The sequence below is a fragment of the Nocardioides sp. genome, assembly GCF_044226305.1.
Classification (GTDB): domain Bacteria; phylum Actinomycetota; class Actinomycetes; order Propionibacteriales; family Nocardioidaceae; genus Nocardioides.
Genome location: NZ_JBGAHF010000007.1, coordinates 41,633 through 155,806 on the forward strand (window position 1 = coordinate 41,633; position 114,174 = coordinate 155,806).

Sequence of the window (114,174 nt, forward strand, 5' to 3'; positions counted from 1 at the left end):
GGCGCCCGACCAGGTCGCCCCGTGGCCGATGGTCGGGCGCGACGCCGACCTGGAGTCGCTGGTCGACGTCGTCGAGGCGGCCGAGCGCGGCGTGCCGTCGTACGCCGTCATCACCGGTGACCCCGGCATCGGCAAGTCCCGGCTCGCGGCCGAGCTCGTGCTCCGCGCCCGGCAGCGGGGCCTCCGGGTGCTGGTCGGGCGCTGCTCGCAGGACGACGGGGCACCGCCCCTGTGGCCCTGGAAGACCGTGCTCGACGGGCTCGGCGCGACGCTGCTCGACGACGAGGCCGGCGACGAGGGGGAGGGCGGGCAGTTCCGTGCCTGGGAGCGGATCGCGGACGCCGTCCGCGACGCGGCTCGCGACCAGCCGACGATGGTGTTGCTCGACGACCTGCACTGGGCCGACACCTCCACCCTGCGGGTGCTGCGGCTGCTCGCCGAGACCACCGACCGAGCCCGGCTCCTCGTCGTCGTGACCTGGCGCTCGCACCCCGAGCCGACCGGGGCGCTCGCCGACGTGGCGGAGGCGCTGGCCCGGATGCACGCGCTGCGGCTGCAGCTCTCCGGGCTCCCCCCGGCGGAGGTGGCCGAGGTCTTCGAGGGCGTCGCCCGCCGCGAGATCGACCCTACCGAGGCCGCGGCCCTGCAGGAGCGCACCGACGGCAACCCGTTCTTCCTCGTCGAGCTCGCCCGCCTGGCCGGCGAGCGGGGCCGGTCCCGGGACGTGGCCGGGGACGAGCTGCCGACCGCGGTCACCGAGGTGATCAGCCGCCGGCTCCTCCGGCTGCCGGAGCAGACCGTGGCCGCGCTGCGGTCCGCCGCGGTGATCGGCCGGCAGTTCGACACCCCGACGCTCGCGATCGTCACGGGCATCGACGAGGACGACCTGCTCGACGTGGTGGAGCCGGCCCAGGCCGCCGGGCTGGTCCGCGAGGACGGCATCGACCGGTACCTGTTCGCGCACGCGCTGGTGCGCGACACGCTGCGCGCCGCGATGAGTGCCAGCCGCCGTGCCCGGGCGCACGCCCGGGTCGCGGAGGCGCTGACCGACGTCCCCGGCCGGGAGACCGAGGTCGCCCGGCACTGGCACCAGGCCGGTCCGTCGTACGCCGACCGGGCCTGGCGTTCCGCCGTCGACGCGGCGGCGCTGGCACGGCGGCTCTACGCCTACGACCAGGCCGCGGAGCTGCTCGAGTCGGCGCTGGTCAGCCTCGACGGGGACGCCCAGGCCACGCTCCGGGACCGCTACGACGTGCTGATGGCGCTGATCGAGGCCTACCGCTGGGCGGCCCGGCTGCCGGACCTGGTCGCGACCGTCGAGCAGGCGATCGTGGTGGGCAAGCAGCTGCGGGACGCGGAGGCCGTCGCCCGCGCGGCCATCTCGACGACCGAGGGCGTCCTGTGGCGCTCGGGGCAGCCCGGCTCGGTCAACGAGGACGTCGTCGCGGCCCTGCGGGGCAGCCTCGACCGGCTGCCGGCCGAGGACAGCGACCTGCGCTGCCGCACGATGCTGGCGCTGGCCAACGAGCTCTATGACACCGTGTCCTGGGAGGAGCGCCGCGCCCTGTGCGACGAGGGGCTGGCGATGGCCCGCCGGCTCGGCGACCCGCTGCTGCTGCTCCAGGCCTGCCAGGTGGGCTTCGTGGCGCTCTGGACCGCCGAGACCGCCGCGGAGCGGCTCGACCTCGTGCGGGAGGCGCTGGAGCTGTCCCGCTCGACCCGGAGCGACCGCAGCTACGTCGTGTCGGCCACCCTGCACGCCGCCGTCCTCAGCGAGCTGGGCCGGACGGCGGAGATGTGGCCGGCGATCGCCGACGCCCGCGCGGCCGCCCAGGACCTGCGGATCACCTTCGGCGAGCTGGTGCTCGGTGGCCTGGAGATCCCGTGGCACGCGATGGCCGGCCGCTTCGACGAGTGCGACCGGATCCTCGCCGAGCTGCACGACCTCGGGCGGCGGATCTCGCACAACAACGTGGACGAGAGCGTCGCGGCCTCGCTCCTGGCGATGCGGCTCTGGCAGGGCCGGTCGGGCGAGATGGTCCCGGTCCTCGAGGCGTTCGACGAGACGGCGTACCCGTTCGCCGCCAGCATCGCGGTCTACCTGTGGCGGGCCGGCGAGCACGACCGGGCGCGCGCGGTCTACGCCGAGCGGGGGGCACCGTTGGAGCACGCCAACGACATCTCGCTGCTGGCCTGGGCCCACGCGGCCGAGCTCTCCCTCTACCTCGGTGAGCCGGCGCTGGCCTCGGGCGCCTACGAGCGGCTCGCCCCGTTGGCCGGCCTCAACACCTGCGCCGGCTCCTCGCTCGCGCTCGGGCCGGTCGACTCCTACCTCGCCCTCGCGGCCGCGGCAGCCGGGGAGCGCGACCTCGCTGCCCGGCACGCCGACGACGCGCTCGCGCTCGCCGACGCCTGGGACGTCCCGCTGGTGGCCGCCTGGCTCCGCGGGCTCCGCACCGAGCACGCGTTCTGACCGGATCCTGGACCGGTCAAGTACGGGTTTGGCCGACGGACCCGACATCGGGGAGGGTGGTCCGGTGCCGTCCCTGCTGCAGACCCGGAACGCGGTCGCGGCGAGCTTCGCCCTCAACGGGTTCTGCTTCGCCACCCTGGTCTCGCGCCTCCCCGACGTCCGCAGCGGGCTTGACCTCGACAACGGCGCCCTGGGCCTGCTCCTGCTCGCGATGGCGATCGGCTCGGTCGGCGCGCTGCCGCTGAGCGGGCGCCTCATCGACCGGTACGACGCCGGCACCGTGACCCGGATGGGCGCGGTCCTCGTCGCGTGCGGCCTGACCGTCGCGATCGCCGGGGTCGCCGCCGACGTCGTGGCGCTCGCGGCGGCGGGACTTTTCGTCAACGGCGTCGGCACGGCCGTCTGGGACGTGTCGATGAACGTCGAGGCCGCCGAGGTCGAGCGGCGCCTGGGGCGCACGATCATGCCGCGGTTCCACGCCGGCTGGAGCCTCGGCTCCTTCGCCGGCGCCCTGGTCGGGGTGCCGATGGCGGCCCTCCACGTGCCGCTGATGCTGCACGTGCCCGTCTTCGCGCTGCTCGCCGCGCTGGCGACGTGGCGGGCGGCGGCGGCGTACCTGCCGCCCACGGTGACCCACGAGGACCGGCCCCCGGAGCGGTTCTCGCCGTGGCGGGAACCGCGCACGCTCGCCATCGGCGTGATGGTGCTCGCGTTCGCGCTCTCGGAGGGCTCGGCCAACGACTGGCTGGCCCTCTCGCTCATCGACGGCTACGACGTCCGGCACTGGATCGGGGTCGCCGGCTACACCCTCTTCGTCTGCTCGATGATGGGCGGCCGTCTCTACGGCCCGGTCCTCCTCGACCGCTACGGGCGGGCGCCGGTGCTGTGGGCCAGCGCCGCCGCCACCTTCGTCGGCATCGTCCTGGTCGTGTTCGGCGCCTGGGCCGGGCTGGTCGCGGTCGGGATCGTGGTGTGGGGCCTCGGTGCCTCGCTCGGCTTCCCGGTCGGGATGAGCGCCGCCGCCGACGACCCGCTGCGCGCCGCCCGCCGGGTCAGCGCGGTCTCGACGATCGGGTACGCCGCCTTCCTCGCCGGACCGCCGCTGCTCGGCCTGCTGGCCGACCACGTCGGCACCCTGCGCATGCTGCTCGTGGTGGCCGGGCTGATGATCCCGGCCGCCGTCACCGCGTTCGCCGCGCGGGAGCGGCGGGAGCGGGTCGCGACGTGACGGTCGACGCGGGGACGGCCCACCCGGAGACGGCCCACCCGACGTGGTCCGTCCTGGTCGCCGCCTGACTCGCGCGTCACCAGCCGTCGGGGAAGCGTGCCGAGCCGGCGATGACCGTGAGGACGACGACCAGGGCGACGGCGGCCACGAGCAGCAGCTCCCGGCCGAGGTGTCGCCATCGTCGGGGCAGCAGCAGGACGAGCCCGACCGCGGCGACCGCGGCCGGCAGCGTGAAGACCTGCGCGACCGGCTCGGCCACGCTCGCCGCGACCCCCAGCACGAGCCCGGAGGCGAGCCCGCGCCGGACGGCGACCGGGCGGTCACCGCGGGCCAGGCCCACGACCGTCACCGCGCCGCCGGAGGCCAGCTGGTCGGGGGCCAGGGCCCCGCAGCAGCAGGGTCGAGGTGGCCGGGTCCGCCACGACCACGACGTCCCGGAACCGGTCGTGCAGGGCGTGCCGCCGCACCAGGTCGTCCAGCCGGTGCCCGCGGTCGGCGTCGGGGAACGCCACCGGTGCCAGCGTCGGCTCCACCTGCGGCTCGACGCCGAGGACGCGCGTGACCCGCACGGCGTCGGCCGTCGGGGCGCTGATGACCACCGGACGGCGGCCGAGGTCGTCACGGACCCGCGCCAGCTCGGCCTCGCCCGCGGTCGTGGTGACCACGAGGATGCGCTGGTGGTCGGGCACGCTGGCGACGATAGCCGGGCCGCGGCCGGCCGGTGCTCGGGGTCGCGCTACCGCTCGCCGCCGGGGACCCAGAGCACGTCGCCCTGCTCCCGGTTCGCGTGCCGGGCGAGGATGAACAGCAGGTCCGAGAGCCGGTTGAGGTAGGTGAGCGCGAGCGGGTTCATCGTCGGCCCGTGGACCTCGTACGCCGCCCAGGCCGACCGCTCCGCGCGGCGCACGACGGTGCGGGCGACGTGCAGGTGGGCGGCGCCGACGGTGCCGCCGTTGAGGATGAAGGAGCGCAGCGCCGGCAGGTCGGCGTTGTAGTGGTCGCACCAGCCCTCGAGCCGGTCGACGTAGGCCTGCTCGATGCGCAGCGGCGGGAACTCGGGGTCGTCGACCACCGGGGTGCAGAAGTCGGCGCCGACGTCGAACAGGTCGTTCTGCACCGTCGTCAGGACCCGGACGACGTCGTCCTCGAGCCCGCCGGTGGCGACCGCGAGCCCGATGGTCGCGTTCGCCTCGTCGACGTCGGCGTACGCCGCCAGCCGGGGGTCGGTCTTGCGGGTGGTGCTCATGTCGCCGAGCCGGGTCTCGCCGCCGTCGCCGGTGCGGGTGTAGATCCGGGTGAGGTTGACCATGGGCCCGAGCCTAGGGCGTGGTCCACCCGGACGCGACACGACGGGAATTCGGGCCCGAGAGGCAACCGATCGGGGGTGACCGGCGTCATAGTGGGTGACAGCAGCCATCCACGATGGGAGCTACCGGGGCATCTCAGGGCCCCGGGGACGGGGAGCACCATGGAGATCACGACCGACGGACCGACCCTCCTCCTCAGCGGTGCCTTCGACGTGCGCAGCACGTGGGAGGTCCGCAACGCGATCTACGACCTGCTCGAGGGCCACGACCAGGACGTCGTCGTCGACCTGACCGACGTGACCGCCATCGACATGACGGCGCTGAAGGTGCTCGCCGTCGCGACCCGGATCGCCAGCCGCGGGGGCCACCACCTCACGCTGCGCGGCTGCGGCCCCGCCGTCCGCCGGATGCTCCACCTGTCCCACCTGATCCGTGTCGTCGAGGTGGAGCGCGTCGCCGCCAGCGCCTGACGGTGTCGGATACCCCACAGGCGGTTACCAAGCGGTAGCCGCCGCCTTACCCTCGGGTCCATGACGGAGAAGGACAGGCCGACGAAGGATCGGCCGTGGGTGATGCGGACGTACGCCGGTCACTCCACGGCCGCCGCGTCCAACGCGCTCTACCGGACGAACCTCGCGAAGGGGCAGACCGGTCTCTCGGTCGCGTTCGACCTGCCCACCCAGACCGGCTACGACCCCGACTCGCCGCTGGCCCGGGGCGAGGTCGGCAAGGTGGGCGTGCCGGTGCCGCACCTCGGCGAGATGCGGCGCCTCTTCGAGGACATCCCGCTCACCGAGATGAACACCTCCATGACGATCAACGCGGTCGCCATGTGGATGCTGGCGATGTACCAGGTCGTCGCCGAGGAGCAGAACCCCGACCTGACCCCGGAGGCGGTCGCGGGCCAGCTCGCGGGCACGACCCAGAACGACATCATCAAGGAGTACCTCTCCCGCGGGACCTACGCGTTCCCGCCCGAGGCCTCGATGCGGCTGATCGCCGACATGATCGCCTACACGGTCCACCAGATCCCCCAGTGGAACCCGATCAACATCTGCAGCTACCACCTGCAGGAGGCCGGCGCGACGCCGGTGCAGGAGCTGTCCTACGCGCTGTGCACCGCGATCGCCGTGCTCGACACGGTCCGCGACTCCGGCCAGGTCGACGCCGCGGACTTCGAGAAGGTCGTCGGCCGGATCTCGTTCTTCGTCAACGCCGGCGTCCGGTTCATCGAGGAGACCTGCAAGATGCGGGCCTTCGTCCAGCTCTGGGACGAGATCACCCGCGAGCGGTACGGCGTCGAGGACCCCAAGATGCGCCGGTTCCGCTACGGCGTCCAGGTCAACTCGCTCGGCCTGACCGAGGCGCAGCCCGAGAACAACGTGCAGCGGATCGTGCTCGAGATGCTCGGCGTCACGCTGTCGAAGAACGCCCGCGCCCGCGCGCTCCAGCTGCCGGCGTGGAACGAGGCGCTCGGCCTGCCCCGGCCCTGGGACCAGCAGTGGTCCCTGCGCCTCCAGCAGGTGCTCGCCTTCGAGTCCGACCTGCTCGAGTACGACGACATCTTCGACGGCTCGCACGTCATCGCGGCGAAGGTCGCGGAGCTGGTCGAGGGCGCACGCGCCGAGATCGACCGCGTGCAGGCGATGGGGGGCGCGATCGCCGCCGTCGAGTACATGAAGTCCGAGCTCGTCTCCTCCCACGCCGCGCGCCGTGCGCGCATCGAGTCCGGCGAGGAGGTGATCGTGGGCGTGAACCGGTTCGAGACCACCGAGCCCTCGCCCCTGACCGCGGACCTCGACGCCGCGATCATGGTCGCCGACCCCGCGGCCGAGAAGACGGCCCGGGACAGCGTGGAGGCCTGGAAGGCCCAGCGCGACGAGGTCGAGGTCGCCGAGGCGCTCGCCCGGCTGGCGGCCGCCGCCAAGACCGACGAGAACCTGATGGAGGCCACCCTCGCGGCGGTCCGGGCCGGAGCGACGACGGGGGAGTGGGCCGGCACCCTGCGCGAGGTCTTCGGCGAGTACCGCGGCCCGACCGGCGTCAGCGGTGCCGTCGTGGCCGAGGCCGGGGCCGAGCTCACGGCCGTGCGCGAGCGCGTCCGGGCCACCGGCGAGGAGCTCGGCGGGCGGCTGCGGCTGCTCGTCGGCAAGCCGGGCCTCGACGGGCACAGCAACGGCGCCGAGCAGGTCGCCGTCCGGGCCCGTGACGCCGGGTTCGAGGTGATCTACCAGGGCATCCGGCTGACGCCGGAGCAGATCGTCGCTGCCGCGGTCGCCGAGGACGTGCACTGCATCGGTCTCTCGATCCTGTCCGGGTCGCACATGGAGCTGGTCCCCGACGTCCTCGACGGCCTGCGCGAGGCCGGGCTCGGCGACGTGCCGGTCATCGTCGGCGGGATCATCCCCGACTCCGACGGCCGGCGGCTGCGCGAGCTCGGGGTCGCCGCGGTCTACACGCCCAAGGACTTCGGGCTCACCGAGATCATGGACGGCATCGTCGACGTGATCCGGAAGGCGAACGACCTCGACTGAGGTGAGGCTGTCCTTACCTTCCTCTGGTACCGTGCTGCTCGTGGGCAAGAAGAAGGGCAAGGTCGCGAAGCTTCCCAAGACGAAGTGCTGCGTCTCGAAGTCGCGCTGCGGGCGCTGCCCGATCCGGATGCTGAAGGACGGCAGCCTGCCCACCGGGTATACGGTCAAGAAGCGCGAGCTGGTCCGTCTCGACGGCAAGAAGGTGACCAAGAAGAAGCTCGCCAAGGCCGCCTGACCCGTCGACCCGAGGAGAGCCCCCGTGGCCGCACCCCGCTTCGCCCAGCAGCTGAACGCCCAGATCGGCAACGAGCTCGCCGCGCACAACCAGTACCTCGCCTGCGCGATCCACTACGACGTGCAGACCATGCCGCGGCTGGCGGCCTTCTTCTACGCCCAGGCGCTCGAGGAGCGCGGGCACGCGATGATGATGGTCCAGTACCTCCTCGACACCGACCACCCGGTCGAGATCCCCGCGGTCGAGGCGCCCGTGAGCACCTTCGCCGACGTGGTGGCGCCGATCGCGCTCGCGCTCGCGCAGGAGCGCCGCGTCACCGAGCAGGTCAACGGGCTGCTGCGCACGGCGCGCGAGGAGGGCGACTACGCCTCCGAGCAGTTCATGCAGTGGTTCATCAAGGAGCAGGTCGAGGAGGTCGCCACGATGAGCGACCTGCTCAACGTGGCCGAGCGCAACCGCGACGACATCGAGGACATCGAGGAGTACGTCGCCCGCGAGCAGGGTGCCGGCGGCGAGGACCCGACCGCTCCGCGCCAGGCCGGGGTCTGAGGTCTCAGCCGGCGGGCCGCGAGGTCGCCGTCGAGTTCGGGCAGAAGGCCTCGCGCGGCGAGCCGGTGTGCAGCTGCTCCGGGAGGGTGACGCTGACGTCGTCGGTCAGCACGCCGCCGCGCTCGACCTTCACCGCCACCTCGGTCACGAACGCCCCGGCGCGCGCGGACAGCGTCTCGCAGCCGCTCATGTGCAGGGCCAGGGTCACGTCGGCGGACCCGCCGGGGGCGAGGTGGACCGGCGTGAGGCCGGTCGGGTGGAACAGCCGCGACGGCGGCTGGTCGTCGGCCAGGCCGCGCACCGTGAGGGGCAGTCGCCCCTCGTTGCTCAGGCGGAACGTGTAGCGCAGCGTGCCGCCGTCGGAGTACCGGACCTGACGGACGGTGCGGTCCGCGATCGTGAACACGGCCGACGCGTCGGTCCCGGCCACCGAGGTCGGGCCGGCGGCGCTCAGCGCCGGGGAGCTGCGGGCGACGGCGACCCCGCCGCCGGCGAGCACCACCAGCAGCAGGACCGCGAGCAGGCCGAGCCTACGCAGCACGGCTCCACCGCCGGCGTACGACGCCGATGCCCAGGGCCACGGCGGCACCGGAGAGCGCGAGCGGTGCGACGAGGACGGTCGCGGAGTCGGGTCGGGTCGACGCGGCGGTGCCCGGCTCGGCCGGGTCGTCGAACCAGGTGCAGCCGGCCGGGTGGCTCCAGGTCGGGTCGTTGCGGTCGTACTGGCTGCAGCTGAGGAAGCCGGCGTCCTTGACCGCCGCGCCCGGCAGGAAGACCGACCCGCCGTCGGCGCACGCCGGCGGGTCCACGGTGAAGTTGTCGGTCCGGCCGCGCGAGCCGTAGTGGTTGTCCTCCCAGCAGTTGCCGACCCCCTGGTCGTCCCACCAGTGGTCCAGGCCATTCGGCAGCTCGTGGCCCGCCGGGTCGGTGCCCAGGTGGTTCTCGAAGGTGTGGTTGTGGTTCGAGGTGTCGTAGAGGTGCGACGGGTCGTAGTCGTCGCGCAGGACTGCGGGGACCCAGAACTGCATGGTGCCGTAGCGCCAGTTGTCGTAGATCCAGTTGTGGTCGGTGGAGTCGAAGTTGCCGCCTGCGATCAGGACGCCGGTCCCGACCGGCGTCGGCACCACCGGGCAGACCGTGCCGTGGAGGTAGCCGCGCTCCGCCATCGGCTCGGCGCAAACCCCGGTGTCGACGAACCGGGTGTACCAGTTGGAGTTGTTGGAGTGGATGTCGTTGTGGTCCCAGCGCGCGTGGTCCTGCGGCAGTCCCGGGTGCCCGGGGAAGAGGGAGTCCGTGGCGATCCCGGTCGCGTTGTCGAAGAACTCGTTGTGGTGCGCCCAGATCGAGTTCCCGGCGGTGCCGGAGTATCCGAGCGTGTTGTCGTGGCTGGAGTTGCGGCGGATCTCGATCGCGTAGCGGGTCGCCTCGAAGTCCGGGTTGTCGGCGTTGAGGTCCGAGCCGGAGCCGGGGTAGATCCCGGAGTCGCCGTTGTAGTACGCCTCGGAGTCCTGGATCAGACCGTGGTCGCTGGCGAAGGCGAGGATGCCGTACTCGTCGTTGCCGCGCGCGACGACGTCGTCGAGCACGAACCCGTCGGTCTCCAGCACGTAGATCGAGTTGAACTCCGCCTGCTGGAACGTCATGTTGCTCAGGTAGAACCCGCCCATCCGGTCGGCGCGGATGCCGTTGAGCTTGTGGAACCGGTTGTCGACGACGACGTCGGCCGGCCCGCGTCCGGTCCCGACCAGCTGGGTGCCGCAGAAGCGGCTGTTGCAACGGATGCTGTCGTCACCCGGGGTGCGGTCGCCGAACAGCGCGATCAGGTTCAGGTTGTGGGCGCAGCGACGCTGGTCGGCGTAGGAGAGCGCGATCGGGTTCGTCTCCCCGCTCGCTGCCGCCTCCTTCTCCGCGCCCGGGTCGGGGGAGGAGATGCTCCGATGTACTCCGAGGAGAGCAGGGGAGCGGTCGACTGCGTCTTCAGGTGCGAGCAGTAGTGGCTGCGCCGCGCGGTCGCGTACTTCGCCTCGTGGTAGGTCCCCGGCAGCACGTAGACCGAGGTGTTCCGGCGGTGGATCGAGTCGATCGCGTCCTGGATCGAGTGGAACCGGCACGACCTCAGCAGCCGCTGGCTGCGCTGCTTGGCGGCGCCGTCCGGCAGGGCCGCGACGGCGGCGGCGCTGCCGTTCTGGCAGACCACGCGCTGGCGCGGGTTGTCCCAGCCGAGGAAGTGCGGGCGGTGGCCGGTGCCGTCGGGGAACTGGGCGGGCCGCTCCTCGTGGGCGACCGCGGGTGCGGCCCACGCGATCGAGAGCAGCAGGGCCAGGAGGGCGAGCAGGCGTCGGGACATCGGGGCACCTTTCGTCGGGTGCCCAACGACCCCGGTCCGAGCCGGGTTACGTCACCCCGAGGTCACTGGAGCCAGCCCAGCCAGCGCAGCACCAGCGACCGCACCTTGCCGGCGGAGTTCTCCAGAGGCAGCGAGCTGCCCGTGCCCGGGAACACCTTCATCACCGGTGCGCTCGGGTAGGAGTCGGCCTGCTGCTGCCGTGCCACGGGGCGGATCAGCTTGTCCCGCGCGCCGAAGAGCAGCAGGACCGGGGCGTCGACGCCGCCCGCGCCGAGGTCCTGGCCGGACAGCGACAGCAGGCTCGCGACGTCGCCGCACGGGTCCTCGCTCCGCCGCAACGATCCGGCCCGTTGCACCGCACCCGGCGCCGAGTCGAACATGATGTTGCGGAAGTCCGAGGCCGTCTGGGCGTACGGCGCGTAGTCGCTGCGAGCGCAGTCGCGGGCCTGCTGGACGCCGGTGCGCACGGCGAGCGGGGTGGGGCCCGAGTCGGCCCACGACATGATGACCACGCCGTCGACGTCGTCGAAGTCGGCCGCCTCGGCCTGGACGATCAGGCCGCCGACGCCGTGGCCCTGGGTCACCACGTGCGCGGCCGCCGGCGTCGAGCCGTGCTCGGCGTTCGTGTAGCGGTACTCACCGGAGAGGAGGTCCTGGACGACCTGGTGCAGCATGTCGACGTGGGCGCCGACGCAGGTGTCCCGGCCGTCGGCGAGCGGGCTGGCGCCGTACCCGAGCCGGTCCAGCACGAGCGTGGTCTGGCCGGCCTTCGCGAGCTGCGTCGCGTAGTCGTAGGCGGGATGGGTCCGCAGGTTCCAGAACCAGCCGCCGGTCCCGATGTCGTGCACCAGCACGCTCACCCACCACGAGCCGCCGCCCCCGTCGAGGTCCGCGGTGGGACCGACCAGCCGACCGCGCAGGTGGTAGGAGGCCTCGTCGGGCGAGCAGGCCGGTGTCAGGGCGCTCGTGTTGTCGACGTCGAACACGACCCGGCGCTCGTCGATCCTCGGCTTCGCCGCGCTCCCCGGTGCCCCGGGTGCCGCGGGTGCGGGCACCGCGACCAGCAGCGCGCCGAGCAGTGCGGTCAGGACGATCGGGACTCGCGGCCTCATCCGGCGACGCTAGCCCACGACGAGGGTGACGGGGGTGCAACCTCCGGATCGTGCGGCTTGGTCTAGCACGTGCGCCACACTGCTCCCATGGCGGAGCGGGTGGTCGTGGTCGGGGCAGGCGTCGTGGGGCTGACCTGCGCGGTCCGGCTGCTCGAGGCGGGGCACCGGGTCGACGTCGTGGCGCGGGACCTGCCCCGCGAGACGACGTCCGCCGTCGCCGCGGGCTTCTGGTTCCCCTACCGCGCGCTGCCGCAGGAGCGGGTCACCGCCTGGGCCGCGACGTCGTACGCCGTCTTCGACGCCCTGGCGGCTCCGCCGGAGTACGGCGGCTCGCCGGAGTCCGGCGTCCGGATGGTGCCCGGCACGCAGGTGTTCACCGGTGCGGCCCGCGAGCCGTGGTGGTCGGCCGCCGCGCCGGCGCTCGAGCGGACCCGGGACGTCCCGGCCGGCTGGACCGAGGGCTGGCGGTTCGTGACGCCGGTCGCGGACACCAGCGTCTACCTCGACTGGCTGGTCGGACGGGTGGAGGACGCCGGCGGCACGATCACGCGGCTCAACCTCGGCGGCCTCCCGGAGGAGGGCCTGGTCGTCAACTGCTCCGGGCTCGGCGCCCGCCTGCTCGGGGCGGACCGCACGGTCGTGCCGGTCCGCGGCGAGGTCCTGTGCGTCGAGCAGTTCGGGCTCGACCACTGGTGGCTCGACGAGTCCGGGCCGACGTACGTGGTGCCGCGCACCCACGACGTCGTCGTCGGGAGCGTCGACGTGGAGGGGGAGTGGAGCCGCTCGCGCTCGGAGCAGAACGCCGAGGACATCCTGGCCCGCGCCGCGCGGCTGGTGCCCGCCCTCGCCGACGCCCGGGTGCTGCGGCACAAGGTGGGGCTGCGCCCGGTGCGCCCCGCGATCCGGCTCGAGCGGGTCGGCGACGTCGTGCACTGCTACGGCCACGGCGGCGCGGGCGTCACGCTGAGCTGGGGCGTCGCCGACGAGGTCGTCTCGCTGGTCGAGCGGGCCTGAGGCCGCACGCCTGCGCCCGCCCGGCCACCGTGGTCAGAGCGCGGTGACGCCCACGACCGCGTCCGGCCGGATCGCGCCGTACACGTGCGGGAAGGTCTCGGCGACGCCGGGCGCCGGCGGCTCCTCGACGACCGGTACGTCGAGCAGGTCGGTGTCGATCTCGAGCAGCACCAGCGGCTCGGTGACGTCGGCGTAGAACGCCGCGCGCACGCCCTCCCACTGGTCGGCCCGGCTGGCGTGGATGTAGCCCTCCTGCTCGAGGGTCACCCCGCGGGTCGAGGTCGTGTAGGCGCCGGCCGCCTGGGCGGCCTCCCAGTCGGCGAGCGTCGCGAGGTGGAAGATCCTCATGACGCCGGAGTATCCGCCTTCTGCCACACCGACACGTGCTTGACGGACTCGCCGGTGAACGGGGAGCGGTCCCAGTCGGCCCAGCGGTCGCGCAGCCGCATCCCGGCGAGCCGGGCCATCAGGTCGAGCTCGGCCGGCCAGGTGTAGCGGAACGGGATCGAGCGCCGGTGGTAGGTCTCGCCGTCGCTCGAGGAGTAGTGGTGCGACCACGTGCGCTGGGTGGCGACGTCGTACTCGTCGATGCCGACGTGCGCGTCGGTGTGGGCGAACACGCTGAACCGCTCGCCGGGCGGGATCTTCCGCACGACCGGCACCAGGGTCTCCACGAGGAAGCAGCCGCCGGGGTCGAGGTGGTCGGCGGCGTTCTGGAAGACGGCGACCTGGCCGTCCTGGGTCGTCACGTTGCCGATCGTGTTGAAGACCAGGTAGACGAGCCGGAACCGCCCGTCGACCCGGGTCGAGGTCATGTCGCCGACCGCGACCTCGAGGTCGGCGCCGCCCGGCTTGGCGCGCAGCTGCTCGACCATCGCCTCCGACAGCTCGATCCCGTGGACGGGCACGCCGCGCTCGCTGAGGGGCAGCGCGACCCGGCCGGTGCCGATCGCCAGCTCCAGCGCCGCCCCGCCGCCCGCGAGGTCGACCAGCAGGTCGACGGTCGGGCCCAGGACCTCGGGCGCGAACATCGCGGCCGAGCCCGCGTCGTAACGCTGCGCGACGTCGCCGTCGAAGTAGTTGGTGAGCATGCGGGCCAGCGTCCCCCGAGGAGGGGCGCCGCCGCGACCGAGATTCCTAGAACAGCCGGTGGCTCGGGTCGTCGAGCCCGCGCAGCGCGTCGTAGTCGACCGTCGCGCAGGCGATCCCGCGGTCGGTGGCGAGCACCCGGGCCTGCGGCTTGATCTCCTGGGCGGCGAAGATCCCGCGGACCGGGGCGAGGAGCGGGTCGCGGTTGAGGAGCTCGAGGTAGCGGGTCAGCTGCTCGACGCCGTCGATCTCGCCGCGCCGCTTGATCTCGACCGCGACGGAGTGGCCGTCCGCGTCGCGGCACATCAGGTCGACCGGGCCGATCGCGGTGGGGTACTCGCGGCGGACCAGCGTCAGGCCGGGGGAGAGGGTCGCCGGGTGGTCGGCGAGGAGCTCCTGGAGGTGCTTCTCGACCCCGTCCTTCTGCAGCCCGGGGTCGACGCCGAGGTCGTGGCTCGACTCGTGGTGGATCTCCTCGATGAGGATGCGCAGGGTGTCGTCGGTCTTGGGGCTGGTGACCGTCCACTCGACCTGGCCGTCCTCGGTGGTGCCCTCCCGGACGGTGCACGGCGGCGACATCCAGTTCAGCGGCTTGTAGGAGCCGCCGTCGGAGTGGACGAGCACCGACCCGTCGGCCTTGACCATCAGCACCCGGGTCGCCATCGGCAGGTGCGCCGTCAGCCGGCCCGCGTAGTCGACCTGGCAGCGCGCAACGACGAGTCTCACGGGCGCCGAATCTACCTACAGTGGTGGCGTGCCCGAGATCAGGCCCGCGCGCCGGGAGGACCTGGACGCCGTCACCGCGGTCGAGGAGGAGGCCGACCAGCAGTTCGTCCCGCTCTTCGGCCCGCTGGACTGGCCGGTGACTCCCGGCAGGTGGCGCGCCGGCGTCCCCGGCTTCCTGCTCGTCGCCGGTGACCCGGTCGTCGGGTTCGCGCACGTGATGGAGCTGGAGGGCGTCGCCCACCTCGAGCAGCTCGCGGTGCGGCCGGCCGAGCAGCGGCGGGGCACGGGGACCGCGCTGGTGGCGGCGGCCCGGGAGGAGGCGGCGCGCCGCGGCTACGACACGATCTCGCTGTGCACCTACGCCGACGTGCCGTGGAACGCCCCGTTCTACGCGCGCCTCGGCTTCGCCGAGCTCACCGAGCTGGAGCCGGTGCACCGCCGGATGCAGGAGAAGGAGGAGCGGATGGGGCTGATGGTGCACGGCCGCCGGGTGGTGATGGCGGCGCCGACCCGGGACCGACCGGGCAGATGAACGATCCAAGTTACCCGCGAGTGAAGTACGCCACTGCCACGAGGTGGGGCCGCGTGGGAGCATGCGCGGCATGACGACCTCTCCTGCCCCGGCTGCGCGCACCTTCTCGACGATCGGGGTCATCGGCCTCGGCACGATGGGTGCCGGAATCGCCGAGGTCTTCGCCCGCCAGGGGTACGCCGTCGTCGGCGTCGAGAAGGACGACGAGGGCGTGGTGCGGGGACGTCAGCACCTCGAGCACTCCACGGCCCGCGCCGTCACCCGCGGCAAGATGACCGACGCGGAGCAGGCCGACCTGCTGGGCCGGATCTCCTTCAGCACCTCGCTCAAGGACCTCGCCGACGCCGACCTGGTCGTCGAGGCGGTCGTCGAGTCGCTGGAGATCAAGAAGTCGCTCTTCCGCGACCTCGACGCGATCGTGTCGCCGGACACCGTGCTGGCGACGAACACCTCGAGCCTGTCGGTCACCGAGATCTCGACCGCGAACTCCCGGCCCGGCCGGGTCATCGGCATCCACTTCTTCAACCCGGCCCCGGTCCAGGAGCTGGTCGAGATCGTGCGCACCGTCGTGACCGAGGACCAGGTCCTCGCCGACGTGACCGCGCTGGTCGAGGCCGTGGGCAAGAGCCCGGTCGTCTGCGGCGACAAGGCCGGCTTCATCGCGAACACCCTGCTCTTCGGCTACCTCAACCACGCCGTCGCGATGTACGAGGCCCGCTACGCCAGCCGCGAGGACATCGACGCGGCCATGCGCTTCGGCTGCGGCTACCCGATGGGTCCGCTGGCGCTGCTCGACCTGATCGGCCTCGACACGGCGTACGAGATCCTGGAGACGATGTACCGCCAGGGCCGGGACCGGCTGCACGCGCCGGCGCCGGTGCTCAAGCAGATGGTCACCGCCGGGTGGCTGGGTCGCAAGACCGGTCGCGGCTTCTACACCTACGAGGCGCCGGACAGCTCGACCGTCGTGCCCGACGACCAGACCCCGTCGGCGGACGACAAGCCCGAGCTCAGGCACGACATCCGCCAGGTCGGCGTCGTCGGCACCGGCACCATGGCCAGCGGCATCGTCGAGGTCTTCGCCAAGGCGGGGTACGACGTCCTGTTCGTCGGCCGCAGCCAGGAGAAGGTCGACGGCGTGGTCGCGGCGGTCACCCGCAACTTCGACAAGCAGATCCAGCGCGGCCGAGCCACCGAGGAGGCCAAGGCCGAGGTGCTGGCGCGGCTGACCGGGTCCACCTCGCTCGACGACCTCGCGAACGCGGACATCGTGGTGGAGGCGATCGCCGAGGACCTCGCGATCAAGACCACGCTGTTCGAGAACCTCGACGAGATCTGCAAGCCCGGGGCGATCCTGGCCACCACGACCTCGTCGCTGCCGATCATCTCCTGCGCGCAGGCCACCTCCCGCCCGCAGGACGTCGTCGGCATGCACTTCTTCAACCCGGCTCCGGTGATGAAGCTGGTCGAGGTCGTCTCGACGGTCGTCACCTCCGAGGACGTCACCGAGACCACCCGGGCGCTGTGCGCGAAGGTCGGCAAGGTCGCGGTCTCCTGCGGTGACCGGGCCGGCTTCATCGTGAACGCGCTGCTGTTCCCCTACCTCAACGACGCGGTCCGGATGCTCGAGGCGCACTACGCGACCGCCGACGACATCGACACCGCGATGAAGCGTGGCTGCGCGCTGCCGATGGGCCCCTTCGAGCTGCTCGACGTGGTCGGCAACGACGTCTCGCTGGCCATCCAGCGCGAGCTGTACCTCGAGTTCCGCGAGCCCGGCTTCGCTCCGGCGCCGCTCCTGGAGCACCTGGTGACCGCGGGGTACCTCGGCCGGAAGACCAAGCGCGGCTTCCGGGACTACTCGGTGCGCTGACCCACGCTCACCACGACCTTGCCGCGGACCCGGCCCGCGGCGACGGCGGCGACCGCCTCGGACGCCTGCGCGAGCGGGTAGGTGCGCTCGACGCTCGGGGTCACGGACCCGTCCTCGACCAGGGGCGTCAGGCGCTCCAGCCCGCTGAAGTGCTCGCTCGGGAGCTGCATGACGAGGCGCTGCCGCACGAACGGCGACCGCGCGGCGGCGCGCAGCGACCGGCCGAACCCGCCGGTCCACCGGCCGCCGGTCTCGCCGCCGACGAGCACCAGGGTCCCGGTCGGGGTGAGGACGGACCGCAGCCGGGAGACCCGGGTGTTGCCGCCGACGTCGATGACGACGTCGTACCGGTCGGTTCCGGCCGTGGGGTCCTCGCGGGTGTAGTCGATGACCCGCTCGGCGCCGAGGGAGCGGACCAGCTCGACCTTGGCGGTGCTGCACACGCCGACGACCTGGGCGCCGGCGGCCACGGCGACCTGCACGGCGTAGCTGCCGACCCCGCCCGAGGCGCCGACGACCAGGACGCGCTGACCCGCGGTCACCCGGCCCTGGTCGAGCACGGCGTGCAGGGCGGTGACGCCGGAGACCGGCAGCGCGGCCGCCTGGGCGAACGAGAGGGAGGCGGGCTTGGCCGCCAGCTTCTCCTCCGGCGCGACCGCGTAGTCGGCGAAGGAGCCGTGGCTGAAGCCGTAGACCTCGTCACCGACCGCGAACCGGGTGACGCCGCCCCCGACCGCGACGACCGTCCCGGCCACGTCGAGACCGGCCACGAGCCGACGCGGCCGGAGCAGGCCGAAGCCCATCAGCCGCATCAGGTACGGCCGGCCGCTCATGCAGTGCCAGGTTCCGCGGTCGACGCCGGCGGCGGCGACCCGCACCAGGACCTCGCCGTCACCGGGCTCGGGTACGGCGACGCTGGCCTCGCGCAGCACGTCGACGTCGCCGTACGACGGCTGGGTGATCGCACGCATCGTCGCGGGGAGGGCGGACGGGGTGGACGGGAGGGGTGTGGTGGACATCGGGGGCTCCTCGGGATTGACCGTACTTAGTACGACGTACAATGTACGGTAGCGTTCCGACGACCCGCTGACAACCCGAGGAGCTCCTGGTGACCGAACCGGCCGTGCCGCGCACGCCCCTGACCCGCGACCGGGTCCTGCACGGCGCGATGGCCGTGGTGGACGCGGGTGGCCTCGGCGCGCTGACGATGCGGGCGCTGGCCGACGAGCTGGGCGTCAAGCCGATGTCGCTCTACCACCACGTCGCGAACAAGGAGGAGATCCTCGACGGCATCGTCGACCTGGTCTTCGGCGAGATCGACCTCCCCGACGCCGACGGCGACTGGCGGGCCGCGATCCGCCGGCGGGCGCACTCGGCCCGGGTGGTGCTCCGTCGGCACCCGTGGGCGATCGCGCTGATGGAGTCGCGCCGCACCCCGGGGCCGGCCACCCTGCACCACCACGACACCGTGATCGGCATCTTCCGGGCGGGCGGGTTCACGGTCGCGGAGACGGCGCACGCCTACGCCCTGCTCGACAGCTACGTGTACGGCTTCGCCCTCCAGGAGGCGATGCTCCCGATGGAGGGCGCCGAGCAGACCGCGGAGCTCGCCGCCTCGATCATGGGACAGCTCCCCGCCGGGGCCTACCCGCATCTGACCGAGCTCACCGTCGAGCACGTCCTCCGGCCCGGCTACGACTTCGCCGCGGAGTTCGACTTCGGTCTGGAGCTCGTCCTGGCCGGGCTCGACCGCGCCCGGGAGTGACCGACGCCACGGCGGGGTAAGTACCTCCGCATGGGAGTAGAGACAGGTCGCATCACCACCGACGTCCCGGCCCGGCTCGACCGGCTGCCGTGGGCGCGCTGGCACTGGATGGTCGTCATCGGGCTCGGGACGGTCTGGATCCTCGACGGCCTCGAGGTCACGATCGTCGGATCGATGTCCGACGCGCTGAAGGACCCGACCACGGGTCTGGGCATGACCAGCTCCGACATCGGCATGGCCGGCGCGATCTACGTCGCGGGCGCGTGCCTCGGTGCGTTGTTCTTCGGACAGCTGACCGACCGGTTCGGCCGGAAGAAGCTGTTCCTCATCACCCTGGCCGTCTACTCGGTCGCGACCGTCCTGACGGCGTTCTCGATGACCCCGGCGTGGTACTTCGCGGCCCGGTTCATCACCGGCATGGGCATCGGCGGCGAGTACGCCGCCATCAACTCGGCCATCGACGAGCTGATCCCGGCCAAGTACCGGGGCCGGGTCGACGTCTCGATCAACGGCTCGTTCTGGGTCGGGGCCGCGGCCGGCGCACTCCTGACGATCCCGCTCCTCGACCCCACCGTGATCAACCCCGAGTGGGGCTGGCGCCTGGCGTTCGGCCTCGGGGCGATCCTCGCCGTCGGCGTGCTGCTGGTGCGCCGGCACGTGCCGGAGAGCCCGCGCTGGCTGTTCATCCACGGGCGGGAGGACGAGGCCGACCGGATCGTCGGTGACATCGAGCGCACCGTCACCGAGGAGACCGGCCACGACCTGGAGCCCACGAACGAGACGATCACGATCCGCCAGCGCAAGGTCATCCCGTTCACGCTCATCGCGAAGACCGTCTTCACGATGTACCCCAAGCGGACGGTCCTGTGCTTCTCGCTGTTCGTGGGCCAGGCGTTCCTCTACAACGCCTTCTTCTTCACCTACGGCGACACCCTGACGACCTTCCTCGGCGTGAAGCAGACCGGGTGGTACCTCGCGGTCTTCGCCCTCAGCAACTTCGCCGGCGCCCTGATCCTCGGCCCGCTGTTCGACCGCATCGGCCGGGTCAAGATGATCACCTTCACCTACGTGTTCTCGGGTGCCCTCCTCGGGATCACCGGGCTCTTCCTCGGCAGCGTCACGGCGTTCTCGCTGACCCTGCTCGGCGTGATCATCTTCTTCTTCGCCTCAGCCGGCGCCAGCGCGGCGTACCTGACGGCGAGCGAGGTGTTCCCGATGGAGACCCGCGCCCTGTGCATCGCGTTCTTCTACGCGATCGGCACCGCCACCGGCGGCATCACCGGCCCGCTGCTCTTCGGCTACCTCATCGACAGGGCCTCCGCCTCCGGCGACATCACCGGGATCGCGATCGGCTACTTCATCGGCGCGGCGCTGATGATCGGGGCCGGCATCGTCGAGGCGTTCCTCGGCGTCAAGGCCGAGGGCGTGTCCCTCGAGAGCATCGCCCAGCCGCTGACCGCCGAGGACTCCGGCACCGAGCCGGCCCACCAGACCGCCTGACGCGTTCGGGGGCGCTGCCGTGCCCCTCCCGGGGGGTTGGGTGTGCTCGTAGGCTGGAGGCATGGGAACCCTGGTGGTGCTCCTCCTCGTCCTCGCGGCCATCGGCGGCGCGGTCGTGCTCGCCCGCCGCGCCGGCGAGCGCCGTGAGCTCGAGCGGCAGCGCGCCGAGCTCGCGCCGGTGCAGAGGCTCGCGTCGGAGGACATCACCGCTCTCGGGGAGGAGCTCCAGGCACTCGACCTGGATCTCGCCGGCCGCGACCTGGACGCCGGCGCGCGCGCCGACTACCAGCGTGCGCTGGACGCCTACGAGGCCGCCAAGACGGCGGCCGACGCGATGGTCCGCGCGGACGACGTCCGCCACGTGACCGAGATCCTCGAGGACGGGCGCTACGCGATGGCGTGCGTCCGCGCGCGGGTGGCGGGCGATCCGCTGCCGCCTCGCCGCCCGCCGTGCTTCTTCGACCCCCGGCACGGCCTCTCGGTCACCGACGTCCCGTGGACGCCGGCCGGGGGGACCACGCGGGAGGTCCCCGCCTGCGCCCTCGACGCCGAGCGGGTCCACGCGGGCGCCGCCCCGGACGCCCGGATGGTGATGGTCGGCTCCCAGCGGGTGCCCTACTGGCAGGGTGGTCGCGCCTACGCGCCGTACGCCTCGGGCTACTTCGGCGCGTTCTCGCCGATGGACTGGATGTTCGCCGGCCTGCTCTTCGGCGGGCTCGGGGGCTTCGACGCGCTCGGGTCCGGCTTCGACGCCCTCGGTGACGGCATCGGCGGGCTGGGCGAGGGCATCGGCGACGGCATCGGTGCGATCGGCGACGGCGTCGGCGACATGTTCGGCGGCTTCGACTTCTAGGCACCGACTTCTAGAGTGAGCCGGTGATCCGCGGCCTCCTGCTGCCGGTGCTGCTCGCACTGCTGCCCACCGGTACCGACGTCGACTACCAGCTCGGCGGCGCACGCGACGTCCCCGACCACGTCGGCATCGTGGTCCGCGACCGCAACGACGCACCGCTCGCCGGCAAGGTCAACGTCTGCTACGTCAACGGCTTCCAGACCCAGGAGGACGAGCAGCGGTTCTGGCGGCGGCACCACTGGCGGCTGGTGCTCAAGGACGACGGCCGGCCGGTCACGGACGAGGCGTGGGGCGAGTGGCTGCTCGACGTGCGCACGCCGGCGAAGCGCCGGGCCCTGGCCCGGATCGTGGGCAGCTGGACGGAGGGCTGTGCCGAGGACGGCTTCGACGCGGTCGAGCTCGACAACCTCGACTCCTTCACCCGCAGCCACCGCCTGCTGACCCGCCAGGAGGCGGTCGCGTACGCCGCCCTCCTGGTCCGGGCCGCGCACGACGCCGGCCTCGAGGTCGGGCAGAAGAACCTCGCGGGCTTCGACGGGACCACGGTCGGCTACGACTTCGCGGTCGCCGAGGAGTGCGGTCGCTACCGCGAGTGCGACGCCTACACGCGGGTGTACGGCGACCAGGTGCTCGCCGTCGAGTACCGACGCCGCGACTTCCGGTGGACCTGCCGGGACGTCGGCGCCGAACTCCCGGTCGTGCTCCGCGACCGCGACCTGAGCCCGACAGGAGTCCGCGCGTGGTGCTGAGGGAGAGCGGACTGCACACGACGAGCCTCGGCCCGACGACGGCGGAGGGCGGCCCGCTGGTCGCGTTCTGCCACGGCCTGTTCGGGCAGGGCAAGAACTGGACGACGATCGCCAAGGCGCTCGCCCCGGACCACCGGGTGCTGCTGGTCGACATGCCGGACCACGGGAGGTCGGCCTGGACCGAGCGGTTCGACTACGTCGAGGTCGCCGACCGGGTGGCCGAGCTGTTCGACGCCGACGACCCGGTCGCGCTGGTCGGGCACTCGATGGGCGGCAAGGCGGCGATGGTGCTCGCGCTGCGCCACCCCGAGCTCGTCGAGCGGCTGTGCGTCGTCGACATCTCGCCGGTCGACTACGAGGCCCGCGGCGAGTTCGGCGGCTACATCGCGGCGATGCAGGCCCTGGACCTGGGTGCGCTCCAGCACCGGCGCGACGCCGACGCCGCGCTCGCCGACGCGGTGCCGAACCCGACGGTGCGCAGCTTCCTGCTCCAGAACCTGCGTCGCGGCGACGACGGGGGCTGGTCCTGGCAGCCGAACCTCGACCTGCTCGGCCGGGACCTGGCCGCGCTCGGTGGCTGGCCCGAGGAGGCGCTGGCCGGCCACCCGCCGTACGAGGGACGGACGCTGTGGATCGCCGGCGAGACCTCGGACTACGTCGAGCCGCACTACGCCGAGGAGATGGACCGCTGGTTCCCCCGCAACCGCAAGGTGACGATCAAGGGCGCCGGCCACTGGGTCCACTCCGAGCAGCCCGAGGTGTTCACCGAGGTGCTGCGCCGGTTCCTCGCCGCCGACCGTTGAGTGGAGGGTTGTGGCAGGTCGAGTGGGGGGTTCTGACCCGTCGAGTGGAGGGTGGTGACCGGTCCGCGGTTGCTCCGGTGGTCAGAACCCACGACTGAACGGGTCAGAACCCACGACTGAACGGGTCAGAACCCACGACTCAACCGTCCTCGCGCTGGCGGGCGCGGTACGCCGCCACGGCGTTGCGGTTGCCGCAGGCGGTCGAGCAGTAGCGCTTCGAGCGGTTGCGGGACAGGTCGAGCACCACGCCGCCGCACTCCGCGTCGGCGCACGTGCCGAGCCGGGAGGTCTCCTGCTCGCGGACCACGTCGATCATCGCCATCGCGGTCTCGACGAGGATCCGGGTCGGGAGGTCGCGGTCCGGCCCCACGGCGTGCAGGTGCCAGTCCCAGACGTCGTGGCGGACCAGCTGGGGGACCGCCCCGGCGTCGGCGAGCATCCGGTTGACCAGGGCGACCGCGTCGTCGCGGTCGGCGGTCAGGAGCCGGCGCAGCTGCGGGCGGATCGCCCGGACGGCCTCGAGCTCGGCGGCGTCGCCGTCGCGGCGGCCGGTGTAGCCGTACTCGGCGTAGAACGCGTCGAGGGCGGCGAGGTCCTCGAGCGTGTCCGGCTCGAGGGCCGAGTTCGCGAGGGTCACCGCGGCCTGGAGCGCGACCTCGGTGTCATGAGTGAAAGGCACGTTGACAGGTTACACCGACTGACCTAGTGTCATGTGCCATGACCACTGTGGCTGATGACGAGACCGCGGACGTCCCGACCGGCTCGCGGTTGGCGAGCGGTCTCGGCTTCGCGGTGCTCTCCGCGGCCTCCTTCGGCATGTCCGGAGCGCTGGCCAGCGAGCTGCTGGACGCCGGCTGGAGCGCGGGGGCGATCGTGCTCGTCCGGGTCGGTCTCGCGGCCCTCGTGGTCGCGCCGTTCGCGCTGGTGTCGCTGGGTGGCCGGTGGCGCCTCCTGCGTCGCAGCGCCGGCCTGGTGCTCGTGTACGGCGCCCTGGCCGTCGCCGGCGCGCAGTTCTGCTACTTCTCGGCCGTCCAGCACATGCAGGTCGGGCCCGCGCTGCTCATCGAGTACACCGCTCCCGCCGCGGTCGTGGTGTGGCTCTGGCTGCGGCACGGCCAGCGTCCCGGTGCGGTGACCCTGTTCGGCGCCGGGCTCGCCGCGCTCGGGCTGGTCCTGGTGCTCGACCTGGCCTCGGGGGCCGATCTCAGCGTCCCGGGCGTGCTGTGGGCCCTGGCGGCGATGGTCGGGGCGGCCACCTACTTCGTGATCTCCGCCGACGAGGACAACGGGATGCCGCCGATGGTGCTCGCCGGGGGAGGCCTGGTCGTCGGCACCGCCGTGCTCGGGCTGCTCGGGCTGGTCGGCCTGCTGCCGATGCGGGCGTCGACCGCGAGCGTCACGTACGCCGGCACCACGGTCGTGTGGTGGGTCCCGCTGCTCGTGCTGGGCGTGGTGACCGCGGCGGTCGCCTACACCAGCGGCATCGCTGCGGGGCGCCGGCTGGGCTCCCGGCTGGCGTCGTTCGTCGCGCTGCTCGAGGTGGTCGCCGGTGTGCTCTTCGCCTGGTTGCTGCTCGACGAGCTGCCCCGCACGGTGCAGCTCCTCGGCGGCCTGCTGGTGCTGGCCGGGGTGGTCTTCGTCAAGCTCGGCGAGCAGGACACCGCCGCCGGTGCGGAGCCGGCCGCCGGTGCAGAGCCGGCCGCCGGTGCAGAGCCGGCTACCGCTCGTCCTGCCGCCTGATCCACACCTCGCGGACGATCATCAGCAGGGCGGCCGCGGTCGGGATCGCCATCAGCGCGCCGACGACGCCGAACAGCGCGGCCCCGACGAGGGCGGCGATGACGGTCACCGCGCCGGGGACGTCGACGGACTTCGACATCACCCGGGGGTAGATCACGTAGTTCTCGATCTGCTGGTAGAGGACGTAGAAGATCACGCACGCGACGCCGATCTTCCAGTCGGTCGCGAACGCGATCAGGCTGACGATGACCGCGCCGATCGTGGCGCCGATCATCGGGATGACGTCGAGCAGCGCGACGACGAAGGCCAGCGCGACGGCGTACTGGCCGAGGCCCGCGACGAACAGGAAGACGAGCGAGGAGATGCCGGCACAGACGGCGACGATGAACGCGCCCGAGACGTAGCCGCCGACCCCGTGCAGCACGCGGTCACCGATCTTGGAGACCCGGTCGCGGCGCGAGGCGGGGACCAGGCTCACCAGCGCCCCCTTCACCTTGTCGAGCGACGAGAGGAAGTAGAGCGTCAGCACGATGATGATGAAGCCGTTGAGCAGCGCACCGAGGACGGCCAGGCCCACCCCGACCGCACCACCGAACACGGTGCCGACCAGGTCGCCCTTCGCGACGTAGTCCTTGACCTTGTCGATGATGTCGTACTGGTCGTCGAGCCGCTGGATGTCGCGGTTGTGCTGGACCTCGTCGAGCCACTGCGGCACGTTCTTCGACAACGCCGTCACCTGGTCGGCGATGACCGGCGCGATCGCGACGATGAACAGCGCCAGGGCGACCAGGAACAGGAAGATCACCGTCAAGACGGCGACCGACCGGCGCATGCCGTGCCGCTGGAAGAACTCGACCGCCGGGTTGAGCCCCGCCGCCAGGAACAGCGCGACCACCACGAGCATGAGGGTCGAGCCGACGGCCTGGACGTGCAGGCCCACCCAGATCGCCACCAGGGCCCCGAGCCCACCGACGAAGCCGACGTAGAACGGCGCCCGGTGGTCGAGCGGGGGACCGGGCGTGCCGAGGTCGTCGCCCTCGGTCGGGATCCCGGAGTCCCCGTCGTCGCGCGGCCCGTCGTGCGGCTCGTCGGGCGTCCGGTCGTGGTGGTCGGCGGCCTCCGCCTCGGGGGCGGGGTCGGTCACTCCTCGTCCTTGCCGAACCCGGCGATGACCTCGTGCAGCGAGGCGAGCTGGGCGGTGATGGCGTCCCGGCGCTTGCTGATCCGGTCCACCTCGGCGCGCATGGCGGCGAGCTCGCGCTCGGCGTCGGCGGCACCGGTGGTCGCGATCGACTCGGCCTGGGTGCGGGCGGAGGCGACGATCTGCTCGGCCTCGCGGCGGGCGCGGCTGAGCAGCGCCTCGGCCTCGGTGGAGGCCTGGGCGCGCTGCTCGGCGGCGGCCGCGGTGGCCTCGCGGGCGCGCTGCTCGGCGGCGTTCGCCCGCTCCTCGGCCTCCTCGACGAGCCGCCGGGTCTCCGCGGTCGCGCTGGTGTGGTGGTCGGTCGCCTCGCGGGCCAGCCGCTCCTTCTCCACCGCCAGGGTGCGCCGCGCCTCCTGCACCTCGCGGTCCGCCGCGGCCCGGGCCTGCTCGGCCTCCCGCTTGGCGGCGGTGCGCAGCTCGTTGGCCTCCTGCTCGGAGGCCAGCCGCAGCTGGTCGGCCTGACGCTGCGCCGACGCGACCATGTCCTCGGCGTCGCTCTTGGCCAGGGCCCGCTCCTGCTCGGCGTCCGCGATCAGCCGGCTGCGGTGCTCGTCGAGCTCCTTGAGCTGCACCAGTCGCATGTCCTCGGCCTCGCGGGCGGCGTCGGCGCGGACCGCCTTGGCGTCCCGGGCCGCCTGCTGGCGGATCTCGTCGGCGTCACGCTGCGCGGTCTCGCGGACCTCCGCGGCCTCCTCCTCGGCCATCCGCAGCAGTGCGCTCGCCCGACCGCCGAGCCCGGCGTACGACGGGTTCTCGTTCTCGCGCAGCTGCTCCTCGAGGTCGGCGACCCGCTGCTCGAGCTCGAGCACCCGGCGCTCGGACTCGCCGAGGCTCGAGCTGAGCCCCGCCTTCTCCGTGGAGAGCTGACGGATCCGGGCGTCGACCGCGGCCTTGTCGTACCCACCGCGGCGGACCATCGGGAAGGCGGCGGGCGCCACCCCCGGGCCGGCGGCCGGCCGGGGGGCCGGCGGCGGCACGATCGGCGTCTGGCGGGTCTGCTCGGCGGCCGGCGGCGCGGGGGCCGTCGGTGCCTGGGCGCGCGGGGGCACGGTCGGCATCACCTGGGTGGCGTCGTCGGGTGCGGCCTCCGCGGTGACGTCCTCGTCCGGCTCGTTGTCGTCGAAGATGGACAGTCCCTGGTCGCTCGTCACGGCGCTAACCCTTCTCGCAGGTGGTCGGTCGAGTCCAGTGTTGCCGATCGGCCGAGGCGTTCCCACCCCGCCCCAGGACTATTTGCCGGCCCTGCGGGTATCAGACGCCGCGGAAGCGGTTGATCGCGTCGAGGTGCTGCTCGCGCATCTCCTCGTCCCGGACGCCGAGGCCCTCCTCGGGCGCCAGGCACAGGACACCGACCTTGCCCTGGTGGGCGTTCTGGTGGACGTCGAGCGTGGCCTGACCGACCTCGTCGAGGGGGTAGGTCTTCGAGAGGGTCGGGTGGATCTTGCCCTTCGCGATGAGGCGGTTGGCCTCCCAGGACTCGCGGTAGTTCGCGAAGTGGCTGGAGATGATCCGCTTGAGGTTCATCCACAGGTAGCGGTTGTCGTACTCGTGCATGTAGCCGCTGGTCGACGCGCACGTCGTGATCGTGCCGCCCTTGCGGGTCACGTAGACGCTCGCGCCGAAGGTCTCCCGGCCGGGGTGCTCGAAGACGATGTCGATGTCCTCACCGCCGGTGAGCTCGCGGATCCTGGCGCCGAACCGCTTCCACTCCTTGGGGTCCTGGGTGTGCTCGTCCTTCCAGAACCGGTAGCCCTCCTCGGACCGGTTGATGATGAGCTCGGCGCCCATCGAGCGCGCGATGGCCGCCTTCTCCTCGTTGGAGACCACGCAGACCGGGGTGGCACCGCCGTTGAGGGCGTACTGCGTCGCGAAGCCGCCGAGGCCGCCCGAGGCGCCCCAGATCAGGACATTGTCGCCCTGCTTCATCTGGCCGCCGTTCCTGCTGACCAGCTGGCGGTACGCCGTGCAGTTGACCAGGCCGGGGGAGGCGGCCTCCTCCCAGGTCAGGTGCGCGGGCTTGGGCATCAGCTGGTTGGACTTGACCAGCGCGACGTGGGCCAGGCCGCCGAAGTTGGTCTCGAAGCCCCAGATCCGCTGCTGCGGGTCGAGCATCGTGTCGTCGTGCCCGTCGGGGTCCTCCAGCTCCACCGAGAGGCAGTGGGCGACCACCTCGGTGCCCGGCTTCCACTTCGTCACGCCCGGACCGGTGCGCAGCACGACGCCGGCCAGGTCGGAGCCGACCACGTGGTAGGGCAGGTCGTGGCGCTTGGTCAGGTCGCTGAGCCGGCCGTACCGCTCGAGGAACCCGAAGGTCGAGACCGGCTCGAAGATCGAGGTCCAGACGGTGTTGTAGTTGATCGCGGAGGCCATGACCGCGACCAGCGCCTCGCCGGGCCCGAGCTCGGGCAGCGCGACGTCCTCGACGTGCAGGGACTTGCGCGGGTCCTTCTCCTTGGTCGTCTGGCCCTCGAACATGTCGACCTCGTCCTTGTGGACGGTGGCCGCACGGTAGTGGTCGGGGATCTCCAGGTTCGCGAAGTCCTCGGGGGCGGTGTCGCCCGCCTGGATCGCGTCGAGGATGTGCTGCACGTCGGCTCCTGTGCGTGTTGAGGTGGGGGAGTCGCTCGGGTTGGGCGCGAGATTACCCAGCGGTAACCGCGGGGGACACCCGGTGTGAGGAGTGCCTCAGTGGTGGATCAGTGCTCCGCTGCGGGCTCGACGAGCTCGACCAGCACGCCGCCGGCGTCCTTGGGGTGGATGAAGTTGACCCGCGACTCCGAGGTGCCGCGCTTGGGCTCGGCGTAGAGCAGCCGGAGGCCGCGCTCGCGCAGGACGGCGCAGACCGCGTCGATGTCGGTGACGCGGTAGGCCATCTGCTGGATCCCCGGGCCCTTGGTGTCGAGGAACTTGGCGATCGTCGAGCTCTCGTCCAGCGGGGCCAGCAGCTGGATGTGGGACCCGGAGTCGCCGACCGCCATCATCGCCTCGCGGACGCCCTGCTCCTCGTTGACCTCCTGGTGGGCCAGCCGCATCCCGTAGGACTCCTCGTAGAACGCGATCGCTGCGTCCAGGTCGGGCACGGCGATGCCGACGTGGTCGATCGCGGTGAACAGGGAGCCGGTGGGATCGAGGGTCATGACCCCATCGTCGTACGCCGCGCCGGGGGCCCGCGAGGGGGTGTGACGTGTTCCACCCTCGCCGGTGCCGCCGGGCGTGGGTAGGGTCGACCGCAGATCGACTCTCGACCCATCTGGAGGCTGTGTCATGTCCGGTTCTGTGATCGTCGCGGGGGCGCGCACCCCCATCGGCCGCCTGTCGGGCAGCCTCAAGGACTTCTCGGCGGCGCAGCTGGGAGGCGTGGCGATCAAGGGCGCCCTGGAGAAGGCCGGCGTCTCGGGCGGCCAGGTCGACTACGTGATCATGGGCCAGGTGATCCTCGCCGGCGCCGGGCAGAACCCGGCCCGCACGGCGGCGGTCGCGGGCGGCGTCCCGATGAACGTCCCCTCCATCACCATCAACAAGGTCTGCCTCTCCGGCATCAACGCCATCGCGCTGGCTGACCAGCTGATCCGCGCCGGTGAGGTCGACATCGTCGTCGCCGGCGGCATGGAGTCGATGACGAACGCCCCGCACTTCCTGCCGAAGTCGCGCGAGGGCATCAAGTTCGGCGACGTGAAGCTCGTCGACTCGATGGCCTACGACGCGCTCTTCGACCAGGCCACCCAGCAGGCGATGGGGCTCCTGACCGAGGAGTGCAACGCGGCCGCCGCGAACCTGACCCGCGAGGAGCAGGACGAGTTCGCCGCGCAGTCCCACCAGAAGGCCGCGGTGGCGTGGAAGAACGGCGTCTTCGACGACGAGGTCGTGCCGGTCGAGGTCCCCCAGCGCAAGGGCGACCCGATCCAGTTCACCACCGACGAGGGCGTCCGCGGCGACACCACCGTCGAGTCGCTCGGCAAGCTGCGCCCGGCGTTCTCGAAGGAGGGCACCGTCACCGCGGGCTCGTCCTCGCAGATCTCCGACGGCGCCGCGGCGGTCGTCGTGATGAGCAAGGCCAAGGCTGAGGAGCTCGGCCTCGAGTGGCTGGCCGAGATCGGCGCGCACGGCCAGGTGGCCGGCCCCGACTCCACCCTGCAGCTGCAGCCGGCGGCAGCGACCGCGAAGGCGTGCGAGAAGGAGGGCATCGCCCCCACCGACCTCGACCTGGTCGAGTTCAACGAGGCGTTCGCGGCGGTCGGGATCTCCTCGGCGCGCGAGCTCGGGCTGGACGCCGACAAGGTCAACGTCAACGGCGGCGCGATTGCGCTGGGCCACCCGGTCGGCATGTCCGGCGCCCGGATCGTGCTGCACCTGGCGCTCGAGCTGAAGCGTCGGGGTGGTGGCGTGGGTGCCGCCGCGCTGTGCGGCGGTGGCGGCCAGGGCGACGCGCTGATCGTGCGTGTCCCGAAGGGCTGAGCAGTCAGTCGGGGACCTGGTCGGGCGGGCCCGTGAGGGTGACGCCCGGGCGGTCGCTCGGCTGATCTCGCTGGTCGAGGACGAGTCGCCGCTGCTGCGCGAGGTGATGGCGGCGCTGGCACCGCACACCGGGCACGCCCAGGTGATCGGGGTGACCGGCTCGCCGGGCGTCGGGAAGTCGACGTCGACGAGCGCGCTGGTGACCGAGCTGCGCCGGCAGGGCCAGCGGGTCGGCGTGCTCGCGGTCGACCCGTCCTCGCCGTTCTCGGGCGGCGCCCTGCTCGGGGACCGGGTGCGGATGCAGGACCACGCGCTGGACCGGGACGTCTACATCCGCTCGATGGCCTCGAGGGGTCACCTCGGCGGGCTGGCCTGGACGACCCCGCAGGCGCTGCGCGTGCTCGACGCCGCCGGCTGCGACGTGATCCTCGTGGAGACCGTCGGCGTCGGCCAGAGCGAGGTCGAGATCGCCGGGCTCGCCGACACGACGATGGTGCTCCTGGCGCCGGGGATGGGCGACGGCATCCAGGCCGCCAAGGCCGGGATCCTCGAGATCGGTGACCTGTACGTCGTCAACAAGGCCGACCGCGACGGCGCCGACCAGGTGCGACGCGACCTGCGCTCGATGCTGCAGCTCGCCGAGCGGTCCGAGGGCTCCTGGCGCCCACCCATCGTGATGACCGTCGCGCAGCGCGGCGAGGGCCTCGACGAGGTGGTGGCCGAGATCGGCCGGCACCGGGAGTGGCTGACCGCGAGTGGCGAGCTCGAGCGCCGCCGCACCCGGCGCGCGCGGGACGAGATCGAGGCGATCGCGGTCACCGCGCTGCGTGCCCGGTGGGGCGACGTGCACGGCCGCTCGGAGCTCGACGAGCTCGCCGCGGCCGTGGCGGCGGGGGAGAGCGATCCCTACACAGCGGCCGACGAGCTGCTGGCGACCTTCACGGACTGAGCCGCCCGGCCGTCTGTCACCCGGTCACCGAGCAGGCCCCTGCTCCCTAGAGTGCGGACGTGGGCATCGCGAGCGGACCGGTCACTCAGGTCGCCTGGGTCACCGACGACATCGAGGCCGGCGAGCGGCTGATCGGCGAGCAGCTCGGCGTCGGCACGTGGACCCGGATCCCGGACGTCCGGTTCGGGCCGGAGGACACCACCCTGCGCGGTGAACCGGTGGACCTGACCCTGCACGTCTCGCTCGCGTACGCCGGCGACCTCCAGCTCGAGCTGATCGAGCCGGTCAGCGGGCCCGGGATCCACCGGGAGTTCCTGGACGCCCACGGCCCGGGCCTGCACCACGTGTGCTTCGCCGTCGCCGACGTCGACGCGGCGTGCGCCGCTGCGGAGGCCGCGGGCCATCCGTTGCTGATGCGCGGCTCGATGATGGGCGGCGAGATCGAGTTCGCCTACCTCGACAGCCCCGTCGTCGACGACCCCGCCCTGGCCGCCGAGATCTCCGCCGTCGCCGACGGCTCCGCCGGGGGAGCGCCGTACGTCGAGCTGGCCCGGGTCGGCCCGCAGATGCAGGCCTTCTACGACGCGGTCCGCGCGGCGTCGCTCCGCACCGACGATGTGGTCTAGACCGGCGCGTCGCGTGGATCGGGGGCCGCCGCTTCGGTAGACAACGGGGTGGTCCACGTCCTGACTCCGGGTGTCTGAGGATGGAGCTTCCCCTTGAAGAAGGCTGTCGTAGTCCTGCTCGTCGGCTTCGGCCTGTTCTGGATGGTCACCGACCCGCACGGGCTCGCGCAGTCGGCGCACACAGCCGGTGCACACGGCGCCGAGCTGACCGGTGACCTGTTCACCTCGGTGATCACCTTCATCCGCGAGCTCGAGTAGCCGTGCGCGTCTCGGACTTCCTGCCGTCGACGCGGCCCTGGCTCTCGCGGCACCTGCTCCGCGACGAGGGTGAGGTCGTCGTCGACGAGGTGCGGCACCACTGGGCGGCTTACCTGCGGCCGGGAGCCGAGGGCGTCCTCGCCCTGGTCCTGCTCGCGGTCAGCGAGGTCGTCTGGATCGAGGTGGCGTGGGTGCCGCTGCTCGCCGGGTTCGTGGTCGCCGGGCACGCCGCCTGGCTGGGGCTCAGTGCGCACCGCGACCGGTTCGTGATCACCAACATGCGCGTCTTCCGCGTCCACGGGGTCCTCACCCGGAGCCTGGCCACCATGCCGTTGAGCCGGATCCTCGACATCACCGTGCGTCGCCCGCTGCTCGGGCGGGTGCTCGGCTACGGCCACTTCTGCTTCGAGTCCGCCGCGCAGGAGCAGGGGATCCGGGACGTCCGGTACGTCGGCGACCCCTACCGGCGCGACCTCGCCATCCAGCGGGTCGTCCAGCGGGCCGGGCTGCGCGGGGGCCGGGTCAACGAGGCGATGCCCTAGGGTGCGGCTCGATGACGCTTCCCTTCGACCCCATCGACGAGGCCGCGCGCCAGTGGGGCACCCGCTGGAGCCGGGTCCCGGCCATGCACGCCGTCACCTCGCTGATGCGCGTCCAGCAGCTGGTGATCGGTCGTCTCGACGCGATCCTCAAGCCGCACGGTCTCACGTTCGCCCGCTACGAGGCGCTGGTGCTGCTGGTGTTCTCCTCCCGCGGCTCGCTGCCGCTGGGCAAGATGGGTGAGCGGCTCCAGGTGCACCCGACCTCGGTGACCTCGATCGTGCGCCGGCTCGAGGCCGCGGGCCTGGTCACGCGGCAGGCCCACCCCGACGACGGCCGCGCCGTGCTGGCGGAGATCACCGACGACGGCCGGGCCCTGGTCGAGGCAGCAACGCGCGACCTGGTCGCGGCCGACTTCGCGCTCGCAGCGCTCGACGACGAGGACCTGCAGGCCCTGTCGGCGCTGCTCACGCCGGTCCGCAAGGCGGCCGGGGACTTCTAGGAAGGTCTGATGGTCACCGCGGACGACGTACGCCGGGTCGGGCTCGCGCTGCCTCGGGCCTACGAGTTCCACACGGGCGGCCGGGCCAAGCTGAAGGTGCGCCAGATCGTGTTCGTCGGATTCTCCCGGGACGAGGCGGACATGGGCTTCGGCTACCCGCGGGACGCCCGGGACGGGCTGGTCGAGTCGGACCCCGCGACGTTCTTCCTGCCGCGGGCCCGGGACCTGCGCTACCAGTGGGTGTGCGCCCACCTGGATCGGCTCGACCCGGTCGAGATGCGCGAGCTGGTCGTGGACGCGTGGCGGATGTGCACGCCGAAGATGCTCCACGAGCTGCCGGAGATGGATCCCCCGACGGCCGCGGCCTGGAGCGCGATGGACACGGGGGACTGGGACGCGCTGCGAGCGCTCCTGCACCCGCGCCTGACCTTCGAGCACGGGGGAGTCGTGCTGCACGGCCGGACGGAGGTGCTCGCCTGGCTGCGCGAGCACCCTGTCCCGCGCCCGCCCTCCCGGACCGAGGTCCGGGAGGGACGGGTGCACCGGTGGGTCGGGCCCGGCTGACCGCGCCCGACCGCTCAGTGACCGAGGACGGCGTCCTCGGCGTTGACCACGCCGAACCCGTCGACGGCGGTCCAGCCGCTGCCGAGCTTGTTCACGAAGTGGCCGGTGATCGTCTTGCCGTTGGCGAGGACGGCGGTGAACTTCATGCCCTGCGCCATCTTCTTGTTGCTGGGGATCGCGAACGCCCCGCCGAGCTCGTCGGCGTTGTTGCCCTCGATCGACGGCACGTCCGGCGCCCAGAGCGCGGCGTCACGGTCGATGCCGAACCCGAACGACTGGCCCTTCTTCAGGTGCTTGCCGAACTTGACCGTCAGGTGCTGGAAGACGCCCGGCGGCAGGCCGTCGAACCGCTTCGAGAACGACGCCTTGATGCTGCCCTTGGAGACGCCCTTGGTGGTGCCGACGGTGAACGGGAACCCTCCCTCGCGGTAGTCCTCCGGTGCGGCGGTCTTCCGCGGGTCGAACACGATGCCCTCGAGCGAGGTCGGGCTGGCCGTCTCGCCGTAGAACGTGATCGACCTCAGCGGCACCTTGCCGGAGTAGGAGACCCGGAAGAAGTTCGGGTCGGCCAGGGATCCCGGCGTGGCGTTGCGCTCGTCGCTGGAGCTGCCGACCGCGGCGATCGTCAGGCCCTTCGCCGACCCGCGTGAGGTGAACGGGTCGAGGTCGTGGCCGAAGGTGCTGTGCTCCATCCGGGTGCGGATCTCGGCCGGGGTCAGGGACCCCGGTCCACCCGCCTTCTGGATCATCAGCGCCGCGATCGCCGCCGCGTGGGGAGCGGACGCGCTCGTGCCGCCGAAGTTCGGGAACGTGTCGGTGTCCCGCGCGTCGTCGGCGACGAAGAACGTCGTGTTGCCACGGTCGGTCGCCGAGATCTCCGGCTTCGTGCGGACCTGCGGCTGGGGGTAGGCGTTGCCGTCGGAGTCGTAGTAGATCTTCAGCTTGCCGCCGGGGGAGGTGTACGGCTCGGGCAGGTACGCCTTGAACGGGTCGTAGGCGCCCACGCCGATCGCGCCTGCGGCCGTGGGGTGGCCGAAGGTCGCCGGCGCCGACGGGTCGAAGTACTCCGCGACGTACATGTCGCCGTTGAGGATCGCCCGCAGGTGGTGGACCTGGACGGGGCCGGTCGTCGCCCGCGCGATCACCAGCTGGACCTTCGGGATGGCCGGGAAGCCGAGCACCTCGGAGGGACGGCCGGTGAGGGTGTTGTCGTCGCCGAGCGGCGCCAGGAAGTTGCCGTCCTCGTCGAAGACCAGCACGTTGAAGTCGGTCGTCACCTTCGAGGGGGAGAGGATCGGCTGCACGTCGAGGGTGAAGTCGCCGTTGTCGCCGTTGAAGCCCGACACGGTCAGGGTGTAGGTGCCGTCCTGGTCCAGCGTCGTCGACAGCTTCTCCGGCGAGGAGCCGGTGTCGATCGGGCCGACCTCGGTCCCGTCCGGCTTCTTCAGGTCGAGGATCAGGTCCGTCGTGCCCGACGGGATGGCGTCGACGGTGACCAGCACCTGCTTGCCGAGCTGCTCGGCCGTCGGCGTGAACTCGAAGCTCGGCTCCGGGTCCGCGTCGGTGACCTCGCCGGTGGCGTGGAAGTACGGGTCGCCGAGGGTGGCGCCGTCCCGGTCGACCGGGTCGTCCCACTGGAGGTCGAAGAGGCCGCCGGCCGCGCCGAGCGCGTAGTTCTGCGCGATGTCCGTGCCGCTGCCCGGGTCCATGTCCTCGAGACCGCCGGCGTACAGCGCCGGGTCCACCCCGCTGAAGTCGAGGTTGGTGCCCTTGACGCCCTTCGCCTTGGAGACCAGCTTCACCGGCGCCTCCCAGGCGCCGTGGTCGCCGGCGTTCCCGGAGCTCGAGAAGTAGGCGACGCCCTGCGCCTCGACGTCGTTCACGGCGTCGCTGATGATGCCGTCGGAGAAGAACGGCTCGTCGAAGTAGCTGACGTCGTCGACGATGACGTCGGCCTTGCACGGCCCGGCCGGGTCGGCGAGGGCACGGATGTTGTCGGCGAAGCCGACGTCACCGCCGAAGGCGGTGGCGAAGCAGAGCTTCGCGTCCGGCGCCACGTCGTGGACGATCTGCAGCATCCCGCGGCCCTCGTCGGTGTCGCTCTCGGGGTCGTCGCCGTCCTGGATCACCACGACCGGGTCCGGGTGCTCGGCGTTGCCGGGCCCAGGGAGGTCACCGGACGCGACGTCGTCGGCCGCGTGGATCGTCAGGGGGTCGCCGAAGACGTCGTTGTCCGCGGTGTCGTAGGAGTCCGACAGGACGCCGACGGTGATGCCCTCGCCGGTCGTGCCCGCCGCGAGGACCTTGTCGATGCGCTCGAACTCGACGCCCTGGGAGGTGGTCGAGCCCACGTGGGTGACCGGCCGGAGCACCTGGACGAGCGTGCCGGTCTCGTCGAGACCGGCGAGCGACTTCATCGCCGACAGCGGGGCGTAGCCCTCGAGCGTCCCCGAGGAGGCGTCCGTGGCGGTCACGACCAGTCCGAGCCGTTCGGCCTGGTGACGGTACGCCGCGCGGTCGGCGTCCGCCTGCGGCGTCAGGTCGACGAGCACGCGACCCTGGTCGTCGCGGACGGCGAGCTGGCCCTGGTCGACCCGGAAGCCGCTGCCGAACCGGGTCGTGCCGGATCCGTCGGCGGCGACCAGCCGGCCGAGACCGTTGCCGAGCGATCGGTCCACCTGCTTGCTGAAGCCACCGGGTGCCGGCCGGTCCGAGGACGGCGTCGAGCCGGTGGCTGGCGCCACCTGGCTGAGGCCGCCGAGCACGGCCAACGAGGCCGTAGCGGCGAGGAGACGTCGGGTTTGCATCTGTTGAACCCCCTGGATGAGCGGCTGCGACCTGCAGCCGCTCAGCACCCTACGACCGTCCGGGCCCGACGACCAGAAAGTTGGATGTCCTACTATCTCGTCATGGACGCACGCAGCCGCTGGCAGACCCGGTACGAGCAGTCCCGGGTCCGGGACGCCGACTTCACGACGCTGAGCGGCGTCGCCGTCGAACCCGCCTACGGCACCGACGACTCCGAGTGGCCCGGCGAGTTCCCGTTCACGCGCGGGCTCTACCCGACCGGGTACCGCGGCCGGACCTGGACGATCCGCCAGTTCGCGGGCTTCGGCAACGCGCAGCAGACCAACGAGCGCTACCGGATGATCCTCGGGCGCGGGGGCGGCGGGCTCTCGGTCGCCTTCGACATGCCGACCCTGATGGGGCGCGACTCCGACGACCCGAAGTCGCTCGGCGAGGTCGGGCACTGCGGCGTCGCGATCGACTCGGTCGCCGACATGGAGATCCTCTTCGACGGCATCGACCTCGAGGACGTCACGACCTCGATGACGATCAGCGGCCCCGCCGTTCCCGTCTTCTGCATGATGATCGTCGCGGCCGAGCGCGCCGGTGTCGACACCAGCAAGCTCAACGGCACCCTGCAGACCGACATCTTCAAGGAGTACATCGCGCAGAAGGAGTGGCTTTTCACGCCCGAGCCGCACCTGCGTCTCATCGGCGACCTGATGGAGTACTGCGTCGAGAAGATCCCGGCGTACAAGCCGCTCTCGGTCTCGGGCTACCACATCCGCGAGGCCGGGTCGACGGCCGCGCAGGAGCTCGCGTTCACGCTCGCCGACGGCTTCGGGTACGTCGAGCTCGGGCTCTCGCGCGGGCTCGACGTCGACGAGTTCGCGCCGGGGCTGTCCTTCTTCTTCGACGCGCACGTCGACTTCTTCGAGGAGATCGCGAAGTTCCGCGCGGCCCGTCGGATCTGGGCCCGCTGGCTGCGCGACGTCTACGGCGCGACGTCGGAGAAGGCGCAGTGGCTGCGGTTCCACACCCAGACCGCGGGTGTCTCGCTGACCGCCCAGCAGCCCTACAACAACGTCGTCCGCACCGGGATCGAGGCGCTCTCGGCCGTGCTCGGCGGCACCAACTCGCTGCACACCAATGCCCTGGACGAGACCCTCGCGCTCCCCTCCGAGCAGGCCGCCGAGATCGCGCTGCGGACCCAGCAGGTGATCATGGAGGAGACCGGCGTGGTGAACGTCGCCGACCCGCTCGGCGGGTCCTGGTACGTCGAGGCGCTGACCGACCGGCTCGAGGCCGAGGCCACCGCGATCTTCGACAAGGTCCTCGCGATGGGCGGCTCCACGCTGACCTCCGACCAGCCCGAGAAGCTCGCCGAGGCGGTCCGCGACGGCCAGTGGCTGGTGACGCGCGGCCTGCTGCGCGGCATCGAGGACGGCTGGTTCATGTCCGAGATCGCGGAGGCGGCCTTCCAGTACCAGGTGGCGCTGGAGAAGGGCCAGAAGCGGATCGTGGGCGTCAACTGCCACGAGGAGTCGGTCACCCACGACCTGGAGATCCTCCGTGTCTCGCACGAGGTCGAGGTCGAGCAGGTGCGCGCCCTCGCCGCCCGGCGGACCGCCCGCGACGACGCCGCGGTCGGCGTGGCGCTCGACCGGCTGGTCGCCGCCGCGCGGTCCGACGAGAACATGATCGAGCCGATGCTCGACGCCTGCCGGGTCGAGGCCACCCTGGGCGAGATCTGCGACGCCCTGCGCGCCGAGTGGGGGGAGTACCGCGAGCCGGCCAGGTTCTGAGCACCGCCCCGGCTGAGCATGCGAAGCCGGGGGACCAACGGGTCACGGCCCGGGACTTCCTACCCAGGACCCTGCGCCGTCGGTCTGGTGCAATCAAGGGGTGGACCTCGCATCTGCCCTCTCGTCACTCCCGCCGAACCCGCGCATCGTCGCGACCGGCAACCACGCCACCCCGTGGCACACGCTCAAGATCGTCGACGGCTCGCTGGACGAGTACCGGCTCTGGGTCCTCAACGGCCAGCGCGGCCTGCCCGACCGCGAGGGCGTGACCCTCGAGACCTCGTTCGTGGGCCCGGGCCAGCGGCGCAGCCCCCGGCTGAGCTACGTCCCGTCGCGCCTGTCGATGGTGCCGACGCTCTTCAACCGGCAGCTGCCGCCGGACGCCGTGCTGCTGCACACCACCCGCCCCCGTGACGGGAAGGTGTCGCTCGGGGTCGAGGTCAACGTCCTCCCCGCCGCCATCGAGGCGGCCAAGCGGGCCGGCGGCCTGGTGATCGCCCAGGTCAACGACGCGATGCCCTGGACCTACGGCGACGCGCTGGTCGACGCCGACCTGCTCGACGTCCTGGTGGAGGCCGACGCGCCACTGCCGTCCGCCCCGGCGGGCGCCATCGACGAGGACTCCGCCCGCATCGGCGCGCTGGTCGCCGAGCACGTGGCCGACGGCTCGACCCTCCAGGCCGGCATCGGCGCCGTACCGGACGCGACGATGCACGGGCTGACCGGCCGCAACGGGCTGCGGATCTGGACCGAGATGTTCTCCGACAGCGTGCTCGCGCTCGAGCGGGTCGGCGCGCTGGACCGCAACATCCCCATCTCGGCGTCGTTCCTCTTCGGCTCCGAGGAGCTCCTGGACTGGGTGGGCGACAACGAGCGGGTCGAGATGGTGCGCACCGAGACCACGAACAGCCCGGCGCGGATCGCCCGCAACCCGAAGATGGTCAGCGTCAACACCGCGCTCCAGGTCGACCTTTTCGGCCAGGCCAACGCCTCGCGCATCAACGCCCGCATCCACTCCGGCTTCGGCGGCCAGACGGACTTCATCGTCGGCGCGCTGCACAGCGCGGGCGGGCAGGCGTTCATCGCGCTCCGGTCCTGGCACCCGAAGGCGAACTGCTCGACGATCGTGCCGATGGTCGACGAGCCGGTCACCTCGTTCCAGATGAGCGCGGTCGTCACCGAGCAGGGGCTGGCCGAGATCTACGGGCAGAACCAGGGTGAGCAGGCGCGCCAGCTCATCGACAACGCCGCCCACCCCAGCGTCCGCGAGGAGCTGCGCGAGGAGGCCGAGGCGCTGGGTCTCCTGTAGGGGTTCGCGCGCGCCTCCCTAGGATTGGCGCCATGACCCAGCAGCCGTTCTCCCGTCCCGGCGCCGTCGACCTCTCCGGCCTCACGAGCGCCGCGCCCGCCGGAGGCGCCGCGGGCGCACCGGCCGGGTCGTCGTACGCCGTCGTGCTCAGCGAGCAGAACTTCCAGTCGACGATCGAGGCCTCGATGACCGCCCCGGTCCTCCTGGTCTTCTACTCGCCGTCGCGGATGCCGGAGAGCGCCCAGCTGGCGCGGGACATGGAGACGCTGTCGGGGGAGCTTGAGGGCCGCTTCCTGGTCGGGCTCGTCGACATCGACGAGGTCCCCGCCATCGCGCAGGCGATGCAGATCCCGTCGGTCCCGCTGGTGGTCGCCGTGGTCGACGGCCGCCCCGCCCCGCTCTTCCAGGACGTGCTGCCGATCGACGAGCTGCGCACCCAGCTGACCCAGGTGGCCCAGCAGCTCACCGCCAACGGCATCGCCGGGCGCCACCAGCCACGCCACGTCGCCGCCCCCGAGGGCGAGGGCGACGAGCCGCTCGCCGACCCGCGGTACGCCGCCGCGCAGGACGCGCTGGGGGAGGGCGACATCGAGCGTGCGGTCGCGGAGTACCAGAAGCTGGTGGACGCGAACCCGGCCGACGCCGAGGCGGCCGCCGGGCTCGCGATGGCGAAGGTGCTGCAGCGCACCGAGGGTGCCGACCTCGACGCCGCTCGCGCGGCCGTGGCGGCGGACCCCGACGACGTCGACGCCCAGACCCTGCTCGCCGACAACGACCTGGTCAGCGGCCAGGTGGAGGACGCGTTCGCGCGGCTCGTCGACCTCGTCCGCCGTACCGCCGGCGACGACCGCGACCGGGCGCGCGAGCACCTGCTCGCCCTCTTCGGCGCCGTCGGCAACGACGACCCGCGGGTGCTCAAGGGCCGGCAGCATCTGGCCTCCGCGCTGTTCTGACGATGACCCGGTCCCGCGGCGACCTGCTGTGGGGAACGGGCCTGCTGCTGCTCGCGGTCGTGCTCATCGTGCAGCTGGTCGCGGGGGACGGCGACGGCGCCTTCCAGGTCGTCGCCCGGGTGTTCCGGCTGGTGCTGGTCCTTGCGCTCGCGGTGCTCTTCCTGACCACGCGGGACCTCGCGGCGCTCGCCGTCGGCGCCGCGAGCGTCGTGCTCATGGTGCTGACCTGGACCGTGGGGCTGCTGGTCGCGCCCGAGCAGTTCGTCGGCACCGGTCCGAAGGCCCCGGACGACCCCGCCGAGGCGCGGGCGCTGGGTCTGGTGCTGACCGCGCTGCTGGCGGTCGTGGCGGGCTTCGTGCTCCGGCGCTGGTGGCGTGTCCGCTCAGCCGCCGAGGTGGTCGAGGACGGCCCGGACCGCGGGTGAGTCCGCCGTGCTCCGGCGGTGCACCGCGATCACCTCGCGGGTCGGCTCCGGGTCGTCGGCCGGTACGGCGACCAGCTCGTCGCCGAGCGGCTGACGGCCCAGCCGCGGCACCAGCGCGATACCGAGGCCGGCGCGCACCAGGGCGAGGTGGGAGTCGAACTCCATCGCGGTGTGCGCGATGCGGGGGAGGTGCCCGGTCCCGGCATACATCCGGGTCAGCCACTGCCGGCAGATGGTCCCCTCGGGGGTGGCGATCCAGTCCTCCTCGACCAGGCCGTGCGGGGTGACCCGCTCGCGGCGGGCGAGCGGGTGGTCGCGGTGCACCACGACGTCGGCGACGTCGCGGGCGACCACGGTCGCGACCAGGTGGTCGGGGATGGCGATCGGCACGTCCCCCCAGCGGTGCACCACGCCGAGGTCGCTCCGGCCGGAGGCGACCAGGTCGACGGTGTCCCAGGGCTCGCGCTCGGTCAGCGACAGCGTGAGGCCGGGGTGCTCGGCGCGCAGGTCGCGGACGACGGGGGCGACCAGGCCGCGCATGGCGGTGGAGAAGGCCGTGAGCCGCAGGTGGCCGGCGACGGTCCCGGTGCGCCGCCGCAGGCCCGCCTCGACCTCCTCGAGGTCGGCGAGCAGCCGTCCACCCGCGTCGACGAGGTGGCGTCCGTGGTCGGTGAGGATCACGCCGCGGCCGACCCGCTCGAGCAGGGGCACCCCGGTCTGCCGCTCGAGCCGCTTGACCTGCTGGGAGATCGCGCTCGGGGTGAACCCGAGCGCGTCCGCCGCGCCCACGACGGAGCCGTGGGCGTCGACGGCACGCAGGCTGGCGAGGGCGGCCAGGTCGATCATGCAGGAATGCTACGTCGAACCATGCAGGATCGTTCGCTGGTGCTTCATGGTCGTCGTCGGGTTCACTGGTCCGGTGAACCGCCGCGACAGCCTCCTCGCCGCGCTCGTGGCGACCATCTGGGGCTTCAACTTCGTGGTGATCGACTGGGGCATGTCCGGCGTCCCGCCGCTGCTGTTCGCGGCGGTCCGGTTCACGGTCGTGGTCGTGCCTGCCGTGCTCGTCGTGCGGCGCCCGGACGCGCCCTGGCGGGTGCTCGCCGCCGTCGGGCTGTTCATGTCGCTGGGCCAGTTCGGGTTCCTCTACGTCTCGATGGACGCCGGGATGCCGCCCGGCCTGGCCGCGCTGGTCCTGCAGGCGCAGGTGATCTTCACGGTGCTGATCGCCGCGGGCGTGCTGCGGGAGCTGCCCACCCGCCCGCAGGTGGTGGGCGTGGTGCTCGGCTGCGTCGGCCTCGTCGTGGTCGCCCTCGGTCGCGGCGGCCACGTCCCGGCGGTGGCGCTCGCGCTCTGCCTGCTCGGCGCCCTGTCCTGGGGGATCGGCAACGTGGTCAGCCGCTCGTCCGGCATCAGCGGCGGGCTCTCGCTGACGGTGTGGTCGGCGGTCGTGGTCCCGGTCCCGCTCCTCGCCCTCTCCCTGGCCGTCGACGGGCCCGCGGCCGTGGGCGACGCGCTGGCGTCGTTCTCCTGGCAGGCCGTCGTCTCCACGCTCTACACCGCCGGGCTCGCCTCGCTGGTCGGGTACGCCGTGTTCAACACGCTGCTGTCCCGCAACCCGTCCTCGGCGGTGGTGCCGTGGGTGCTGCTCGCGCCGGTGGTCGCGATGACCTCGGCCTGGCTGCTGCTGGGCCAGCGGCCGAACGCGGCCGAGGTCGGGGGCGGGCTGGTGCTGGTCCTCGGCGTCCTCGTCGCGATGCGACCGGCGCGGGCGCGGCCCTCAGACGACGGGGGCGTAGCCGACCTGGTCGGTCGGGACGATGTCCCGGCCCAGCGGTAGCAGGGAGATCGGCACCATCTTGAAGCTGGCGATCCCGAGCGGGATCCCGATGATCGTGATGCACATCGCGATCCCGGTGAGGACGTGGCCGATCGCCAGCCAGATGCCCGCGACGACCACCCAGATCACGTTGCCGATCGCCGACATGACGCCGGCCGTGGGCTTGCGGACCGTGGTCCGGCCGAACGGCCAGAGCGCGTAGCCCGCGATCCGGAACGACGCGATGCCGAACGGGATCGTGATGATGAGGATGCAGCAGACGACCCCGGCGACGGCGTACCCGATCGCCATCCAGAATCCGCAGAGCACCAGCCAGATGATGTTCAGCAGGACCTTCACGTCGCCAATCTAGCGACGCGGGCTCAGGCCGAGGGGCCTTTCGCGCGGACGTCCGCGACGGTGGTCATCGCCTCCCGGAGCTCGGCGAGCCAGTCGCCCTCGTGCTGGCCCACCAGCCGCACGCACCAGGCCAGCGCGTCGGCCCGCGAGCGCGCGACGCCGGCGTCGACGAGCGTGTCGAGCACCAGCCGCTGCGGCTGGCGCAGCCGGGTCATCACCGGTGCGGCGACATGGGTCCACAGCTCGCGGTGCTCGCCCACCCTCACGCCCCACGACACGGTGCGCTCGTAGCGGTGCTGGGCCTCGCGGGCGATCTCCATCCGCTGCTCGCGGGTCTCCTCGCGGAACGCCGACGCCCGTCCGGCCCGGGCCTCGGCGAGGGCGGCCTCCGAGCCCTCGACCGCGGCCGTCGCCTCGACGTCGTCGATGGTCAGCACCACCGTGATCTCCTCGCGGTCGATCGTCACGTCGGCGGGCTGCCAGCCCGCCGGGAGCCGGCCGGCGAACCAGCCGGTCACCCGCTCCCTCAGTTCTTCTGTAATCATGTAATCAGTGTTGCACGCCGGGTCAAGGCCGAGCCGGCGCGTCTCGTCCACCGGAGAAGCGCGAGTCGGCACATCGTGTCCGGCGCGCGGGCAGGACGCGCCGGCTCGGCGCCGCTGGACGGGCAGGATGCGCCGACTCGGCAGGCCCGGGGTTACCGGCGGCCCGACTCCGTGTACGCCGGGCCGGGGCCGTCGAGGTTGGCGAGCGCCGACTCGATGCGGCGGGCGGTGAAGTCGGCGCAGCGCTCGACCACCTGCTCGGGGGTGCAGAAGTCCACCGAGCGGATCTCCCGGGTCTGCCGGACGACCTGGTCGAGCACGGCCGTCGGGTGCACACCGCCGTCGAAGACCAGGCAGAGCGCGTCGTCCCAGCCGCTCCACGGCGGCAGCCAGTCCGTCAGCAGCAGCCGTCCGGGCGGCACCGCGAGCCCGAGCTCCTCCTCGACCTCGCGCGCGGCGGCGACCTGCGGGGACTCGCCGACCTCGACGACGCCGCCGGGGAGGTCCCAGTCCTGCTTGTAGGTGAGCTGGCACAACAGCACGCGGTCGTCGTCGGAGCGCGCGAGCAGCTGGCTGATGGCGCGCTTGCGCGGCAGGAAGGAGTTGAGCAACGCACGGAACCCCTCCGGCTCGTGCACCGGGGTGTCGGTCGCCAGCCGGGCGTAGACGATCCGGTCGACCGGGTCACCGTCGACGGTGACCCCGCGCATGACGCCCTCGCGGCGCAGTCCCGACCAGGTCGCGACCCGCTGCGCGGTCTCGTCGGCGGGGTCGACGAGCGCCTCCACGCGGGTGTGCTCGACGAGCGCCGCTGCCACCTCGTGCCGGACGACGTCGACCGGCTGGTCGGAGGTCCACGAGATCCGCGCGATCCCCTCCGCGACGGTCGTCACGGTGGTCTGCTCGGTCACAGCCGAACTCTACCGATCACGCTCACCCGTCAAGCGCGCTTGCGGAACCACACCGTGGCCAGCGGCGGCACGACGATCGTCGCGCTCGCCGGCTGGCCGGACCACCCGCCCGGTTCGGCCGTGACGGCGCCGAAGTTGCCCACGCCCGAGCCGGAGTAGGCCGCCGCGTCGGTGTTGACGACCTCGTCCCAGTCGCCGGCCGACGGCAGCCCGAGCCGGTACCCCTCGTGCGGCACCGCGGCGAAGTTCGCCACGCACACCACGTCCGGCGTCCCCTCGTGGCCGCGCCGGACCCAGGAGAAGACGTTGCGCCCGGCGTCGTCGGCGTCGATCCACTCGAAGCCGCCCGGCTCGTGGTCGCGTGACCAGAGGGCCGGCGAGCCGACGTACGCCGCGTTCAGGTCGCGGACCAGGTCGGAGACGCCGCGGTGCTCGGGGTGGTCCAGCAGCCACCAGTCGAGCTCGCGGGACTCGGCCCACTCCGACTCCTGGCCGATCTCCGAGCCCATGAACAGCAGCTGCTTGCCGGGGTGGGCCCACATGAACCCGAGGTAGGCGCGCAGGTTGGCGAGCTGCTGCCAGCGGTCGCCGGGCATCTTGCGCAGCAGCGAGCCCTTGCCGTGCACGACCTCGTCGTGGCTCAGCGGCAGCACGTAGTTCTCCGAGAACGCGTAGACCATCGCGAAGGTCATCTCGCCGTGGTGGTAGGCGCGGTGCACCGGCTCGCGGGCCAGGTAGTCCAGCGAGTCGTGCATCCAGCCCATGTTCCACTTGAAGCCGAAGCCGAGACCGTCGGCGGACGTCGGCCGGGTGACACCGGGCCAGGACGTCGACTCCTCGGCGATCGTCGTGATGCCGGGGACGCGCTTGTAGACGGTCGCGTTCATCTCCTGGAGGAACTGCACCGCCTCGAGGTTCTCGTGCCCGCCGTGGATGTTCGGCGACCACTCGCCCTCCTCACGGGCGTAGTCGAGGTAGAGCATGGACGCCACGCCGTCGACCCGCAGGCCGTCGGCGTGGAACTCCTCCAGCCAGTAGAGCGCGTTCGCGTAGAGGTAGTTGCGGACCTCGCGACGGCCGAAGTTGAAGATGTGGGAGCCCCACTCCTTGTGCCAGCCGCGCTGCGGGTTGGGGTCCTCGTAGAGGGGAGTGCCGTCGAAGCGGGCGAGCGCCCACTCGTCGGTCGCGAAGTGGCCGGGCACCCAGTCGAGGATCACGCCGACGCCGGCCTGGTGCAGGCGGTCGACCAGCAGCCGGAAGCCGTCGGGGTCGCCGAACCGGGAGTCCGGCGCGAAGTACGACGTCACGTGGTAGCCCCACGAGCCGCCGAAGGGGTGCTGCATCACGGGCATCAGCTCGACGTGGGTGAACCCCAGGCCGGCGACGTACGCCGGCAGCTCGTCGGCGAGCTCGGTCCACGACCAGTAGCGGCCGTCGAGGTGCTTCTTCCACGAGCCGAGGTGCATCTCGTAGACGCTCATCGGCTCCGCGACCGGCTGCCGGGCCGGACGCGCGGCCATCCACTCGTCGTCGCCCCAGGTGTAGGAGGACTCGAAGACCTTGGACGCGGTGTCGGCCGGCTTCTCCGCCCAGTTCGCCATCGGGTCGGCCTTCTCGCGCCACTGTCCGTCCGGGCCGAGGATGACGTACTTGTACGCCGTCCCGCTGCCCACGTCGGGCACGAACAGCTCCCACACGCCCGAGCGCCCGAGCTGGCGCATCGGGTGCTCGCGACCGTCCCAGCTGTTGAAGTCGGCCTTGATCCGGACCGCGCGGGCGCTGGGCGCCCAGACCGCGAAGGACGTGCCGGTCACCGGTCCGAGGGCGCCGGGGTAGTGGTGCACGTGGGCGCCGAGCACGTCCCAGAGCTGCTCGTGGCGGCCCTCGTTGATCAGGTGCAGGTCGACCTCGCCCAGCGTGGGCAGGAACCGGTACGGGTCGTCGACGACGTGCTCGTCGGGACCGTAGCTGACCGCCAGGCGGTAGTCCGGCACGTCCGGGAGCGGGAGCACGCCCGCCCAGATCCCCTCGTGCTCGTGGGTGAGCTCGGCCTCGGCCGGGGCGCCGCCGTCGGTGCTCCAGCGGACCACGACCCGGGAGGCGAGCGGTCGCAGGACGCGCACCGTCACCCCGCCGTCGTACGGGTGCGGGCCGAGGACGGCGTGCGGGTCGCCGTGCTCGCCGCGCGAGACCTGGCCGAGGACCTCGACGGGCACCTCGAGGAGTGCGGGCGCCTTGCGCGTGCGGGAGGACTTCATGCTGCTCCGATCCTCGCCACGGCCTCGAGTGGGATGGCCACCCAGGTCGGACGGTTGCGTGTCTCGTAGACGGTCTCGTACACCGCCTTGTCGGCGACGTAGGCGTCGAGGAGCGTGCGCTGGGCCTCGGTGAGGTCGCCTCCGGCGTACGCGGTCAGGAAGTGGTTGCGGTTGCGGTTCGCCCACTCCTCGGCCCGGTAGGCGCGCTGCGAGGCGCCCTCAGGATGGTCCTCGGCGAACTGGCGCTCGACCACGTGTGGCACGTAGTCGAACGAGCGCAGCATCCCCGCCACGTCGCGCCAGCGGGAGTCGGGCTTCAGCCGCTCGGCCAGCGGCTTCGCGGGCTCGCCCTCGAAGTCGACGATCTTCCAGCCCAGGCTGGTGCGCAGGGTCTGGCCCAGGTGCAGGTCGCCGTGGATCTGCTGCACCTCGACCTCGTCCAGCGCGCGGAGCCGGGCGTAGGCCTCGCGCAGCGAGCCGGCGTGCGCCGCGAGCTCCGGTACGACACCGAGCGCGGCGTCGAGGCGGACGTCCATGTCGTCCGCCAACCGACCGACGGCCGCCGGGTCGAGCCGACCGACGGGGAAGTGCTCGGCGAGCACGTCGTGGACCTCGCGCAGGGCGACGCCGAGCCGCTCGCTCTCGGAGGCGAAGTCGCCGCCCGCCTCGAAGGCGTGCAGGTCACCCTCGGCGAAGAGGTTGCGGGCGCTGGTCAGGGCCAGCTCCCAGCCGTCGCTGGCGGTGCGCAGGAACTGCTGGAGCATCGCCAGCTGCACGGTGGTCGTCCCGGCAGCCTCGTCGGCGTCGCCGGTCGGCTGGCCGTCGACCCAGTCCAGCCAGCCGTAGAGGGCGGCGATGTGGTCGTTGCCGGAGCGGGTGAGCACCTCGTGCACGCTGATGTCGGGGTTCACGCCCGGGGTGATCTTGCGGAAGACCTTCATCAGGGCGTCCTCGCCGAAGGCCACCGAGGAGTTGGACTGCTCGCCGGAGAAGAGGGTCGAGTGCGACTCCAGGTCGAGGTCGTGGCCCGGCAGCCGGTGGAAGAGCAGCCCGCTGTCGTCGTGGAGGTTCCCGCCCGCCTCGGCGGCGGCGCGGTCGAAGGCGACCAGCCAGCAGGCCATCGCCTCCCGGTCGTGCAGGGCGTCGTAGGCGTGCACCCAGCCGTGGTCCGGGTCCTCCCACCAGCCGATGAACGCGTGGTCGAGGCGGCTCTCGGGGTCGGTGTAGAAGGCCATCGGCACCTGGTAGACCTCGGTGCCACCGGGCTCGTCGCCGTAGAGGACCTCGACCAGCTCGATGACGACCACCGGACTGCCCTCCCGGGCGGCCGGCAGCGTCCCGACCCGCCGCGCGGACGCGACCTCGAAGGGCCGGCCCTTGCCGCCGAACCAGCGGGTCCGCTCCAGGTACCGGGTGAGGACGTCGGGCTCGGGCGTCACAGCAGCTGCTCCTCGTGGGTCTCGTTGACTTCGGTGAGCCGGAACCAGTAGAAGCCGTAGCCGGCCAGGGTGAGCAGGTAGGGCAGCTCGCCGATCTCGGGGAACGGGACACCGCCGAGGAGCTCCACCGGCCGCCGACCCTCGAACCGGCGCAGGTCGAGCTCGACCGGCTGCGGGAAGCGGGACAGGTTGTTGACGCAGAGGATGAGGTCCTCGTGGCCGTCCGCACCGACGTGCTCGCGGACGTAGGAGAGCACCGACGGGTTGGAGCCGCCGAGGTCCTGGAAGCTGCCCAGCCCGAACGCCGGGTGGTTGCGGCGCGCGTGGATCATCCGGCGCATCCAGTGCAGGAGCGAGGAGGAGTTCTCGAGCTGCGCCTCGACGTTGACCGACTGGTAGCCGAAGACCGGGTCCTGGATGACCGGCCGGTCCAGCTTGCCCGGCGTGGCCGCGGAGAAGCCGGCGTTGCGGTCGGCCGTCCACTGCATCGGGGTGCGGACGCCGTCGCGGTCACCGAGCCAGATGTTGTCGCCCATCCCGATCTCGTCGCCGTAGTACAGGACCGGCGAGCCGGGCAGCGACAGCAGGAGCGCGTTGAACAGCTCCATCTGGTTCATGTCGTTGTCGAGCAGCGGCGCGAGCCGGCGGCGGATGCCGATGTTGGCCTTCATGCGGGGGTCCTTGGCGTACTCGCCCCACATGTAGTCGCGGTCCTCGTCGGTGACCATCTCCAGCGTCAGCTCGTCGTGGTTGCGCAGGAAGATGCCCCACTGGCAGGAGTCGGGGATCGGCGGGGTCTGCTCGAGGATCTCCGAGATGGGGAACCGCGACTCGCGGCGCACGGACATGAAGATGCGCGGCATCACCGGGAAGTGGAACGCCATGTGGCACTCGTCGCCGCCGACCTCGAAGTCGCCGAAGTACTCGACGACGTCCTCGGGCCACTGGTTGGCCTCGCAGAGCAGCACCCGGCCGGGGTACTCGTCGTCGACGACCTTCCGGACCTTCTTGAGGAAGTCGTGGGTCTCCGGCAGGTTCTCGCCGTTGGTGCCGGGCCGCTCGTAGAGGTAGGGCACGGCGTCCAGGCGGAACCCGTCCATGCCCATGTCCAGCCAGAACCGGATCGCGTCGATGATCGCGTCGTGCACGGCCGGGTTGTCGAAGTTGAGGTCCGGCTGGTGGGAGAAGAAGCGGTGCCAGAAGTACTGCTGCCGGACCGGGTCCCACGTCCAGTTCGACGGCTCGGTGTCGACGAAGATGATCCGCGCGTCCTGGTAGAGCTCGTCGGAGTCGGACCAGACGTAGAAGTCGCCGTAGGGCCCGTCCGGGTCGGACCGGGACGCCTGGAACCACGCGTGCTGGTCGCTCGTGTGGTTCATGACGAAGTCGATGATGACGCGGATGCCGCGCTGGTGCGCCTGCTCCAGGAAGTACCGGAAGTCGTCGATCGTGCCGATCTCCGGGTGGACGCCGGTGTAGTCGGCGACGTCGTAGCCGTCGTCGCGCAGCGGGCTCGGGAAGAAGGGCGGGATCCACAGGCAGTCGACGCCGAGCCACTCGAGGTAGTCGAGCTTGTCGACGAGCCCCCGGAAGTCACCGGTGCCGTCGGCGTTGGAGTCACGGAACGCGCGGACCAGGACCTCGTAGAAGACGGCGGTCTTGAACCACTCGGGTGGCTGCCCGTCCTGGACGTGGCCGGCGGGGCGCTCCTGGATGGGGTCCCGGGTCACCGGGTCCTCCTCACGTCGAGGACGTGCGCAGGCTCGTGGAACGGGTCGAGCCGGACGTAGTTGTGGGCCGACCAGGTCCAGTCCTCGCCGGTGATCTCGTCGTGGACGACGAACGCGTCGTGCTCCTCGAGGCCGAGCGCGGCCATGTCGAGGTGGACGGTCGTCTCGCGGGCGGCGTGCGGGTCGACGTTGACCACCACGATCACGGCGTCCTCGATCGCCCCGGACGGGTCGCGTGCGACCTTCGAGAACACGAGCACGTTCTCGTCGTCGCTCCAGTGGATCGACAGGTTGCGCAGCAGCTGCAGCGAGCGGTGTGCCCGGCGGATCTCGTTGAGCCGGGTCAGGTACGGCGCGAGGGTGCGGCCCTCGCGGTCAGCGGCGTCCCAGTCCCGGACCCGGATCTGGTACTTCTCCGAGTCGAGGTACTCCTCGCTGCCCGGCTTGACCGCGACGTGCTCGAAGAGCTCGAAGCCGGCGTACACGCCCCAGCTCGGCGACCCGCACGCGGCGAGGGCCGCACGGATCTTGAACGCCGCCGGGCCGCCGTACTGGAGGAACGCGTGGAGGATGTCGGGGGTGTTGACGAAGAAGTTCGGCCGCATCAGGTGGGACGTCTCGTGCGACACCTCGCGGAGGTACTCCTCCAGCTCCCACTTGGCGTTGCGCCAGGTGAAGTACGTGTAGCTCTGGTGGAAGCCGACCGCGCCCAGGGCCTGCATCATCGCGGGGCGGGTGAAGGCCTCGGCGAGGAAGAGCACGTCGGGGTCGGTGCGCCGGACCTCGCGCAGCAGCCACTCCCAGAAGGCCAGCGGCTTGGTGTGGGGGTTGTCGACCCGGAAGACCCGGACGCCGTGCGACATCCAGAGCCGGACGATGCGCAGCACCTCCTGGCAGATCCCGCTCGGGTCGTTGTCGAAGTTGACCGGGTAGATGTCCTGGTACTTCTTGGGCGGGTTCTCGGCGTACGCGATGGTGCCGTCGGCCCGGGTGGTGAACCACTCGGGGTGGGAGGTCACCCACGGGTGGTCGGGCGCCGCCTGCAGGGCGAGGTCGAGGGCGACCTCGAGGCCGAGGTCGCGGGCCCGCCCGACGAACGCGTCGAAGTCCTCGAACGTGCCGAGGTCGGGGTGGATGGCGTCGTGGCCGCCGTCCTTGGAGCCGATCGCCCACGGGGACCCGGTGTCGTCCGGGCCCGGGTCGAGGGTGTTGTTCGGCCCCTTGCGGTTCACCTCGCCGATGGGGTGGATCGGCGGCAGGTAGACGATGTCGAAGCCCATCGCGGCGACGGCGTCCAGCCGCTTGGAGGCGGTCTGGAAGGTGCCGCTGGTGACCCGGCCGGTCTTCTCGTCGCGGGTCGCGCCCTCGGAGCGGGGGAAGAACTCGTACCAGCTGCTGAAGAGGGCGCGCTCGCGGTCGGCGTACGCCGGGTAGGGGCCCTCGACGGTGAGCAGCTCGCGCACGGGGTGGCGGTACATGACGTCGGCCACCTCGGGCGACTCGAGCGCGGCCAGCCGCGCCGCGTCGGGGCGGGTGGTGTCCCGGGCCGCCTCGATCGCGGACTGGACGACCTGGGCGGCGCCGGCGGACGCGGGGTCGCGCGGGTCGAGGGAGGTGAGCACGCGGTCGAGCAGCAGGTGGGCCTCGGTGAACATCAGCTCGACGTCGACCCCGGCCGGCACCTTGAGGGCGGCGTCGTGCTGCCAGGTGCCGAGCGGGTCGGACCAGGCGACCACCTCGAAGCTCCAGGCACCGGGGGCGTCGGGCACCACCCACGCCTCGTAGCGGTCGGGGACGTCGGCGTGCTTGGTCATCCGCACGGTTGGCCGGCGGCGCCCGTCGGGCCCGATGAGCACCACCTCGGCGCCCAGCTGGTCGTGGCCCTCCCGGAACACGCTCGCCGTCACGGGGAGCGGCTCGCCGACCGTCGCCTTGGCGGGCTGTCGTCCGAGGTCGACCAGCGGCGTGACGTTCATGATGGGGATGCGTCCGACCATGATCTCCAACCTAGCGAGGGAGCGGGAGGTATCGGCAACCGTGGCTGGACAGCACGACGCCGACGGCTACCGCGTACCCGTCGGCGCTGGGCGGAAACCGGCTGTCCGCGCCTTGGTTCCTCCGGGGCCGGGACGGGCCGCGGGGATCCTCGGGGGGCACGGGCGGGCAGGCGGAGACCACTGAGCGTCGGTGGCGGGTTTGCTCTGGTTGCGACCGACAGGCAGCAACGGGGGCGGCAGGCTACTGGTTGCGGCTGTCGTCCGGCTCACGGGCGCTGGCACCGGTGGTCGAGCTTGTCGAGACCCCAGAAGGTGCGCAGGGCGGTGACTGCCGGCACCTCGCCGTCTGCTCGGGTTGCGACCGACATGGCAGCAGCGCGGGGCGGCGGGCGTCGGGTCGCGGTCGCCTCCCGGCTCACGGTCGCGTTCGCCGGTGGTCGAGCAGCGAGCGCCAGCGAGCGTCGTCGAGACCCCGGGAGCTGCGCAGGGCGGTGGCTGCCGGCATCTCGCGGTCCGCTGGGGTTGCGGCTGACGGGCACGACGGATACGGCGGGCGTCGGGTCGCGGTCGCCTCCAGGCTCACGGTCGCGTTCGCCGGTGGTCGAGCAGCGAGCGTCGTCGAGACCCCGGGAGGTGGGCAGGGTGGTGACTGCCGGCACCTCGCCGGTGGTCTCGGGTTGCGACCGACAGGCAGCAACGAGGGTGCGGCGGGCGTCGGGTCGCGGTCGCCTCCCGGCTCACGGCCGGCGGCGCCGGCGGTCGAGCAGCGAGCGCCAGCGAGCGTCGTCGAGACCCCAGAAGGTGGGCAGGGCGGTGACTGCCGGCACCTCGCGGTCCGCTCGGGTTGCGACCGACAGGCAGCAACGCGGGGCGGCGGGCGGCGGGTCACGCTCGCCTCCCGGCTCCCGGCTCACGGTCGCGTTCGCCGGTGGTCGAGCAGCGAGCGCCAGCGAGCGTCGTCGAGACCCCAGAAGGTAAGGCAGGGCGTGGCGTAAGCTGTCCCGGAAATCTTTACTCGAAGTTCTCAGATCCCTGTGGATACAGGGGATTCTCGCCTCTGACTGTCGGTGGCGAGTGCTTGAGTAGACCCATGACCAGCACCGCCACCGAGCTCGGCACCGACACCCGCGACCAGCGGGCCGAGTCGGTGCTGACCGCTGCTGCGGCGACCCGGGAGGCGATCGCGGACCTGGAGGTCCAGCAGCTGATCCAGGCCTGCGACTGGGTCGCGCTGCACCCGGGCGAGGAGGTCGACACCTCGATCGAGTTCGGGATGCGGGACCTGCAGATCGCCGGCGACGGTGCGCCGACGATCGACGAGGCGGCGGTGGCTGAGTTCGCGCTCGCGGTCGGCCGGACCACGGACTCGGGCCGGAACCTGCTCGGTGACGCGGTCGAGCTGCGGCACCGACTCCCCAGGCTGTGGGCTCGCGTGATCAACGGTGAGGTGGCGGTGTGGAAGGCCCGGAAGGTCGCCCAGGCCACCACCTCGCTCCCGGCCGATGCGGCAGCCGTGGTGGACCAGCGGTTGGCGTGGTGTGCGCACCGGTGCTCCTTCGCCGAGATCGAGCGGCAGGTCGAGAAGGCCCGCGCCGAGCACGACCCCGACGCCGCCGAGGAACGCCGGGTCGCCGCGTTGGAGAAGCGCCGGTTCGACATCGACCTCGACCACGCCACCCCCGACGGGCTCGTCCACGTCGAAGGAGAGCTCGACCTCGCCGACGCCCTCGCCCTGGAGGAGCAGATCAAGGCGACGGCAGCTGAGCTCGACGTGGACCTGCCGCTGGACGTGCGCCGGTCGATGGCCGCCGGACTCCTCGGCACGAGCGACACCGAGGGCGGGCAGGTCCGGGAGGTCGTGGTCTACGCCCACACCCGTCCCGGCCATGCCAGCGTCGACGTCGACAACACGAGGTCCTCGGTCACACCCGAGCACCTGAAGGACTGGTGCCAGGCCGCCGGCACCAAGGTCACCGTGCGGCCCGTGATCGACCTGAACGCCGAGCTGTCGACCGACTGCTACGAGCCGACCGAGCTCATGAAGGAACAGATCGGTCTGCGCGACCGGCAGTGCTGCTTCCCCGGCTGCACCCGCCCGGCCCGGCGCTGCGACAGCGAGCACCAGGTCCCATGGCCCGAAGGCCCCACCGCATCGTCCAACCTCGCGCCCGCCTGCCGGACCCACCACCGGCTCAAGACCTTCGCCGGCTGGGACTACCAGAGGGTCGCCGGGGTCGGGTTCGTGTGGACCACCCCCATGGGGCGGACCTACGTCAGCCCGTTCGTCACCGACGTGCCCGCTGACGATACCGACCTCCCGGCCGAGCCCGACCGGCCCGACGAGCCGTTCCTGCGACATACCCCCTGACCCAGACCCCGCCGGCCACGGCCGACGGGGTCACACCCATGTCCCGGTGGTCGCCCGCGGCGGCAGGTCAGAACACCTGCAGCTCCGCCGCGTGCACGATCGTGCCCCGGTCGGACCCGGTGGCGCAGTCGGTCGGGTTGGCGGGGTCGGCGTCCTGCTCACCGGCGTAGCCGGCGTACCCCGTGCACTGGTTCTCGAGCGCGACCAGCCGGATCGCCGCGGCCCGGGTGGCCGGGACGCGGAAGGTCCGCAGGGTCAGGTTCGGGGCCACCGGCCGCGGCCGGACCGCGGGGAAGGCGTTCGCCGGCGAGGTGTAGAAGCGCTTCCACACCGCGTCGTCGCCGGAGCAGCCCTGCACGCAGGCCTCGAGGGCGAACTGCCGCAGCGCGGTGAACCGCGAGCCCGAGTCGGGGTCGGGGTCCTTCGCGAGCGGGACCTCCGTCGGGTCCGGCGGTGCCGGGTTGAGCATCGCGCTGACCTGCACCCGGCGCACGACGTGGACGCCGCCGGCGAGGTCGACGCTGACGGACGGGTGCGAGGAGTCCACGTTGTCGCCGGTGACCCCGCCCCAGGCGGTCCGCTCGGTGCCGTCGATGAGCGAGACGGGGTTGAGCGACCCGTCCGTGGCGCCGAGCACCCGCGCGCCGTTCACCTTGCCGGCGAGGTTCTTCGGCATCCGCAGCCGGACCGTCCGGTGCTCGCCAGGGCGCACGGTGAGCGTGAAGCGCTTGAAGCCACGCGCCTTCGAGACGGCGAGCATCTCGTAGCGCCCCGGAGTGAGGGTCACGGTGTCGCCGACCTTCTTGGTCTTGCGCGAGGTGTCGGCGACCGGCGTGGCGCGGGCCTCGAAGTGGCCGACGTAGATCCGCCCACCCTTGTTGCCGGCGAACCGGACGACGGCGTTGCGCGACCGGGGCGACGCGAAGCTCGGCACCGGGCTGCCCGAGTCGGCGTCCGGGGTCGAGGCGCCCTTGCCCATGCCACGGCGGGCGAACGCGTCCCACATGACCGCGAGGTCCTTGCCCCCGAACCGCATCCGGTCCGCGGCGAGCATCGCGTCGCGGGCGTCGAGCATCGAGGTCGCGCCCTGCTGGAGCAGGAAGGCGTCGAAGACGAGCTGGATCCAGCGCCGGTTGCCCGGGCACTGGCTCGGCGGCAGCGGGGTCCGGGTCGCCGTCGCCTGCGAGCAGCGCAGCTGGAGCTTGGCGTCGCGGTAGGGGAACTTCGCGTTCCACTTCTCCACCAGGGCCTGCCGGACCGACCAGTTCGTGCCGTTCCAGATCTCGCCGTCGGCGTGGACCTCGTTGCCCGGGGTGTCGAACCCGAGGTCGGAGTAGTTCAGCGGGTTGCGGTTGATCGCGTAGTCGCGGATCGCGACGTCCTTGTTGCCGGTGGCGTAGACGCCGACGGCCCACGGGTTGCCGCCGTTGCGGTAGCCGTGGCTGAACATGTACTCACCCGCGGTCAGGTCGCCCCACGACTCGCCCATCGCCCCGCCCTGCGCGGAGGTGATGCCCTCGTCGGGGCCGCCGATCATCCGGTTGCTGATCGCGTGGGTGTACTCGTGACCGACGATGCCCATGTCCAGGGCGCCGTCCACGCACGGCGAGTAGAAGGCCCCCGCCACCGGCTGGAAGAGGTACTGGTTGGTGATGCCGGGGACGCCGTCCTGGAGCGTGATCTGGTTGGCGTTGTCCCGGCCGAGCAGCAGCGGCTGGCCGCCGGTGATCGCCCCGGCCTGGGCGTTGCCGACCTCCTGGTCGCCCTCGACCCCGCCGCGGCCGAGGTTGCTCAGCTGGAGGTTGTAGTTGTCCTCGGTGAAGCCGAGGTAGTACGAGAAGTCGTGCATCCGGTTGTGCGCGACGAACAGGTTCGTCACCGTGGCGTCGATGTCGTTGCCGCCGGGACGGAGCTGGGTCGGGTCGCACCGGGAGTTGTTCCAGGCGTCGGTGAACGCCGTCGTGTAGTCACGGGTCGGGGAGACCGGCGCCTGCGCCGTGCCGCCGGGGGCGAGCGGGTCCAGCCACGCCTCGTGGGTGTTGGCGTTGTTGCCGACGGTCGTCATCGTCGCGACGCCCGACCCGGGCACGACGTCCCACGGGCCGGGTGCGGCCACGTTGCGGAACGGCCCGCTCGGGCTGCTGCACCCCGCGCCGGGGAACCAGCAGCCGATCACCGAGTTCTTCGGGGTGGTGCCGGCGGAGTAGTCGAGGCTCGGGTTGGCGGTGAAGTAGCGCCAGCGCGGCTCGAAGCCGGCGTCACCGGTCGACGGGCCGGCCGTGTCGCTGGTGGTGACGCTGGCGACGTAGTTGCCCGGAGGCAGGAACGGCGCGGTCGGGTCCTCGAAGGGGCAGACCTGCATCGAGTAGATGCCCTTCGGGATGCTGTCGGCCGAGTACGTCGCGGCCTCGGGGCTGGTGGCCGTGTCGCCGGAGGCCAGCAGCTCGCCGCCGGGGGAGAAGATCTTGACGGTCACGTCGTCGAGCGTGTTGGCCATCGCGGCGACCGCGACCACCTGCTTGGTGTTGCCGTCGGTGAGCTCGAACTCGTGCCGGGGCCCGCACTCGGTGGCGGTCACCTCGCCCTGGAACGGGTAGACGTCGCTGCTGCTCTCGGCCTGGTTCTGCCGGTGCAGGACCGCTCCGGTGACACCGTCGACGAGGACGGTGTAGGCGAAGGCCGACCCGCGCGCCACGTCGAGCACGTTGGTCTCGAACACCGGGCGCACCGACCCGTCGGCGAGTGCCAGAGCGCGGAGGCGGACCAGCTGCGGCTGGGCGAAGCCCGGGACGGTGAGCCGGGTCCAGCCGCCGGGGACGCGGTCGGCCGTCGAGCTGGTGATGTCGCCGACGGCGCCGGCGTCGAGGGTGCGGCCGACGTCGGCGGCCGCCTTCGTGAACGCCTGGACCGGGGAGAGGGTCGCCGCCGGCGGCGTACCCGTGGAGCCCCGCAGCGGGGTGATCGAGGAGGACACGTAGGCGATCTCGCCGCGGGCGACACCGACGGTCACCATGCTGTCGAGCGCCGGCACCAGGTCGCCGAAGCGCTGCCGGAAGAGGACGGCGTGCGCCGGGCTCTGCGCGAAGCGCTGGTCGTTGACGACGTCGAGGGCGTCGACCTGCGCGGCCGTCAGCCCGAACACCGCGGCGTGCGTCCGCAGCCACGAGCGGGCGGCCACCACCGGGTCGCTCGACGTGGCGCGGGCGAGCACGCCGTCGGCGGGCAGGATCGAGGACGGCGTGCCGAACTGGTTCCAGCGCAGGTCCACGGCGCCGAGCCCGGCGGCCGCGGAGCGCTGGGCGGCCGACGGTACGGCGGTGCCGCGGGTGTCGAGGTCGGCCAGGCCGGCCACCGGGTCGGCGAGGGTGCCGAGCGGGGTGGTCCCGGAGCCGGCGCCCGGCGCCGATCCGGCGGCGCTCGCGCCCGGGAGCTGCCCGAGGCCCGACAGGAGGAGGGCGCCGGCCAGGGCGAGCGCCACGGTGCTTCGGAGGCCGCGGCGAGCCGCGAGATCGGTCATGCGCGGTCAACGGCGGACGCCGCGGTTCGTTATGTGAACCCGCGCGGGGCGGCCGCTCATCTCCAGGTTTGATCAATTCTTTGATCGTTCCAACTCCCTCGGGGTAGCGTCCGCCTGTGCGTGCGATTCGACGATTCACCGTCCGTCCCGTCCTCCCCCCGGCACTGGCCGGGCTGGGTGACCTGGCCGGCAACCTGCGCTGGTCCTGGCACCCCGAGAGCCAGGACGTGTTCGAGCGGGTCGATCCCGCCCTGTGGGCCGCCACGGGCCGGGACCCGGTCAAGCTGCTCGGTGCCGTCGGGGCGCCCCGGCTGCGCGAGCTGGCGGACTCCCCGGACTTCCTCGCCGGCCTCGACGCCGCGAGCCAGGACCTGCACCGCTACCTCACCGGTGACCGCTGGTACCAGAAGCGCGTCGCGTCCGGTGAGGTCCTGCCGGAGGCGGTCGCCTACTTCTCCCCGGAGTTCGGCATCACCTCGGTGCTGCCGCAGTACTCCGGCGGTCTCGGCATCCTGGCCGGCGACCACCTCAAGGCCGCCAGCGACCTCGGGGTGCCGATCCTCGGCGTCGGCCTGCTCTACCGGCACGGCTACTTCAAGCAGGCGCTCTCCCGCGAGGGCTGGCAGCAGGAGACCTACCCGGTCCTCGACCCCGACGGGCTGCCGATCTCGCTGCTCCGCGAGGAGAACGGCAGCCGCGCGTCGATCAGCATCGCGATGCCCGACGGGCCCGAGCTGCTCGCGCGGATCTGGGTCGCCAGCGTCGGCCGGGTGCCGCTGCTGATGCTCGACACGGACGTCGAGGGCAACCCCGACCACTACCGGGACGTGACCGACCGCCTCTACGGCGGCAACAGCGAGCACCGGCTGCGGCAGGAGCTGCTGCTCGGTGTCGGCGGCGTCCGGGCGATCCGCGCCTACTGCCGGATCACCGGCCACCCGGCCCCGGAGGTCTTCCACACCAACGAGGGCCATGCCGGCTTCCTCGGCCTCGAGCGGATCCGCGAGCTGACGGTCGCCGAGGGCGGCCCGAAGCTCGACCTCGACACGGCCCTCGAGGTCAGCCGGTCCTCCACGGTGTTCACCACCCACACCCCGGTCCCCGCCGGCATCGACCGGTTCCCGCTGACCCTGATGGAGCAGTACTTCACCGAGGCCGGCCCGGTCCCCGGCGTACCGGTCGAGCGCATCCTGGCGCTCGGCACCGAGGACTACGCCGGCGGCGACCCGTCGGTCTTCAACATGGCGGTCATGGGCTTCCGGCTCGCGCAGCGCGCCAACGGCGTCTCGCAGCTGCACGGCGAGGTGAGCCGCGGGATGTTCAGCGGCCTGTGGCCGGCCTTCGACGAGGCCGAGGTGCCGATCGGGTCCATCACCAACGGCGTGCACGGCCCGTCGTGGGTCGCCCGCGAGATGTTCGACCTGGCCGCGGGCCACGGCGCGGACCGGGAGTCCGACGACGTCGAGGCGTTCTGGGCCGCGGTCGACAAGGTCCCCGGCAACGAGGTCTGGGCGACCAAGCGGGTGCTCCGCGAGAAGCTGGTGCTCGACGCCCGCCGCCGGCTGCGCAAGTCGTGGGAGAAGCGGGGTGCGGCCCGGGCCGAGCTGAAGTGGATCGACAGCGCCCTGGACCCCGACGTGCTGACGATCGGCTTCGCGCGGCGCGCTGCGTCGTACAAGCGGCTGACGCTGATGATGCGCGACCCCGCGCGGCTTAAGTCCCTCCTGCTCCACCCCGAGCGGCCGATCCAGCTGGTCATCGCCGGCAAGGCGCACCCGGCCGACGACGGCGGCAAGAAGCTGATCCAGGACATCGTGCGGCTCTCCGACGACCCCGAGATCCGGCACCGCATCGTGTTCCTGCCGAACTACGACATCGCGATGGCGCAGCCGCTCTACCCCGGCTGCGACGTGTGGCTCAACAACCCGCTGCGTCCCTACGAGGCGTGCGGCACCTCCGGGATGAAGGCCGCCCTCAACGGCGGCCTGAACCTGTCGGTGCTCGACGGCTGGTGGGACGAGTGGTACGACGGCGACAACGGCTGGGCGATCCCGACCGCCGACGGTGTCGAGGACGTCGACCACCGCGACGACCTCGAGGCGACCGCGCTCTACGACCTGATCGAGCGGGACGTGGCTCCGCGCTTCTACGACGTCGACGCCGAGGGCGTCCCCACCCGCTGGCTCGAGATGACGCGGCACACGCTGAAGTCGCTCGGCCCCAAGGTGCTGGCGACCCGGATGGTGCGCGACTACGTGCGCCAGCTCTACGCCCCGGCCGCCATCACCGCGCACCGGCTCAACACCGACTTCGCGGGGGCCGCCCAGCTGGCCGCCTGGAAGAAGAAGGTCAAGGCCGGGTGGGAGCACGTCCGGGTCGAGCACGTCGAGAGCAGCGGGGTCGGCGACGCCCCGGAGGTCGGCGACCGGATGAGCGTCCGGGCGTTCGTGGCGCTGGGCGACCTCGAGCCCGCCGACGTCGACGTCCAGCTCGTGTACGGCAAGAGCAACAGCGAGGACGAGCTCGTCGAGAACGGCATCGAGTCGCTGCACGTCGCCGAGTCCTACGGGGGCGGCCGGCACCGCTTCGACGTCGAGCACGTGCTCGACCAGTCGGGCGCGTTCGGCTACACCGTGCGGATCGTGCCGCGCAACGACCTGCTCACCTCGCCCGCCGAGCTCGGGGTGGTCGCGCTCCCGTAGTCAGGGGCCGGCGCAGCTGTCGTGACAGCTGCGCCGAGTCGGGCCTCAGGCCTCGCGCAGGACGACCACGGTGCGTCGGCCGATCGAGAGCCGGTCGCCGGCCTTGACGTGGGTGCCGACGGGCAGCTTGACGTCGGTCGAGAGCACGACCTCGCCGGTCTGCACCCAGTCGTTCTCCGGGAGCTCGACGCGCTGCGGCAGCCAGTCGGAGTTGAACCAGATCATGAACGACGCGTCGACCTGCTGCTCGCCGCGGGGACCGGGGGAGCGGAGCGGGGCGCCGGAGACGAACATGCCGATCGCCCGGAGGTCGGGGTCGTGCCAGTCGTCACCGGTCATCTCGCGGCCCGACGGGTGCAGCCAGGCCAGGTCCTTCGGGCCGCCGCGGATCGTCGGCCGCCCCTCGAACCAGTGCCGCTGCCGCAGGGCCGGGTGCTCCCGGCGCAGCCGCAGCGCGGTCTTCGTCACCTCGTAGACGTCCAGCCAGGCGTCGTCGGGGCGCCAGTCGATCCACGAGGTCTCGTTGTCCTGGGCGTACGCGTTGTTGTTGCCGCCCTGGGTCCGCCCGCGCTCGTCGCCGGCCGTGATCATCGGGACCCCGTTGGACAGGCACAGCGTGGCCATCAGGTTGGCCGCCTGCCGCCGTCGTACGGCGAGCAGCGCCGCGTCGTCCGTCTCGCCCTCCACGCCGTGGTTCCACGAGCGGTTGTTGTCGGTGCCGTCCCGGTTGTCCTCGCCGTTCGCCTCGTTGTGCTTCTGTCCGTAGGTCACCAGGTCGCGCAGCGTGAACCCGTCGTGCGCCGTGACGAAGTTGATCGACGCGTACGGCGAGCGCCCGTCGTCGAGGTAGAGGTCGGAGGAGCCGGCCAGCCGGGTGGCCACGCCGCGGATCCCGCGGGAGTGGTTGCGCCAGAAGTCGCGGATCTCGTCGCGGTACTGGTCGTTCCACTCCACCCAGGGCGGGGGGAACTCGCCGACGCGGTAGCCGTCCATCGAGGCGTCCCACGGCTCGGCGATCAGCTTCACGTGGCGCAGGATCGGGTCCTGGCCGATGGCCATCAGCAGGTGGCACCCCATGTCGACGCGGTGGTGGACGCGGGTCAGGGCCGACATCAGGTCGAAGCGGAACCCGTCGACGTGCATCTCGGTGACCCAGTAGCGCAAGGAGTCCAGGATCAGCCGGAGCGCGAAGGGGTTCGACGCGTCGACGGTGTTGCCGCAGCCGGTCACGTCCCAGTAGTCGTCCTGGTACGGCGCCGCCGGGACGCCGTCGCCGACGCGGCAGTAGAAGCCGCGGTCGTCCAGGCCGCGGAACGAGAGCGTCGGCCCTTCGACCCCGGCCTCGGCGGTGTGGTTGTAGACGACGTCGAGGATGACCTCGAGGCCGGCCTCGTGGAACGCCTTGACCATCTGCTTGAACTCGGTGACCTGCTGGCCCCGGTCCCCGGACGCGGCGTAGCCGTTGTGCGGCGCGAAGAACCCGATCGAGTTGTAGCCCCAGTAGTTCGTCAGCCCCCGCGCCACCACCGCCGGCTCGGACACGAACTGGTGCACCGGCAGCAGCTCGACCGCGGTGACGCCGAGGTCCTTGACGTAGTCGATGACGGCCGGGGTCGCGAGGCCGGCGTAGGTGCCGCGCAGCTCCTCGGGGACCCGGTCGTGCAGCGCGGTCATGCCCTTGACGTGCAGCTCGTAGACGACCGTGTCGCGCCAGCGGTAGCGCAGCGGGTGGTCGTCGCCCCAGTCGAACGACTCGTCGACGACCACGCTGCGGGGCACGTACGGCGCGGAGTCGGTCCCGCTCATCCGGGCCGGGTCGTCCTCGTCGTACCCGAAGATCGCCGGGTCGACGGTGACCTCGCCGGACACCGCCCGGGCGAACGGGTCGAGCAGCAGCTTGTTGGGGTTGAACCGGAAGCCCTGGGACGGGTCCCAGGGGCCGGCGACCCGGTAGCCGTAGCGGGTGCCGGGCCGGACCCCCGGAATGGCGCCGTGCCAGATGCCGAGCGCCTGCTCGGTGAGGCGGTGCTGCTGCTCGCCGCCCTCCTCGTCGAAGAGGCACACCCATGCGGCGGTGGCGCGCGGTGCGTGGACGGCGAAGTTGGTGGACTCCTCCGACCAGGTGGACCCCAGCGGCCAGTTCTGACCCGGCCACACCGGTGCGCGCTCGCCACGTGTGCGCCAGAGTCCAGGGGTCACCCGACCCATTGTGGCCGATGTGGGCACAATGCCAGGGACGAACGGCGACGAGAGGGGCAGGACAGATGGGTGAGTTCGTGCGGCTGGAGGTCTCCGACGGGGTCGGGACGATCCGGCTGGACCGGCCGAAGATGAACGCGCTGAACGTGCAGGTCCAGGAGGAGATCCGTGCCGCCGCCACCGAGGCGTCCGAGCGCGACGACGTCAAGGCCGTCGTCCTCTACGGGGGCGAGCGGGTCTTCGCCGCCGGCGCGGACATCAAGGAGATGGCCGACATGTCGTACACCGACATGGTCAAGCGCTCCGGCGCCCTCCAGTCCTCCTTCGGGACCGTCGCCCGGATCCCCAAGCCGGTCGTCGCGGCCGTCACGGGCTACGCGCTGGGTGGCGGCTGCGAGCTCGCCCTGTGCGCCGACGTGCGGTTCGCCGCGGCGGACGCGGTGCTCGGCCAGCCCGAGATCCTGCTCGGCATCATCCCCGGCGCGGGAGGCACCCAGCGGCTGACCCGGCTGGTCGGCCCCAGCAAGGCCAAGGACATCATCTTCACCGGCCGCTTCGTGAAGGCGGACGAGGCGCTGGCGATCGGGCTCGTCGACCGGGTCGTGCCGGCCGACCAGGTGTACGACGAGGCCGTCTCGTGGGCACGTCAGTTCGCCGGCGGCGCGTCGTTCGCGGTGCGGGCGGCCAAGGAGAGCATCGACCGCGGCGTCGAGGTCGACCTGGAGACCGGCCTCGAGATCGAGCGGCAGCAGTTCGCGGCGCTCTTCGCGACCGAGGACCGCACCATCGGCATGCAGTCCTTCGTCGAGAGCGGTCCGGGCAAGGCGCAGTTCCGGGGGCGGTGACCGGCGCGGTGCGACGGGGCCGGTGACCGAGCGGGTGTGACCGAGTCGGAGGTTTGACGAGGTCTCCGCTGTGCGATCCTTCGAGCGGACGGGGGTCATCGGCAGGAGGAAGAGGCACACGTGGCTGACCGCAAAGCGGTGACGACGACCGGATCGACGCTCCGGCTCCGGATCGCCCAGCTGATCTGGCTGGCGGCGGTGGTCTGCGCCCTGTTCCTCGCCGTCGGTGCCCTGCTGGTGGCGCTCGACGCCAACCTGGACAACGCGCTCGTGCGGTTCGTCCTCGACGTGGCCGGCGCCCTCGATCTCGACGTCTTCTCCCGGCGCAACGGCGTGTTTACCTTCGACGGGTCCGACGCCGCGACCAAGAACGCGTTGACCAACTGGGGGCTCGCCGCCATCGCCTACCTGGTCGTCGGCCGGGTCCTCTGGCGCATCGTCCGACCGTGACAGCGCCGCTGTGACATAACCGACCCTCGCGCGGGTTTCGACGCCGCTGACGCGGCGGTAGCCTCACGGCGAACCCGAGTGCACAGGAGGGGCCGTCCCGGCCACACCACCATGAACATTGTCGTCTGTGTGAAGTACGTCCCCGACGCAACTGCCGATCGGCACTTCGAGTCGGACAACACCGTGGACCGCGTGGGTGTCGACGGGCTCCTCTCGGAGCTCGACGAGTACGCCGTGGAGCAGGCTCTCCAGCTCAAGGAGAAGGCCGGCGACGACACCACGGTGACCGCGCTCTGCGTGGGTCCGGAGAAGGCTGTCGACGCGGTCCGCAAGGCGCTGCAGATGGGTGCCGACAAGGGCATCCACGTGGTCGACGACGCGATCGCCGGCTCCGACTACGCCGCCACCTCGCTGGTCCTGGCCAAGGCCGTGGAGAAGGCCGGGGCCGACGGGAAGGTGGACCTCGTGATGTGCGGGATGGCGTCGACCGACGCCGCCGGCTCGGTGGTCCCGGCGATGCTCGCCGAGCGCCTCGACCTCCCGCAGGTCACCCTCGCCTCCGTCGTGGAGACCCAGGGCGACCAGGTGCGCGTGAAGCGCGACGGCGACACCGCCACCGAGGTCATCGGCGGCACGATGCCGCTCGTCCTCTCGGTCACCGACCAGTCCGGTGAGGCCCGCTACCCGTCGTTCAAGGGCATCATGGCTGCGAAGAAGAAGCCGCTCGACACCTGGTCGCTGGCCGACCTGGGCGTCGACGCGAGCGAGGTCGGCCTGGCCGCCGCGTGGACCGCGGTCGAGGAGACCACCGCCCGTCCGCCGCGCACCGCCGGCGAGATCGTCAAGGACGAGGACGGGTCGGGCGCCACGGCGCTGACCGAGTTCCTCGCCTCGAAGAAGTTCATCTGAGGAGCGCCTGCTGATGTCTGAAGTTCTCGTTCTCATCGACCACGTCGAGGGTGCGGTCCGCAAGCCCACCTACGAGCTGCTGGCCATCGCCAAGCGTCTCGGCGAGCCGTCCGCGGTCTTCATCGGCCCCGCCGACAAGGCCGCCGAGGCCGCCGAGACGGTCAAGGGCTACGGCGCCGAGAAGGTCTACGTCGTCGACGACAGCCAGGTGAAGGGCTACCTCGTGGCGCCGAAGGCGGAGGTGCTCAAGCAGCTCGCCGAGAAGGCCTCGCCGGCCGCGATCCTCATTCCGTCCACCGCGGAGGGCAAGGAGATCGGTGCCCGGCTCTCGATCAAGATCGAGTCCGGCCTGATCACCGACGCCGTCGACGTCCAGGCCGGGTCCGACGGCCCGGTCGCCACGCAGAGCGTGTTCGCCGGCAACTACACGCTGACCGGCAAGGTCACCAAGGGCACCCCGATCATCACGGTCAAGCCGAACTCGGCCGCGCCGGAGGAGGGGGCCGGTGCCGGCACCGTCGAGGAGTTCGCCCCGAGCGTCTCCGACAGCGCCAGGTCCGCCCAGATCGTGGCCTCCCAGCCGCGCCAGGCGACCGGTCGCCCGGAGCTGACCGAGGCGGCGATCGTGGTCGCGGGCGGTCGCGGCACCGGTGGCGACTTCGAGCCGGTCGAGCAGCTCGCCGACGCCCTCGGCGGCGCCGTGGGCGCCTCGCGTGCGGCTGTCGACTCCGGCTGGATCCCGCACTCCTTCCAGATCGGTCAGACCGGCAAGACGGTCTCGCCGCAGCTCTACGTGGCCAACGGCATCTCCGGTGCGATCCAGCACCGCGCCGGCATGCAGACCTCGAAGACCATCGTGGCCGTCAACAAGGACGAGGAGGCCCCGATCTTCGAGCTCGTGGACTTCGGCGTCGTCGGCGACCTGAAGACGGTCCTCCCGGCCGCCACCGAGGAGATCACCAAGCGCAAGGGCTGACCCGTCCGAGCTAGTCAGACGAGGGAGGATCCCCGGCACCACGTGCCGGGGATCCTCCACTTTCCGGGGCGGTGCACCCCGCGGCACACGGACGCAGCGCACCGGTCCACCCGCGGTGGGCCAGCACCCGCGCGACGGCAGCCGCGAGCCGACAGGGGACGAGGACCTGCCCCCAGGCGACGCGAACGGTGATGTCGCCGGCGGCCGCTGCCTCCAGGTCCCGGTCGATGTCCGCCCAGCCCTTCGCGGCCCGGTCGTGGGCCAGTCGACCGTCGAGCTCGACGATGGTGCGCTGGGCGGCGTACCGGACGTCAGGGTAGGTCGACCGGCCGTCGGTGCCGACCGCCCGCTGCTGGCGGGTGCCGCGCGGGAGGCCGTGGGCCCGCTCCACCCGCACGAGGTAGCGCCGCTCGAGCGCCGAGAGCGCTCCGTCCTCGACGTCGGCGAGCACGGCGGCGAGGAGGCGGCGGCGCCGCATGCGTGGATGCCGGCGGAGCGCCTCGCGCAACCGCTGGGAGGTCGTCCTGCCCTCCTGGCAGGCATCGGCCAGGACGGCGACGGCCGCGTCCTCCGTCGGAGCCGCGGACGCAGCGACCAGCACGGCGTGCTCGAGCCGCACCCGCGGAGGCCGGGCGCCCGGCTGACTGATGGCGGAGAGGTCGCGGCTGCGGGTGACTCGGACGCCGGTCGCCGGCGTGACCCGGCGACCCGCGGCGACGACGACGTCGATCGGCTCGTGATCGGGGGCGATGGCGGGGGAGACCCGCATCCGGTGCGCCCGCAGGGCGGACCGACCGGTCAGCGCGGCGGGCGCGTGCCGGAGCACGGCCGCCCAGGCGCGCTGGTCCCAGGTCAAGGATCCGGTGTGGTCGACGTACACGCCCGCGTGCGCCGCAGCCCAGACGCGACGGCGCAGCAGTCGCTCGATGTCGACGTCCGTGCCACCGTGCTCGAGCACCTGTCGTCGCGAGATGACCCCCGCCTGTCGACGCAGCAGGCGGAGGACGGCGGTCTCGTCCAGGCTCGGTTCCATGCGGTTCGCCTGCCCTGCCCGGTAGGTCGCCGAACTCGGCCGGGCACGGCCTGTGGATGACGACTCGCCGTTGAGTCGAGGGTGGTGACCACGACGGTGGTCACCACCCTCGACTCAGGTGGTCAGAAGTCCCGACTCGAGTGTCAGAAGTCTCGATTCAACCGTCAGCCGACCCCGCCGTAGCCCTCCTCGGTGATGATGCCGACCTGGGGGACCTTCACGGTGCGGTGCGCCGGCGTGCCGCCGAGCCGGATCTTGCGCAGCGAGAGGTTGTTGTCGGTCGTCTCCTCGACGAGCCGGTCCTCGGGGTTGGCCTTCACGGCGACGTAGTAGGTGCCGTTGGGCAGATCGGCGACGGGGAAGGACTGGCCGGCCCGGTACTGCGTGTAGGTGTCACCCCAGCCGGAGACCAGGACCTCGCGCACCGAGAGCGAGGAGTAGTCGCCGCACGAGGTGGACAGGTCCGTGTTCTCCGGTCGCCAGTCGGCAGCCGGGACGGTCGTGTCGACGGAGTCGGTGTTGGCGAGGCAGAAGGCCTCCTTCTTCGAGCGCGCCACCTCGGACTGGTCGGCGTCGAGCAGGGAGTAGCGGGCGAAGTCCTCGAAGTGCCAGTGCTGGTGCGAGGAGCGGGCGTCCCACTCCATCTCGCCGACCGGCTGGTAGCCGGTCTGGTTGCCGTCGGCGTCGAAGAAGTACTGGTAGGCGTCCATCACGTCCTCGCCCTCGCGGCGGAACCCGTCGACGACGAGCGGGCTGTCGCCGGCGTTCCAGACCGTGGCCGAGAACTGGAGGTACTTCCCGTTGCGCGAGAGCGAGATGCCCCAGGCGGGCAGCGACCGCAGGTCCGGCTCCGGTCCGGCCTCGTCGGCGCGCCCGGGCGCGCCGGTCGGCCGGTGGGCCGCGGGCTTCGCCGTCGGCCGTCCGGAGGGCGTGCCGGTCGGCCGGCCCTCGCCGTCACCCTGGTCGACCACCGTCAGCTGCGTGGTCCGGGTCGCCTGCTCCGCGGAGAGGCCGAACACCGCGGCGTACGACGGCCGGATGGACGCGGTGACGGTGTAGCGGCCGGGGCCGATCCGCAGCGGCCGGTCCTGGCCGACGACCGGGGTCGCCCAGCCGGTCTGGATGCCCTGCACCGAGCCCAGGCTGTAGGGGTTGTACCAGCACCCCACCGGGTACGGCGACCGCGCCGGTGCGTCGGGACGGACCCGCTCGGAGTAGCTGTTCAGGCAGCCGGGTCGGACCAGCGAGAAGGTCTTCTCGCCCTTCTTCTTCGGGTCGACGGTGATCTTCACGAACTTGTCGAGCCCGGAGAACGTGCTCATCGAGCCGGACGGGAGCGGCACGTCCCCGTCGGGCGAGCGCCACACGGTCTCGATGGGGTCGTCGTACGACGCCCGGGTGGACCACAGCTCGACGGGAGCCCCCTCGGCGATCACGCGCAGCCCGAGGTCGGTCCAGGTGCGGTTGCCGCCGTAGGAGTAGGCCGTGACCTGCTGGGGCGCCCAGAGGGTGAAGGCGGGGGAGGCCGGGTCGTCCGCGGTGGCGGGGGCGGCGGCGGTGGCGAGGAACGGTGCGACCAGCGCGAGGCCGGCCGCAGCGACGAAGGGTGTGCGACGCAAGGGGGTTCCTTTCGGTGAGAACCTGACCACGGTACGACGCATCCGGCGTGCGATCGGTTGCCACGGCCTAACCTCGTGCTCATGAGCAGCCCCGTCATCGCCGCCGCCGAGCGCGCGCGCGAGGCCGGTCACGGTCTCGCGCTCGCCACCCGCGCGACCAAGGACGACGCGCTCGGCCGGATGGCCGGCGCGCTGCGTGCCGACGTCGACCGGATCCTCGCGGCCAACGCCGTGGACGTCGCCCGCGCGGAGGCCGACGGCACGCCCGCCAACATCGTCGACCGCCTGCGGCTCACCCCCGACCGGGTCGAGGGGATGGCCCGCGGGCTCGAGGAGGTGGCCGGGCTGCCCGACCCGGTGGGCGAGGTCGTGCGCGGGTCGACCCTGGCGAACGGGCTCGAGATGCGCCAGCTCCGGGTCCCCTTCGGCGTGGTCGGGATGATCTACGAGGCCCGCCCCAACGTCACCGCCGACGCCGCCGGCATCTGCCTGAAGTCCGGCAACGCCGTGCTGCTGCGCGGCAGCTCCAGCGCGCGGTCCAGCAACACCGCGATCGTCGAGGCGCTGCGCGGTGCCGTCGGCGCGGCGGGCGTCGACCCCGACGTGGTCCAGCTGGTCCCCGGCGACTCCCACGACAGCGTCAAGGAGCTGATGCGGGCGCGCGGGTACGTCGACGTGCTGATCCCGCGCGGCGGCGCCGGCCTGATCCGGTCGGTCGTCGAGGAGTCGACGGTGCCGGTCATCGAGACCGGGGTCGGCAACTGCCACGTCTACGTCGACCGCGCCGCCGACCTCGACAAGGCGCTCGCGATCGTCCTCAACTCCAAGACCCAGCGCACCAGCGTGTGCAACGCCGCCGAGTCGCTGCTGGTCCACACCGACGTCGCCGAGGCGTTCCTACCGACGGTGGTGACCGCGCTCCAGGAGGCGGGGGTCACCGTGCACGGCGACGCCGCGTTCCAGGCGTACGACGGCGTGGTGCCGGCCACCGACGACGACTGGGGCACCGAGTACCTCTCGCTCGACATCTCGGCGGCCGTCGTACCGGACCTCGAGGCGGCGGTCCGCCACGTCCGCCGCTGGTCGAGCCAGCACACCGAGGCGATCGTCACCGAGGACCTCGGCGCGGCCCGACGGTTCACCGCCGCGGTCGACTCGGCCGCGGTGCTGGTGAACGCCTCGACCAGGTTCACCGACGGCGGCGAGTTCGGCTTCGGTGCGGAGATCGGGATCAGCACCCAGAAGCTGCACGCGCGCGGCCCGATGGGGCTGCTCGAGATGACCTCGACCAAGTACGTGGTCACCGGGGACGGGCACGTGCGGTGAGCGCGGAGCGGGCCGGGTAGGGTGTCGCCCATGCTGAACCCGTACGTCGTGGTCCTCGCCGTCGAGGAGGGCGGGCTGGACACGCCGCCGCCGTTCCTGGTCGGCGGGGTCGTCCTCGTCATCCTCCTGGCGCTGGTCGTCGCCCTGCTGGCCTTCGGTGCGGGACGCGAGCACAGCTGAGCGCCACGGACGAGCACGTGCCCGGCGCCCGCAGGATCGGGGTGATGGGCGGCACCTTCGACCCGATCCACCACGGTCACCTGGTGGCGGCCTCGGAGGTGCAGTCGTGGTTCGACCTCGACGAGGTCGTGTTCGTCCCGACCGGTGACCCCTGGCAGAAGTCGGACCGCGTGGTGACGGCTGCCGAGCACCGCTACCTGATGACGGTGATCGCGACCGCCTCCAACCCGCGGTTCACCGTCTCCCGGGTCGACATCGACCGCGACGGCCCGACGTACACGATCGACACCCTGCGCGACCTGCGCGCCCAGCTGCCCGGCGCCGAGCTCTACTTCATCACCGGCGCGGACGCGCTGGCCGAGATCTTCACCTGGCGCGACGCCGCTGAGCTCTTCGAGCTCGCCCGGTTCGTGGGCTGCACCCGGCCGGGGTACACCATGGACCCGGCGACCCTCGCCACGATCCCGGAGGAGCGGGTCACGATGGTCGAGATCCCCGCGCTGGCGATCTCGTCCACCGACTGCCGGCTCCGCACCGGTCGCGGCGAACCGGTCTGGTACCTCGTGCCGGACGGGGTCGTCCAGTACATCGCCAAGCACGCCCTCTACCCGAAGGACCACCAGTGACCGCCACGGAGCACGCCCTCGAGCTCGTGCGGGCGGCCGCGCGCGCCGCGTCCGACAAGCTCGCCCAGCAGATCGTCGCGTTCGACGTCAGCGAGCAGCTGGCGATCACCGACGCCTTCGTCCTCGCGTCCGCGACCAACGACCGCCAGGTCAAGGCGATCGTCGACGAGATCGAGGACAAGCTGCGCGAGATCGGCGCCAAGCCGGTGCGCCGCGAGGGCGAGCGCGACGGCCGGTGGGTGCTCATCGACTACGGCGAGATCGTCGTGCACGTCCAGCACGAGGAGGAGCGGCAGTTCTACGCCCTCGAGCGGCTCTGGCGCGACTGCCCGGCGATCGAGCTGCCGGCCGACGTCGTCTCCCATGAGCGCTGACCAGTCGGCAGGACCCCGCCGGCTGGTGCTGCTGCGGCACGGCCGGACCGCGTGGAACGCCGAGCGGCGCATCCAGGGCCAGCTCGAGGCCGAGCTCGACGACACCGGACACGGCCAGGCCGCGAGCGTGGCGCCGGTCCTGGCGGCCCTGTCGCCCGTCGCGCTGTGGTCGTCCGACAGTGCGCGGGCGCGGCAGACGGCGTCGTACGTCGCCAAGGAGACCGGCCTCGAGCCGGTGCTCGACGCGCGCCTGCGTGAGCACTTCCTCGCCGACCGCGAGGGCCTGACGCACACGGAGTACGCCGCGCTCGCCCCCGAGGAGTTCGCGGAGTTCCTGCGCGGCAACTACGACGCCGTACCCGGTGCCGAGACGGCCGCCGTGGTCGCCGACCGGATGGTCGGGGCGCTCCGGGAGCTGCTGGCCGCGATCGCGCCCGGCGAGCTCGCGGTCGCCGTCTCCCACGGCGCCGCGATCCGCGACGCCGTCCCGGTGCTGCTGGGCTGGCCGGTGGAGGAGCGGGCCGCCCTGCACGGCCTGGAGAACTGCGGCTGGGTCGAGCTCGACCAGCCGGAGGCCGCCGGGCCGTGCCGCCTGCGGGCCTACAACCGGGTCGCGGGCGGGCGCTGACCGGGGCCGCCGCCAGGGCCGCCCCGATTCGCATCGGGCTCGGCGGTTGGCTAGTATTCCGCGAGTTGTCTCCCGCAGGGGAGCACGACGATGGGGCTGTGGCGCAGCTGGTAGCGCATCTGCATGGCATGCAGAGGGTCAGGGGTTCGAGTCCCCTCAGCTCCACCGGAGAACGACGAGGCCCGGCGCAGTGCGCCGGGCCTCTCGTCGTCTCCGGCCACTACCGCGGACGTCGTACGAGGTGGTCGCTCCCGCCGCCGGGGCGTACGACGTCCCGGGGTGGGCCGTTGGGACGTCATGCGGGGTGGTCGCCCAGACCGCCAGGACGTATGACGTCCAGGCGGAGCCGGGCACCTTGTCAGGTGCCGAGGTCCTCGGAGATGATCCAGCCGTCGCCCTGCGGGGCGACCTGCAGCTGCCGGGTCTCGGAGTCGGTGCCGTTGTAGGTGAGCTCGACGGAGACGACGTCGCCGTCGGTGGAGGTGTCGCCGACCTCGAGGGAGTCGATCCCGTCCCAGAAGGCGACGTAGCTGTCGTAGCCGTTCGAGCTCGCCCGGGCGTCCGGGCCGAGCATGTTCCAGGCGTCCTCGGGGTCGTCGGGGAGCATCGCGTAGTAGTCGACGACGGCCTGGGCAGGGTCGTCGGCCGGCACGGGCGTGGAGCCGGTCGGGCTCGGGGTCGAGGTGGGCGAGGGTGTGGCCGTCACGGTCGCGGTCTCGGTGGCCGTCGCGGTCGCGGTGGAGGGCGTGGGCTTCTTGCTCCGGTGGGGGGAGGCGGCGGGGGAGCCGTCGTCGTCCGGCTGCAGGGCGATCGCTGCGGCGATCCCGCCACCGCCCAGCAGCAGCACCAGGGCGGCGGCGATCAGCACCCGCCGGGAGCGTCGTCGGCCCGTCGGGGGTCCCGGCGGCTCGGCCGGCGTCTGGTGCGTCGTGGTGACGGCCCCGGCCGGGGTGGTGGCCCGCGGAGCCGTGGTCTCGAGGGTGCCCACCGGCCGGTGCGTGTCGGCCAGCCGCTGGAGGGCCCCGGCGGCGTCGGCCATCGACCAGCGCGACCCGGGGTCCGGATCCAGCATCCGCCCGACGGCGTCGGCGAGGAAGCCGGCGTGTTCGGGTCGCGTGGGTCGGCTCTCGGCGATCGCGGTCAAGGTGGCGATCGGGTTGCCCCGGTCCTCCACGGGCGGACGACCCTCCACCGCGGCGTACAGCGTCGCGCCGAGGGCCCACACGTCGTCCGCCGGCGTCGGGTCCGCGCCCCGGGCCAGGGCGGGGGAGAAGTAGAGCGGGGTGCCGATGACCATGCCGGTCCGGGTCAGCTGCGGGTCGCCCTCGGTGCGGGCGATGCCGAAGTCGCTGATCTTCGCCACGTCGCCGTCGACGAGGATGTTGCCCGGCTTCACGTCGCGGTGCACCGTGCCGCGGGCGTGCGCGGCGGCCAGGCCGTCGGCGACCTGGGCTCCGATCGAGGCGACGCGGGCCGGGTCCAGCCGCCCCTCCTGGTGGATCATCGCGGCGAGCGTCGTGCCCGGCACGTTCTCCATCACCAGCCAGGTGCGGCCGTCGTCCTCGACCGCGTCGAAGATCGACACGACGTTCGGGTGGTTCAGGGCCGCCGAGGAGCGCGCCTCGCGCACCGCCCTGGCGACGTCGGGCGCGGACTCCCCGGGGAGCACGCCGACCTGCTTGACCGCGACCTCCCGGCCGAGGACGTCGTCGTGGCAGAGCCAGACCGCCCCCATGCCGCCGTGGCCGATCTTGCGCACGACGCGGTAGCGGCCCGCGATCATCTCAGGCTGCATGTCTGCAGCCGTACCCGCGAGCGGGGCAACTCACCCCTCCCCGGTGGTGCGGAACGGGCGCCGACCGGGTCGGCGGCACCGGGCCCGCCCGAACGGGCCATGCCGCGCTGGCAGCACCCGTGCCTACGGTGCCCCTACCAGGAGGGGCGAGGGTCGCCCCGGAAGGGCACACCATGCGAGCACTCGTTCTCACCACCGCGGTGCTGGTCGCGGGCGGCGTCGGGCTGGTCCCGGCGCTCGCGCACGCCGCACCCAAGGCCGACGTCACGGTCACCATCACCGCCGAGGGCACCGACCTGTCGGGCATCGTGAAGAGCAGCCGCCCACGCGTGTGTGCCGCGGACCGCACGGTCGTGGTCTTCAAGGTCCACGGCGCGCCCGGTGGCACCGACGACACCCGGTTCGCCTCGGACACCACGGACCTGGAGGGCGGCCACTACGCCTGGTCGACCGGCAACACCGGCACCGAGGGCCGCTTCTACGCCCGCCTCAAGGCCACCTCGGAGTGCAAGGGCGCGACCAGCCGCGTGATCCGGGCCCAGCGCTGACGCGAGGCGAGGAGCCGAAGGTCCTCAGCCGCCTGGCGATGGACCCGTCGTCGTGATGCGGCCGGCCCTTGGCCCGGGCACCCGCTCGGGCGCACGGTGAGGCCGTGGGACCAGGAGCGGGAGGCACGACGGGGACGGCCGGCCGGTACGCCGAGGTCCGGGAGACTCACTCGGGCGTCGTCCTGCTGCTCGGCGACCTGGCCTACAAGCTCAAGCGCCCGGTGCGGCTGGACTTCCTCGACTTCTCGACGGTCGAAGCGCGGCAGCGGGCGTGCGAGCGCGAGGTCGAGCTGAACCGACGCCTCACGCCCGACGTCTACCTCGGCGTCGGTGCCCTCCGCCGGCCGGACGGCTCGGAGGAGCCCGCGGTCGTGATGCGGCGGATGCCCGACGAGCGCCGGCTGACCCACCTCGTCCGCTCCGGCGAGCCCGGGACGGACCTCGACGCCGCGGTGCGGCACGTCGCGCGGGCCTTGGCGTCCTTCCACGCCCGCGCGTCGCGGTCGGCGGCCGCCGACCGCGAGGGGTCGCGGGACGCGATCCGCGGACGCTGGGAGGCGAGCTTCGCCCAGCTCCACCGCGCCGGGGCCGAGCTGGTCGGGAAGTGCCGACTGACCGAGGTCGAGACCCAGGTCCGGCAGTTCCTCGCCGGCCGCGAGCCGCTGTTCGCCGAGCGGGTCCGTCAGGGCCGGGTCGTCGACGGGCACGGGGACCTGCTCGCCGACGACGTCTTCTGCCTCGACGACGGGCCGCGGATCCTGGACTGCCTGGAGTTCGACGACCGGCTGCGCTACGTCGACGTGCTCGACGACGTCGCGTTCCTCGCCATGGACCTCGAGTGGCTCGGCGCCCCGGCCCTCGCGGGGACGCTCCTCGCGACCTACCTGGAGCTCAGCGGCGACCCGGCGCCGCCCGGGCTGCTCCACCACTTCATCGCCTACCGGGCGTTCGTCCGGGCCAAGGTCAGCTGCCTGGCCGGTGCCTCCCTGGAGCGGCCCGCGTCGGGTCAGGCCGCCGGCCTCGCCGACCTCGCGCTCCGGCACCTGCGGGCGGGGGAGGTCGTCCTCGTCCTGGTCGGGGGGCCTCCCGGCACGGGGAAGACGACGCTCGCCGAGGACCTCGGCGACCGCCTCGGGTACGCCGTGCTCAGCAGCGACCGCGTGCGCAAGGAGCTCGCCGGGATCCCGGCCGAGGCGTCGGCGAGGGCCGGTTTGGGTGAGGGCATCTACGACGCCGGCCACACGCGGGCGACCTACCGCGAGATGCTGGCTCGCGCTCGGGCGCTGCTCTCGCGCGGACAGTCGGTCGTCCTCGACGCGTCCTGGTCCGACGCGGCTGAGCGCGAGGAGGCGGCCGAGCTCGCCCGGACCGCGAGCGTGCGGCCGGTCTACCTGCGGTGCTCGCTCGACGAGGAGCGCGCCGCCGCACGGATCTTCGCCCGGACCGGGATCTCCGACGCGGACGAGGCGATCGCGGCCGCGATGCGGCACTGCGAGGACCCGTGGCCCGGTTGCGTCGAGGTCGACACGGCGCAGTCGCGCGCGGACTGCCTCGCGGCCGCCGCGGCCGCCGTCACGCGGCTCCCCGCGGGCCACCAGTCCGCCCCGACCGGCTGAGCGGTCCGGCGCCGAGCCGGCAGCGGACGCCCCCGACGACCGCTAGCATCGCCGCACGAGAACACGTTCTACCAAGGCGGTGCGCATGCCCGGTCCCGGTCCGGACGGCTTCAACCTGGCGACGGTCTTCGACACGGTCGCCCGTGCGGTGCCCGAGCAGGAGGTGCTGGTCTGGCGGGACCGCCGGCTGACCTACCGCGCCATGAACGAGCGGGCCGACGGGCTCGCGCACTTCCTGGTCGAGCGCGGGCTCGGCTGCCACACCGAGCGCGCGACCCTGGTCGGGCACGAGTCCGGCCAGGACCACCTCGGCCTCTACCTGCGCAACGGCAACGAGTACCTCGAGGGGATGGTCGGCGGCTACCGGGCCCGGGTGGCGCCGTTCAACGTCAACTTCCGCTACGTCGAGGAGGAGCTCCTCTACCTGCTCGCCGACGCCCGGACCCGGGCGCTGGTCTACCACGCGGAGTTCGCCCCGCAGGTCGCGGCGGTCCGGGACCGGCTGCCGGAGCTCGACGTGCTCGTCCAGGTCGCCGACGGCTCCGGCCACGACCTGCTCCCGGGCGCGGTCGACTACGAGGAGGCCCTGCTGACCACGGCGCCCGCGGCCGGGATGCCCGTGCCGAGCGGCGACGACCTGTTCATCCTCTACACCGGCGGCACCACCGGGATGCCCAAGGGCGTGCTGTGGCGCAACGACGACATCTACATCACCTCGATGGGCGGGACGCCGTTCGGCACCGAGGAGCCCTACACGTCGTACGACGCCATCGCCGATGCCGCTGCCGCTGGGGGCGGTGGCATGCGGCTGCTGATGATCCCGCCGTTCATGCACGGCGCCGCCCAGTGGTCGACCTTCCACACCATCACCGGGGGCGGCAAGATCGTGCTGCCCGACGACGTCCACACCCTCGACCCGGCCGACGCGCTCCGCACCGCGGTCCGCGAGCAGGTGCTGAGCATCCCCGTGGTGGGCGACGCCGTCGCGCTGCCGCTCGTCGAGGAGGTCGAGCGCGGCGACTACGACCTCTCCGGCCTCGCGGCCTTCAACAACGGCGGCGCGCCGCTGACCCCGGGGGTGCGTGACCGGATCCTGGAGGCGCTGCCGCACATCATCGTGATGGACGCGGCCGGGGCGTCCGAGACCGGCCTGCAGATGAGCTCGCTGTCGCTGCGCGGGATGACCGCCGGTACGGCGACGTTCGCGCCGGTCGCGTCCACGACCGTGGTCGACGACCTGTTCACGCGGGTGCTGCAGCCGGGCGAGGGGGAGGGCTGGCTCGCGCAGCGGGGCCGGGTGCCGCTCGGCTACCTCGGCGACGCCGACAAGACCGCCCGCACCTTCCCGGTCATCGGCGGCGAGCGGTACTCCGTGCCCGGGGACCGGGCGCTCCTCACCGAGGACGGCCACGTCCTGCTGCTCGGCCGCGACGGCGTCACCATCAACTCCGGCGGCGAGAAGATCTTCGTCGAGGAGGTCGAGCGGGCGCTCGCCGCGCACCCCGACGTGCGCGACGTGGTCGTGGTCGGCCGCCCCTCGGAGCGCTGGGGGAGCGAGCCGGTCGCCGTCGTCCAGCTCGAGGCGGGCAGCACCGCGACCGACGACGACCTGCTGGCCGAGGCCGCCCGGCACGTGGCCCGCTACAAGGTGCCGAAGGAGATCATCCGGGTCCCGCTGGTGCAGCGGTCCCCGTCGGGGAAGGCCGACTACCGCTGGGCCAAGGCGCAGGCCGTCGCGCCCTGACCCAGCGGTCGCCCCGATGTCGAGCGGGCGCTACTCGGTCACCGCGATCGTCCAGCGGCTGTCGGTAGGAGCACCCGCGCTGTTGAAGCACAGCACCCCGATGCTGCTGGAGCCCCAGGAGTTGACCTTGCACCAGGTCGCGCCGCCGCCGTAGCCCGAGACGACCACGTTGCCGGCGCTGAGGTTGAGTCCGGCGAAGGTGATCGTGTAGTCGCCGGCGCTGTTGTGGACGACGTTCACCGCGCCGCCGGAGCGGTTGTAGGTGTAGTTGGTCAGAGTCGCGTTCGCGCTCGCCGAGCTGTTCCAGGCGTAGGCGCGGACGACGCCCAGCGCGGCGGTGCCGAAGACGTTCGGGTTGTTGATCGCACCGGCCGAGAGCCCGTTGGCGGTGGTCGCAGTGTTCGCGGAACCGGCGGTCGTCGCGGCGTCGGCGTTCGCGGCGGACGGCACCTGACCGAGCGTGCTCTCGTCGATGTCGGCGCCCTTCACGCGGTCGTCCTTGATGTCCTGGCCGTTGAGCGAGTTGTTGATGACCTGCTTCGAGCCGACCGAGTTGGCCGGGAGCTTCGCCGCCGCGACTGCGGCGCCACCGCCGCCGACAGCGACGACGAGGGCCAGGGTGCTGGCGACGTTGGCGTAGGTCATCCGGGTCTTGAGCCTGCTGAACATGAGCGGGACCGCCGTTTCTCTGGGGATGGGTATAGCCAGCAAAGATCAGGTCCCGGCTCGGCACCATGACGCATGCGGTCCATCCCGGTGGCGCTACCCGCCATCGTCGCGTGACCCGGATGGCCTATCGCGGCTGGCGCATCGAGGCTATGCACGGTCGGCCGTACGGTGATCGGGGCCGCTGCGACCGGGCCAGGTCCATCTGACGTCGCGACAGGTGTAGTGCCGTGGCGGGCTGGGGTACCCGGGGACATGCCCTCCTTCGACACCGCGGTCTTCGACATCGACGGCACCCTGCTGGACTCCAACTACCACCACGCGATCGCCTGGTCGCGGGCCTTCGACGAGGTGCTCGACCACCACGTGCCGGTCTCGGCGATCCACCGGGCGATCGGCATGGGTGGGGACCGCCTGGTCGCCGCGGTCGCAGGTGACGCCGCCGAGGCGCGCCACGGTGACGCCATCCGGGACCGCTGGGAGCGCGAGTACGACAGACTCCTCGGGCAGACGCAGCTGCTCGACGGCGCCTACGAGCTGCTGGTCGCGGTCGGGAAGGCCGGCCTCGAGGTGGTCCTGGCCAGCTCGAGCATCCCCAAGCACGCCGCGCGGCCGCTGGACCTGCTCGAGGCCGACCGGCACTCGGACGCCTGGACGACCAGCGAGGACGCCGGGCAGTCCAAGCCGTCGCCCGAGCTGCTGGACCGGGCGTTCGACAAGGTCGGGGGCGGACGCGCGGTCATGGTCGGTGACGCGGTCTGGGACGTCGAGGCGGCCAACCGGCGCGACCTCCCGACGATCGGGTTGCTGACCGGCGGCTACGGCCGCGAGGAGCTGCTGGAGGCCGGCGCCCTCGCGGTCTACGACGACCCGCGCGACCTGCTCGCCCACCTCGACGAGGCCTTCGGGACCTCCGGCGGGGCGCACCCCCGACGCGACCGATGAGTTCGGGCCCGCGCCCGGGTCTGAGGACGTAGCCGGACGGACCGGCGCACGACAGCAGGGAGCACACCATGTCCACGGCCCTCACCCCCTACCTGCACTTCCGCGGCCAGGCCCGCGAGGCGATGACCTTCTACCAGTCCGTCCTCGGCGGCCAGCTGGACGTGATGACCTTCAGCGACATGGGCGACGCGGGCGGCATGGGGCTCGGCGAGGACGAGGCCGGCCTGGTCATGCACTCGGCGCTGACGGTGTCGGAGTCGGTGTGCCTGATGGGTGCCGACGTCCCCCGGCACATGGAGGGCGACCTCGCGAACGGCCACGTCGCGCTGAGCGGGGACGACGTCGAGACCCTCCGCGGCTGGTACGACGGGCTGGCGGCCGGAGGGGACGTGGAGATGCCGTTCGAGAAGGCTCCCTGGGGCGCCTGGTTCGGCAGCGTGGTGGACCGGTACGGCGTGAGCTGGATGGTCAACGCCGCGGACTCGTCGGCCGCGGGCTGACCTCCTCCAGCTCGCTCCAGTCGACGCGCGCCGTGCGCCGGCGGTACTCCGCCACCAGGCCCGGCCAGTTGGTCGTGATCCGGCCACCGTCGCGGTACCAGCTGTCGCAGCCCGCCCAGATCCCGTTGCCCAGACGGCGCTGCATCTCCGCGTCGTACGACTCCCACGCCTCCCGCCGCACAGCGACCTGGTGCGCCGCGCCGGCGTCGATCCGGCGGACCACCTCGGTGATCCAGCCGGCCTGCGCCTCGAGCATGCCGATGATCGAGCTGCCGCCGAGGTTGGTGTTGGGGCCGTACACGACGAACAGGTTGGGGAAGCCCGGCACGGTCATGCCGAGGTGGGCGCGCGCGCCGTCTGCCCACACCTCGTCGAGCGGGAGGCCGTCGACCCCGCGGACGTCGATCCCGCCGAGGAACTCGGTCGCGGCGAAGCCGGTGCCCCAGATCAGCACGTCGGCCTCGTGCAGGGTGCCGTCGGCGGTGCGCACGCCCTCCGGCTCGACCGCGGTCACCGCGTCGGTGACCAGGTCGACGTGGTCGCGATCGAGCGCGGGGTACCAGTCGTTGGAGAACAGCAGGCGCTTGCAGCCCAGCTCGTAGTCAGGCACCAGGCGCCGCCGCAGCTCGGGGTCGCGCACCTGGCGGCGCAGCTGCAGCCGCCACGCCTCGCGGATCGTCGCCATCAGCGGCCGGGTGATGGGGGAGGTGCCCTCGAGGGCGCCGTTGAAGCGCTCGGTGATCCAGTAGGTCAGCCGGCGCTCGCCGGCGGGCACGCCGGGGTGCCGCTCGAAGAGCCGGTGGTGCGCGGCGGTGTACGCGCGGTCCGGCTTCGGGACGACGTACGGCGCGGAGCGCTGGAACACCGTCATCTGCGACACCCGGTCGACGATCGCCGGGACGAACTGGATCGCGCTGGCGCCGGTCCCGACCACGGCGACCCGCTTCCCGGTCAGGTCGACGTCGTGGCGCCACTGGGCGGAGTGGAACGCCGGGCCGGCGAAGCTGTCCGCGCCGGGGATCCCGGGGATGGACGGGTTGGAGAGCTGCCCGGTCGCGGGAACCACGACGTCCGCCTCGAGGACACCCCGGTCGGTGGTGACCCGCCAGGTGCCGTCGACGTGCTCCAGCGCGGTCACCGAGGTCCCGGTGCGGACCAGGTCGCGGAGTCCGTCGGCCGCGGCGGTGCGGCGGATGTAGTCGAGGATCTCGGGCTGGGTGGAGTAGCGCCGACCCCAGGTCGGGTTGGTCGCCCAGGACCAGGAGTAGAGCGGTGAGGGGACGTCGCAGGCCGCGCCGGGATAGGTGTTCTCGCGCCAGACCCCGCCGACGTCGTCGCCGCGCTCGAGGACGGTCACGTCCTGCACCCCGGCCCCGCGCAGCGCGTGCGCGACGCCCAGCCCGCCGAACCCGGCTCCGACCACGACCACCCGCACTGCCATGGGCCGCAACATACCGGGCGTCATACCGACGGTACGCCGCGTCTCGCCACGCGCCCTTCCGGGGCTCGTCACCCACCGCGCCCCCCGCGTTCACGCGGAGCCGATGGGGTCGTCCCGAGTCACCCGACCCCACCTCCTCCGGAAGGACCACATCAGCATGCACGCACGACTGACCCGGCCGCGTCGCATCGCGGTCGGCGCGATCGCGGTGGCCGCGTTCGCGACCTCCGCCGGGCTGGCCTACGCCACCGACCTCCCCGCCGACGACTCGGACCTCTCCGCGCACGGTGGCGCCACCCGCCTGGACGGCGACCAGACCGACGCGGTCCGCGACGCGGTCGAGGGTGGCCACGCCCGGAACGTCATCCTGTTCATCGGCGACGGGATGGGTGACTCCGAGATCACCGTCGCCCGCAACTACGCCGAGGGGGCGGCCGGGAGGTTCGCCGGGATCGACGCCCTGCCGCTCACGGGCCAGTACACGACGTACTCCCTGTCCAAGGACACTGGGCTGCCCGACTACGTGCCGGACTCCGCCGCGACCGGCTCGGCCTGGTCGACCGGCACCAAGACCTACGACAACGCGATCTCGGTCGACCTCACGGGTCAGCCGCAGCAGACCCTCCTGGAGCTGGCCAAGGCCAACGGCCTCAAGACCGGCGACGTCACCACGTCCGAGATCCAGGACGCCACCCCGGCGGTCCAGGTCTCCCACATCTCGCTGCGGTCCTGCTACGGCCCGGACCAGACGTCGACGACCTGCCCGGAGGCCGCCCTCGAGAACGGTGGCCTGGGCTCGATCACCGAGCAGCTGCTGGACACCCGGCCCGACGTCACGCTCGGCGGCGGCGCGGCCACCTTCGCCCAGAAGGCGAAGGCCGGTGACTGGCAGGGCATGACCCTGACCGAGCAGGCGGCCGACCGCGGCTACCGGATCGTCCGGGACGAGGACGCCCTCGACCGGGTGACCCGGGCCGACCAGGACGCGCCGCTGCTCGGCCTCTTCGCGAGCGGCAACATGCCGGTGCGCTACGCCGGCCCGGCGGCCACCGTGGGTGGCGCCAAGCTCGAGCCCCAGCGGTGCACCGACAACCCCGACCGGCCGGCGAGCCAGCCGGACCTGGCGGAGATGACGCAGAAGGCGATCGACCTGCTCGACAACCCCGACGGGTTCTTCCTCCAGGTCGAGGGGGCGAGCATCGACAAGCAGGACCACGCCGCGAACGCGTGCGGCCAGATCGGTGAGACCGTCGACCTCGACGAGGCCGTGCAGGTGGCGATGGCCTACGCCCAGGAGCACGGCGACACGACGGTGTTCGTCACGGCGGACCACGCCCACTCGAGCCAGATCGTCGAGGTCGGCAGCACCACCCCGGGCCTGAGCGTCGCCCTCACCACCGCGGACGGCGCGCCGATGGCGGTCAACTACGGGACCGCGCCCGCGGGTGGCTCGCAGCAGCACACGGGCTCCCAGGTGCGCATCGCCGGCTACGGCCCCGGTGCGGCGAACATCGTCGGCCTCACCGACCAGACGGACCTCTACTTCACGATCCGCGACGCGCTGAACCTGGTCGACGACCCCGAGGCCGGCAGCGACGACGGCACCGTCAGGGTGTCCCCGTCCGCGGCGAAGCCGGGCCGGAAGGTCACGATCGCCGTCCGCGGCTTCGAGGGCGACCGCGCCGTCACCATCGCCGTCACCGGCCCGGAGTCCGACTCCGCCGACCGCGAGCTGTCCGGCGGCGTCGCCAAGGCCGTGGTCACGCCGCGGAAGAGGGGCACCTACACCGTCACGGTGACCGGCCGGACGACCGGGCACGTCGCGGAGGACACCTTCCGGGTCAAGTGACCCCGTCGTGCGGGTCCCGACGGGCGACCGCCGGGACCCGCACGATCAGGTGATGGTCATCCCGCCGTCGACGGCCAGCGTCTGGCCGGTGATGTACGACGAGGCGTCGGAGGCCAGGAACACGATCGTGGCCGCGAGCTCGGCGGGGTCGCCCTTGCGGCCGGCGGGGATCCGCGCCTGCTGCGACTCCAGGTAGCCGGGTGGGTACTGGTCGGTCATCTCCGACTCGAAGAAACCCGGGGCGACCGCGTTGACGCGGATCCCCTTGCGCCCGGTCCACTGCTGCGCGAGGTCGCGGGTGAGGCCGATCAGGCCGGCCTTGGAGGCGGCGTAGGCCGCCTGGGGGAGCCCGGCAGTGGTGAGGCCGAGCACCGAGCTGATGTTGATGATGCTGGAGCCGGGCTGCATCACGCGCCCGCAGGCCTGTGCCATCCAGTAGCAGCCGTTGAGGTTGACGTCGATCACCTGGCGGAACTGCTCGGGCGCCTCGCGGGTCGCGGGCATCGCGGTCCCGATGCCGGCGTTGTTGACCAGCACGTCGACCCGGCCGAACTCCTCCATCGCGAGCGCGACCAGGTTCGTGCACGAGTCGGGGTCCGCGACGTCGGTGCCGACGCAGAGCGCGCGCCGGCCGGCCGCCTCGACGAGCGCGGCCGTGTCCGCCAGCCGGTCGGTGCGGCGCGCACCCAGGGCCAGGTCGGCGCCCGCCTCGGCGAGGCCGCGGGCGAACGCGACGCCGAGGCCGCTCGAGGCGCCGGTGACGACGGCGACCCGGCCGTCGAGTCGGAAGAGGTCGGAGACGGTCATGGCCTCATCGTGGCAGGTCGCTTGCCCTGGTACTCCCGCACGGTCTCGCACGACACCAGCCGGTCCTGCGGGTCGAGCACCTCGAGGAACTCGACGAGGTCGTCGCCCGGGCCGCAGTCGATGACGTCGCGCCGTCCGTCGTGGTCGAGGAGCAGCTCGTCGTCGCCCGGCCCGAGGTCGAGGTGGGTCGGCGGGTAGAGACGCGACGACCGCGAGGCCACCGTGGCCCGGTCGTCGCCCGCTCCGCTGTCGAGCCGGTCGCCGCCGAGGAGGTCGGCGACGTGGTCGCGACCCGGTCCGCCGATCACCTCGTCGCGGCCCCGGCCGCCGTCGAGCGAGTCGTTGCCGGGCCCGCCGATCAGGTAGTCGCGGCCGCGGTCGTCGCCGATCTCGTCGTTGCCGGCGCCGCCACGCACCCAGTCGTCGCCCGGTCCGCCCGTCAGCAGGTCGTCGCCTCCCTGCCCCTGGATGGCGTCGGCGCCGCCGCGCCCCTCGATCCAGTCCCGCTTCGCCGTGCCGACGAGCACGTCGGGTCCGGTCGTACCGCGCAGGTGCGCGGCGACGGCGGCGGACGGCACGAGGACGACGGCGAGAGCGAGGAGGGTTCCGAGAGCGGCCTTCATCCCGTCGAGTCTGGCACGAGCGCGCGGTCGCGGTACCATGACCACATGCGGAGGATCCTGCTCCTTACCTAGCCGCGTCGACGCGCTTCACCTCGACGCGGCTGCCCCTCGTGCCCGAGGGGCTTTTTTGTGCCCGGAGCAACCCCGACGAGAGCATGAGAGAGACGAGATGAGCGAGCAGGACGAGCCGGCGACGTACGACGTCGAGCAGGTGCAGCGCAAGTGGCTGCCGGTCTGGGAGGAGCTGCAGCCCTTCCGCGCCGACGACGACTCGCCGCGCGAGAAGAAGTACGCGCTGACGATGTTCCCCTACCCGAGCGGCGACCTGCACATGGGTCACGCGGAGGTGACGGCGCTCCACGACGTGATCGCGCGCTACTGGTGGCAGCGCGGCTACGAGGTCCTGAACCCGATGGGCTGGGACTCCTTCGGCCTGCCCGCCGAGAACGCGGCGATCCGCAACGACGAGCACCCGGCGACGTACACCTACGCCAACATCGAGACGCAGTACGAGTCGTTCAAGCGCTACGGCATCTCCTTCGACTGGTCGCGACGGCTGCACACCTCCGACCCGGAGTACTACCGCTGGACGCAGTGGCTGTTCCTGAAGTTCCGCGAGCGGGGCCTGGCCTACCGCAAGAACAGCCCCGTCAACTGGTGCCCCAACGACCAGACCGTGCTGGCCAACGAGCAGGTCGTCGACGGCCGCTGCGAGCGGTGCGGCGCCGACGTGACCAAGCGCGAGCTGACCCAGTGGTACTTCAAGATCACCGAGTACGCCCAGGAGCTGCTGGACTGCCTGGACGAGCTGGAGCCGACCTGGCCGGCCCGGGTCGTCACCGCCCAGCGCAACTGGATCGGCCGCTCCGAGGGAGCGCACGTCGACTTCGCGGTCGAGGGGCGCGACGAGCCGATCACGGTCTACACGACGCGGCCGGACACGATCTTCGGCACGACGTTCATGGTCGTGGCGGTCGACTCCCCGCTGGCCGACGAGCTGGTGACCGACGAGCAGCGGCCGGCCTTCGAGGCCTACCGGGAGGAGATCCGCAAGGAGACCGAGATCGAGCGGCTGTCGACCGACCGCCCGAAGACCGGCGTCGACCTGGGGGTCCGGGCGACCAACCCCGTCACCGGCACGCAGATCCCGGTGTGGGCGACCGACTACGTGCTGGCCGACTACGGCACCGGCGCGGTCATGGGCGTGCCCGGCGGCGACCAGCGCGACTGGGAGTTCGCCACGGTCATGGGCCTGGACATCGTCCGGACGACCCGGACCCCGGACGGGTACGAGGGGGAGGCCTACAACGGCGAGGGCCCGGCCATCAACTCGCCGGCGCCCGGGGTCGACGCCCCGCTGGACATCAACGGCCTGGCGGTGGCGGAGGCGAAGCGCGCCACGATCGACTTCCTGGAGCAGCAGGGGAGCGGCAAGGGTGCGGTCAACTTCCGGCTGCGCGACTGGCTGCTGAGCCGCCAGCGCTACTGGGGCGTCCCGATCCCGATCATCCACTGCGAGAAGGACGACGAGGTCGCCGTCCCCTACGACCAGCTGCCGTTGGAGCTGCCCGAGCTGCGTGGCGCCGACCTGAAGCCGAAGGGCGTGTCCCCGCTGGCCGCGGCCTCCGACTGGGTCGACGTCACCTGCCCGACGTGCGGAGGTCCCGCCAAGCGGGACAGCGACACCATGGACACCTTCGTCGACTCGTCCTGGTACTTCCTGCGCTACTGCTCGCCCGACTACCAGGACGGCCCGTTCGACGTCGCGAAGGCGAACGCCTGGATGCCGGCCGACATCTACGTGGGCGGTGTCGAGCACGCCGTGCTGCACCTGCTGTACGCGCGCTTCTTCACCAAGGTGCTGCGCGACATGGGGATGCTGGAGGTCGGTGAGCCGTTCGCCGCCCAGCTGAACCAGGGCTTCGTCATCAACCGTGGCAAGAAGATGAGCAAGTCGCTGGGCAACGGGGTCAGTCTGGGGGACCAACTTGCGGAGTTCGGGGTGGACGCCGTACGCCTGACCCTGGTCTTCGCCGGGCCGCCGGAGGACGACATCGACTGGGCCGAGATGTCCCCGGCCGGGTCGCTGCGCTTCCTGCAGCGTGCCTGGCGGCTGTCCGGCGACGTCACCGCCGCCGTGGGGACCGCGCCCGAGGGGGGCGACCTGGCCCTGCGCCGGGTGACCGCGCGCACCGTGCACGACGCGGCGGAGCTGGTCGAGTCCTTCCGCTTCAACGTGATGGTCGCCAAGGTGATGGAGCTGGTGAACGCGACCCGCAAGGCCATCGACTCCGGCTGTGGCCCGGCCGACCCCGCCGTGCGGGAGGCCGCGGAGGCGGTCGCGATCCTGCTGTCGCTGGTGGCGCCGTACACCGCCGAGGAGATGTGGGAGCGCCTGGGCCACCAGCCGACCGTCGCCCGGGCCGGCTGGCCCGCCGTCGACCCGGCGCTGCTGGTCGAGGACTCGGTCGTCGCGGTCGTGCAGGTGCAGGGCAAGGTGAAGGCGCGGCTGGAGGTCGCCCCGGACGTCTCGGAGGCCGAGCTGGAGCGGCTGGCGCTGGCGGACGAGGCCGTGGTGCGCGCCATCGACGGTCGAGCCGTCCGCAAGGTCGTCGTGCGCGCGCCCAAGCTGGTCAACGTCGTCGTCTGAGGGGTCCCCGGCCCGGATGTCGGGCCGGGGTCCTCGGGACGATGCGGGCGGGATCGCTAACCTCGGCGCATGCCGGTCGCGATCGTCACCGACTCCACCGCCAGCCTCCCGCCGGAGGTGGCGGCCGAGCGCGGCATCGTCGTCGTCCCGCTCCAGGTCGTGATCGGTGCGACCGTCTACGACGAGGGGGCCGACGGCGCCACGCCCGAGCTCGTCGCGACCGCGCTGCGCGAGTGGAAGCCGGTCAGCACGTCGCGGCCCAGCCCGGCCGCCCTGCTCGAGGTCTACGAGGAGGCGGCGGCGGCCGGCGCGACCGAGATCCTCTCGGTGCACCTCTCGGGCGAGATGAGCGGCACCTTCGAGTCCGCCCAGCTCGCCGCACGCGACGCCTCGGTCCGCGTGGTCGCCGTCGACACCCGCCAGGTCGGGATCGCGACCGGGTTCGCCGCGCTCGCCGCGGCCGACACCGTGGCCGCGGGCGGGACCGTCGACGACGCGGCGGAGGCGGCGCGGAGGCGCTCCGGTGCGAGCTCCTCCCTGTTCTACGTCGACACCCTCGAGTACCTGCGTCGCGGCGGCCGGATCGGCGCGGCCGCGGCGTTGCTCGGTGGCGCCCTGGCGGTCAAGCCGCTGCTGCAGATCCAGGACGGCCGGGTGGCCTCGCTGGAGCGCGTGCGGACGGCCGGACGTGCGCTCGCCCGGCTGGAGGAGCTCGCCGTCCAGGCCGCCGGGCACGGTCCGGTCGACGTGGGCGTCGCACACCTCGCCAGCCCGGAGCGGGCCGTCGACCTGGCCGGCCGCCTCGCCGAGCGCCTCGAGGCCAACCTCGACGGGCGCGAGGTGTGGTGCGGTGAGCTCGGTGCCGTCCTCGGGGCGCACGTCGGGCCCGGGATGCTCGCGGTCTGCGTGGCGCCGCGGGACTGATCCCGGCGGGCGTCGCGGCCCGGTTGCCGTCCACAGGACCCACCGTGGGCGGCTCGTCCACAGCGCTGCCTCCGGCGCCGTCCCGACGTCGGCCGGGCTGCCTAGCGTCGCCCCATGCCGACCCGCCGCTCGACCTCCGAGCACCAGGAAGCCGTCTCCCGCCGCCTGGCGCTGCTGAGCGCCGAGCTCGCCGGCGACCGGCCCGACGAGGCCGGGTGGGCCGAGGAGCACACCCGGGTGCGGGTGCCGCCGGGTGCCCCTCCGCCGGTCCCCGCCCCGGCTCCCGGCCCGGTCTCCGTCCCCGTCCCGGGTCGGCACGCCGCCCGGCGGCGGACCGCGCTGGCCGCCCTGGTGCCCGAGCCGCTGCGGGGACGGATCGCCGTCGGCCCGGCCCAGCTGACGGTGGTGGCGGTGCTCGTCGCGGCCGGCCTCGCCGCCACCTGCTGGTGGGTGCTGCGGGGGAGCCCGGAGCGGGTCGGGACGCCACCGGTCACCCCGGCCCCGGTCGCCCTCACCAGCGCGGCCCCGCCGGGCGACGCGAGCCCGGTGGCGGCCGGCGCCGGTGGCACCACCGGCGCGACCGACCCGTCGCCGGCCGGGACGGTCACGGTCGACGTCACCGGGAAGGTGCGTCGCCCGGGGATCGCCGTCCTCGACGCCGGCGCCCGGGTCGTCGACGCCCTCGAGGCAGCGGGCGGGGCCCGCCGAGGAGTGGACCTGTCCTCGCTCAACCTGGCCCGGGTCCTGGTGGACGGCGAGCAGGTCGTCGTCGGCGTCCCGGCGCCGCCGGGCGTCGCCGCGGCCGCCGTGCCCTCGGCCGGGGCGAGCGGAGGGCCGCTGGTCGACCTCAACACGGCCACCCAGGCCCAGCTCGAGGCGCTGCCCGAGGTCGGGCCCGTGACCGCGGGGGCGATCCTGGCCTGGCGCGACGCGCACGGCGGGTTCACGGCGGTCGACGAGCTCCTCGAGGTCGACGGGATCGGCGACGCGACGCTGAGCCAGCTCGCGCCCCTCGTCACGGTGTGAGGTGGGCACCGACCTGCGGATGCTGCTGCTCGGCGCGGCGGCCTGGGCCGGGGCGCTCGCCGGCCGGTGGCTGGGCTGGTGGGCGGTGGCGGTCGTCGCCGCCGGCGCCCTGGGCTGGCTCGGCCTCCGGCCGGGTCGCACCGCCCTCGCGGTCGTGCTCGTCCTCGGCGGGGTCGCCTGCGTCGCCACCGTGCGCGCCGGCCAGGTCGCGAGCAGCCCGGTGGCGCAGCTGGCCGCCGAGGGAGCGGTGGCCCGGGTGACCGGTACGGTGACCAGCGACCCCCGGCGCACCACCGGTCCCTACGGCGACCTGGTGGTCACCCGGATCGAGGTCCGGGAGGTGACCGGCCGGGGCACCACCTACGCCCTCGCCGCACCGGTCCTGGTGCTCGGCGACCGGGACTGGACCGGCGTCGCGCTCGGGAGCAGCGTGCAGGCCTCCGGCCGCCTCTCGCCCGCGGACGGCGCCGACCTGGCGGCCGTCCTGGGTGCCCGTGGCCCTCCGGCCGTCACCGGTGACCCCGACGCGTGGTGGGACGCGGCCGCCGCGGTGCGCGGCTCGGTCCGGGAGGCGGTCGCGCACCGCCCGGCTGCCGAGCGGGCGCTTGTGCCGGCGCTGGTCGACGGGGACGACGCCGACGTGGACGAGGACCTGGCAGCCGACTTCCGGACCACCGGGCTGACGCACCTGCTCGCCGTCTCGGGCACCAACCTGACGCTCGTGGTGGGGTTCTTGCTGCTCCTCGCCCGGTGGTGCGGGGTGCGCGGCCGCTGGCTCTACGGCGTCGGGGCCGCTGGGATCGTCGGGTTCGTGCTGCTGGCCCGCACCGAGCCGAGCGTGCTGCGAGCGGCGGTGATGGGCACCGTCGCACTCTTCGCGATGGGCACCCAGGGCCGTCGACGGGGGTCGCGCGCCCTCGGGGTGGCCGTCGTGGCCCTGCTGCTCGTGCAGCCGGGGCTGGCCGTCTCCGCCGGGTTCGCCCTCTCGGCGCTGGCGACCGCGGGCATCGTGCTGCTGGCGCCGGCGTGGCGCGACGCCCTCGCCCGGTGGCTGCCGCGCTGGGCCGCCGAGGCGGTCGCGGTCCCCGCCGCCGCCCAGCTGGCCTGCACGCCGGTCGTGGCCGCCCTGTCGGGCCAGGTCAGCATCGTCGCGGTGGCGGCCAACCTGGCGGCGGCGCCGGCGGTCGGTCCGGCGACCGTCCTCGGGCTCGGGGGTGGGCTGGTCGGGCTGTGCTGGGCCCCGGCCGGGCGGGTGCCCGGCACCCTCGCGGGCTGGTGCGTCGGGTGGATCGTCATGGTCGCCCGGCACGGTGCCGGGCTGCCGACCGCCGCGGTCGGGTGGGGGACCGGGGCACCCGCGCTGGCGGCGCTCACCCTGCTGGTCGTGGTGGTGGTCGTGCTCGGCCCGGTCGTCCTGCGCCGTCCGTCGACGGGGCTGGCCGCCGCCGGGGTGCTGGTCGTCTCGCTCCTCGTCCGGCTGCCCAGCCCGGGGTGGCCACCCGCGGGCTGGGTGCTGGTCGCGTGCGACGTCGGGCAGGGGGACGCGCTGGTGCTGCCGGCCGGGCCGGGCAGCGCGGTCGTCGTGGACGCCGGCCCGGACCCGGCGGCGGTCGACGGCTGCCTCGACCGGCTCGGTGTCGCCAGCGTGCCGCTACTGGTGCTGACCCACTTCCACGCCGACCACGTCGACGGGGTGGCCGGGGTCCTCGACGGCCGCCGCGTCGGCGAGGTCGACACGACCCGCCTCCTCGACCCGCCCGCCGGGGTCGCGGAGGTCGGCGCCGCTGCGGGCCGGGCGGGCCTGACGCCCGCCGCGGCGCCGTACGGCGAGACGCGCCGGGTCGGCGAGGTGACCCTCCAGGCCCTGTGGCCACCACCGGACTCGCCGACGGCCGGTCCCGGCGACGGCAGCACCGCCAACGAGGCGAGCGTGGTCCTGCTCGCGGAGGTGCGCGGCGTCCGGATCCTGCTCACCGGCGACGTCGAGCCCGAGGGCCAGGCGGCCCTGGCCCGGGCCGTGCCGGGGCTGACCGTCGACGTGCTCAAGGTCCCCCACCACGGCAGCCGCTACCAGGACGAGGACTGGTTGCTCTCGCTCGGAGCCCAGGTCGCGGTGGTCTCGGTGGGTGCCGACAACGACTACGGTCACCCTGCCGCGGAGACCCTCGAGCCGCTGGCCGCGACGGGGACCCGGGTGCTGCGCACCGACGAGGACGGTGACGTCGCCGTGGTCGCGGACGGTGGTGGGCTGTCGGTGGCCACCCGTTAGATTGGGCGCACCATGGCAGGCCCCTCCCACCCTCGCGCCGTCGACGTCCTCGGTCGGGTCACGCTGGTGACCGGCAAGGAGGAGTTCCTCAACGAGCGGACCGTCGCCGCCGTCCGCACCGCCGTCCGGCACCACGACCACGAGGCCGAGGTCTCGGAGACCCAGGGCTCCGACCTCACCCTCGCCACGCTGGGGGAGATGGCGGCGCCCTCGCTGTTCTCCAGCATCCGCTGCGTCGTGGTCCGTGGGCTCGAGAACCTCCCGGAGGAGTCGGTCGCCGGACTGCTCGACTACGCCACCGCTCCGGCCGAGGACGTCGCCCTGGTGCTCGTGCACGGCGGTGGACCGAAGGGCAGCGGCACCCTCACCAAGCTGCGCAAGCTGTCGACGGTGACCGAGGCCAAGTCCGGGGAGCTGCGGCCCTCGGAGTTCCCGGGGTTCGTCGTCGCCGAGGTCCGTTCGCACGGCTCACGCATCGACCCGGACGCCGCCGACAACCTGGTCCAGGCCGTCGGCCAGGACCTGCGCTCGCTGGCGGCGGCGGCCGACCAGCTCACCAACGACTTCCCGGGCGAGCCGATCACCGCCGACAAGGTCAAGCAGTACTTCGGCGGCCGTGCCGAGGCGAAGTCGTTCGCCGTCGCCGACGCGGCGTTCTGGGGGCGGCGCACCGTCGCCCTGGAGGAGCTGCGGTGGGCCCTCGACGGGGGGACCGCGCCGGTCCTGGTGACCTCCGCGTTCGCCGGCGGCGCCCGCGGTGTCGCTCGCTACCTGTCCGCCCCGCGCGGGATGCGCGAGGCCGACCTGGCCCGCGAGGTCGGCGTGCCGCCGTGGAAGCTGCGCACGATCCGGGACCAGTCCCGCGGCTGGACCGACGGCGGCATCGCCCGCGCGATCCGAGCGGTCGCCCAGGCCGACGCCGACGTCAAGGGCGCGGCCAGCGACCCGTCGTACACCCTGGAGCGGCTGGTGCTCACGGTCACCGGCCTGCGCTCGTCCTGAGGAGCCGAGGGACGAGGCGTCTCGCAGGGCGACCCGCGGTAGGCGCGGCTCCCGGTCCGCAGACGCAGATCGACCCGCCAGACGAGGTCTGACGGGTCGATGGCGACCGGATCCCGGCGGACCGGGGGGTGGATCAGAGAGACGCGGTCTTCTTGGCGATCGCGGACTTGCGGTTCGCGGCCTGGTTCTTGTGGATGACGCCCTTCGAGGCGGCCTTGTCGAGCTTCTTCGACGCCTCGCGGCCGAGGGCCTCGGCGGTCTCCTTGTCACCGGCCGCGGCGGCCTCGCGGAACTTGCGGACGGCCGACTTCAGGCCCGTCTTGACGGACTTGTTGCGCTCGTGCCGCTTCTCGTTCTGCTTGTTCCGCTTGATCTGGGACTTGATGTTCGCCACTACATGCGCCTTCGGTCGGAGGTGTCGTGCTGGGATGAGGTCGGTGGTGCGTTCGGCGTGCGGACAGCCGGACACGCGACGGACAAGGTTAGCAGCGGCCCGCTCGGCCGCCCAAATCCGCTGGCGGCGCGATCAGCGCCAGCCCCGCCGCTCGGCGAGCCAGTCCCAGCACACCTGGCCCTGCCACTGCTGCACGGGCCGCAGGTGCGGCGAGGTCGGCGGCACCGGCTGCCCCGCCGAGAACAGGAAGTACCCCGTGACCAGGGCGATCACGACGTCGACCGACTCCGCAGGGACGTCTCGGACGAGCGGGGAGGCGGCGAGCAGCGCTTCGACGTCCAACCCGTCACCACGGGGTCCGATCATGAGGAACACGGTGTCGAGCCACGCCGCGCCCACGACCGGCCAGTTCCAGTCGCAGAGCAGGGTCCGGCCGTCGCCGGTGAGCAGCAGGTTGTCGTCGCGGATGTCGGTGTGCACGAGCGTCGTCCCGCCGACCACGTCGCGGAACCGGCCGGCCAGGCCGGCCGCCTCGTCGAGGTGGTCCACCAGGCCGGGGAGGGCGGGCGGTGCCTCGCGCAGCCGGTCCCAGAGCGCCGGCCAGCCCTCGAACTCGGTCGCGGCGTCGTCGGCGGCCAGGTCCGGCGGGGGAGGGGTCAGCGTCGTGGCCATCTGCTCGGCCATCGCGAGGCACCGCTCGAGGTCGTCGGCCCGCCAGGGCCGGGCGGGCTGCCGGGCGTCGACGTGCTCGATGCCGAGCACCATCCAGTCGCCGCCGTCGTGGGTCCACAGCAGCCGCGGCGCCGGTGCCTCCGGCGGGAGGACCGCCAGCTTGCGGGCCTCCTCGCGGTACGCCGCCGCGAACAGCCGCTGGGCCTTGTCCGAGGCCGCCTTCACGAAGTGCCGGGAGCCGTCCGCGCAGGTGAGGACCGAGGCGAACCCCGGGGTGAAGCCCGCGCCCTGCGACGCGGCCGAGACCACCGGCGACCCGCACCGCTCCTCGACGAGCCCCCGCACGTGCGGGGGGAGGTGCGCCCACTCCAGCCGCTGGGCGGTGCGGCCGTGCGGGATCGTCGTCGGCAGTCGTGCGTCGGTCACGGCACCATCCTCGCCGAGTCCGGCCGCCCGATCCGCAGGGGTCCTCCCGCGAGTGAGGGTTTCGGTGCCGGCGATGGAACAATGGCGGGACCTGTCCGACCGACGAGAGCCACCCGTGCCCACGAACCCGACCGCGCCGCTGCCCGGCCAGACCGACCCGGCGATCATCCGCAACTTCTGCATCATCGCGCACATCGACCACGGCAAGTCGACCCTGGCCGACCGGATGCTGCAGCTGACCGGTGTCGTCGACGAGCGGAGCGCGCGCGCTCAGTACCTCGACCGGATGGACATCGAGCGCGAGCGCGGCATCACGATCAAGAGCCAGGCGGTCCGGATGCCCTGGACCGTGGCCGAGGACAACGAGCAGGGCACCGAGCCCGGGACCTACGTCCTCAACATGATCGACACCCCGGGCCACGTGGACTTCACCTACGAGGTGTCCCGGTCGCTGGAGGCGTGCGAGGCCGCGGTCCTGCTCGTCGACGCCGCCCAGGGCATCGAGGCCCAGACGCTGGCGAACCTCTACCTCGCGATGGGTGCCGACCTCCAGATCATCCCGGTGCTCAACAAGATCGACCTGCCCGGCGCCAACCCGGAGAAGTACGCCGCGGAGCTGGCCGGCCTGGTGGGCTGCGACCCGAGCGAGGTGCTGCGGGTCAGCGCCAAGACCGGGCTCGGCGTGGCTGCGCTGCTCGACGAGATCGTCAAGCAGACCCCCGCACCGGTGGGGAACGCCGACAAGCCGGCCCGCGCGCTGATCTTCGACTCCGTCTACGACACCTACCGCGGCGTCATCACCTACGTCCGGGTCATCGACGGCAAGCTCACGCACCGCGACCGGATCAAGATGATGTCGACCGGCGCGACCCACGAGCTGCTCGAGCTGGGGGTGATCAGCCCCGAGCAGGTCAAGGCCAACGAGATCGGCGTCGGCGAGGTGGCCTACCTGATCACGGGGGTGAAGGACGTCCGGCAGTCCCGGGTCGGTGACACGGTCACCACCCAGCACCACGGCGCGACCGAGGCGCTCGGCGGCTACAAGCACCCCAACCCGATGGTCTACGCGGGTCTCTACCCGATCGACGGCGACCGGTTCGGCGACCTGCGCGAGGCCCTGGAGAAGCTCGAGCTCAACGACGCCGCGCTCAGCTACGAGCCCGAGACCTCCGGGGCGCTCGGCTTCGGGTTCCGCTGCGGCTTCCTCGGCCTGCTGCACATGGAGATCACCCGGGACCGTCTCGAGCGCGAGTTCGACCTCGACCTGATCTCGACCGCACCGAACGTCGTGTACGAGGTCCTCATGGAGGACGGCTCCGAGATCGAGGTGACCAACCCCAGCGAGTTCCCCGAGGGCAAGATCGCCGAGGTCCGCGAGCCCGTCGTCCGCGCGACGATCCTGAGCCCGTCGGACTACATCGGCACGATCATGGAGCTCTGCCAGGCCAAGCGCGGCGCCCTCCAGGGGATGGACTACCTGTCCGAGGACCGCGTGGAGATGCGCTACACCCTGCCGATGGGCGAGATCGTCTTCGACTTCTTCGACCAGCTCAAGTCGCGCACCAAGGGCTACGCCTCGCTCGACTACGAGCGCTCGGGCGAGCAGGCGGCCGACCTGGTCAAGGTCGACATCCTGCTCCAGGGCGAGCCCGTCGACGCGTTCTCCGCGATCGTGCACCGTGACACGGCGTACTCCTACGGCGTGATGATGGCCGGCAAGCTCAAGGAGCTCATCCCGAGGCAGCAGTTCGAGGTCCCGATCCAGGCCGCGATCGGGGCTCGGGTGATCGCCCGCGAGAACATCCGCGCGATCCGCAAGGACGTGCTCGCCAAGTGCTACGGCGGCGACATCACCCGCAAGCGCAAGCTCCTCGAGAAGCAGAAGGAGGGCAAGAAGCGGATGAAGATGGTCGGCCGCGTCGAGGTCCCCCAGGAGGCCTTCGTGGCCGCGCTCTCCACGACCCAGCCGACGGAGAAGTCCAAGAAGTGACCGAGGACGTCGGCCGGTCGCTCGACGTCCGGTTGGTCGGCGACGACCAGTGGGACGTCGTCGCCTGGCTGTGGCAGGACTTCCGCCACGACCTCGGCACGGTGGTGCACGGCTTCCCGTACGCCGACGGTCGCTACCAGCACGCGTGGCTCGACGAGTACCCCGCGCCCGACCGCTGCGGGTACCTGTGCTGGCAGCCGCACCCCAACACGGGGGAGGACGCCCCGGTCGCCTTCGCGCTGGTTCGGGGGCTCGACGCGTCGGCCCGCGCGATGCAGGCGTTCTTCGTCGTCCCGGCAGCTCGGCGCACGGGCCTGGGCCGCCGGCTGGCCCTCGACCTCCTCGCGCGCCACCCGGGCGCGTGGGAGATCCCCTTCCAGCACGACAACGCGGCTGCGGGCCGGTTCTGGCGCGCCGTGGCCACCGAGGCGTGGGCGTCGGGCTGGGTCGAGACCGAGGAAGCGGTCCCCGGCAAGCCGGACGTGCCGCCGGACCACTGGATCCGCACCACCTGACCCGTCCTCGGGACCTTCGTCCCTGGTCCACCCAATACCCCTAGGGGTATACCGGAGAGGTACGGAGCAAACGGGATCTGGAGGTGCACGATGCGCAAGCACGTGGTCGTACTGGGAGCGAACTTCGGCGGTCTGACGGCCGCACTGGCGGTCAAGCACGAGCTGCACGGGGACGTCGACGTGACGGTGGTCTCGCCGAGCGACCACTTCCTCTTCAACCCCAGCCTGATCTGGCTGCCCTTCGGCAAGCGCGACCGCAGCGACATCACGTTCCCCGTCGCCCCCACGCTCGAGTCCCACGGCATCGGGTTCGAGCACGTCGCGGCGTCCGGGATCGACCCCGGTGCGCACCACGTGACGCTCGCCGACGGCCGCACGCTCGACTACGACTTCCTGGTGGTCGCGACCGGCTACCGGAACAAGACCGATGTCGTCCCGGGCTTCGAGGAGAACGCCCACACCATCACCACCCTGGTCGAAGCCGAGCGCGCCGGGGCGGGATGGCGGCGCTACCTCGACGACCCGGGCGACATCGTCATCGCGGCCACGCAGGGCGCCGGCTGCTTCGGCGCGGCCTACGAGTTCCTCTTCAACACCTCCTACCAGCTGAAGAAGGCCGGGCTGAAGGACCGGGTGAAGCTGCACTACGTGACGGCGGAGCCGTTCCTCGGCCACTTCGGCATCGGCGGGCTGCCCAACGGCGAGAAGCTGCTCGGCATGTTCCTCAAGAAGGAGGGCATCGAGGCGCACGTCTCCGTCGGCCTCGACCACATCGACGACGGGGCGATGGAGCTCGCCGACGGCACCCGGCTGCCGTTCTCCTATGCGATGGTCGTGCCGCCGTTCCTCGGACAGGAGTTCCTGGCGGAGCACCCCGACCTAGCCGACGAGAAGGGCTACCTCCGGGTGCGGGACACCTACCAGACCGACAAGTACGACGACATCTACGCCGTCGGCGTCGCTGCAGCCGTCGACGTCCCGTGGACGACCCCGACCCCGGTGGGCATCCCGAAGACGGGCTTCCCCACCGAGCAGATGGCCCACGTCGCTGCGAAGAACATCGCGTCCCAGGTCAAGGGCGAGGTCCCGACCGCGCAGAAGAAGTTCGAGGACATCAAGGCCGTGTGCGTCATGGACGCCGGCAACAACGGCGTGATCATCCTGGCCGACAAGATGCTGCCGCCGCGCAAGCACGGGGTGCTCATCCCCGGCCCGCAGGCGCACCTGATGAAGCTCGGCTTCGAGAAGTACTTCCTCTGGAAGATGGAGCACGGGTACGTCCAGCTGCCCTGATCCCGGACCGCTGGCGATGCCGGGCACCCGCCGACCGCGCCTCTGGCAGAGTCGGTGAGGTGCCCGTCGTCGTCCCACCGTCCTTCCTCGCGTACGCCGGCCGGGGGCCGGACTTCGCCGGCTGGCTCGAGACCCTCCCCGGTCTCCTGCGGGACCTGCTCGCGGAGTGGGAACTGACCCTCGACGGGGAGCCGACGCACGGGCACTGCGCCGTCGTCGTCCCCGTCCGCACGGCCGGTGGGGACCGGGCGGCCCTGAAGGTCGGGTGGCCGCACTGGGAGGCCGAGCACGAGCACCTGGCCCTCCAGCACTGGCGCGGTGAGGGAGCGGTCCGCCTGCTGCGGGCCGACCCACGTCGGTTCGCGCTGCTGCTCGAGCGCCTCCATCCCGACGACCTCGGCGGGCAGTGGGACGTCCAGGCGTGCGAGGTGGTGGGGGAGCTGTACGGGCGGCTCCACGTGCCGGCGCCGCCGCAGCTGGTGACCCTCTCCTCGTGCGTCCGACGGTGGTCCGACGAGCTCGCGGTGCTGCCGCGGGACGCGCCGCTGCCGCGCCGGCTCGTCGAGCAGGCGGTCTCGCTCGGGCGTGCCCTCGCCGAGGACGACGCCACCGACGGCCGGCTGCTCCACACCGACCTCCACTACGCCAATGTGCTCGCCGGTGACCGGGAGCCGTGGCTCGCGATCGACCCCAAGCCCCTCAGCGGCGACCCGCACTACGAGGTCGCCCCGCTGCTCTGGAACCGCTGGGAGGAGCTCACCGCCGGCGGTGGGCCGGGCGTCCGTCGCGGCGTCCGCGCCCGCTTCCACGCCACGGTCGACGCCGCCGGCCTCGACGAGGACCGGGCGCGGGACTGGGTGGTCGTGCGGATGCTCTGCAACGCGCTGTGGCGCCTCCAGGACCCTCCGGGGACGGTCCGGGTCGCGTCGGACGAGGAGTTCCTCACCACGTGTGTGACGATTGCCAAGGCCGTGCAGGGCTGATCAGAGGTTTCGCAGCTGCCGCGACTGGAAAGTTTCCAGACGCACACCGATCCGGGGGAACCATGACCACCGCACCTTGGCCTGACCTGGACGAGACGTTCGCCGAACGCCTCGCCACGCGCGCGCCCACACCGTTCCGGCACGGGCTGGCCGGCGACGAGCGCTTCTCGCTCCAGGCCATCGCCGCCCTGGGCGACGAGCTCGGACCCGACGGCATCTCCGCCGAGAAGGCGGCCAAGCCGCTCGTCTCCGACGACGCCGGCGCCACGTCGGCGCTCCAGGTCCAGAAGGTCTCCGACCAGATCCTGGGCCTCGCCGCCAACGACTCCTGGTTCACGCTGCTCAACATCGAGCGCTCGCCGGCGTACGGCGCCCTCGTCGACCAGATCCTCGACGGCATCGCCCGCGGCGCCGGCGTCGACGGTCGCACGATGTGTCGTCGGATGGGCTTCGTCTTCGCCAGCTCGCCGGGCTCGGTGACGGCCGCGCACTTCGACATCGAGCACAGCTTCCTCCTCCAGCTCGAGGGCCACCGCACGCTCGGGTTCGGGCGCTTCGCCAGCACCGAGGACCGCGAGCGTGAGGTGCACCGCTACTGGAACGGGTCCTTCGGCCGACTGGACTCCATGCCGGAGCAGACGATGGAGCTGTCCATCGGCCCCGGCGACGGCGCCTACATCCCGCCGTACACGCCGCACTGGCTCAGCAACGGTGACAGCACGTCGCTGTCGCTGACCGTCACCTTCTTCGACCGCTCGAACGCCGACGAGTCGATGGCGCAGGCGTTCAACGAGAAGCTGCGCCGGTTCGGCATGCACCCCCGGACCTTCGGCGAGGCGCCCGGCCGGGACAAGGCCAAGGTCGCGTTCATGCGCGTGTACGGCGGCGTCAAGCGTCGCTTCCGGCCCGAGACCTCAGCCTCGCACTGACCGTGCGCTTGGCCCGCCGGGCAGCGTCCTCGGCGGCGAGTCGGGCGGTCGCCCAGCCCCCGTGGGCCGCGCGCACCCGCTCCAGCGGACGGGTCCGGTCCGCGAACGAGCCCTTGTAGTCCTCGGCCCCGCGCAGCAGGTCGACCTCGTGGCAGCCACCCGCCACCGCGTCCTCGACCACCGCGGCCAGCAGCACCGTTCCCGCGCTGCCGTGCTCGCGCTCGGTCGAGCGCGCGACCTGGTAGAGGCTGAGCCGCCCGGCGACCTCGAACGCCACGACCACGCCGATCGTGCCGCGGTCACCCGTCAGGAGGTCGACCCGCGCCTCGCCGCGCCTCGCCCCCGCCTCCACGGCCCGCGTCAGGCGCGGCAGCTCGGCGAGCAGCTCGCCACGTCCGGGCCGGCCCTCGTGCAGCCGGCGCAGCTCGGCCAGGCCGGCCCCGACCCGGTCCGGCTCCGCGCGGCGGTGGGTGTACCCCTCGGACTCGAGGCGCGTGCGCCCACGCCGGACGTTGCGCCGGAACCCCGACGATCGGCCCGCCAGCCAGTCGCTGCCGGGCTCGACGACGTCGTACGGCGCCTCGTCGTGCGGGGCGTGGGTGCCGCCGACCGCTCGCGACAGCAGGGAGGAGGCGACCGTCCCGCGGACGTCGAGGAGCCGCTGCCCGGGCCGGCCGAACCAGTCGGCCACCACGGCCCCGACCACCGCCTCGCGGCCGGGCTCGACCAGCACGTCGAGGTGGTCGGGGCACAGGACCGTCGGTCCCGGAGCGGTCAGCCGGGTCGCCGGGCCGGAACCGCGGACGCCGAGCGCCAGCCCTCCGACCAGCTGCTCGCCGTCGGTGACGAGCAGGTACGTCGTCCTCTCGGGCGCGGCCGCCTCGAGCCACCAGCTGCGTTGGAACGGCGAGGGGAGCGGCTGGCGGAGGACGAGCTCGTCCCAGCGCTCCCGCCATGGTCCGAGGCCCGGGCGCTGCTCGGCGCTGGTGTGCGGCATGCCGCGAAGGATAGGTGGGAGGACGTGATCGTCCGCACCCCGTCGGACCTGCGGTTTCAAAACAGCAGGACCGGGCACGGTCCAAGGACAACGTGCTTGCGAAGATCCTTTCTCGGGGCCTCAGCGGCTGGTGACGTGAGCTGACACAGGGGGAAGTGACTCATGTCGAACGACGCTGCCACGAAGAAGTCGACAGCAGCCAAGTCGGGCCGTCGGCCCGCATCGAAGCCAGCGGGCACCCGCGACGCCGCCACCGGCGCGCCGGTGGAGGCGGACGCGCCGCCGGAGCCGCAGCGGGAGTCCGCGGCCGGCTCGAGCAGCGAGCGCGCGCAGGAGATGCGCGCGGCGCTCGGCGCCCGCCAGGAGGCGGAGACGTTCCTCGCCGAGGCGAGCCAGCTGCGCCAGCGAGCGGCGGCGGACGCCGACTCGATGGTCGCCGACGCCGAGCAGATGGCCGGCGAGCTGGTGAGCGACGCGACGAAGCAGGCCGAGCGTCTCGTGGCCGACGCCCAGGCGCGGGCCGACGAGATCCTCGGGAGCGCCCAGGCCGAGGCCGACGAGCTGCACCGCAACACCGAGTCGGAGCGGGCCCGGATCGAGGTCGTGCTGTCCGAGATCGAGGCGGCCCTGCGCAGTGCGTCGCTCGTGCTGACCGGCGCCGGGTCGACCATCTCCGACGTCCTCGGCTCGCTCGACCGGCTCCAGGTCGGCGCCGCCGGGCCCGAGGGCAGCGGCTCCGAGCTGGCCACGGTGCCGACCGGACCGCAGGAGGTCGCGAACCCGGCTGCCGAGTACCCCGCCCTCGAGCGGGTGGCGACGACCGAGGGTGGCGCCCCGCTGGACGGCGAGGACGCGCGCCCGCTCGGCTGGCTGTTCCGCAACGGTCAGGGGTGACGTCGCCGTGGTCTCACGACGAGGCCGACCGGCACCCTCACCGCGCGCTGCTGCTGGGCTTGCTGCTGGGCTCGACGGAGGGGCTCGACCCGCTGCTGGGCTCCTCCGGCGCGAGGCTGCCGGACGACCGGGCGCTGGGCTGACCGGTCGGGTCGCCGCCGGGCTTGCTGCTGGGCTCGCCGCTGGGCTTGCCGGAGGGCTTGCCGCTGGGCTTGCCGCCGGGCTTCCCGGCGGACGCGCACTTCGGGGCCGGACGTGTCGGGTCGTCGTCCACGGGGTGCACGTGCACCTCGTGGACGCGGGTGCCGGCGGGCACCGGGTGGAAGAGCTGCATCTTCAGCTGCTGCCGACCGGGGTGCACGCAGCGCCAGTGGCCCGACACCACCGCGACCAGCCGGCCCGAGGTGTCGGTCAGGAACGCCTGCGCCACGACCAGGGGCTCGGGGTACCTGCTGGAGACGTCGGCGAGCACGACCGTGCCGCGGTCGGTCTCACCCAGGCGCGTCGGTCGTGCGACCACGCGCGACCGGTCGACCTGCGAACGGTCCTGGTCCCAGGCCACGCTGCGGTAGGCGACGTCGACCCGGGCGATCTTCTCGCCCTGGTCGCGGCCGACGTCGACGTAGAACCCGTACTTCTGACCGGGCCGCAGCTGCTGGACCTGGCAGCAGTTGGCGTCGCCGTACTCGAGCGAGATGGCGACCAGCCGGTCGTCGGCCGTGCGCGCGGTGATCACGCCCACGGCGTAGCGCAGCGTCTGGTCGGTGGTGTTGCGTACGACCACCGACAGCATGCCGTCCACGACACCCCAGCTCATCGTCTGCAGGATCGGGCCCGGGGTCGCCGGGGTCGATCGCGGGTCGTCCGGCGCACCGGCGCCGTCGAGCTGGTCGTGGATCGTCGAGCAGCCACTCGTCAGCAGCGTGGCGACGACCGCCAGCACCATGGCCGTGATCGTCCTCTTCACGATTCCCCCTGTGGTCGTGTCGGAACAGCGGTCCCGCAGAGCCCTTACCCGGGATCGGTCACGACAAACGGTGGCGCCCGGTGGTGACCGAGCACCTGACCCATGACCCGAGCCCCGGCCGGGGCCCCGGGACGGGCGTCGTGGAGGCACCGCACTGGACCGTCGGCGACCGCCTCGTGGCGTTCACGGCGCTGCTGCCGCCCGAGCCCCCGGGGCCGGTCGTCCTCATGGTGTCCGACGACCTCGCCCTGCACCTGCTGACCGTCTACCCGGCCGCGGTGGTGCTCAGCAGCAGCCCCGCGACCGAGCGCGGCGAGGTCGGTTGGCCGCCGGGTGCCCGGGTCGTCGGCTGGGACGGCGAGCGCCCGCCGCTCGCGCCGGCCACGGCGGGTCTGGTCGTCGTCGACACCCACGCGTACGACGAGGGCTCGGCCGCTGCGCTCCTCGGTGCCGGCGGTGTGCTCGGTGCCGTCGGCTCCGGCGGCCCGTACCGGATCTACCCGACCCTCGACCACCCCGAGCTGGTGTGGCGGCGGGGCTGGCCGGTGCAGGTGCTGGCCGGGCCGGTGCCGTGGCTGCGGCGCTGCCTCGGGCTGATGGTCGGTCGCGGCACGGCCGTGCCCCGGCTCCGGGTCGACGGACCGGGGGAGTCCCTGGTCGACCGCGTCCTCGACGACCTGGCCGCGGAGACCGGCCACACCGGGCAGCTCGTCGGCCTGGTCTGTGGTGGACAGGTCGTGCTGCGCGTGCGCACCGACGACGGGGACCTGGCGGTCCGGCTCTCGGTGACCGACGGCGACCGGCTCGTCGACACCTCCTCCCGGGTGCTGGCCGACGTGCCCGCGGCCGCGCCGTACCTCCCGGTCGTGGTGGCGGGTGGCCGCACCTCCGGGCGCCCGTGGCAGGCGACGCGATGGAGTCCGCGCCGCCGGCGGGCGGCCTGGCCGTGGCCCGCTACCGAGCGCCGCTGGGAAGCGGCCGAGGAGCTCGCGGAGCTGCTCTCGGCCCAGGTGGTCGGGCGCACCGGCCGCGGCTGGGCCGACCGCTGGGCCGGTGCCGCGCACGTCGTACCGGCGCCGGTGCGTGAGCGCTGGGCCGAGCGGCTCGCGCTGCTCGACGACGCCGTGCCGACCACCTGGTGCCACGGCGACCTCTGGCCCGGCAACGTCCTGCTCGACGGGCCCGTCGCGACGGTGATCGACTGGGACAACGCCTCGGACGACGCGCCCCAGGGCCTCGACCGGCTGCTCCTGCACGCGATGCGGAGCGTCGAGGACACCGACCGGCCGGTGAGCGCCGCATTGATGGACCTCGCCCTCGACCCGAGCCCGCTCGCCGGCGTCGAGGTCGCCGGCGTCGCCTGGGCCGAGCACGACGTCGAGCACCGCCGGGCCCTGGCCCTCGCGGCGGTGGTCCTCTACCTGCGCAACCGCTCCCTGCACGACCTCGGCCGCACCGAGCTCGAGCGCCACCTCGCCGCCGTCGCACGCGGGCTCGACGGCGGGACCGCCGACGCCGAGCCCGAGGTCCGCGCAGAGCCGGACCTCGAGGCCGGGCAGACCGCCCGCGGCGCGCTCTGGCTCGCGACGAACGGCGTGGTGGTCAAGGCATCGCAGACGGTGGTGCTGCTGACCCTCGCGGCGATGCTCGCCCCGTCCTCGCTCGGCCTGGTCGCCCTGGGCACCCTGGTCGCGAACATCTCGGCGATCGTGACCAGCCTCGGCACGGCCAGCGCCCTGGTCTACTGGCGCGGCGACGTGTTCCGCGCGGCGCGGACCGCCGTGACGATCGGCGTCGCCATCGGCGGGCTGATGGCCGCTGTGCTCTGGGTGTGCGCGCCGTGGCTGGCGGGCGCCCTCAACTCGGGCCAGGGCGGGCCCGCGGTGATCCGGGGGCTGACGGTCACGCTCCCGTGCCTCGCGGTCGCGGCGGTGACCAACGAGCTGCTCCGGCGCCGGCTCGCCTTCGCCCGCCGGATCATCCCCGACACCGTGTCCTCGATCGTCGGGGCCACGGTCGCCGTGGGGCTGGCGGTCGAGGGGCACGGGGTCATGGCGCTGGTCGTCGGCCAGGTCGTCCAGGCGGTGCTGACCATGCTGCTGGCCTGGGTGGTGCACCCGCCCGTCCTGCCGGGCTGGAACCTCGAGGACGCCCGCGGACTGCTGGCCTACGGCGGACCGTACGCCGGCGCGAACCTGCTCGAGCTCGTCCAGCTCAACATCGACTACCTGATCATCTCGTGGGTGCTCGGCGGCGGGGCGCTCGGTCAGTACTCGCTGGCCTTCCGCCTCGCGTTCATGCCGTACCTGATGATCGTCGTGGTGACGACGGGGGCTGCGTTCCCGTACCTGTGCCGCCAGCGCGGCGCCTACCTCGGCCGGGCCGCGGTGACGGTGATGACCGCGACCCTCACCCTCGTCGCGCCCATCTGTCTCGGCCTCGCGCTGTTCGCCGACGACCTCGTGCTGCTCGGTGACAAGTGGTCGCCCGGCGTCCCGGTCGTCGCCTGGCTGGCGGCCTACGCCGTCCTGCTCAGCGTCGGCCAGCTCGTGCAGACCGCCCTGAACGCTGCCGGCCGGCCCGCCCTGTCGATGCTGCTGCGGCTGCTGCACCTGCTGCTCCTCCTCGTCACCCTGCTCGCCGTCGTGCACCGCGGGATCACGGCGGTCGCCGTGGGACAGGTGCTCGCGGCGACGGTCGTGTCCCTCGCTGCGCTCGTCCTGGCGCGGCTGTACGTGCCCGGCTTCTCGCTGCGCCGGCTGGTCCTCTCGTTGCGGGGGGCCGCAGTCGCGTCCCTCGTGATGACCGCGACCGTGCTGGTGCTCCGCGAGCTGCTCGACCCGCACCCGCCGTCGGTCACCGCGCTGGTCGTGGTGGGCACGGCCGGGCTCGCCGCCTACCTCGCCACGGTGTGGGCGGTCGACCGCGAGCGGCTGCGCGACGCCGCCCGCCTGGTGAGGAGGACGGCATGAGGGCCCCGGTGCGCGCGCTCGGTGGCCTGGCGCGGCCGGTGGCCGCGGCCGGCCGACGGCTGTCCGGTGACCACGGGCTGACGATCGTCGGCTGGCACCGGGTCGACGGCCCGTGCAGCGACGGGCTCTCGACCGGGGTCGACGACTTCCGCCGCAACCTCGACGTGCTCGAGGAGTGGGGCGCCACGGTGCTGCCCCTGGAGGCGGCGGTCGCCGCGCTCGACGCCGGCACGCTACCGGACCGGGCGGTGTGCCTGACCTTCGACGACGGCTACGCGAGCGTGGTCGAGACGGCCTGGCCGATCCTGCGCGAGCGCGGCCTGCCGGCGACGCTGTTCGTGGTGTCGGGCTACCTGTCCGGCGACGGCCGGTTCGCCTGGGACCGCGCCGAGCCGCACCACGACCGGCACCGGCTGGCCCGGGCCGACGAGCTGCTCGCCGCCGCCGGTGAGGGGCTCGACATCGGCTCGCACACCGTGACCCACCCGTGGCTGCCCGGGCTCGACCTCGACGAGGTCAAGCGCGAGCTGGTGGAGTCGCGGGCCGCGATCGAGGACCTGCTCGGCCGACAGGTCGACTCGCTGGCCTACCCGACCGGCGGCTGGAGCCCCGCCGTCCGCGCCGTCGCCGCCGAGGCGGGCTACCGGATCGGCATCACCGTCGACCGCGGGCTCAACACGGCGCGCACCCCGCGGCTCTCGCTGCGCCGGTCGTTCGCGCCGACCGACCCGGTCGACCTGCGGCTGGTGCTCGACGGTGCCTACACCGTGCTCCGCCCGCTGGACACCTGGCGGCGCCGGAGGGGGCCGGTGTGGTGAGCGAGCACGAGCCGGTCCTCCTCGAGTACCGCCCGCAGCGCCGGCTGCTCGGCGGCTACCGCGAGGTCCTCGTCCCCACCGACCCGGGCTCCCCGGCGCTGCCGCGACGGTGGTCGTCGCGCCGGCTGCCCGGCCAGCGCCGCTCGCCCTGGACGGTCGTGCTGCCGCTGGTGGCGGCGGTCCTGCTCGGCCTGGCCGCCGGCGTGGCACCGGCGCCGGTCGCCGGCCTGCTCGTGGCCGCCGGGGTGGCCGTGGGGCTGCTGCTGCGCCTGGAGTGGGCCGCGATGGTCGTGGTCGCGGCCTCGGTGTTCGAGGACTACCTCGGCCAGGTCGAGCCGCGGATCACCAAGCTCCTCGCCCTGGTCCTGGCGGTCTCCTGGGTGATCTGGCGGTGCTCGGGACGCAAGCGACCGACCGCCCCGAACCCGGTCCTCGCCGCCGCACTGGCGTTCACCATGGTGATCGCGCTCGCCACCGCGTTCCACAACAACGGGGACGCGGGCCAGCACGTCGTGGTCCGGTACGTCGGCTTCCTCGTCGTCCTCCTGGTGCTCGCCGACGCGCTCCGTGACCGGCTGACCCCGACGCGGCTGGCCCGGGTCTACGTCGCCGCTTGTGCGGCAGCCGCCCTGTGCGGCATCGCCACGTTCGCGCTCGGCGACGACCGGCGCGTGGGCGGACCGATCGGGGACCCCAACGACCTGGCGTTCTTCCTCCTCCCGGCGGTCGCGCTCGGCCCCGCGGTCCGCGGGGCCGGCCCGCAGCGGCGCCTCTGGGACGTCGCCACGGTCGTCGTGGTGGTCGGCATCGCCGGCACCCTCTCGCGCGGCGCCCTCGTGGGACTGGCGGGGATGCTGGTCGTGGCGCTGGTGACCGGCATGGTCCGGGCGCGGGTGCTGGCCGGGCTGATGGCGGCGGTCTCGCTGGCCGTCGTCGTGGTCGTCATGACGCTACCCGGGCTGGTCTCGGTGAGCCTCCAGCAGAAGGGCGTGGTGGCCGACCAGAACGTCTCCGAGCGGCTCGACCTGTGGAGCGCCGCCGCGCAGATGACGATCGAGCACCCGGTCATCGGAATGGGCCCGGGGGCCTTCTCCCTCGAGCACCAGGACTACACGACCGGCCTGCCCGACGACGTGAACCACCCCCTCGACGTCGCCCACAACACCTGGCTCGAGGTCTCCAGCGAGCTCGGGCTCGTCGGCCTGGCCGCGTTCGTCGCCGTGCTCGGCCTGGCCTTCGCCGAGGCGTGGCGCGGATGGCGGAGACGCGGCGACCCCGTCGGTGCGGCCGTGTGCGCGGCGCTGGTCGGGACCGCGCTCGCGGCCACGTTCGTCACCGAGCAGTACTACCTGCCGTTCTGGCTGCTCGCAGCCCTGGCGGTCGGGGTCGGCCACCGGGGGCGGGCGCGATGACCGGCCTGCGCGTCGTCCAGGTCATCACCCAGGACGCCGGGGGACCGGTCGACCACGCCGTCGACGTCGCGACGGCGCTGGTCGCCCGGGGCCACGACAGCCACGTCGTCGGTCCTCGGACCTCCCGGACCGACGCCACCCGCGCGGCCGGGGTCACCTGGCACGAGCTGCCGGTGACCTCCAAGCGTGACGTGCGCGGAGCCACCGACGTCGCCGGGCGGCTCTGGGCGCTGCGCCCCGACGTCGTCCACCTCCAGGACCGCCGCGCGGGGTGGTTGGGACGCGGGATGGCGCCCGCACTGCGCGCCCGCCGGTCAGGGGTCGGTGTCGTCTACACCCTGCACGGCGTCCCCGACGGGCTCTCGGACCTGGTGGCCGGCAACGCCCGCGCGGCCGTGCGCCGCCGCCGCGACCCGCTCCTCTACCTCACCGGGGAGCGACTGGTCAGCCGGTGGGGAGGCGGCCGGGTCGTCGTGCCCAGCACGGCGGTGGCCCGGTACGCCGTCGACCACGTCGGGCTGCCGCCACGCGTCGTCGACGTGGTGCCCAACGGCGTGGACGCCGACCGCTACAAGACCGCCTGTCCCGACCGGCCGGTGCCCCGCGCCGTCTGGGTCGGGGTGCTGGCCCCGGTCAAGCGGGTCGGCCTCCTGCTCGACGCGGTCGCCGGCGTGCCGGGGCTGGACCTGCAGGTGGTGGGGGACGGGCCGCTGCGGGCCGAGGTCGCCGACCGCGCCGGCCGTGCCGACCTGGCCGGGCGGGTGGAGCTGACCGGGCGGGTGGCCGACGCGGCGCCGTACCTCGCGGAGGCCGACCTCTTCGTGCTCACCTCCGCGGCGGAGAACTGCCCGCTCGCGCTCCTGGAGGCGATGGCGAGCGGGCTGCCGGTCGTCAGCACCCGTGTCGGCGGCGTGCCCGAGGTCGTCCGCGACGGGGTCGACGGGCTGCTGTGCCCGGCCGACGACCCCGACGCCCTCAGGTCCGCGCTCCGGAGGCTCACCGGTGACCCCGCGCTGCGGGTACGGCTCGGCGCCTCCGCACGCCGCCGCGTCCTGGACGGCTACACGCTCGACCACTGCGTCGACCGGCTGCTGGAGACCTACGACGCGAGTCGGCAGGGCTGAGTGGTGCGGGTGCTGACCGTGATCGCGGAGATGGGCTCCGGAGGGGCCGAGGCCGTCGTGCAGGACCTCGCCCTCCGGCTGCGGGCGAGCGGGGACGAGGTGCTCGTCGCCAGCGCCGGCGGCTGGCGCGCCGACGAGCTGGCGGCTGCCGACGTCCCCGTCGCGCTCGTTCCCCTGCGCGACCCCGGTGCCCGGGCGCTGCTGCTGTCGGCCCGACGGCTGCGGGGTCCGTTGACGAGCTGGCGGCCCGACGTCGTCCACGCCCACAACGTGCGGGCGACCGCAGCCGTGCACGCCGCCCGACTCGGCCGGCGCCGGCCGCCGGTGGTCACCACCGTGCACGGCCTCGCCGACGATGCCTACCGGCCGGCGGTCCGGGTGCTGGAGCGGTGCAGCGACGCGGTCGTCGCCGTGTCCGACGACGTCCGCGACCGGCTGGTGGCGGCCGGCCTCCGCCCCGAGCGGGTGGTCGTCGTCGAGAACGCCGTCCCGGCGCCGGTCCGGCCTGCCGGTGCCGGTTCCGTGCGCGGCGAGCTGGGGATCGGGGTCGACCGGCCCCTGGTCCTCTGTGCGGCACGCCTGGCCCGGCCCAAGCGGGTCGACCTGCTCGTCGAGGCCTGGGAGCAGGTGCCCCGGGCGCACCTGCTCGTCGCCGGCGACGGGCCCGAGCGGCCCGACCTCGAGCGCCGGGTCGCCGACTCGCCGGCCGCCGGGCGGATCAGCCTGCTCGGCGACCGTGACGACGTCGGCCGCCTGCTCGGGGAGGCCGACCTGCTCGTGCTGCCCAGCGACCGCGAGGGGCTGCCGATGGCGGTGCTCGAGGCGATGGCCGCGGGGGTGCCCGTGCTGGCCAGCGCCGTCGGTGGGCTCCGCGGGCTGCGGGAGCTCGACCCGGGATCCATCGCGCTCGTCGAGCCCGGTGACGCGGCGGCACTCGCTGCCGGCGTACGCGACCTGCTCGGTGACCCGGCCCGCCGCGCCCGGGTGGCGGCCGGCGGTCTGGCCCTGGTCGAGCGGCGGTTCTCGTCTGCGCGGATGGTCGAGGGGTACCGGACGGCGTTCCAGCAGGTCTCGGAGTCCAGGAAGGGCGTAACCGAAGTGAGATCGTGACGTTGGTCCGGGTGTCCACCGGAGTGGCGCTCATCAGCGCTGTCCGGAGGACGGTGGCTCGGGACACGGGGAACGTTGGTGACGGGGAGACCCTTCGTCGCCTGTCGAGCGAGCAAGCGGGGGAGCATGGAACCGAAGGATGTCTGGCGTGCCGTCTGGCGGCACCGCCTCCTGGTGGTCGTGATCATGGTGACGACGGGGGTCGCCGTCGGGGTGGGCCTGTGGCTCGCGCCCAAGTCCTACGTGGCGACCGCCACGCTGTCGGCCGCGTCGTCGCCGCAGGCGACGCCGACCGACGAGGACCTCGACTCGCTGCGCGGCAGCATCGGCGAGCTGGCCAACTCCGAGGACGTCCTCGAGGAGGTCGCGACCCGCCTGAGCGAGCCGCGCTCGGTGGACGACCTGCGCACGTCGATCACCGGGCAGTGGGTGCAGGGGACCATCCTCGTCGAGATCCAGGCCACCGACTCCGACCCGGACATGGCCGCCGAGATCGCGAACACGACGGCCGAGGTGATCCCGGTCTACGACCCGAGCAACGGGTCCTTCCTCTTCACGACGAGCAACCCGGCCCAGCCGCCGACGACCTTCACCAGCCCCAACCTGCTGCTCGGCATCGGAGTGGGCGCGCTGCTCGCCGTCGTCCTCGCCGTCTGCGGGGCGCTGCTGCGCGAGCGCCGGGTGGCCGTGGTCGGTGCGCCGCAGGTCGAGCAGCTCGCCGAGGCTCCGGTGCTGGCCCAGATGAGCCAGCCGCGCGACCCCTCGACGCTGCCGGCGCTCTATCCCGGCACGACCGCCGCCGACGTGTTCCGCCAGCTGCGGATCGCGCTCGAGGCCGAGGCCAGCAGCGACCCGGTCACGCTCGTCGTCGTCACCGGGGTGCGCCCCGCCGGCGTGCACGTGTGGCTCGGGGCGAACCTCGCCGTGTCGCTCGCGAGCGTCAACCGGCGGGTGCTGCTCGTCGACGGCCGGGTCGGGGACCAGGAGGGGCGGCCGGTGGCCGCCGACTCGGACGGCGTCGGCCTCTACGACGTCCTGATGGGCGACGACCTGGACTCCGCGCTCAACCCCGGTCCGGTGCCCGACCTCACCGTGCTGTCGTCGGGCCAGTGGGGCGGGGAGCCCTCCGACACGCTGCTCGAGACCCGCTTCTCGACGGTGATGGAGGAGGCCTCGCGCCGGTTCGACATCGTCGTCGTCCTCGCCCCGCCGCTCGACGAGTGTGACGACGCCCGGGTGATGGCCGCCGGCGGGTCGGTGCTGCTCGCGGTGCCCGAGGCCGGGGTCGCCCAGCGCGACCTGCGCCAGCACATCTCCCGGATCCGCTCGGTCGGCGTCCGGCTCCTCGGCGTCGTCCTGGTCACCAAGCGCCCGGAGCGCATCTCGTCCTGACCCGCCACCGCCCCGCGCTCGGGCGGGGCGGGGTCCGGGGCATCGGCGCTCGGGCGCGCCGGGACGTCATACGTGCTGGTTGCCGGGGCGACCGGTTCGGATGACGTTGCGGGCGGCGCGCCGGGGGGACGTCATGCGTGCTGGTCGTGGGGGCGACCGGTTCGGATGACGTTGCGGGCGGGGCCCGGGGACGTCATGCGTGCTGGTTGTTCGGGCGACCGGTTCGGATGACGTTGCGGAAGCCGCCGGCGGGACGGCCGGCGCCGGTCAGGGGGTGGGGTCGGTGCGCGGGAGCGGGACGGGCGGGACGACAGGGGACGACGGCGTGTCCGCGTCGACCACCGTGCCGACGACGACGGCGTCCGCGGGGGCGGCCCAGAGCGCGTCGACCGTGGCGGCACCCTCCGGCGCCACCGTGGGCCGGGCGGTCGGCCGGGCGGTCGGGCGGACGGTCGGCGGGGCCGCCGGCGAGTCGGTCCGTGCGCTCGGGCGGGGGACCCGGGTCACCATCGGCTGGAGCGCGGTGAGCGCGTCGCCGAGGCCGTGCGAGCGCCAGTAGCGCCGCAGCGTCACCCGGGCGACGTGCTCGGCGGAGGCGTCGGCGTCGTGGTGGGCCTCGACGTGCATCCGGCCCTGTCGGCCCTCCGCAGCGGCCAGCGACCGGTCGACCAGCCGGCGGGCGACCGCGTCGGCGAGCGCGGCGGGGTCGCCGACCGCGACCAGCGCGCCGGCCCCGCGCGGGATGCTCTCGACCATCCCCGTGACACGGGTCGCCACGACGCTGCGCCCCGCGGCCATCGCCTCGAGCGGCGCGACCGCCATGCCCTCCCAACGGGAGGGTGCGGCCACGACGTCGGAGGCGGCGAGCCAGTCGCGCACGTCCGGCCGGTTGCCCACCAGCTGCACGCCGTCCAGCTCCCGGCCGCGGGCCTGGAGCCCGTCGCGGTCGGGACCGTCGCCGATGAGGACCAGCTGCGCGTCCGGGACCCGGTCGAGCACCTGCGGCCACGCGTCGAGGAGGTCGTGCTGACCCTTCTGCTCGGCGAGCCGACCCACGCAGACGACGGTGGGGGCGTCGGGCAGCTCGAGCCGGGCGCGCGCGCTGCGCCGCTCGGCCTCCGTGGCCACCTCGAAGCGGTCGAGGTCGACGCCGTTGAGGGCGAGGGTGACCGGGGCGTGGATGCCGTGCCGCTCGCCTGCGAGCCGCTCGCTGAGGCTGACGCACACGAGCTCGGTGGTCCAGCGCTGGGCCCAGCGCTCCCAGACGATGCTGGCCGCGCGGACCGGCCCCCGCACCGCGTCGAAGGACCACGCGTGCGGCTGGAAGACGGTCGGGCGCCGGCCGCGGACCGCGAGCCGGCCCGCCATGCCGGCCTTGGCGCTGTGCAGGTGGACGACGTCGGGGTCGACGGCGTCGACGATCCGGCGCAGCCGCCGGGTCTCGCCGAGGACCCGCGGACCCGGGCTTCGCGTCGCCTCCCAGACCAGCACCTCGGCCCCGGCCTTCCGGGCGGCCGGGCCGAGCCAGCCCTGCTCCGGGCAGGCGACCGTGACGCTCCAGCCCCGGGCCAGCTGGTCGCGGACGTAGCCGAGCAGCACGTTGGCGACGCCCTCCGTGGTCGGCACCGACACGTGCAGCACGTGCGGCCGGCCGTGCGGGAGGGTACGGCGCTCCGGCCGCGGCTGCTCGCGCAGCGGGTTCGCGCCCGGGCTCAGGTCGATCCCCGAGGTCGCGGGCTCGCCGCGGAACACCGCCCGCACGGTGCGGGCCATGATCTTGATGTCCGCCCAGAGCGACCAGTTCTCGATGTAGTAGTTGTCGAAGCGCACCCGGGCGTCGATGGCGGTGTCGCCGCGCAGGTCGTGGACCTGGGCGTAGCCGGTGAGGCCGGTCTGCACCCGGTGGCGGTCGTCGTAGCGGAGCTCGGTGCGGGCGAACTCGCGCACGAAGAACGGTCGCTCGGGGCGGGGTCCGACCAGGCTCATGTCGCCACGCAGCACGTTGACGAGCTGGGGGAGCTCGTCGAGGCTCGTGCGCCGCAGGAACCGGCCCACCGGGCCGAGCCGGGCGTCGTGGTCGATCGACCACTGCGTCGCGGACTCGTCCTCGTCGACCGGCTTGAGCGAGCGGAACTTGAACAGGGTGAAGGTCCGGCCGCCGCGGCCGACCCGCACCTGGCGGAAGATCACGCCGGGCCCGGTCTCGAGCCGGACGGCCAGCGCGCACGCCGCCAGCACCGGCGCGAGCAGCACCAGGGCGACCGTCGAGACCACGATGTCGAGGAGCCGCTTGAGCAGGAGCGTGTGCGGGCGCAGGCCCCAGCGACGCAGCCGCATCACCGCGACGTCACCGATGACCTCGGTGCGCCGGTGGTGGTCGACGCCCATCATCTCGAAGAAGCGGGGGACCACGAACACCTGGTGGTCGGCCTGCACGCAGCGCCGCACCACGTCGATGGTGCGGTCGTCGGGAGGGTCGGGGAAGGCGAACACGACGTCGTCGACGCCGAGGTCGGCCATCACCCGCTCGAGGTCCTCGATCCCGCCCAGGAGCGGGACGGGCAGGGTCCGCGCCGTCAGGTCGGGCGCGGTGTCGATGATGCCGACCGGCTCGAGGCCGTACTCCCGGCGGTGCTCGAAGGTCGTCGCCAGGCGCCGACCCACGGCGCCGGCGCCGACCACGACCACCGGGTGGGAGCTGCGTCCCGACCGGCGGCGCGAGTGCACGACGGCGTACACGACCGAGCGGAGCAGCACCAGGAGCAGGAACGCGCCGCCGGTGAAGACGACCAGCCACAGCTGGTCGGTGGACCGCCCCGGGGTGAGGGCGCCGAGGACGAGGCCGGCGACGAGCGCGGCCAGGCCCAGGCGCGGCAGGTCGTCGACGACCGAGAGCACCAGGCGCGAGCGGTGCAGGTCGGCCCCGCGGCACACCACGGTCGCGGCCAGCGCGGCGGCGGCGACCGCGGCCAGGGTCGCGTGGTTGCTGACGAGCGCGCCGGCGAGGACGACCGCCAACGGGTCGACCACGGTCAGGACGGGTCTGATGCTGCGCAACCAGGGCAGCACATCGATCACTCCAGCGCGCACCGGGTCCCCCTAGATCGTCCGGAACACTGTTCACCTTGTCGTTCCCGGTCGGGTGCCGCGGAAAACCATCGGCGCCGAACGGGAAGGGTGGGAGGATCTCCCCGTGCCCCGCCTCGTCTCCGTGAACGCCGGACCCGCCCGACCCGCCGCCTGGGCCGGCATCGGGAGCACGGCGAT

The 114,174-nt window shown here is 72.9% G+C and carries 101 protein-coding genes and 1 tRNA gene (1 of these 102 running past the window's edge); 63 read left to right on the top strand and 39 right to left on the bottom strand.

The window, feature by feature from the left end; translation table 11 throughout:
* Positions 1–2,473 (top strand): ATP-binding protein (locus ACILQ5_RS09115; protein ID WP_395657674.1); only part of this gene is annotated, 2,473 nt, incomplete at its 5' end.
* A gap of 64 nt (positions 2,474–2,537) precedes the next feature.
* Positions 2,538–3,701 carry an MFS transporter gene (locus ACILQ5_RS09120; protein WP_395657675.1) on the top strand — a complete coding sequence of 388 codons (1,164 nt, stop codon included), beginning with the start codon at positions 2,538–2,540 and terminating at the stop codon, positions 3,699–3,701.
* Between the two features lie 76 nt (positions 3,702–3,777).
* Here ACILQ5_RS09120 and ACILQ5_RS09125 read toward each other — a convergent pair whose 3' ends face one another.
* The 3 genes from ACILQ5_RS09125 to ACILQ5_RS09135 are packed head-to-tail and all read right to left on the bottom strand — an operon-like array spanning position 3,778 to position 5,010.
* On the bottom strand, positions 3,778–4,041 hold the full coding sequence (locus tag ACILQ5_RS09125; RefSeq protein ID WP_395657676.1) for a hypothetical protein: 264 nt from the start codon (positions 4,039–4,041) through the stop codon (positions 3,778–3,780).
* Positions 4,022–4,390: a hypothetical protein gene (locus ACILQ5_RS09130; RefSeq protein WP_395657677.1), complete on the bottom strand. Its 369-nt coding sequence runs from the start codon at positions 4,388–4,390 to the stop codon at positions 4,022–4,024. The genes ACILQ5_RS09125 and ACILQ5_RS09130 overlap by 20 nt, the downstream gene beginning before the upstream one ends.
* A gap of 47 nt (positions 4,391–4,437) precedes the next feature.
* Entirely contained in the window at positions 4,438–5,010 is a 573-nt protein-coding gene (locus ACILQ5_RS09135; RefSeq protein ID WP_395657678.1) for a cob(I)yrinic acid a,c-diamide adenosyltransferase, read from the bottom strand.
* A 159-nt stretch (positions 5,011–5,169) separates the two neighbouring features.
* On the opposite strand from ACILQ5_RS09135, the gene ACILQ5_RS09140 reads away from it, so the two are divergent.
* From ACILQ5_RS09140 to ACILQ5_RS09155, 4 genes are read left to right on the top strand one after another with little or no spacing between them, the layout of a single operon-like run.
* Positions 5,170–5,478 carry an STAS domain-containing protein gene (locus ACILQ5_RS09140; protein WP_395657679.1) on the top strand — a complete coding sequence of 103 codons (309 nt, stop codon included), beginning with the start codon at positions 5,170–5,172 and terminating at the stop codon, positions 5,476–5,478.
* Between the two features lie 60 nt (positions 5,479–5,538).
* Positions 5,539–7,542 (top strand): protein meaA, encoded by a 2,004-nt coding sequence (locus ACILQ5_RS09145; protein ID WP_395657680.1) that lies wholly within the window; start codon positions 5,539–5,541, stop codon positions 7,540–7,542.
* 40 nt (positions 7,543–7,582) lie between these two features.
* Positions 7,583–7,777 carry a hypothetical protein gene (locus tag ACILQ5_RS09150; RefSeq protein WP_395657681.1) on the top strand — a complete coding sequence of 65 codons (195 nt, stop codon included), beginning with the start codon at positions 7,583–7,585 and terminating at the stop codon, positions 7,775–7,777.
* Positions 7,778–7,801: 24 nt separating this feature from the next.
* On the top strand, positions 7,802–8,326 hold the full coding sequence (locus ACILQ5_RS09155) for a ferritin (protein ID WP_395657682.1): 525 nt from the start codon (positions 7,802–7,804) through the stop codon (positions 8,324–8,326).
* 4 nt (positions 8,327–8,330) lie between these two features.
* Here ACILQ5_RS09155 and ACILQ5_RS09160 read toward each other — a convergent pair whose 3' ends face one another.
* The 4 genes from ACILQ5_RS09160 to ACILQ5_RS09175 form a co-directional block, all read right to left on the bottom strand.
* Complete coding sequence (locus ACILQ5_RS09160; RefSeq protein ID WP_395657683.1) at positions 8,331–8,867, bottom strand: hypothetical protein; 537 nt, start codon at positions 8,865–8,867, stop codon at positions 8,331–8,333.
* The gene (locus ACILQ5_RS09165; protein WP_395657839.1) at positions 8,857–10,257 is read right to left on the bottom strand and encodes a right-handed parallel beta-helix repeat-containing protein; all 1,401 of its coding nucleotides are present in this window, start codon (positions 10,255–10,257) and stop codon (positions 8,857–8,859) included. Before ACILQ5_RS09165 ends, ACILQ5_RS09160 begins: the two co-directional genes overlap by 11 nt.
* Positions 10,152–10,673 carry a hypothetical protein gene (locus tag ACILQ5_RS09170; RefSeq protein WP_395657684.1) on the bottom strand — a complete coding sequence of 174 codons (522 nt, stop codon included), beginning with the start codon at positions 10,671–10,673 and terminating at the stop codon, positions 10,152–10,154. Before ACILQ5_RS09170 ends, ACILQ5_RS09165 begins: the two co-directional genes overlap by 106 nt.
* 62 nt (positions 10,674–10,735) lie before the next feature.
* The gene (locus ACILQ5_RS09175; protein WP_395657685.1) at positions 10,736–11,785 is read right to left on the bottom strand and encodes an alpha/beta hydrolase; all 1,050 of its coding nucleotides are present in this window, start codon (positions 11,783–11,785) and stop codon (positions 10,736–10,738) included.
* Positions 11,786–11,872: 87 nt separating this feature from the next.
* Here ACILQ5_RS09175 and ACILQ5_RS09180 point away from each other — a divergent pair, with 87 nt between their 5' ends.
* Positions 11,873–12,799, top strand: coding sequence for an FAD-dependent oxidoreductase (locus ACILQ5_RS09180; protein WP_395657686.1), 927 nt, complete (start codon positions 11,873–11,875; stop codon positions 12,797–12,799).
* Positions 12,800–12,832: 33 nt separating this feature from the next.
* On the opposite strand, the gene ACILQ5_RS09185 is transcribed toward ACILQ5_RS09180, so the two are convergent.
* Genes ACILQ5_RS09185 through nucS form a run of 3 tightly spaced genes read right to left on the bottom strand, consistent with a single transcriptional unit; the run spans position 12,833 to position 14,614 of the window.
* A complete protein-coding gene (locus ACILQ5_RS09185; RefSeq protein ID WP_395657687.1) occupies positions 12,833–13,147 on the bottom strand; it encodes a DUF952 domain-containing protein in 315 nt (104 codons plus the stop codon).
* Entirely contained in the window at positions 13,144–13,890 is a 747-nt protein-coding gene (locus ACILQ5_RS09190) for a class I SAM-dependent DNA methyltransferase (RefSeq protein WP_395657688.1), read from the bottom strand. Before ACILQ5_RS09190 ends, ACILQ5_RS09185 begins: the two co-directional genes overlap by 4 nt.
* A 46-nt stretch (positions 13,891–13,936) precedes the next feature.
* Entirely contained in the window at positions 13,937–14,614 is a 678-nt protein-coding gene (nucS, locus tag ACILQ5_RS09195) for an endonuclease NucS (protein ID WP_395657689.1), read from the bottom strand.
* Between the two features lie 28 nt (positions 14,615–14,642).
* On the opposite strand from nucS, the gene ACILQ5_RS09200 reads away from it, so the two are divergent.
* Together ACILQ5_RS09200 and ACILQ5_RS09205 are read left to right on the top strand one after the other, a co-directional pair.
* Positions 14,643–15,146, top strand: coding sequence for a GNAT family N-acetyltransferase (locus ACILQ5_RS09200; protein WP_395657690.1), 504 nt, complete (start codon positions 14,643–14,645; stop codon positions 15,144–15,146).
* Between the two features lie 70 nt (positions 15,147–15,216).
* Entirely contained in the window at positions 15,217–17,019 is a 1,803-nt protein-coding gene (locus ACILQ5_RS09205) for a 3-hydroxyacyl-CoA dehydrogenase family protein (protein WP_395657691.1), read from the top strand.
* On the opposite strand, the gene ACILQ5_RS09210 is transcribed toward ACILQ5_RS09205, so the two are convergent.
* Positions 17,004–18,038 (bottom strand): NAD(P)-dependent alcohol dehydrogenase, encoded by a 1,035-nt coding sequence (locus ACILQ5_RS09210; protein WP_395657692.1) that lies wholly within the window; start codon positions 18,036–18,038, stop codon positions 17,004–17,006. The genes ACILQ5_RS09205 and ACILQ5_RS09210 overlap by 16 nt on opposite strands.
* A gap of 89 nt (positions 18,039–18,127) precedes the next feature.
* Here ACILQ5_RS09210 and ACILQ5_RS09215 point away from each other — a divergent pair, with 89 nt between their 5' ends.
* From ACILQ5_RS09215 to ACILQ5_RS09235, 5 genes are all read left to right on the top strand, one after another.
* Positions 18,128–18,784: a TetR/AcrR family transcriptional regulator C-terminal domain-containing protein gene (locus ACILQ5_RS09215; RefSeq protein WP_395657693.1), complete on the top strand. Its 657-nt coding sequence runs from the start codon at positions 18,128–18,130 to the stop codon at positions 18,782–18,784.
* Between the two features lie 30 nt (positions 18,785–18,814).
* Complete coding sequence (locus ACILQ5_RS09220) at positions 18,815–20,284, top strand: MFS transporter (RefSeq protein ID WP_395657694.1); 1,470 nt, start codon at positions 18,815–18,817, stop codon at positions 20,282–20,284.
* Between the two features lie 61 nt (positions 20,285–20,345).
* A complete protein-coding gene (locus ACILQ5_RS09225; RefSeq protein ID WP_395657695.1) occupies positions 20,346–21,137 on the top strand; it encodes a hypothetical protein in 792 nt (263 codons plus the stop codon).
* A 23-nt stretch (positions 21,138–21,160) separates the two neighbouring features.
* Positions 21,161–21,886, top strand: coding sequence for an endo alpha-1,4 polygalactosaminidase (locus ACILQ5_RS09230; protein ID WP_395657696.1), 726 nt, complete (start codon positions 21,161–21,163; stop codon positions 21,884–21,886).
* Positions 21,877–22,689 carry an alpha/beta fold hydrolase gene (locus tag ACILQ5_RS09235; RefSeq protein ID WP_395657697.1) on the top strand — a complete coding sequence of 271 codons (813 nt, stop codon included), beginning with the start codon at positions 21,877–21,879 and terminating at the stop codon, positions 22,687–22,689. Before ACILQ5_RS09230 ends, ACILQ5_RS09235 begins: the two co-directional genes overlap by 10 nt.
* Positions 22,690–22,828: 139 nt before the next feature.
* Here ACILQ5_RS09235 and ACILQ5_RS09240 read toward each other — a convergent pair whose 3' ends face one another.
* Positions 22,829–23,368 carry a CGNR zinc finger domain-containing protein gene (locus ACILQ5_RS09240; protein ID WP_395657698.1) on the bottom strand — a complete coding sequence of 180 codons (540 nt, stop codon included), beginning with the start codon at positions 23,366–23,368 and terminating at the stop codon, positions 22,829–22,831.
* Between the two features lie 38 nt (positions 23,369–23,406).
* Here ACILQ5_RS09240 and ACILQ5_RS09245 point away from each other — a divergent pair, with 38 nt between their 5' ends.
* Positions 23,407–24,429, top strand: a complete 1,023-nt coding sequence (locus ACILQ5_RS09245) for an EamA family transporter (protein ID WP_395657699.1) — start codon at positions 23,407–23,409, stop codon at positions 24,427–24,429.
* On the opposite strand, the gene ACILQ5_RS09250 is transcribed toward ACILQ5_RS09245, so the two are convergent.
* The 4 genes from ACILQ5_RS09250 to mce all read right to left on the bottom strand — a co-directional run bounded on the left by ACILQ5_RS09250 (position 24,407) and on the right by mce (position 28,767).
* A complete protein-coding gene (locus ACILQ5_RS09250; protein WP_395657700.1) occupies positions 24,407–25,573 on the bottom strand; it encodes an AI-2E family transporter in 1,167 nt (388 codons plus the stop codon). The genes ACILQ5_RS09245 and ACILQ5_RS09250 overlap by 23 nt on opposite strands.
* On the bottom strand, positions 25,570–26,781 hold the full coding sequence (locus tag ACILQ5_RS09255) for a hypothetical protein (protein ID WP_395657701.1): 1,212 nt from the start codon (positions 26,779–26,781) through the stop codon (positions 25,570–25,572). Before ACILQ5_RS09255 ends, ACILQ5_RS09250 begins: the two co-directional genes overlap by 4 nt.
* Before the next feature lie 100 nt (positions 26,782–26,881).
* Positions 26,882–28,219 carry a crotonyl-CoA carboxylase/reductase gene (gene ccrA, locus ACILQ5_RS09260; protein ID WP_395657702.1) on the bottom strand — a complete coding sequence of 446 codons (1,338 nt, stop codon included), beginning with the start codon at positions 28,217–28,219 and terminating at the stop codon, positions 26,882–26,884.
* A gap of 107 nt (positions 28,220–28,326) precedes the next feature.
* Positions 28,327–28,767 carry a methylmalonyl-CoA epimerase gene (gene mce, locus ACILQ5_RS09265; RefSeq protein WP_395657703.1) on the bottom strand — a complete coding sequence of 147 codons (441 nt, stop codon included), beginning with the start codon at positions 28,765–28,767 and terminating at the stop codon, positions 28,327–28,329.
* Positions 28,768–28,894: 127 nt separating this feature from the next.
* On the opposite strand from mce, the gene ACILQ5_RS09270 reads away from it, so the two are divergent.
* The 7 genes from ACILQ5_RS09270 (at position 28,895) to ACILQ5_RS09300 (ending at position 33,524) form a co-directional block, all read left to right on the top strand.
* Positions 28,895–30,085, top strand: a complete 1,191-nt coding sequence (locus ACILQ5_RS09270) for an acetyl-CoA C-acetyltransferase (protein WP_395657704.1) — start codon at positions 28,895–28,897, stop codon at positions 30,083–30,085.
* Positions 30,069–31,034: a methylmalonyl Co-A mutase-associated GTPase MeaB gene (gene meaB, locus ACILQ5_RS09275; RefSeq protein ID WP_395657705.1), complete on the top strand. Its 966-nt coding sequence runs from the start codon at positions 30,069–30,071 to the stop codon at positions 31,032–31,034. Before ACILQ5_RS09270 ends, meaB begins: the two co-directional genes overlap by 17 nt.
* A 59-nt stretch (positions 31,035–31,093) precedes the next feature.
* Positions 31,094–31,660, top strand: coding sequence for a VOC family protein (locus tag ACILQ5_RS09280; RefSeq protein WP_395657706.1), 567 nt, complete (start codon positions 31,094–31,096; stop codon positions 31,658–31,660).
* Between the two features lie 93 nt (positions 31,661–31,753).
* Positions 31,754–31,918: a hypothetical protein gene (locus ACILQ5_RS09285; RefSeq protein WP_395657707.1), complete on the top strand. Its 165-nt coding sequence runs from the start codon at positions 31,754–31,756 to the stop codon at positions 31,916–31,918.
* Positions 31,919–31,920: 2 nt separating this feature from the next.
* Positions 31,921–32,460: a PH domain-containing protein gene (locus ACILQ5_RS09290; protein WP_395657708.1), complete on the top strand. Its 540-nt coding sequence runs from the start codon at positions 31,921–31,923 to the stop codon at positions 32,458–32,460.
* An 11-nt stretch (positions 32,461–32,471) separates the two neighbouring features.
* Positions 32,472–32,960: a MarR family winged helix-turn-helix transcriptional regulator gene (locus tag ACILQ5_RS09295; protein WP_395657709.1), complete on the top strand. Its 489-nt coding sequence runs from the start codon at positions 32,472–32,474 to the stop codon at positions 32,958–32,960.
* A gap of 9 nt (positions 32,961–32,969) precedes the next feature.
* Complete coding sequence (locus tag ACILQ5_RS09300) at positions 32,970–33,524, top strand: MmcQ/YjbR family DNA-binding protein (protein ID WP_395657710.1); 555 nt, start codon at positions 32,970–32,972, stop codon at positions 33,522–33,524.
* Between the two features lie 14 nt (positions 33,525–33,538).
* Here ACILQ5_RS09300 and ACILQ5_RS09305 read toward each other — a convergent pair whose 3' ends face one another.
* A complete protein-coding gene (locus ACILQ5_RS09305) occupies positions 33,539–36,331 on the bottom strand; it encodes a S8 family serine peptidase (RefSeq protein ID WP_395657711.1) in 2,793 nt (930 codons plus the stop codon).
* An 84-nt stretch (positions 36,332–36,415) separates the two neighbouring features.
* Between ACILQ5_RS09305 and ACILQ5_RS09310 the strand changes: the two genes are divergently transcribed.
* From ACILQ5_RS09310 to ACILQ5_RS09325, 4 genes are all read left to right on the top strand, one after another.
* Positions 36,416–38,116, top strand: a complete 1,701-nt coding sequence (locus ACILQ5_RS09310; protein WP_395657712.1) for a methylmalonyl-CoA mutase — start codon at positions 36,416–36,418, stop codon at positions 38,114–38,116.
* A 100-nt stretch (positions 38,117–38,216) separates the two neighbouring features.
* Positions 38,217–39,425: an acetyl-CoA hydrolase/transferase family protein gene (locus tag ACILQ5_RS09315; protein ID WP_395657713.1), complete on the top strand. Its 1,209-nt coding sequence runs from the start codon at positions 38,217–38,219 to the stop codon at positions 39,423–39,425.
* A gap of 32 nt (positions 39,426–39,457) precedes the next feature.
* Positions 39,458–40,378, top strand: coding sequence for a co-chaperone YbbN (locus tag ACILQ5_RS09320; protein WP_395657714.1), 921 nt, complete (start codon positions 39,458–39,460; stop codon positions 40,376–40,378).
* 2 nt (positions 40,379–40,380) lie between these two features.
* Entirely contained in the window at positions 40,381–40,803 is a 423-nt protein-coding gene (locus ACILQ5_RS09325) for a hypothetical protein (protein ID WP_395657715.1), read from the top strand.
* Here the strand turns inward: ACILQ5_RS09325 and ACILQ5_RS09330 are convergent.
* Positions 40,762–41,649, bottom strand: coding sequence for a LysR family transcriptional regulator (locus ACILQ5_RS09330; protein ID WP_395657716.1), 888 nt, complete (start codon positions 41,647–41,649; stop codon positions 40,762–40,764). The two genes, ACILQ5_RS09325 and ACILQ5_RS09330, sit on opposite strands and share 42 nt — an antisense overlap.
* A 73-nt stretch (positions 41,650–41,722) precedes the next feature.
* Here ACILQ5_RS09330 and ACILQ5_RS09335 point away from each other — a divergent pair, with 73 nt between their 5' ends.
* Positions 41,723–42,643 (top strand): EamA family transporter, encoded by a 921-nt coding sequence (locus tag ACILQ5_RS09335; protein ID WP_395657717.1) that lies wholly within the window; start codon positions 41,723–41,725, stop codon positions 42,641–42,643.
* Here ACILQ5_RS09335 and ACILQ5_RS09340 read toward each other — a convergent pair.
* The 7 genes from ACILQ5_RS09340 to ACILQ5_RS09370 form a co-directional block, all read right to left on the bottom strand.
* A complete protein-coding gene (locus tag ACILQ5_RS09340) occupies positions 42,584–42,982 on the bottom strand; it encodes a YccF domain-containing protein (protein ID WP_395657718.1) in 399 nt (132 codons plus the stop codon). The two genes, ACILQ5_RS09335 and ACILQ5_RS09340, sit on opposite strands and share 60 nt — an antisense overlap.
* 23 nt (positions 42,983–43,005) lie before the next feature.
* On the bottom strand, positions 43,006–43,527 hold the full coding sequence (locus tag ACILQ5_RS09345) for a hypothetical protein (RefSeq protein ID WP_395657719.1): 522 nt from the start codon (positions 43,525–43,527) through the stop codon (positions 43,006–43,008).
* A gap of 152 nt (positions 43,528–43,679) precedes the next feature.
* On the bottom strand, positions 43,680–44,438 hold the full coding sequence (locus tag ACILQ5_RS09350) for an NUDIX hydrolase (protein ID WP_395657720.1): 759 nt from the start codon (positions 44,436–44,438) through the stop codon (positions 43,680–43,682).
* A 29-nt stretch (positions 44,439–44,467) separates the two neighbouring features.
* The gene (gene glgB, locus ACILQ5_RS09355; RefSeq protein ID WP_395657721.1) at positions 44,468–46,696 is read right to left on the bottom strand and encodes a 1,4-alpha-glucan branching protein GlgB; all 2,229 of its coding nucleotides are present in this window, start codon (positions 46,694–46,696) and stop codon (positions 44,468–44,470) included.
* A complete protein-coding gene (locus ACILQ5_RS09360) occupies positions 46,693–48,135 on the bottom strand; it encodes a maltokinase N-terminal cap-like domain-containing protein (RefSeq protein ID WP_395657722.1) in 1,443 nt (480 codons plus the stop codon). The genes glgB and ACILQ5_RS09360 overlap by 4 nt, the downstream gene beginning before the upstream one ends.
* Positions 48,132–49,865 carry a maltose alpha-D-glucosyltransferase gene (gene treS / locus ACILQ5_RS09365; protein ID WP_395657723.1) on the bottom strand — a complete coding sequence of 578 codons (1,734 nt, stop codon included), beginning with the start codon at positions 49,863–49,865 and terminating at the stop codon, positions 48,132–48,134. Before treS ends, ACILQ5_RS09360 begins: the two co-directional genes overlap by 4 nt.
* A complete protein-coding gene (locus tag ACILQ5_RS09370; RefSeq protein ID WP_395657724.1) occupies positions 49,862–51,862 on the bottom strand; it encodes an alpha-1,4-glucan--maltose-1-phosphate maltosyltransferase in 2,001 nt (666 codons plus the stop codon). The genes treS and ACILQ5_RS09370 overlap by 4 nt, the downstream gene beginning before the upstream one ends.
* Before the next feature lie 1,090 nt (positions 51,863–52,952).
* Between ACILQ5_RS09370 and ACILQ5_RS09375 the strand changes: the two genes are divergently transcribed.
* Complete coding sequence (locus tag ACILQ5_RS09375; protein ID WP_395657725.1) at positions 52,953–54,230, top strand: HNH endonuclease; 1,278 nt, start codon at positions 52,953–52,955, stop codon at positions 54,228–54,230.
* Positions 54,231–54,297: 67 nt separating this feature from the next.
* Here ACILQ5_RS09375 and ACILQ5_RS09380 read toward each other — a convergent pair whose 3' ends face one another.
* The gene (locus tag ACILQ5_RS09380) at positions 54,298–57,747 is read right to left on the bottom strand and encodes a M36 family metallopeptidase (protein ID WP_395657726.1); all 3,450 of its coding nucleotides are present in this window, start codon (positions 57,745–57,747) and stop codon (positions 54,298–54,300) included.
* A gap of 116 nt (positions 57,748–57,863) precedes the next feature.
* Here ACILQ5_RS09380 and glgP point away from each other — a divergent pair, with 116 nt between their 5' ends.
* A complete protein-coding gene (gene glgP, locus ACILQ5_RS09385; protein ID WP_395657727.1) occupies positions 57,864–60,449 on the top strand; it encodes an alpha-glucan family phosphorylase in 2,586 nt (861 codons plus the stop codon).
* A gap of 45 nt (positions 60,450–60,494) precedes the next feature.
* Here glgP and glgX read toward each other — a convergent pair whose 3' ends face one another.
* On the bottom strand, positions 60,495–62,648 hold the full coding sequence (gene glgX / locus ACILQ5_RS09390) for a glycogen debranching protein GlgX (protein WP_395657728.1): 2,154 nt from the start codon (positions 62,646–62,648) through the stop codon (positions 60,495–60,497).
* Between the two features lie 65 nt (positions 62,649–62,713).
* Between glgX and ACILQ5_RS09395 the strand changes: the two genes are divergently transcribed.
* The 4 genes from ACILQ5_RS09395 (at position 62,714) to ACILQ5_RS09410 (ending at position 65,828) form a co-directional block, all read left to right on the top strand.
* A complete protein-coding gene (locus ACILQ5_RS09395; protein WP_395657729.1) occupies positions 62,714–63,493 on the top strand; it encodes an enoyl-CoA hydratase/isomerase family protein in 780 nt (259 codons plus the stop codon).
* A gap of 120 nt (positions 63,494–63,613) precedes the next feature.
* On the top strand, positions 63,614–63,943 hold the full coding sequence (locus ACILQ5_RS09400; protein ID WP_395657730.1) for a hypothetical protein: 330 nt from the start codon (positions 63,614–63,616) through the stop codon (positions 63,941–63,943).
* A gap of 129 nt (positions 63,944–64,072) precedes the next feature.
* Complete coding sequence (locus ACILQ5_RS09405; RefSeq protein ID WP_395657731.1) at positions 64,073–64,852, top strand: electron transfer flavoprotein subunit beta/FixA family protein; 780 nt, start codon at positions 64,073–64,075, stop codon at positions 64,850–64,852.
* A gap of 13 nt (positions 64,853–64,865) precedes the next feature.
* Positions 64,866–65,828 carry an electron transfer flavoprotein subunit alpha/FixB family protein gene (locus ACILQ5_RS09410; protein ID WP_395657732.1) on the top strand — a complete coding sequence of 321 codons (963 nt, stop codon included), beginning with the start codon at positions 64,866–64,868 and terminating at the stop codon, positions 65,826–65,828.
* A gap of 10 nt (positions 65,829–65,838) precedes the next feature.
* Here ACILQ5_RS09410 and ACILQ5_RS09415 read toward each other — a convergent pair whose 3' ends face one another.
* Both ACILQ5_RS09415 and ACILQ5_RS09420 read right to left on the bottom strand, forming a co-directional pair.
* The gene (locus ACILQ5_RS09415) at positions 65,839–66,861 is read right to left on the bottom strand and encodes a hypothetical protein (protein WP_395657733.1); all 1,023 of its coding nucleotides are present in this window, start codon (positions 66,859–66,861) and stop codon (positions 65,839–65,841) included.
* A gap of 164 nt (positions 66,862–67,025) precedes the next feature.
* Positions 67,026–68,480: a lysyl oxidase family protein gene (locus ACILQ5_RS09420; RefSeq protein ID WP_395657734.1), complete on the bottom strand. Its 1,455-nt coding sequence runs from the start codon at positions 68,478–68,480 to the stop codon at positions 67,026–67,028.
* A gap of 81 nt (positions 68,481–68,561) precedes the next feature.
* Between ACILQ5_RS09420 and ACILQ5_RS09425 the strand changes: the two genes are divergently transcribed.
* The 6 genes from ACILQ5_RS09425 to ACILQ5_RS09450 all read left to right on the top strand — a co-directional run bounded on the left by ACILQ5_RS09425 (position 68,562) and on the right by ACILQ5_RS09450 (position 71,779).
* Positions 68,562–69,806: a glutamate-5-semialdehyde dehydrogenase gene (locus tag ACILQ5_RS09425; RefSeq protein WP_395657735.1), complete on the top strand. Its 1,245-nt coding sequence runs from the start codon at positions 68,562–68,564 to the stop codon at positions 69,804–69,806.
* A 30-nt stretch (positions 69,807–69,836) separates the two neighbouring features.
* Entirely contained in the window at positions 69,837–69,986 is a 150-nt protein-coding gene (locus ACILQ5_RS09430) for a hypothetical protein (RefSeq protein WP_395657736.1), read from the top strand.
* Positions 69,983–70,612 carry a nicotinate-nucleotide adenylyltransferase gene (nadD, locus tag ACILQ5_RS09435; RefSeq protein ID WP_395657840.1) on the top strand — a complete coding sequence of 210 codons (630 nt, stop codon included), beginning with the start codon at positions 69,983–69,985 and terminating at the stop codon, positions 70,610–70,612. The genes ACILQ5_RS09430 and nadD overlap by 4 nt, the downstream gene beginning before the upstream one ends.
* A complete protein-coding gene (rsfS, locus tag ACILQ5_RS09440) occupies positions 70,609–70,986 on the top strand; it encodes a ribosome silencing factor (RefSeq protein WP_395657737.1) in 378 nt (125 codons plus the stop codon). The genes nadD and rsfS overlap by 4 nt, the downstream gene beginning before the upstream one ends.
* Positions 70,976–71,614, top strand: a complete 639-nt coding sequence (locus ACILQ5_RS09445) for a histidine phosphatase family protein (protein ID WP_395657738.1) — start codon at positions 70,976–70,978, stop codon at positions 71,612–71,614. The genes rsfS and ACILQ5_RS09445 overlap by 11 nt, the downstream gene beginning before the upstream one ends.
* A gap of 92 nt (positions 71,615–71,706) precedes the next feature.
* Positions 71,707–71,779, top strand: a tRNA-Ala gene (locus ACILQ5_RS09450).
* 193 nt (positions 71,780–71,972) lie between these two features.
* Here ACILQ5_RS09450 and ACILQ5_RS09455 read toward each other — a convergent pair.
* Complete coding sequence (locus ACILQ5_RS09455) at positions 71,973–73,409, bottom strand: serine/threonine-protein kinase (RefSeq protein ID WP_395657739.1); 1,437 nt, start codon at positions 73,407–73,409, stop codon at positions 71,973–71,975.
* A 173-nt stretch (positions 73,410–73,582) separates the two neighbouring features.
* Here ACILQ5_RS09455 and ACILQ5_RS09460 point away from each other — a divergent pair, with 173 nt between their 5' ends.
* From ACILQ5_RS09460 to ACILQ5_RS09470, 3 genes are all read left to right on the top strand, one after another.
* Positions 73,583–73,957, top strand: coding sequence for a hypothetical protein (locus ACILQ5_RS09460; RefSeq protein ID WP_395657740.1), 375 nt, complete (start codon positions 73,583–73,585; stop codon positions 73,955–73,957).
* Between the two features lie 104 nt (positions 73,958–74,061).
* Positions 74,062–75,573, top strand: a complete 1,512-nt coding sequence (locus ACILQ5_RS09465) for an AAA family ATPase (protein WP_395657741.1) — start codon at positions 74,062–74,064, stop codon at positions 75,571–75,573.
* Between the two features lie 85 nt (positions 75,574–75,658).
* Positions 75,659–77,317, top strand: a complete 1,659-nt coding sequence (locus tag ACILQ5_RS09470) for an acyl-CoA synthetase (protein ID WP_395657742.1) — start codon at positions 75,659–75,661, stop codon at positions 77,315–77,317.
* Between the two features lie 30 nt (positions 77,318–77,347).
* On the opposite strand, the gene ACILQ5_RS09475 is transcribed toward ACILQ5_RS09470, so the two are convergent.
* Positions 77,348–77,986 carry a hypothetical protein gene (locus ACILQ5_RS09475; protein ID WP_395657743.1) on the bottom strand — a complete coding sequence of 213 codons (639 nt, stop codon included), beginning with the start codon at positions 77,984–77,986 and terminating at the stop codon, positions 77,348–77,350.
* 252 nt (positions 77,987–78,238) lie between these two features.
* On the opposite strand from ACILQ5_RS09475, the gene ACILQ5_RS09480 reads away from it, so the two are divergent.
* Together ACILQ5_RS09480 and ACILQ5_RS09485 are read left to right on the top strand one after the other, a co-directional pair.
* A complete protein-coding gene (locus ACILQ5_RS09480; RefSeq protein ID WP_395657744.1) occupies positions 78,239–78,928 on the top strand; it encodes an HAD family hydrolase in 690 nt (229 codons plus the stop codon).
* Positions 78,929–78,996: 68 nt separating this feature from the next.
* Positions 78,997–79,428 carry a VOC family protein gene (locus ACILQ5_RS09485; protein WP_395657745.1) on the top strand — a complete coding sequence of 144 codons (432 nt, stop codon included), beginning with the start codon at positions 78,997–78,999 and terminating at the stop codon, positions 79,426–79,428.
* On the opposite strand, the gene ACILQ5_RS09490 is transcribed toward ACILQ5_RS09485, so the two are convergent.
* Positions 79,397–80,869, bottom strand: a complete 1,473-nt coding sequence (locus tag ACILQ5_RS09490; RefSeq protein WP_395657746.1) for a flavin-containing monooxygenase — start codon at positions 80,867–80,869, stop codon at positions 79,397–79,399. The genes ACILQ5_RS09485 and ACILQ5_RS09490 overlap by 32 nt on opposite strands.
* 157 nt (positions 80,870–81,026) lie before the next feature.
* On the opposite strand from ACILQ5_RS09490, the gene phoA reads away from it, so the two are divergent.
* Positions 81,027–82,718, top strand: a complete 1,692-nt coding sequence (gene phoA / locus ACILQ5_RS09495) for an alkaline phosphatase (protein ID WP_395657747.1) — start codon at positions 81,027–81,029, stop codon at positions 82,716–82,718.
* Between the two features lie 45 nt (positions 82,719–82,763).
* Here phoA and ACILQ5_RS09500 read toward each other — a convergent pair whose 3' ends face one another.
* Both ACILQ5_RS09500 and ACILQ5_RS09505 read right to left on the bottom strand, forming a co-directional pair.
* A complete protein-coding gene (locus ACILQ5_RS09500; protein ID WP_395657748.1) occupies positions 82,764–83,525 on the bottom strand; it encodes an SDR family NAD(P)-dependent oxidoreductase in 762 nt (253 codons plus the stop codon).
* The gene (locus tag ACILQ5_RS09505) at positions 83,522–84,148 is read right to left on the bottom strand and encodes a calcium-binding protein (protein ID WP_395657749.1); all 627 of its coding nucleotides are present in this window, start codon (positions 84,146–84,148) and stop codon (positions 83,522–83,524) included. Before ACILQ5_RS09505 ends, ACILQ5_RS09500 begins: the two co-directional genes overlap by 4 nt.
* Positions 84,149–84,317: 169 nt before the next feature.
* Between ACILQ5_RS09505 and leuS the strand changes: the two genes are divergently transcribed.
* The 5 genes from leuS to holA all read left to right on the top strand — a co-directional run bounded on the left by leuS (position 84,318) and on the right by holA (position 92,019).
* Positions 84,318–86,798, top strand: coding sequence for a leucine--tRNA ligase (gene leuS, locus ACILQ5_RS09510; RefSeq protein WP_395657750.1), 2,481 nt, complete (start codon positions 84,318–84,320; stop codon positions 86,796–86,798).
* 69 nt (positions 86,799–86,867) lie between these two features.
* Positions 86,868–87,722, top strand: a complete 855-nt coding sequence (locus ACILQ5_RS09515; RefSeq protein ID WP_395657751.1) for a DegV family protein — start codon at positions 86,868–86,870, stop codon at positions 87,720–87,722.
* 114 nt (positions 87,723–87,836) lie between these two features.
* A complete protein-coding gene (locus tag ACILQ5_RS09520) occupies positions 87,837–88,748 on the top strand; it encodes a helix-hairpin-helix domain-containing protein (RefSeq protein WP_395657752.1) in 912 nt (303 codons plus the stop codon).
* Between the two features lies 1 nt (position 88,749).
* Positions 88,750–91,017 (top strand): ComEC/Rec2 family competence protein, encoded by a 2,268-nt coding sequence (locus tag ACILQ5_RS09525; RefSeq protein WP_395657753.1) that lies wholly within the window; start codon positions 88,750–88,752, stop codon positions 91,015–91,017.
* A 12-nt stretch (positions 91,018–91,029) separates the two neighbouring features.
* Complete coding sequence (gene holA, locus ACILQ5_RS09530; RefSeq protein ID WP_395657754.1) at positions 91,030–92,019, top strand: DNA polymerase III subunit delta; 990 nt, start codon at positions 91,030–91,032, stop codon at positions 92,017–92,019.
* 133 nt (positions 92,020–92,152) lie between these two features.
* Here holA and rpsT read toward each other — a convergent pair whose 3' ends face one another.
* Both rpsT and ACILQ5_RS09540 read right to left on the bottom strand, forming a co-directional pair.
* The gene (gene rpsT, locus ACILQ5_RS09535) at positions 92,153–92,413 is read right to left on the bottom strand and encodes a 30S ribosomal protein S20 (RefSeq protein WP_395657755.1); all 261 of its coding nucleotides are present in this window, start codon (positions 92,411–92,413) and stop codon (positions 92,153–92,155) included.
* A 132-nt stretch (positions 92,414–92,545) separates the two neighbouring features.
* Positions 92,546–93,511: a phosphotransferase family protein gene (locus ACILQ5_RS09540; RefSeq protein WP_395657756.1), complete on the bottom strand. Its 966-nt coding sequence runs from the start codon at positions 93,509–93,511 to the stop codon at positions 92,546–92,548.
* A gap of 73 nt (positions 93,512–93,584) precedes the next feature.
* Between ACILQ5_RS09540 and lepA the strand changes: the two genes are divergently transcribed.
* The 5 genes from lepA to ACILQ5_RS09565 all read left to right on the top strand — a co-directional run bounded on the left by lepA (position 93,585) and on the right by ACILQ5_RS09565 (position 99,221).
* Positions 93,585–95,501, top strand: a complete 1,917-nt coding sequence (gene lepA, locus ACILQ5_RS09545; RefSeq protein WP_395657757.1) for a translation elongation factor 4 — start codon at positions 93,585–93,587, stop codon at positions 95,499–95,501.
* Positions 95,498–96,016 (top strand): GNAT family N-acetyltransferase, encoded by a 519-nt coding sequence (locus ACILQ5_RS09550; protein WP_395657758.1) that lies wholly within the window; start codon positions 95,498–95,500, stop codon positions 96,014–96,016. The genes lepA and ACILQ5_RS09550 overlap by 4 nt, the downstream gene beginning before the upstream one ends.
* A 90-nt stretch (positions 96,017–96,106) precedes the next feature.
* Complete coding sequence (locus tag ACILQ5_RS09555; RefSeq protein ID WP_395657759.1) at positions 96,107–97,309, top strand: NAD(P)/FAD-dependent oxidoreductase; 1,203 nt, start codon at positions 96,107–96,109, stop codon at positions 97,307–97,309.
* 59 nt (positions 97,310–97,368) lie between these two features.
* Positions 97,369–98,292: an aminoglycoside phosphotransferase family protein gene (locus ACILQ5_RS09560; protein ID WP_395657760.1), complete on the top strand. Its 924-nt coding sequence runs from the start codon at positions 97,369–97,371 to the stop codon at positions 98,290–98,292.
* 62 nt (positions 98,293–98,354) lie between these two features.
* Complete coding sequence (locus ACILQ5_RS09565; RefSeq protein ID WP_395657761.1) at positions 98,355–99,221, top strand: JmjC domain-containing protein; 867 nt, start codon at positions 98,355–98,357, stop codon at positions 99,219–99,221.
* Here the strand turns inward: ACILQ5_RS09565 and ACILQ5_RS09570 are convergent.
* On the bottom strand, positions 99,181–100,218 hold the full coding sequence (locus ACILQ5_RS09570) for a GNAT family N-acetyltransferase (protein ID WP_395657762.1): 1,038 nt from the start codon (positions 100,216–100,218) through the stop codon (positions 99,181–99,183). The two genes, ACILQ5_RS09565 and ACILQ5_RS09570, sit on opposite strands and share 41 nt — an antisense overlap.
* Positions 100,219–100,380: 162 nt before the next feature.
* Between ACILQ5_RS09570 and ACILQ5_RS09575 the strand changes: the two genes are divergently transcribed.
* Complete coding sequence (locus ACILQ5_RS09575) at positions 100,381–101,112, top strand: DivIVA domain-containing protein (protein ID WP_395657763.1); 732 nt, start codon at positions 100,381–100,383, stop codon at positions 101,110–101,112.
* 37 nt (positions 101,113–101,149) lie between these two features.
* Here ACILQ5_RS09575 and ACILQ5_RS09580 read toward each other — a convergent pair whose 3' ends face one another.
* Positions 101,150–102,079, bottom strand: coding sequence for a PT domain-containing protein (locus tag ACILQ5_RS09580; protein ID WP_395657764.1), 930 nt, complete (start codon positions 102,077–102,079; stop codon positions 101,150–101,152).
* An 83-nt stretch (positions 102,080–102,162) separates the two neighbouring features.
* On the opposite strand from ACILQ5_RS09580, the gene ACILQ5_RS09585 reads away from it, so the two are divergent.
* The 6 genes from ACILQ5_RS09585 (at position 102,163) to ACILQ5_RS09610 (ending at position 110,907) form a co-directional block, all read left to right on the top strand.
* Positions 102,163–105,051: an oligosaccharide flippase family protein gene (locus ACILQ5_RS09585; RefSeq protein WP_395657765.1), complete on the top strand. Its 2,889-nt coding sequence runs from the start codon at positions 102,163–102,165 to the stop codon at positions 105,049–105,051.
* Positions 105,048–105,869, top strand: coding sequence for a polysaccharide deacetylase family protein (locus ACILQ5_RS09590; protein WP_395657766.1), 822 nt, complete (start codon positions 105,048–105,050; stop codon positions 105,867–105,869). Before ACILQ5_RS09585 ends, ACILQ5_RS09590 begins: the two co-directional genes overlap by 4 nt.
* On the top strand, positions 105,866–107,281 hold the full coding sequence (locus ACILQ5_RS09595; RefSeq protein ID WP_395657767.1) for an O-antigen ligase family protein: 1,416 nt from the start codon (positions 105,866–105,868) through the stop codon (positions 107,279–107,281). The genes ACILQ5_RS09590 and ACILQ5_RS09595 overlap by 4 nt, the downstream gene beginning before the upstream one ends.
* The gene (locus ACILQ5_RS09600) at positions 107,278–108,405 is read left to right on the top strand and encodes a glycosyltransferase family 4 protein (RefSeq protein ID WP_395657768.1); all 1,128 of its coding nucleotides are present in this window, start codon (positions 107,278–107,280) and stop codon (positions 108,403–108,405) included. The genes ACILQ5_RS09595 and ACILQ5_RS09600 overlap by 4 nt, the downstream gene beginning before the upstream one ends.
* 9 nt (positions 108,406–108,414) lie before the next feature.
* Positions 108,415–109,515: a glycosyltransferase gene (locus ACILQ5_RS09605; protein WP_395657769.1), complete on the top strand. Its 1,101-nt coding sequence runs from the start codon at positions 108,415–108,417 to the stop codon at positions 109,513–109,515.
* Positions 109,516–109,641: 126 nt separating this feature from the next.
* Positions 109,642–110,907, top strand: coding sequence for a hypothetical protein (locus ACILQ5_RS09610; protein WP_395657770.1), 1,266 nt, complete (start codon positions 109,642–109,644; stop codon positions 110,905–110,907).
* Positions 110,908–111,174: 267 nt separating this feature from the next.
* On the opposite strand, the gene ACILQ5_RS09615 is transcribed toward ACILQ5_RS09610, so the two are convergent.
* Positions 111,175–113,997 carry an exopolysaccharide biosynthesis polyprenyl glycosylphosphotransferase gene (locus ACILQ5_RS09615; protein ID WP_395657771.1) on the bottom strand — a complete coding sequence of 941 codons (2,823 nt, stop codon included), beginning with the start codon at positions 113,995–113,997 and terminating at the stop codon, positions 111,175–111,177.
* A gap of 103 nt (positions 113,998–114,100) precedes the next feature.
* Between ACILQ5_RS09615 and ACILQ5_RS09620 the strand changes: the two genes are divergently transcribed.
* On the top strand, positions 114,101–114,174 hold the 5' portion of the coding sequence (locus ACILQ5_RS09620) for an MOSC domain-containing protein (RefSeq protein WP_395657772.1). Its footprint extends 583 nt past the window's final position; only the first 74 of its 657 coding nucleotides appear in the window; it begins with the start codon at positions 114,101–114,103; its stop codon lies off the right edge, out of view.

Coding starts and splice junctions, on each gene's coding strand:
- ACILQ5_RS09135 (WP_395657678.1), bottom strand. CDS start 5,010: ATGGTCAACCTCACCCGGATCTACACCCGCACCGGCGACGGCGGCGAG.
- ACILQ5_RS09140 (WP_395657679.1), top strand. CDS start 5,170: ATGGAGATCACGACCGACGGACCGACCCTCCTCCTCAGCGGTGCCTTC.
- ACILQ5_RS09145 (WP_395657680.1), top strand. CDS start 5,539: ATGACGGAGAAGGACAGGCCGACGAAGGATCGGCCGTGGGTGATGCGG.
- ACILQ5_RS09170 (WP_395657684.1), bottom strand. CDS start 10,673: ATGTCCCGACGCCTGCTCGCCCTCCTGGCCCTGCTGCTCTCGATCGCG.
- ACILQ5_RS09175 (WP_395657685.1), bottom strand. CDS start 11,785: ATGAGGCCGCGAGTCCCGATCGTCCTGACCGCACTGCTCGGCGCGCTG.
- ACILQ5_RS09180 (WP_395657686.1), top strand. CDS start 11,873: ATGGCGGAGCGGGTGGTCGTGGTCGGGGCAGGCGTCGTGGGGCTGACC.
- ACILQ5_RS09185 (WP_395657687.1), bottom strand. CDS start 13,147: ATGAGGATCTTCCACCTCGCGACGCTCGCCGACTGGGAGGCCGCCCAG.
- ACILQ5_RS09190 (WP_395657688.1), bottom strand. CDS start 13,890: ATGCTCACCAACTACTTCGACGGCGACGTCGCGCAGCGTTACGACGCG.
- ACILQ5_RS09205 (WP_395657691.1), top strand. CDS start 15,217: ATGACGACCTCTCCTGCCCCGGCTGCGCGCACCTTCTCGACGATCGGG.
- ACILQ5_RS09210 (WP_395657692.1), bottom strand. CDS start 18,038: ATGTCCACCACACCCCTCCCGTCCACCCCGTCCGCCCTCCCCGCGACG.
- ACILQ5_RS09220 (WP_395657694.1), top strand. CDS start 18,815: ATGGGAGTAGAGACAGGTCGCATCACCACCGACGTCCCGGCCCGGCTC.
- ACILQ5_RS09225 (WP_395657695.1), top strand. CDS start 20,346: ATGGGAACCCTGGTGGTGCTCCTCCTCGTCCTCGCGGCCATCGGCGGC.
- ACILQ5_RS09245 (WP_395657699.1), top strand. CDS start 23,407: ATGACCACTGTGGCTGATGACGAGACCGCGGACGTCCCGACCGGCTCG.
- mce (WP_395657703.1), bottom strand. CDS start 28,767: ATGACCCTCGATCCCACCGGCTCCCTGTTCACCGCGATCGACCACGTC.
- ACILQ5_RS09270 (WP_395657704.1), top strand. CDS start 28,895: ATGTCCGGTTCTGTGATCGTCGCGGGGGCGCGCACCCCCATCGGCCGC.
- ACILQ5_RS09295 (WP_395657709.1), top strand. CDS start 32,472: ATGACGCTTCCCTTCGACCCCATCGACGAGGCCGCGCGCCAGTGGGGC.
- ACILQ5_RS09300 (WP_395657710.1), top strand. CDS start 32,970: ATGGTCACCGCGGACGACGTACGCCGGGTCGGGCTCGCGCTGCCTCGG.
- ACILQ5_RS09305 (WP_395657711.1), bottom strand. CDS start 36,331: ATGCAAACCCGACGTCTCCTCGCCGCTACGGCCTCGTTGGCCGTGCTC.
- ACILQ5_RS09310 (WP_395657712.1), top strand. CDS start 36,416: ATGTCCTACTATCTCGTCATGGACGCACGCAGCCGCTGGCAGACCCGG.
- ACILQ5_RS09320 (WP_395657714.1), top strand. CDS start 39,458: ATGACCCAGCAGCCGTTCTCCCGTCCCGGCGCCGTCGACCTCTCCGGC.
- ACILQ5_RS09325 (WP_395657715.1), top strand. CDS start 40,381: ATGACCCGGTCCCGCGGCGACCTGCTGTGGGGAACGGGCCTGCTGCTG.
- ACILQ5_RS09330 (WP_395657716.1), bottom strand. CDS start 41,649: ATGATCGACCTGGCCGCCCTCGCCAGCCTGCGTGCCGTCGACGCCCAC.
- ACILQ5_RS09345 (WP_395657719.1), bottom strand. CDS start 43,527: ATGATTACAGAAGAACTGAGGGAGCGGGTGACCGGCTGGTTCGCCGGC.
- glgB (WP_395657721.1), bottom strand. CDS start 46,696: ATGAAGTCCTCCCGCACGCGCAAGGCGCCCGCACTCCTCGAGGTGCCC.
- ACILQ5_RS09370 (WP_395657724.1), bottom strand. CDS start 51,862: ATGGTCGGACGCATCCCCATCATGAACGTCACGCCGCTGGTCGACCTC.
- ACILQ5_RS09375 (WP_395657725.1), top strand. CDS start 52,953: ATGACCAGCACCGCCACCGAGCTCGGCACCGACACCCGCGACCAGCGG.
- ACILQ5_RS09380 (WP_395657726.1), bottom strand. CDS start 57,747: ATGACCGATCTCGCGGCTCGCCGCGGCCTCCGAAGCACCGTGGCGCTC.
- ACILQ5_RS09395 (WP_395657729.1), top strand. CDS start 62,714: ATGGGTGAGTTCGTGCGGCTGGAGGTCTCCGACGGGGTCGGGACGATC.
- ACILQ5_RS09410 (WP_395657732.1), top strand. CDS start 64,866: ATGTCTGAAGTTCTCGTTCTCATCGACCACGTCGAGGGTGCGGTCCGC.
- ACILQ5_RS09415 (WP_395657733.1), bottom strand. CDS start 66,861: ATGGAACCGAGCCTGGACGAGACCGCCGTCCTCCGCCTGCTGCGTCGA.
- ACILQ5_RS09425 (WP_395657735.1), top strand. CDS start 68,562: ATGAGCAGCCCCGTCATCGCCGCCGCCGAGCGCGCGCGCGAGGCCGGT.
- ACILQ5_RS09430 (WP_395657736.1), top strand. CDS start 69,837: ATGCTGAACCCGTACGTCGTGGTCCTCGCCGTCGAGGAGGGCGGGCTG.
- ACILQ5_RS09445 (WP_395657738.1), top strand. CDS start 70,976: ATGAGCGCTGACCAGTCGGCAGGACCCCGCCGGCTGGTGCTGCTGCGG.
- ACILQ5_RS09455 (WP_395657739.1), bottom strand. CDS start 73,409: ATGCAGCCTGAGATGATCGCGGGCCGCTACCGCGTCGTGCGCAAGATC.
- ACILQ5_RS09460 (WP_395657740.1), top strand. CDS start 73,583: ATGCGAGCACTCGTTCTCACCACCGCGGTGCTGGTCGCGGGCGGCGTC.
- ACILQ5_RS09470 (WP_395657742.1), top strand. CDS start 75,659: ATGCCCGGTCCCGGTCCGGACGGCTTCAACCTGGCGACGGTCTTCGAC.
- ACILQ5_RS09475 (WP_395657743.1), bottom strand. CDS start 77,986: ATGTTCAGCAGGCTCAAGACCCGGATGACCTACGCCAACGTCGCCAGC.
- ACILQ5_RS09480 (WP_395657744.1), top strand. CDS start 78,239: ATGCCCTCCTTCGACACCGCGGTCTTCGACATCGACGGCACCCTGCTG.
- ACILQ5_RS09485 (WP_395657745.1), top strand. CDS start 78,997: ATGTCCACGGCCCTCACCCCCTACCTGCACTTCCGCGGCCAGGCCCGC.
- ACILQ5_RS09490 (WP_395657746.1), bottom strand. CDS start 80,869: ATGGCAGTGCGGGTGGTCGTGGTCGGAGCCGGGTTCGGCGGGCTGGGC.
- phoA (WP_395657747.1), top strand. CDS start 81,027: ATGCACGCACGACTGACCCGGCCGCGTCGCATCGCGGTCGGCGCGATC.
- ACILQ5_RS09500 (WP_395657748.1), bottom strand. CDS start 83,525: ATGACCGTCTCCGACCTCTTCCGACTCGACGGCCGGGTCGCCGTCGTC.
- ACILQ5_RS09505 (WP_395657749.1), bottom strand. CDS start 84,148: ATGAAGGCCGCTCTCGGAACCCTCCTCGCTCTCGCCGTCGTCCTCGTG.
- leuS (WP_395657750.1), top strand. CDS start 84,318: ATGAGCGAGCAGGACGAGCCGGCGACGTACGACGTCGAGCAGGTGCAG.
- ACILQ5_RS09515 (WP_395657751.1), top strand. CDS start 86,868: ATGCCGGTCGCGATCGTCACCGACTCCACCGCCAGCCTCCCGCCGGAG.
- ACILQ5_RS09520 (WP_395657752.1), top strand. CDS start 87,837: ATGCCGACCCGCCGCTCGACCTCCGAGCACCAGGAAGCCGTCTCCCGC.
- holA (WP_395657754.1), top strand. CDS start 91,030: ATGGCAGGCCCCTCCCACCCTCGCGCCGTCGACGTCCTCGGTCGGGTC.
- lepA (WP_395657757.1), top strand. CDS start 93,585: ATGGAACAATGGCGGGACCTGTCCGACCGACGAGAGCCACCCGTGCCC.
- ACILQ5_RS09555 (WP_395657759.1), top strand. CDS start 96,107: ATGCGCAAGCACGTGGTCGTACTGGGAGCGAACTTCGGCGGTCTGACG.
- ACILQ5_RS09565 (WP_395657761.1), top strand. CDS start 98,355: ATGACCACCGCACCTTGGCCTGACCTGGACGAGACGTTCGCCGAACGC.
- ACILQ5_RS09570 (WP_395657762.1), bottom strand. CDS start 100,218: ATGCCGCACACCAGCGCCGAGCAGCGCCCGGGCCTCGGACCATGGCGG.
- ACILQ5_RS09575 (WP_395657763.1), top strand. CDS start 100,381: ATGTCGAACGACGCTGCCACGAAGAAGTCGACAGCAGCCAAGTCGGGC.
- ACILQ5_RS09590 (WP_395657766.1), top strand. CDS start 105,048: ATGAGGGCCCCGGTGCGCGCGCTCGGTGGCCTGGCGCGGCCGGTGGCC.
- ACILQ5_RS09600 (WP_395657768.1), top strand. CDS start 107,278: ATGACCGGCCTGCGCGTCGTCCAGGTCATCACCCAGGACGCCGGGGGA.
- ACILQ5_RS09610 (WP_395657770.1), top strand. CDS start 109,642: ATGGAACCGAAGGATGTCTGGCGTGCCGTCTGGCGGCACCGCCTCCTG.